Here is a 115,343-nt window from a genome sequence, read left to right as displayed (position 1 = left end):
GGGTGGTCAATGAAAAGGTGGTGGTGGTGCGCAATACCCAGTATTGGGATAACGCCCATACGGTGCTCAACAAAGTGACTTTCCTGCCGCTGCAGGGGTTCCCGGAGGTGGCGCGCTTCCGGGCCGGAGAGATTGAGCTGGGTTACAGTGCGCCACCGGAACTGTACCAACAGTTAAAAAATAGCCTGGGTGATGAGCAATTAATCACTTACCCGCTGTTGTCGACCAGTTACTTTGCCTTTAACAACCGCCAGGCCCCGTTTAACGATGTGCGGGTGCGTCAGGCATTAAATCTGGCGCTGGATAAAACGGTTATTGCCACTAAAGTGCTGGGCTACGGTCAGCAACCGGCCTGGACTTTTACCCCAACCGGTGCCGGTGGCTTTAAACTGCAGGCCGGTGAGGCGGCGGGATGGTTACAAGAACAACGCATCACGCAGGCGAAAAAACTGCTGGCCGAGGCCGGGTTTACGGCGGAACGTCCTTTACGCTTTACCCTGCTGTACAGCAATGACGCGACCATTAAGAAGATTGTGATCGCCGCCAGCGCCATGTGGAAAAAGAACCTGGGTGTGGACGTCAGCCTGCAGAATCAGGAGCGCAAGGTGGTGCTGGACAATATCAATAACGGGCAGTACAGCGTGGCTTTCAGCCGCTGGCTGGCGGACTACAACGATCCCTCGACTTTCCTGAACGTTTTCCGCTCCACCAGCAGTGAGAACTCGGCCAAATACGCCAATCAAAATTACGATCGCTTATTGCATCAGGCCACTGCGGCCCAGACACCGCAGCAGGTACAACAGTATTTCCAACAGGCCGAAGATCTGCTGACGAAAGATACCCCGGTGGCTCCGGTTTATTACGAAGCGAACGCTACGCTGGTCAAACCCTATGTAAAGGGCATCGACTTTACCCGGCAGGGGCCGCTGTACGATAAAAATGTGTATATCATCGCGCATTGACGATTTAATAATGCGGATTGGGATGAATCTGGTCCGCTGTTAATCTATTTTTCTAAATGTTTCATAAACGGTCAGCCAGTTTTTCACCCGAAAATAAAAAAACGCGCCTATACTGCCTCCCGTAGTTTATATGCAGTATCTCGTTTGGCGAGGCTCCTATACAAACACAGGTTACTGATCTGACGACATCGAGAGATGCCCAAGGTTAAGACAGGCTTTATCGGATTAAGGTTCAGCCCAAGGTAACTTCTGATGAATACATCAGATACGTTGTATAGTGCTAAAACCTGGACGCGGAGATAGGCTTTCTGCACTCCCTCTGTGGTTAACGCCCCTATGCGATTCGCTGTTGAAGTTCAAACAGAAATAGGGACTAACATAATGAAGTCACATCACAACACACTATCCCCGGCGCTGGCCACAACTGAAACTCTTGATGAGTCTTCGGTGGCGGGCTATATGAACGCCGATTTCATTACCATCCCAGGTAATATGACGGTCAATAAGGCAAAGGAATATTTTCTTTCGCAACTTAAAACCGACGAAATTCCGACTCAACTGTTTGTTACCGCCGACGATTATCATTTGCGCGGTACACTTTCGGTTAAAAAATTACTGCAATGTGAAGATAACGATAAAGCCGTTGGGGTCATGATCAACCACAGCTATTTTCAGGTTTCACCCGATGACGATCGTAATGATGTCGCGCATTTATTGGGTAAGGGCGGGCTGGACGTGGTGCCGGTGGTGGTCAATAAAACCCTGGTGGGTGTGTTGGGTGAAAAAGAAATTGCCCGACTGATTGAAGACGAAAACACCGAGGATGCACAGCGCCAGGGCGCCAGCCTGCCGCTGGATAAACCTTATCTGGAAACCAGCCCCTGGGCGTTATGGCGCAAGCGTTCGGTCTGGTTACTGATGTTGTTTGTCGCGGAAGCCTACACCGGGAATGTGCTCAAGGCATTTGAAGAACAGTTGGAAGCAGCGATTGCGCTGGCGTTCTTCATCCCGTTACTGATCGGGACCGGCGGCAACAGCGGCACCCAAATCACCTCCACTCTGGTTCGTGCCATGGCGCTTGGCGAAGTCAGCTTGCGTAACCTGGGCGCAGTGATCCGCAAAGAGGTGTCTACTTCGCTGCTGATAGCTGCCACCATTGGTATAGCCGCCTGGGCGCGCGCCTGGATCATGGGGGTGGGTATGGACGTGACGATGGTGGTCAGCCTGTCGCTGGTGGCGATCACCGTCTGGAGCGCCATTGTCTCCTCGATTATCCCAATGCTGCTCAAGCGGCTGGGGATTGACCCGGCGGTGGTGTCGGCGCCCTTTATCGCCACCTTTATTGATGGCACCGGCCTGATTATTTACTTTAAAATCGCCCAGTATATTCTGGAGATTTAAACCAACCTCCGCTCCGTGTCGTAGCCGGGGCGGGTATTTTATCTTGCCGAAAAGGAGGAACGTAAATACTCATGAGTAATGACAATCCCCGATTTTTAATTAAAGGGGCATCTATCGATAATAGTTAACCGAGGACAAGATAATGGGAAATATGACAATTTTTGTAGGATTCCTGAGCATTATCAGCTCACTGGGCCTGTTAGCCGCCTATATGAGCACTAAATGGGATGATTAATGAACGCTAAAGATCCGCCTGGATGCATCCTCCCTGAAGGTTTTATTTACTACGGGGAGGATGCGATTAAACTCTGACCGCCCAATGGGGACTTTGGGAGTATAACCACCATGATCCTTCTTATTCTTGGCTTACTTTATGCCATTTTGATGATCTCTGTTGGTGTGAATGAGATTTATTTTTATTCAACCGGAAAATCAGAATTCCTGTCTAGTTTAATACTGACATTCTCGGGTACTATGCTGCTGGTTGCCTTTGTCTGGCAATGCTCTACTAAAATAAAAAAATGAATTGCCCATTTGAATGTGAGCCGTAATATGCAAAATGAAAAACAATCCGTTGCCAGAAATTCCATGATAGCCAGTGGGCTATTGGCAACCGGTAAATTTATTGCCGGTATTTTTACCGGCAGTATTGGTCTTATTTCCGAAGGGATCCACTCTTTCACCGATTTTATCGCCACCAGCATTACCTGGCTGGCGGTGCGTATCAGCGACAAACCGGCTGATGATGATCACCATTTTGGTCATGGCAAAGTCGAAAACCTGGCGGCGTTGTTTGAAGTGCTGCTGCTGTTGGGCGCGGCGGGGTGGATTGTTTATGAGGCCGGCAAAAGCCTGTTGGGTGAGGCCCATGAAATTGTCGCTGCTCCGGTGGTGATTGCCGTGCTGTTGATCTCGATTGTGGTCGACTTTTTCCGCGTCAGGGCGCTCAATCGCGTGGCGAAGGCGACCGACAGTGCGGCGCTGGAAGCCGACGCACTGCATTTCTTCTCCGATATGCTTGCCTCCGCCGTGGTGCTGTTAGGTATGGTCTTTGTGATGCTGGGCTTCACCCGCGCAGATGCCATCGCCGCGCTAATCGTCGCTTGTTTTATCGTAGTGGCAGCGGTGAAATTGGGTAAACGCTCGTTTGATTCGCTGATGGACACGGCACCGGCCGGTGCCAAGGAGGAGATCGGTGCTTTGCTGGAGTCCTTCCCGGCGATCCTGGCCACGGAAAATATTCGCATTCGCAACGCCGGTGCCATCTTGTTTATTGAGGTTACCGTCGCTGTCTGTCGCACTTTACCGCTGGAACGCATCAACGCGTTGAAGCAATCAATTGCCGAACGGCTGGAGCAGCAGTATGCCCATGCCGAAGCCACGGTTATAGCTAATCCACAAACCCGCAGTGACGAAGACATGGCGACGCGTATCCGGGTGATCGCCGCCAACCACGGCGCAGTAGTACAAAATCTGGCGTTGCAGCAACTGCCGGAACGTATGTCGATCAGCATGGATCTGGCCGTGCCGGCCAGTGCCAACGTGGCGCAGGCGCATGAAATTGCCAGTGAGATTGAAACGCTGTTACGGCAGGCGATTGGTGAAGATACGGAGATCGAAACTCATCTGGAACCCCAGACGAATCACTGGATCGCCAGCGAAGATGTAGCGCCGGAGCAACTGGCGAGCATTCGCCAGATATTGGAAACCACGGTGGAAAAAGGCGAGATGGTGCAGGACGTTCATAACATCCGCGCACGTAAAACCGCTGGCGGCATTATCGTCAATTTCCATTGTCGGGTTTCCCCGGCGGCTTCTATCGCGTCGGCGCATGCGGCGGTAGACAGCATAGAGCGCCAGTTACGTGCGCTTTACCCGAGTATCTCGCGGGCGGTAGGGCATGTGGAGCCGATCAAGCCCAAATCGGTCGTCTGAGTCCGGCAGCGGAGCCTTGTGGAAAGGCCGCCCGTGGGCGGCCTGTAAAGGTTACTCCAGATTCAGTCGTGCGGTGAGGGTGGAAATCTCACTGCGCCATTGTTGCTGCAAGTGCGTTTTTTGATGTTTTGGCTTGCGCGCCAAATCCTCCTGCAGTTTGCTTTCCAGTTCAAACAGCGCGGCCAACAGCCGTTCCTCGTCATCGTGCTGCAACGGATGATTGACGGCATCCTGGTTTGGGATAGTCATAGTGACGGTGTCACGTTCTTCTGCCAGCCGGGCGTAAACCGGCTCCAGATCCTGCCACTCTTCCAGCCGCTGATGGTCAATCAACCAGAAACGGTTGCAGCTATTTTCGATTAGCATTCGGTCATGAGTGACCAATATGACTGCGCCGTCAAACTGGCGCAAAGTCTCCGCCAGCTCCTCCTTGCCTTCCATATCCAGATGGTTGGTGGGTTCATCGAGCAACAACAGCGAATGGTTGGCCAGCGTCAGGCCGACAAACAGCAGGCGTGAACGCTCGCCACCGCTCAGGGTACTGATGCGTTGTTGATGACGCAGATAGGGGAAACCGGCACCAATCAACGCCATCTTGCGCTGATCTTCGGTCAACGCCGCAAAGTGGGTTAATGCTTCACTCAGCGTGTCATCATCGTGCAGTTGCTGCAGGCTTTGATCGTAATACCCGATGCGAACCCGGGGATGGAAAACCGTTTCCCGCAGGGTCGTATCCTGATACTCACGCCACAGATGATGCAGCAGAGAAGATTTCCCACAGCCATTGCGTCCGACGATGGCGATGCGGTCACCGCTTTTGACCCGCAATGGGTCGAGGCGAAACAGCACCGGCGCGTCGATTGCCGGGCGAACCTCCATTGGTGGCAGGGCCAGCAGGCGATCGGCATCCAGCGCCTCTCCCTTCAGCCTGAGCCGCCATTGGCTGCCCGCGCTCAGCGTGGTTTGCTCCTCTTTCAGCCGGTCAACGCGTTTCTCCATTTGCTTGGCCTTGCGGGCCAGATCTTCGTTGTCGTAAACCTTGCCCCAAATGGCCAGCCGATGGGCGCTTTTCGCCACCCGGTCGATCTCTTTTTGCTCGGCCTGACGGCGATGGGCATCCGCCGCATCCTGTTCCTCCAGCGCCTTGCGCGCAGCAGTGCAGGGTAAGCGGAAGAATTGCAGGGTCTTGTCGCGCAAAATCCAGGTGCAGTTAGTGACCTGATCCAGCAGATAGCGATCGTGAGACACCAGCACAAAACTGCCGGACCAGCTTTGCAGGAACCGCTCCAGCCACAGCAAAGTAGGAAGATCCAGATGGTTGCTGGGTTCATCGAGCAGTAGCAAGTCCGGTTGGCGGATTAATGCTCGTGCCAGCAGCAGACGCGTGTGCTGGCCGCCACTCAGGGTACCGGCGGTCAGCGTCCATGACGGTGGCGCAAAACCCAGGCTGGTCAGAAGAACCTCAGCCTGCCAACTTTCACTGATGCGCTGATTTTCAGGCAGCCGGGCCAGTACCGCATCCAGCAGGGTACAGTCGTGCAGGGCTTCAGGCAGATGCTGTTCTACCCGCGCCATCAGACACTGGTGGGAAGGGGTGACGCTGCCGGTACCGGCAGGCAGATCGCCGCTGAGGATTTTAAGCAGGGTGCTTTTGCCACAGCCGTTGTGGCCGATTAAACCGATGCGATCGCCTTTTTTCAGGCTGAAGGAAACCTCAACCAGCAGAGGACCGAAATTATTGTCGTAACCGACAGATTGTGCAGATAGTAATGTGGTCATTGCTTACTCAAGAGTTACAGGCATGCAGATGCCTATCGTCAAACATCGCTGACGACAACCCGGTAAGCCGGAGGGAAGGAACTTCAGATTTTAATCAGCTTCGCTCAAGCCTGGGTTATCGCAGCACGATACCGGTAATGCTTGAGCAGCAGCGATTACTATAGAAGTGTGAGTAAAAAAACAATTCACACATCGGCATAGTAATCCTCCTTTTATTTCGTTGGTTAATGAGTGAGCTGAGTATAGGGCGCTTTGTCCGCTTACGCCACTGTGAATTACTCTAGTTATCAGTGCCGTAAGCGGAAAACTCTGGCGGGATTATGCAGACAGAGGCGGCGGTGCGGATAATCGTGCTGAATGGGAGTAATACTGATATTTAAGCGCAGATTAAGCAGTTATCATAATCACAGTTTATGATTAGCCAAACGGGTCGGTGAATACCGGCCCGCTTGTTTCGTCTGTCTATCATGCAAATGCTGAGCACCGAATTTATGTTAAAGCCCCGTCAAATTATTCTTTTCCTGTTCCTGCTGCTTGGCTTGCAGTTGGCGCCGCTGACCAGCGTCGCCGCACAGGATGATGATGTTCCTGTTGTTGAAGCCCCGGTAGACCCTGCGGTTGCGCTGAAGAACTACCAAAAGCAGTTGGACAGTATCAAACAGCAGGTCTCCAAGGCCGACAACGATAACCAACTCAGCAAGCTGAAGCTGGCTACCGACGATCTGGCCGCCGGGTTGGATAAACTGGCAACCGATCTACAACCGGCGCAGGAGAAACTGCAGGGGCAACTTGATGTGCTAGGCCCGCAGCCGGCCGCCGGTTCGATGGCCGAAACTGCCGCCGTGGTGCAGCAGCGTAATACATTGAATAACAGTAAAAAACAACTGGATGATGCGGTGAAACGCGCACAGGCCATGCGGGCCGGTGCGATTGATCTGGGCCAGCAAATCAGTGATTTGCGTCGGGTGGCGTTCAAAACCCAATTGGCATTGAATACCGGTAGCGTGCTGGGCAGCAAGTTTTGGTCGCCGGTGGTGCAACCTGCCGCCAGTGACATGCAGCGCCTGGACGAGTTTAATACGGCCATGAAACAGGCCTGGGACACCAGCTGGCAGGAAGAGTGGCGCTATGGCACTCTCACTTTTTTGGTATTGGCGGTGATTATCTGGTCATGGGGGCGTTATTTTTCCGAGCGTTTTCTGGCCTGGGTGAGTATTCGTTTTCTGCCGGATGGCCGTTTACGCCGCAGCTTTATGGCGATAATGACCGTCACCGTTACGGTTATCACCACCAGTATTGCGCTGAATCTGCTGTATCTCACTTTTACCCGCGTGCAGCCGTTGCCGGGAATGCTGGAAGATTTTGCCGAAGGCTTTTATCGGTTGGGGATCTTCTGCGCACTGATTGCCGGTCTGGGCCGGGCGACGCTGTCTCTTAACCGCCCGTCATGGCGTCTGGGTGCCATGGATGACGCGGTGGCCGCCGGTTTACGCTATTTCTCGCCGCTGCTGGCCGGGTTAGCCTTGGCATTTGGCTCAATTGAGCTTATCAACAACGTGGTGAGTGCCAGTCTGGGCACCACCATTTTCGGCAACGGTCTGGTTGCCGGATTAATCGGTATGGTGCTGTTGGCGATGCCGTTGCGCTCCCAGCGCATTCGCCGCCAACTGGAGCAGCAGGGTGAGCACGTAGAGAAGCGCTCTACTCTCAGTGGCTTGCTGCACATGAGTACCCTGGTGTGTTCGGTGATAATCCTGTTTTCACTGTTGGTGGGGTATATCGCCTTCGCCCGATTCCTGACCTATCAGGTGATCTGGGTCGCCCTGGTACTGATGGCGTTTTATTTTCTGCTGATGTTCGCCACCGATCTGTGCGGTGCGATATTTTCTTCGCAGACCGCCAGCGGCAAGATGCTTAAAAAGTCCTTCAACTTCAAAGACCGTCATCTGGAGCAAATGGCGATTATCTTCACCGCCATTGCCAAGTGTTCTCTGTTGTTATTAATGATTGTCTCGCTGTTTAACGGCTCGTTCGGCACCACCACGCCCAACTCGTTGCTGGACAAGATCATTGCCATTCTGAGCGGCGAAGGGCTGCAACGGCTGAATATTGTGCCGGGCAACCTGATTAACGCGGTTATTTGTCTGGCGATCGGTATCTATATTCTGCGGGTGACCCAGCGCTGGCTCAGCCAGGAACTGTTGCCGAAAACCATTTCAGACATCGGTATTCGTGCATCACTGGTCACGCTGTTCAGCAATGTGGGTTACGTGCTGCTGATCCTGATCACCCTGGCGGCGCTGGGCATCCAGTGGAACAATCTGGCGTGGATCGTCAGTGCGTTGTCGGTGGGTATCGGTTTTGGTCTGCAGGAGATAGTGAAGAACTTCATTTCCGGCCTGATCCTGCTGACCGAACGGCCGGTAAAAGTGGGCGATATGATCGGTATTGGCGGTGTAGAAGGGGATGTGCGTCGTATTAACGTGCGCGCCACCGAGATCCAACTCAGTGACCGTTCGACCATGATCGTACCCAACTCGCAGCTAATTTCGCAAAACGTGCGTAATGCCACCATGGGCAATGCGCAGGGCGTGGTGACCATCGCGCTGACCTTCCCGACGGATATCGATCCGGAGCAGGTACGTAATATCTTGCTGAGTGCTTACCAGGAGTATGAAGCCATTCAGGAAACGCCTGCGCCTTATGTTCGTTTTAGTCAGCTTGGCCCGGACGGCATTATTCTTAGCGTGACCGGTTATGTAGCCAGCCCACGGATGGTGGGTGCCACCAAAAGCGAACTGCTGTTCAATATCCTCAAACTGCTGCGCGCGGAGCGGGTCAATATGTCCAGCCCGCAGGAAGTGGTGTTTATGAAGCAACAGGCGAAAAACCTGGCCAACGACGAAGAACAATCTTCGTAATAATACCCTCTCCCTTGGGAGAGGGGGCGTTCACGGAAGTGCATAAATTAACGATACTGAGGTGCAGAGCAAACTCAGTGCATCGCCGGTACCACGGACTGCGAGCAATCGCTGTTGGCACTGGCGGACGTGTTATTACAGGTTTGTGGATCGTTATGTACGGGCGGTGGCGGGACATCCTGTGGGCCGCCTCTGCCCATACAGCCGGAAAGCATCAGCATCAACAGCACAGGGATCATTGTTTTCATCGCAGTTACCTCCATCCTGAACACTCTGTTAAGTATATGCCCAGAAAGGCCCCGGGGCCGCCCAATGATGCGTTATCGACTGGATGACAATTACAACAGAGGGCGGATCGGCTCCAGGTGCTGCTGCATTAACCTTTGCATCTGCACCAGATGAGGGGCATCCGCTTTTTCGCGCATCAGATAAATGCCGACGGTACAGCGTTGGCCAGGCTGAGTCAGTTGCAATGGCTCGATCCCGTAATCGGCAAAATAGCCCGCCATGCAGGCAGGATAGGCCAGCAGCACCGCGTCGGAATCGTTGATCATATCCACTGCCGACATCATCGAGTTGGTCGAACAGATCACCCGTTCCGCCAGGTGCAGGCGGTTGCGCGCCAGCTTTTTCGGCTGCATATCCTCCACCATATGATGATAACGGCTTTCATCCGGCGTCAGTTCGACACAGGGATAGTCCAGTAATGCGTCCGGCGCTACCGGTTGGCCCAGTAATGGATGCCCGCGCCGCACGAACATGGTGTCGCTGGTGCCGAACAGCGGCAGAAAACTGATGCCTGCCTTGGGGTTCAACCCCTGAATTTCATGACCGATAAACAAATCGATATCGCCGCCCAACAGTAAATCCATCAGGCGCAGATGGTTACCCAGATCGATATGGATATTCACCGACGGGTGCAGCTTGCGGTAGGCGTTGAAACTGTCGCGCACAAACATATACCACCAGGCATGACCGGTGCCCATGCGCAAGCTCTGCTCCTGACGCGCCTTGATAAATGCCAGTTTGATCAGCGTATTGTCGTAAATTCGCTGCATCATCTGTGCCTGCTCCAGCAGCAGGTCACCGTATTCAGTGGTTTTCACTCCGGTTGAGGTACGTTCCAGCAGTTGCACCCCCAGATTTTCTTCCAGTTTCTTCATGTTGTGGGTCAGCGTTGGCTGGCTCAGGCAAAGCTTGTTTGCTGCATGACTCACATTTTTGAACATCGCTACTTCGATAAACTGCCGCAGAATTTTGTCCACGATCATATTTTCCACTGGTGGTATAGAAAGTTTCTATATCGTAGCGATGAAAAACGATTTCCGCCAATGACCCGCCTTCGATAGCTTGCTCCCATGCCGGTATTCCCAGCCGCCACCCCAGAGGATGCAATGAGAAGATTGATACCGAGTATGGTTGCTGCCGCACTGGCGTTGTCAGCGGGTCAGGCGCAGGCCGACACGCTGCGCATGCAGTGCGCACCCAGCAAAGAGGGGCGCCAGTACTGCAATGAGATCAAGCAGCGCTTCGAGGCCCAGACTGGCCATAGCCTGGAGTTTATCGATCTGCCTCCTGCTTCTGATGAAAAACTGTCGCTATTCCAGCAACTGTTTGCGGCCAAAGACGCCAGCGCCATCGATCTGTTCCAGGCCGATACCGTGTGGATCGGCGTACTGAACAAGCACCTGCTGGATTTGACCGACAGCGTGAGCGACATCCAACCGGATTTTTTCCCTGCCGCCTGGCAAAACAACGTGGTCAACGGCCGGGTCAAAGCGGTACCGGCCTATCTGGACAGCGGCGCGCTCTACTACCGTAAGGATCTGCTGGAAAAATACGGCGAACAGCCGCCGGTAACCTGGGCCGATCTGACCCGCATCGCCACCCGCATTCAGCAGGGTGAACGTGCCGCCGGTCATAAGAACTTCTGGGGGTTGGTATTCCAGGGAAAATCTTATGAAGGGCTGACCTGCAACGCACTCGAATGGGTGGCTTCACAGAACGGCGGCAGTTTTATCAACGCCGAAGGCAATATCACCATCAACAACTCACAGGCGGCGCAGGCGCTGGATATGGCCGCTGGCTGGATCGGCAAGATTACCCCCAGAGGAACGCTTGGCTACATGGAGGAGGAGTCGCGGGCGGTATTCCAGAACGGCGATGCCATGTTTATGCGCAACTGGCCATACGCCTACGTGCTGGCACAGGACAACAGCAGTGCGATCCGCGGCAAGGTGGGCGTGATGCCGCTGCCGAAAGGCGCCGATGGCCGTTCAGTCAGTGCATTGGGCGGTTGGCAGTGGGCGATCAACGGTTATACCAAAAACCCTCAGGCGGCCATCGCGCTGCTGAAAATCGTCAGCGATGCCGAATCGCAAAAAAGGGCGCTGGCGCTGCTGGGCCAGGCACCTTCCCGCACGGCGCTATACGACGATCCGCAGGTACTGGCACAGGCGCCTTATCTGGCGGACTTCAAGGGCATTTTCGCCCAGGCGATGCCGCGCCCGGCAACCCAAACCAAAAGGCAGTATGCGCAGGTCTCCCGGGCTATCTACAACGCCACCTTTAACGTGCTGCGCGGTGATAGTGACGGTGTCACGGCAGTGGCGGATCTACAGCAAAGACTGGAACGGATTAAAGCCAGAGGATGGCGTTGAAAGCAGGGTAACTATCCATTAACCGCCGGAGTCTGATGCATGAAACGCGATACTCACGCTTTATCCCTGACGGCCACGCCAGCCCCTGCCCAAGCGCGGGCGGTCAGGCGCAGCAAGCTTAATCACCAACAGCGTCGCAGCCGCATCGCCTGGCTGCTGGTGGCACCGGCCATGCTGTTGCTGGCGGCGGTGGCGGGTTGGCCACTGCTGCGCACCCTGTTTTACAGCTTCACCGACGCCATGCTGGACGCGCCGGACGACTATCGTTTTGTCGGTTTCGCCAACTACCTTGACCTGACTACGGACGGCCACCATTACGGCGTGCTGGCGGATCCGCTGTGGTGGCTGGCGGTGGGCAATACGCTGCGTTTTAGCCTGCTTTCGGTCTCTCTGGAATTGGTGTTCGGCATGCTGCTGGCGTTGCTGATGAATCAGAAATTCCGTGGGCAGGGGCTGGTCCGCACCGCCATTCTGGTGCCCTGGGCTATCCCGACCATTGTTTCCGCCAAAATGTGGGGCTGGATGTTTCATGACCAGTATGGAGTGGTCAACGACCTGCTGCTCAAAAGCGGCGTCATCGCCACGCCTTTGGCCTGGGTGGCGGAACCGGGGCTGTCGATGTGGGCAGTGGTGATTGCCGACGTCTGGAAAACCACGCCGTTTATGGCCTTGATGTTGCTGGCTGCGCTGCAATTGATTCCCGGCGATTTGTATGAGGCCGCGCGGGTCGATGGTGCCAACGCCTGGCAGCGCTTTCGCCGTATTACCTTGCCGCTGATTATGCCGGCGATGATTGTTGCGCTGATTTTCCGGGTGATGGATGCATTGCGGGTGTTTGATCTGATTTATGTGCTGACCTCGAATAGCGAGGCTACGGTGTCGGTATCCGGTTATGCCCGCGACCGCATGGTCAGCTATCAGGAAATGGGCTCTGGCTCGGCTGCTTCGGTGCTGGTGTTTATGATGGTGGCAGGTATCGCCGCCTGTTTTCTCACGCTGGGTCGCCTGAATGATAAGGAGAAACGCGCATGAAACTGAGTCGCCAACAGCAAAAGTACGGCCACAAGGCGCTGATATTTGCCGCTGCCGCGTTGGCCAGCCTGATTTGCCTGTTTCCGTTCTATTACGCGCTGATCACCTCATTGCGTTCGGGGCAGGATTTGTTCCAGGTCGCCTATCTGCCGAGCAACCTGCACTGGGGCAATTACCTGACGGCGTTGCTGGAAAACGGCATCGCCCGCAGCCTGCTCAATTCCATCGCCGTGGCGACGTTAACGGTGGGCATCTGCTTGCTGGTATCAATTACCGCCGCATTTGCCCTGGCGCGTATCCGTTTTCGCGGCCGCAAGTATCTGCTGTTCACCATTCTTTGCGTGTCGATGTTCCCGCAGGTGGCAGTGCTGTCCGGCATGTTCGAACTGGTGCGCTTTATGGGGCTGTATGACTCTCTGGGCGCGCTGGTGCTGTCCTATACCACCTTTTCACTGCCGTTTACCGTCTGGGTGTTGACCACCTTTATGAAGGCGATCCCGGCGGAACTGGAGGAGGCGGCGATCGTCGACGGTGCCGGTACCTGGACCATCATCAGCCGTATTTTTGCGCCGATTATGGGCCCGTCGCTGGTGACTACCGGGCTGCTGGCATTTATTGGTGCCTGGAATGAATTCATGTTCGCGCTGACCTTTGTCATCTCCAGCGGCAAACGCACCGTGCCGGTAGCGATTGGCATGCTGCAGGGCGCCTCTCAGTTCGAACTTCCCTGGGGCGCCATCATGGCGGCCTCGGTCATCGTCACACTGCCGATCATCGCACTGGTTCTGATTTTCCAGCGCCGTATCGTCAGCGGATTAACCAACGGCGCAGTAAAAGGCTGATTTTCGATTAACCCTAAGCAGGAGCAAACCAATGGCTACAAAAATCGTTTTAGTGGGTGCGGGCAGCGCGCAATTCGGCTACGGCACGCTGGGGGATATCTTCCAGAGCAAAACGTTGTACGGCAGCGAAATTGTGCTGCATGACATCAACCCGGCCGCTCTGGCGGTGACCGAGAAAACCGCCAGGGAATTTTTGGCGGCGGAAGATTTACCCTTTACCGTCAGTGCCACCACCGATCGTAAAACCGCGCTGCGCGGGGCGGAGTTTGTGATTATCTCCATTGAGGTGGGCGACCGCTTTGCGCTGTGGGATCTGGACTGGCAAATCCCGCAGCAATACGGCATTGGGCAGGTGTATGGCGAAAACGGCGGTCCCGGCGGGCTGTTCCACTCGCTGCGGATTATTCCGCCGATCCTCGACATCTGCGCCGACGTCGCCGACATCTGCCCAAATGCCTGGATATTTAACTATTCCAACCCGATGAGCCGTATCTGCACCACCGTGCATCGTCGCTTCCCGCAGCTCAATTTTGTCGGCATGTGCCACGAAATTGCCTCGCTGGAGCGCTATCTGCCGGAAATGCTCGGCACTTCGTTTGAAAACCTCAACCTGCGGGCCGCCGGGCTTAACCACTTTAGCGTACTGCTGGAAGCCAGCTACAAAGACAGCGGTAAGGACGCTTATGCCGATGTGCGTGCCAAGGCACCGGATTATTTTTCCCGCCTGCCGGGCTACAGCGACATTCTGGCTTACACCCGTACCCACGGCAAACTGGTGCAGACCGAGGGCAGCACCGAGCGCGATGCGCTGGGCGGCAAAGACAGTGCCTATCCCTGGGCCGACCGCACGCTGTTTAAAGAAATTCTGGAAAAATTCCACCACTTGCCGATCACCGGCGACAGTCATTTTGGCGAATACATCCGCTGGGCCAGTGAGGTCAGCGATCATCGCGGCATCCTCGATTTCTACACCTTCTATCGCAATTACCTCGGCCATGTGCAGCCGAAAATAGAACTGAAGCTGAAAGAGCGCGTGGTGCCGATCATGGAAGGGATCCTGACCGATTCCGGCTATGAAGAGTCGGCGGTCAATATCCCTAACCTGGGGTTTATCAAACAATTGCCGGAGTTTATTGCGGTTGAAGTGCCGGCCATTATCGATCGCAAGGGCGTGCATGGCATCAAGGTCAATATGCCGGCCGGCATCGGTGGCTTGCTCAGCAATCAGATTGCCATTCACGATCTGACCGCCGACGCGGTCATTGAAGGCTCGCGTGACCTGGTGATCCAGGCGCTGTTGGTCGATTCGGTCAACGACAAGTGCCGGGCGATCCCCGAACTGGTGGACGTGATGATTTCACGCCAGGGGCCGTGGCTCGATTACCTTAAATAAACCGGATGGCGGGGCGCTGGTCGGCGTCCCGCCAAATGCCAATTGGGTGTGAGAACGGGAGGAATATGGCGCAATTAACGCTGGAAAAACTGCAAAAACGCTACGGGGCGAACGCCGAGGTGATCAAATCGCTGGATCTGCAGATCAATAGCGGAGAGTTTGTGGTGATCGTCGGGCCTTCCGGCTGTGGCAAATCTACCCTGTTGCGGATGATTGCCGGGCTGGAGGAGATCAGCAGCGGTGGCATGTATATCGATGGCAACTATGTCAATGACGATACGCCCGCCGAACGTGGCATCGGCATGGTATTCCAGTCTTACGCACTTTACCCGCACATGAGCGTGTATAAAAACATGGCGTTTGCGCTGGAGTTGGCAGGGCATTCGGCGGCGGAAATCGACAATCGGGTACGTGAGAGTGCGCGTATCTTGCAGCTTGAGCCATTGCTGGAACGTCGGCCGAAGGATCTTTCCGGTGGTCAGCGGCAACGGGTGGCGATTGGCCGCGCCATCGTGCGCGAACCCAAGCTGTTTCTGTTCGATGAACCACTTTCCAACCTCGACGCGTCGTTGCGGGTGCAGATGCGTATGGAGGTGGCATCGCTGCATAAGCGGCTGAAGTCGACCATTATTTATGTCACCCACGATCAGGTGGAAGCCATGACGCTGGCCGACCGCATTGTGGTGCTCAACCAGGGGCAGGTTGAACAGGTGGGGACGCCGCTGGAACTGTATGACCAGCCGGCCAATGAATTTGTCGCGCAGTTTATTGGCTCGCCAAAAATGAACCTGATCCCGGCAATTTTACGGCGTGCCGGTGAACGCCAAAGCGTGGTGGAACTGGACAACGGCAAGGCGCTGGTACTGCCGATCGCCACGCCAGCCGGGGCGGAAGGCCAGAGCGTTAACGTCGGCATTCGACCGGAGCATATTCGCGGCGGTGAACTGGCCCAGTGCGAGTTTCAGGGGGAGGTGATGTTCGTTGAACATATGGGCAATGAAACCTATCTCTATCTGGATAATGGCAACGCTTGCGAGCCCTGGGTACTGCGTAACCCCGAGCGTTCGACCATTCAGGCCGGTGATACGGTGGGTGTGCGTCTGCCGGTGGAGTGCTGTTATTTGTTTGACTCTCAGGGCCAGGCGTTCCAGCGCATACTGGCGTCGGAACAGGCGCATTAATCAATTAAAGGAAGTCGGGACATGAGCAGTGGGCAAACCGTGCGTTGGTGGAAACAGGCGGTGGTTTATCAGATCTATCCGCGCAGCTTTATGGATTCTAACGGCGATGGCATTGGCGATCTGAATGGCATCACCGACAAGCTGGACTATTTGCAGTGGCTGGGCATTGACGTGATTTGGATCTGCCCGATGTATCGCTCGCCGAACGATGATAATGGTTACGATATCAGTGATTATCAGGCCATTATGACGGAGTTCGGCACCATGGCGGACTTTGACCGTTTGTTGGCCGAAGTGCATGCCCGCGGCATGCGTTTGATACTGGATTTGGTGGTCAACCACACTTCGGATGAGCATCCGTGGTTTATTGAATCCCGGTCATCTCAATCGAGTGCCAAACGCGACTGGTATATCTGGCGAGACGGCAAAAACGGCGCGGAACCCAACAACTGGGAAAGCATTTTCAACGGTTCCGCCTGGAAATATGACCCCGGCAGCGAACAATACTTTCTGCACCTGTTCTCTGAACGTCAACCGGATCTGAATTGGGAAAACCCACAGGTGCGTGCGGCGCTGTATGACATGATGCGCTGGTGGCTGGACAAGGGCATTGACGGCTTCCGCATCGACGCTATCTGCCATATGAAAAAACAGCCGGGGCTGACCGATATGCCCAACCCGCAGGGACTGCGTTACGTGCCGTCGTTCGAACGGCATCTTAACTACGACGGCCTGCTGGACTATGTCGATGACCTGTGCGAGCAGGTATTTAACCGCTACGACATCATGACGGTGGGCGAAATGAACGGGGCCTCGGCACAGCAGGGCGAGGACTGGGTGGGGGAACAGCACGGCCGCCTGAATATGATCTTCCAGTTTGAACACGTCAAACTGTGGGAAACCAGCCATCAGCAGTCACCGGACGCTGGGCTCGATGTAATGGGTCTGAAAGATATCTTTACCCGCTGGCAGACATTGCTGGAAGGGAAAGGCTGGAACGCGTTGTACGTCGAAAATCATGATATTCCGCGCGTGGTCTCTAAATGGGGTGACGACAGGCAGTATTGGCGTGAAAGTGCTACCGCCATCGCCGCCATGTATTTCCTGATGCAGGGAACACCGTTTATTTATCAGGGCCAGGAACTGGGGATGACCAATACCCGCTTCACGAGTCTGGCGGATTTTAACGATATTGCCGCCAGAAACCGCTTTGCCAAACTGCAGGAGCAGGGCATGGATGAAGCTCAGATCCTGGCGTTTCTCGGTCGTAGTGGGCGCGATAATTCACGAACCCCAATGCAGTGGGACGACGGGCCTCATGCTGGCTTCAGTACCGTTACGCCGTGGTTCTCGTTGAATGCCAACTTTGAACAGATTAACGTGGCGCGTCAGCGTAACGAGCCGGATTCGGTGCTGAGTTTTTACCGGGCCTTGATCCGCCTACGCAAGCAGGATCCGATGTGGGTCTATGGCCGCTACCAATTACAACTGGCGGCGCATCCCCATATTTACGCTTACAGCCGTAACCTGGATCAACGGCAAGGGTGGGTATTGTGCAACCTGAGTGGTGAAACACAACAAATTGACTCTCAACTCTTGCCATTGGGAAAAAGATCATTGTTGTTGAGTAATTATTCCCACCAGGGTGAACGACAAATACTTCGTCCTTATGAGGCACGAATCTATCAATAGGGGAAATACGGCAATAGATTGAGCCAGGCCCTAAATTAATTTCTATGGGGAAGTTATTTTAAATCGCTAACTTTCCCTGTCAATGACTTCCCAGAAGAATGGCAAAATACCGTTTGACCCACTTTAAGGCGTATGGGATGACTTAAATCACCAGAAACCTTACAGACTTTTGTTTGATTCCTCCTTTCATAGTCACTTCAATTGTCAACTCATTGATATTTAATGCATTCTATCTTTTCCCTTTTGCGCAGGGAGCATTTCACGGGCTGTGCCCTAGCCGAAACACTGCCTAAACCAAGGTGAAATTTTATGATTTTTTACGATTTCACTTTTAATTTCACATTAACAACTCATGTGTTAGCCCTAATGTTATTTTTTTTCACATGTCAACGTGCAACTTTAGCGCTACTCTGAACAGGCTGTGTCTAATTAAGGATGATGCCATGTGGAATATGCAAACTAACATAGGGATATGTTATGAATTCCTCTGTTGTCCCATTGAATTTCATTTCCTCGAAATTCTTTCAAAAGCACACCTTTTTCATGACTCCGCGATAACACTAATGGCGCAGGGTTAATTTGTCTTCAATTGTCAGGATGGCAATAATAATATCATGCTGTGATTATTATTTAATTGTTCTTTTTACAACCGGATAAATTTCTCGGCCAGTCTATTTATTCACTCAGGAGCACACTAATGAACCCGTGTTTGGACTTTATCGGTATTGGCATCGGTCCGTCCAACCTCAGTATTGCTGCCCTTGGCAGCGAAATCGAAGGTTTTAATTGCAAATTCCTCGAGCGCAAATCGCAGTTTTCATGGCATCCAGGCATGATCCTGGCGGAATGCAGTATGCAGACCAGTTTTTTGAAGGATTTGGTGACCGCCGTCTCGCCAACCAACCCTTTTAGCTTCCTCAACTATCTGGTGAAAAGGAAAAAGTTCTACCGTTTCCTGACAACAGAACAACGCACGGTGTCACGTGAAGAGTTTGCCGATTATCTCAACTGGGCTGCCACGGGGCTGGATTCGCTGGTTTTCAACCAGGACGTTCAGCGCGTGGAGTTTGATAGCCAACAGCGGCAGTATGTTGTCACCACCCAGAATCAGGTGTTTTACGCTAAACATGTCTGCGTGGGCATTGGCAAGAAAGTCAAACTGCCGGACTGCGTGACCGAACAAAATGCTCAATGTTTTCACGCCAGCGAAATGATGTTTCGCCAGCCAAACCTTAGCGGGAAACGCGTGGCCATTGTGGGCGGGGGGCAAAGCGGAGCCGATCTGTTCCTTAATATTTTTCAGGGCGAGTGGGGCCAGCCAGAGCAACTGAGTTGGATCTCCCGGCGTAACAACTACAACGCTCTTGATGAAGCGGCCTTTGCTAATGAGTATTTTACGCCCGATTATGTCGACGACTTCTACACGCTCAGCAACACCGCCAAACAGCAGATGCTGCGTGAACAAAAAATGACCTCCGATGGCATCACCAGCGAGTCTCTCTTAGCTATTTATCGCGCCATGTATCACCGTTTCGATGTTCTGCAAGAAAAACGCTGGGTACGCCTGCTACCCAGCCGCTCAGTGACGGCCCTTAATGCCCAGGATAATTTTTATCGGTTGGAGACGCAGCATCATCTTGACCTGGGGCGCGAGACCCTGGATGCCGATGTGGTTATCTTTGCTACCGGTTATGAACAGGCTCAACCGGCTTTTCTTGCCTCCCTGGCGGACCGGATGTTAACCGATGCCGATGGGCAATATCGTATTGCCTCTGATTTTACTCTGGAGCGTGAGGGGGAGCATGAGAATGCTTTGTTTGCCGTCAATGCCAGCATGGACCACCACGGGATTGCCGATCCTCAGCTCAGTCTGGTGGCCTGGCGATCGGCCCGTATCCTCAATCGGGTGCTGGGCGAGAATAAATTTGATCTGAGTACCGCGCCGGCGATGATTCAATGGCGTAGTGAGCAATAACAGCCAATAGCAACAAATCTCCTTTGGTTCCTTCCAGGAGCCGTTTTAATACTTTGTTCAAGTTATGAGACAGGTTGTATGAAAAAGAATATTAATAAATTTATCATGAACCAATTGGCTACATTCACACCGACTTTTAAAACCAAATTAATATATAAAAAAGCATTCGGGAAGAGGTTAAATCTTAACCCGCCTGTGACCTGGAACGAAAAGATAAACTATCTAAAACTTAACGATTACAGCAACAATGCACTGGTTACGCAATGTGCGGATAAATACGCAGTCAGGGAGTATTTGAAGGCGAAAGGGTGTGAAGAAATTCTCAATGAGCTTTACTTCGTTTGCGATTCAGTCGATGAGATCCCTTGGGATTCCTTGCCTGATAAGTTTGTGATTAAGGGCAATCATGGTTCTGGTTACAACCTGATCTGTCAGGATAAAAAGTCGCTGGACGTTACCAGGGCCGCGAAAACCATTGATAACTGGATGAAAGAGGACTACTGGAAGGTCTATGCAGAGCTGAACTATAAGCAAATCAATAAAAAGATAATCGGTGAGAAATTTATAGAGTCATCCAGTGGTCATGGCCCTGATGATTATAAAATATACTGTTTCCATGGTGTTCCTTACTGCACATTACTTTGTGTTGGCAGAGAAACCGGCATGCCGAAATATTACTTTTTTGACAAAGACTTCAAGTTTCTTTGCTACAGCCAGGATTGCCTGGCGCTTAGTCAGCAGGAGATAGATGCCTTTGTTAAACCCGCGGGATATGACGAGCTATTCGAGTACGCCAGAAAATTATCTGCGCCCTTTGAGTTTGTCCGTGTCGATTTCTACATTGCCAACGGCAAACCCATTTTTGGCGAATTGACCTTTACGCCCTCCGCAGGTATTGATACGGACATGCTCGAATCAACCGATATCTTGCTCGGGAAGATGCTCCGGTTGAAATAACCTCAACACTGACTGCTGCCGGCGCAGTAGTAAGGTATGCCAGTTAACATCCGATGCCCTGTTAACGCCGCAGGGCGCTTTTATCTGTAAGAAGTTTTCGCCTGCGGCCTCCTCCTTACCCGTTCAAACCGGTGTGAATGCGCTGGACGTCTGCCGCTATGGTTTGAAACATAATACTATTTTTATATTTTCAATAAACGGATGCCAGACCCGCGAAAACTGGCAATAATGTCAGTCTGGCTGTTCACCAAACAGGCATTGCCAGACAGGGTGAGCAGGCTAATGGCCGCCATCATGCAGGTCGAATTTTATCCGTATTCTTCGCAAGCTTCTGGAAGCAAGATGCACACCACTGAGTTACCCGACGCCACTAAATTGCGCCTCGCGCTAATCGTCTTTTTGCTGGTGTTCTGCACCTGCATTTTGGGTATTGAAAGTCGTCCCATCGGTCTGTTAGCGCTATTTTGGCCAACCAATGCGGTACTTTTGGCCGTGCTGGTACGCTACCCGGCCATGGGCAGTCCTGTTGGCTGGTTGATGGCGATGTCAGGCTATTTGGCGGCGGATCTGATCACCGGCAGCCCGCTGGGCAAAGCCATATTGCTCAATGGTGCCAATATTGCCGGCGTGGCGGTCGGGTTTTATCTGTTTATGCGTTTATCGCCGCAGGTCAGAACCCTGGAACGCACCTCATCGAGCATTTATCTGTTCGCTATCTGTCTGGCGAGCGCGACAGCTACGGCGTTACTTGGTGCCGGGGCTTCGGTGTTGCTGTTTGGCCGCCAGTATCTGCCTTCATTGGCGTTGTGGCTGTCTTCGGAATTTACCAACTACATCACGCTGATGCCGTTTATTCTGGCTTTTCCGCGGGACTGGAAAGGTTATCTGCGCAGCATTTTCCAGGCCGTGGCCCTGCGCAGCCAGTGGCCCAATACCGTCAGAAAAATCGCGGTGTTACTTCTGCTGCTGTTGGCCTGCTTCGGTAGCATCCTGATTGGTGGCCCCGGAGCGGTGATTTTCCCGATGCCGATCCTGCTATGGTTGGCGATGTCGTTCTCGCTGTTCAGCACAATGATCGCGGTATTGGTTTATGTGTTGTGGTGCCACCTGGCGATAGATCTGGGCCTGATTACCACTAACCTTGATATGAAAATGCTGCAAAACACGGTGTCGATGCGACTTGGCGTGGCGTTACTGGCGCTGGGACCTATTGCCGTGGCCAGCATGAATTTTGCTCGCAATGCGCTGCTGCAAAGGCTTGAGCACGTGGCGAATCATGATGCTCTGACCCATGTATTGACCCGCAGCGCTTTTATGCAGCGCGGAACGCGGCTGGTCAGCCAAAAGGGCGAGCGGATCTGCATCATGATGCTGGATATCGACTACTTTAAATCGATCAATGACCGCTTTGGGCACGCCGGCGGCGATGCGGCGCTGCTGTCCTTTACCCGCGCCATTACTGGCGATCTGCGCGATAACGATTTGTTTGGCCGCATGGGGGGTGAGGAATTTGCGATCGTCGCACCCATTGCGCAACAGCAGGATGCGCTATCGCTGGCCGAACGTCTGCGTCACCGAGTTGAAATTGAATCCATCAACATGCCCGCAGGCGCTGCTTTACAGATCACCGTCAGCATCGGTATGGTCACCTGCATCGGCGGTTCAGGACAAAATCTGGACAACCTGCTGAAAATCGCCGATCTGGCGGTCTATAAAGCCAAAAATAGCGGCCGCAATCGGGTCGCCACGCCAGAACTCCTGCCGCACCATTCCACCGAGATCTAAAGCCCGGCCGCCCTCGTCATGGTTGACCCCGCTAATGGGGTCTAAAATGGAAGAGGGCGCAGGCAGTTCCGCCAGCGCCATCCCGACTGTCTAATCGACAAGAGGACACTCCGATGAAATATGTTGATGGTTTTGTAGTGGCGGTGCCGGCCGCCAATAAGGAGGCGTATCAAAAACTGGCCGCCGCGGCTGCACCGCTGTTTAAAGAGTTTGGGGCTACGCGGGTCGTCGAATGCTGGGGCAATGATGTTCCCGACGGAAAACTCACTGACTTTCGTGGTGCGGTTAAGGCCGAGGCCGACGAAGTGGTGGTGTTCAGTTGGATCGAATATCCGTCAAAAGAGGTTCGCGATGACGCCAACCAGAAGATGATGGCCGATCCGCGCATGAAAGCGCTCGGCGATCAAATGCCGTTTGACGGTAAACGTATGATCTTCGGCGGCTTCGAACCTATCCTGGACCAGTAGCGGAGGGGGTATCGTGAAAATTACCCAACACCTGTGGTTTGAGAAGGATATGGAAGCGGCGCTGCGTTGCTATATCGCTTTGATCCCCGGCTCTTCCCTGACCTGGCAATCTACCTTGCCGGCCGATACTCCCAGCGGCCCGGCCGGCAGCGTAAAACTGGCGTCTTTTATCCTTGGCGATCAGCGCTATGCAGCAATTGAGGCCGGCCCGTTGGATGCTTTCAATCACAGTTTTTCCATTATGGTCGAATGTGCCGATCAGGCAGAAGTCGATCGACTTTGGCAAGCGCTGAGTGACGGTGGCAAGGTTGAGCAGTGCGGTTGGCTGCGCGATCGCTGGGGGCTGAGCTGGCAGATAGTTCCCAAGCGGTTGGCCGAACTGATGAGTGACTCCGACAGTGCGAAGGTACGCAGGGTCACCGAAGCGATGCTGCAGATGGTCAAACTGGATATCGCCGGATTGGAGGCGGCGGCGCGCGGATAAGATTACGCGGGTTGATGCCCCGTAGCATCCAGAGTTACGGGGTATTTAAGGTGATTCAGCATCACTCAAACCGTCAGTACGGCTGATAAATTGACGAGCATCATCTTTTTGCATCAATTCTGCTCACGCAAGGCTCAAATTTTATCATTTGTCAGCCTGGGGAAATCGCTGCACCCTAGAGCTAACCTTATGCAGCGCAGAGAACAACCATGGAAAAGACACAGATTCAGCAGCTGGTTAAGCAATTCCCGCTGGTGCAGGAACTGATCGAACTAAACCCGGTAACCTGGTTCAACCCACGAGCGACCACTTTGCAGGCCGGGTTGCCGTTCGTTGGGCTGGATGCCGCAGACGTGGCCGACGCAGAACAACGTCTGGCGCGTTTCGCCCCTTATCTGAGTGCCGCCTTCCCGGAAACCCGAGCCGCAAATGGCGTGATTGAATCCGAAGTGGTGGCGCTTCCTGCAATGCAAACTGCGCTCGATCAACGTTATGGCTTGTCGCTAGCCGGCCGGTTGCTGTTGAAAAAGGACAGCCATCTGCCAATTTCCGGTTCGATCAAGGCGCGCGGCGGTATCTACGAGGTGCTGGCGCATGCGGAAAAACTGGCGCTGGCAGCGGGGCTGCTGCAACTGACGGACGACTACGCCAAGCTGTTCTCGGCGGAATTTCGCGAATTCTTTGGCGGTTACCGCATTGCCGTCGGCTCGACCGGTAATCTGGGCATGTCGATCGGTATTATCAGCGCCCGGCTGGGGTTTAGCGTGAGCGTGCATATGTCGGCGGACGCTCGCGAATGGAAAAAACAGAAGCTGCGTGACAATGGCGTCAACGTGGTGGAGTACGAACAGGATTATGGCGTTGCCGTTGAACAGGGCCGTTTGCAGGCGGCGAGCGATCCGCGCTGTTTCTTTATCGATGACGAGAATTCACAGACGCTGTTTCTGGGCTATGCCGTGGCCGGTGGCCGTCTGAAACGTCAGTTTGCCGAAAGTGGCGTCCAGGTTGATGCTCAGCACCCATTGTTTGTTTATTTGCCTTGCGGCGTTGGCGGCGGGCCAGGCGGGGTGGCCTTTGGGCTGAAACTGGCCTTTGGCGACCATGTACACTGCACTTTTGCCGAACCGACGCATTCACCTTGCATGTTGCTTGGTGTGCATACCGGCCTGCACGATGGTATCGCGGTACAGGATCTGGGCATTGATAACCAGACCGCGGCGGACGGGCTGGCGGTAGGGCGCGCATCCGGCTTTGTCGGCCGGGCTATGGAGCGCCTGCTCTCCGGCTTCTACACCCTCAGCGACCGCGAGATGTTTGCACTGCTGGGGTTATTGGACAGTCATGAGCATATTCAGCTCGAACCTTCAGCATTGGCGGGGATGCCGGGGCCGTGGCGCGTGACGGCTGACACTGAGTGGTTGGCGGCTCAGGGTTTGAATGAGCAACAAATGAAAAATGCCACCCACCTGGTGTGGGCGACCGGTGGCGGCATGGTGCCTGAGGCGGAAATGGCCAAGTACCTGGCCAACGCACGCCAGTCGATTTAGTGGTTTAGTAGCGAAAGTTCCTGTGAGCCTTCGAGCAGGATCGGCAGGATACGTTCGGTCAGTTCGCTCAGCGGGACATGGCCGGCCTGCACCCCAACGTTTAACGCGGCAGTGACGCCGCCGTTGACCGAGGTAATCGGTACCGCGATGGATCGCAGACCGATTTCCAACTCCTGATCGTTAATCGCGTAACCCTGAGCGCGAACCTTATCCAGTTCTTCACGCAGTTTATCAATCGAACTCAGGGTGTATTGCGTGTAGCGCGTCAGGGTGATGCGTTGCAGGTAATCCTCACGCTTATCAATCGGCAAATGGCTCAACAGCACCCGGCCCATCGAGGTGGCGAAGGCCGGCAGGCGGCTGCCGATGTTCAGATCTATGGTCATGATGCGTTCGGCAGAGGCACGGGCGATATACAAAATATTGTCGCCGTCCAGCGTGGCGATAGAACAGGACTCATTCAACAACTGGCTGATGTGTTTCAGCACCGGCTGGGTGGCTTTCGCCAGCGGCGTGGCACCGAGATAGGCATGGGCCAGCGTCAGGATCCGTGGGCGCAGCTCAAAGTTTTTGCCGTCCTGCGCGTAAACAAACCCCAGCTTGTTCAGGGTATACAGGCAACGACGCACCGCAGCGCGTGGAATGCCGGTTTTCTGGCTGATTTGTGAAATCGACATCAGGCGACGCTGCGGAGTAAAAGCCTGGATCACCTCAAGGCCGCGGGCCAGCGAGGCCATAAAATTGGGGTCGCCCTTAAAGGGATCGCCGCTGGCGGCGGACACTAAACTATCAGGCGCGGTGATTTCTTCGCCGTCGGTGATTTTGGTCATCACAATCTCCCAGGGAGCAGTGCTTACAGCGCCAGATAGCGCAGGGTGGCCACTACGGCCAACTGACGGATATGACGAACCTGATCTTCCGGCGGTTGATGGCTTTCAAACAGGGCATTAAAGGTGTACTGGTTGGCAACGTAGTGGAAACAAAGGCTGCTGATCAAGCGATGCACGTCGGCTGCGCTGGCGTCCGGCGTGAACAGTTTTTCTTGCTTGCCGCGCTGCAAGATATCTTCCAGCAGGGTCAATGCACTTTGATTTAACGCCTTAATACGTGAAGACTGGCGTATATACTGGCCGCGCATCATGTTTTCCATACAGATCACCCGGATAAAATCGGGGTGTTCAGCATGGTAATTAAAGCTTTCTTCGACCAAACGAGTCATGGCTGCTACCGGGGCTAATGCTTGCAGGTCCAGCCCGGTTTCATGTGCGCGAATATGCTGATACACGTGTTCCAGCACCTCCAGGTACAGTGATTCCTTGGTCTTGAAATGATAAACCACCATGCGTTTGGTGGTGGCCGCGTGCTCGGCAATGTTTTCCATGCGGGCACCTTTCAGACCGGCCTCGGCGAACTCGGCCAGCGCCGCAGCGAAAATACGCTGTTTCAGCCCGACAGGGTCGTTTTTGCGTTTAGTCGCGGGGAGATCATCATTGTTCAAAACATCAGTCACTTATCTTGGAGGAACACCGGTTAAGAGTAACTGGGGTGACCCGGTAATACAATCCGCTGCCGCTGCGCTTTTGTGAACGACGTCATATTGCTCACACGTAAACCCTGGCGACGATAACCGCAGGGTTGGGAAGATCCCTCTCACAATTTGACAACATTATTTTCCGCGTGCCCAGGGTGTATTTCCGGTCAGCAAAGGGCATTTATGGCTCAATCCCAGCGTATTGTCTTGTCGGTGAAAGCTGCCGTGGTTTTTTTGATGGTGAGCGAACGTACCATTGGGTTCAATGAGCGCCAGCTTATCAATAATCTCCGTTGCCGAGCCGCACGGGAGTTCTTACAGTAGACGCCAGAATCTTTAATCTCGGTTCGATTATCGAACATTTGCATTTATTGGCGTCTGTACCAAGGAAAAATTGTGGCTTCAAACGAAATTGATGTTCGAACGCTGATCAACGATCGTCCGATATGCGGCTATCAAAAACTGATTATTCTGCTGGGTTTTATCGTTATTGCGCTGGATGGCTTCGATATTACCCTGATGGGGTTTATTGCTCCTGAGCTGAAAAGCCAGTGGGGCGTCAGCAATCAGCAACTTGGCATGGTGATTAGCGCCGCGCTGGTTGGCCTGACGATCGGTGCGCTGCTGGCCGGCCCGCTGGCCGACTGGCTGGGGCGTAAAGTGATCATTATCAACAGCGTGTTCTTTTTTGGCCTCTGGACGCTGGTCACTGCGTTTTCGCACAATATCGATCAAATGATATTTTTCCGTTTTATGACCGGGTTGGGGCTGGGGGCGGCAATGCCGAACGTCGGCACTTTAATCTCCGAATATGCGCCGGAAAAGAAACGTTCCTTCATTATCACCGTGGTATTTTGCGGTTTTACCTTCGGTGCCGCGCTGGGCGGGTTCGCGGCGTCATGGGTCATTCCACAAATGGGGTGGCATGCGCTGCTGTTGCTCGGTGGCATATTGCCGCTGCTGAGCGTTCCGCTGTTGATAGCCAGGCTGCCTGAGTCGGTGAGGTTTTTGGTTACCCGGCGAGCCAGTAATCAACGCATTGGCAAAATTGTGGAAAAACTGGCGCCGGGCAGTACCAATGCCGAAACCCGTTATACGCTGCCGCCACTGGTGGCACCTGGCAAGGGAGCCATGCAGATTGTGATCTCGCGGCAGTACCGCCTTGGCAGCCTGATGCTGTGGCTGGGTTATTTCATGGCGCTGTTTCTGGTTTATCTGCTGGGCAGTTGGTTACCGACGCTGGTAAAAGGCATCGGCATGAGCGTGGCGCAGGCGGCGGTGATTACCGCGCTGTACCAGGCCGGCGGTACCTTAGGCTCGCTGTTTGCCGGCTGGCTGATGGATAGGGTGGATCCACACCGGGCGCTGGGCATGATTTACCTGCTGGGGGCGGGGCTGACATTGTCGATTGGCCTGGCGTCACACAGCAGCCTGATGCTCGGTGTGTTGGCACTGGCCTGTGGTTTTTGCCTGAACGGTGCCAATACCGGCATGAACGCGCTATCGGCGCATTATTACCCAACTGAGGCGCGCGCCACCGGGTCTAGCTGGATGCACGGCGTTGGGCGTATTGGTGCCATCCTGAGCGCCTTTGCCGGTGCGGAAATGCTGGCATCAGGCTGGGGGTTCGACCGCATTTTTGCCATTATCGCCATTCCGGCGTTGATCACCGCCTGTGCCATCTTTATCAAAGGTGCCAGAGGGTATAACCGTCAGGCGCAGTTGGTCAGCCGGGAAACCGCTAAAGGCCTTTGATCTCACTGATTGAGCCGTTGCAATTGGATTTGATCGGCCTGCCGCGCCTGCTCTGCCAGTGAGGAAAACTGTGCCGGACGATAGAATGTTTTGGGCACCGGCAGGCGGCGCATATCGCTGCCTTTATGAATTTGCAGTTCGCCCAGATGGCTTAAGGTGAACCCGGCTATTTTCACCGGCATGGTCAAGCGATACGGCGGTGCCTTTTCGAAAGGCACTGCGGTAGGAATTCGGTTTTCGCCAAGCGAGTAATTCCGTTTCAGGACTAAAAATTTATCGGGCACCCGGCGTTTGCTGTTCCACCAATCGCCATCGACTTCACGGAATTGGCGTTCTGTTTCAGCCTCATTGACTGCCTCAAGGCCGATTAAAGCTTGTGAAAGCGCCTTATCCATCGCCAGATTATAGTTCTCCACAGAGCCGGCATGCCCCTGCAAAATCACGTTTACCGCCAGCCTCGCTCCCAGCAAATTTGCGTAAAGGTCTTCCGGTGAAAAAGCAGAAATTTCCTCAGAAAATCCGGCGACAGACTGGAAGCCGTACCACTGGGCGATTTCATGCCACTGTGCCAGTTGAAACGCCACATGCCCGGCCAGCCAGGCCGCCAGATTATATCTGTCGGTCATCGATGCCGGAGGAGTAAACGCGTAAAACTGAGCGCGTCTGAGCCCTAATTCCTCACTGTAAAACAGGCGCCATTCGCGGCCCAGTTTCGGATACAGACGAGTGAACAGATAAAAGGTGTTATCGGCGGTATCGCGAACATGGGCGATATCAATAAACCCGCCGCGTCGCGTATAGATAAGCCCGTTGGCTTCGTCGCTCAGACCAACGATATTTTTCACCGCGCCCAGCGCACTGTCATTGTAGTGATGGTGGCCTAGCGTACTGAGTGAGAGCAGGTTGCCAATTTGATAAACGGGAATCGGGATACCGGCCGCGCGCACCTGTAGGTTATAGCCAAATGCACAGCAAGGACGAAGTGATTCCGGTGGCGAAAGGTTTTGCGCGACGGGCCAAATGCGTCTTGCCTGCTCAAAGGGTAAAACGTCGGTCTTGCCCGGTTGCGCCTGTGCCAAACTGGCGACAGCCAACGACAGAGCGAGAAAAAAAACACGCATTAAAAGGCCTCCGCGACCTGAAAATAAAATCCTGCGCTCTCACGTCCCACGCCGAGATCGAGTCGCAGATTCATATTAGGTTTTATTTCAAAACGATAACCCGCACCCAGGGTCGGCAGAATAGGGTGTTGTCCCATTTTATCCAGGCTGCCACCCAGCGAGCCGGCGCCTAGCCAGAGTACGTAGCCGTGCCGCCAGTTTAATTTTTTGCGGTATTCGATTTGGCTGCTCACGACATCTTTGTCACGGTATCGCCCCTGATAATAACCGCGTAATCGGCGGTCATCACCGGCCTGTGAAAGGCGATCCCATGGCACATCTCCGCGGGCAAAACGTCCCCAGGCATCGAATGCCAGCACGTCATTGTCGTTAAGCGGAAAATAGTAATTGTATTGCAACTGCAGGGCGGTGAAATGGGTATCCGAACCCAGCGATGGATCAAACAGGCTGTAGCTGGCACTGGCATACTGCCCTTTTTTCGGCTGCGTGATGGCGTCGCGGGTGTCGTAATTGAGGGCGAAAGTGGCGCCAGAACTCAGCGGCGTTGTGGAGTCCGTATAGCGAGAGAAGGTATCGCCAGGCTGCGGATCATCAACTTTGGCATTCAGCGTGGAAAAATCCCAGCCCACACCAGCATAAAGATTATCGACCAGCCGATAAAAAACCTGCGGATGAACGCTAAACGAATCCTGAGTATATTTCTGGCTCGAGCCCTGCGCCGCATCGTAGCCCACGCCCCAGAATTCCGTCGGGATCTTGGCAACCGAACCTACCACAAAGAGACGCCACTGATCATCGCTAAAGAACGTGTAATTATTCAGACCCAACCCCAGGGCGCCACTGGTGCTGACAAAACCGGTAAATGAGATAGATGAGTTTTGCGTGACCTGATCGTGTGGATCGACCCGATAAAGCCCGGCCGCTGCTGCCCCCAAGCCCAGTTTTAACTCAGGGGTATAAAAAGGGCCGGGTAACACCGTCCAGTTCACGCCTTTAGCCTGGTTGTATTGGTCGTCGGCCCCCATGGTGCCGAGAAACGCATCAATGGATTCACGCGTAAGCAGCTCCGCATGAATAGGGGCAACCAACAGGCTCAGTAGTCCACTCAGGAACCGCACGGGTATCTTCATTAGAATCGATATTCACCCGCCAGGAAAAAATTGTTTCGCTCATTGAAACCGACCTCGGCCAGGACGTTGAAGTTCTGTGTGAGTTCGTACTGCGCCCCAATCAGCGTATTCCACGGCGAGGAGAGATGCTGTTTGACATCAAAGCGCCCGGCGTTGTCCTTATTCACGGCGTCAATCAATGGCTGAAGTTCTGCCGGCATATGCAGATCTGAAATATTGCCTTTAAACTCCTGGTCCACATCCTGATACATGCTGCCAATCCACAAGCTCAGGTGAGAAGGGCCAGAGATAGCAGGCATATCAAAGCGATAGCCCACGCGTGGTGAAACCGTAATGGCTGAAATTTTGCCATCCAGAATGTCAAACTCCGTGCGGGTATAATTGGTGTCAACCAGTGCAAACCATTTCTCGTAGCCCCCTGCCAGGGTAAACCCGGTGCCCCAGGTGGTACCTTTAAAGTCGAGAGCAAAATCAATGTCCTGCAGATCGCCATTTTGATTAAGGCGATGGACCGCAGAGGCGATGATACGATCGATACCGGTGTATTTCGACGGATCGGCATCGACAGAAACCTGGGATAAAGATGACCCTCTGGTGTGCCCGACCAATCCATAAATGTTTAAAAAGGGGAAGACCCACATATCCAGCCGAAGGTTCTCGCTTTTGCTGCGCTGGCGTGTCTTCCCGACATCAATATTGAACAGATCGCTGGGGATCGGGTGATCGCCGAGTTTCAGACCGGAAAACGTAATGCTATCGACATCAATATTCTGACGTATATTCATGTAACTGAGATTGACGCCAAACGGCAGCGGAATGCTATAGCCGCGTGCGCGGGCCTCATCCCCCCAGATAGGAAAGGTGCTGTCGCTTTGAGCCGGGGCATGGGTTGCCGCACCAAAGGCGGCACCCGACCACAGCAACAGGGGGAGAATCATTCGTTTTGCGTACTGGAGCGGGAGATGATTGCCGCTATTTTGGCAATGCCACGGTATTGTCATTATTTGATTCTCCACGTCAGGCAAGGAACCAGCAGGGCACTCAATTTTGTCATGAGGGTTTATCCGGTTGCACGGCCGGCGCGGTGTACCAGTGATCCTGACTGACCATCACCGCATTTTCGGGCTGAAGCACGAAGTTAGGCGACATAATCTGGACGTTAAATTCATTGAACACATCCTGAATGTGGCTACGTATGCGGGCTTTTTCTTGTTCGGTGGCGAGTTGGCGCGGTTCAGCGCCAAAACACAGGGAAGAAATCAGAAATAACAGACAGCAAACAACGCCATTCACTTTCTTGCTCATGGTTACCTGCCCAGTCAGTAATTTATTTTTATTATTTTGTGCTCTTCAATTTCAGCTTAGCCCAGACGCTTGTGCTTTCAAGTCGCTCAATCAAGCTCGGTTTTTGCGACGTGCAATTAAAACTGCCGGTCGAAGCAGACTGAATCCCAAAGCCAGACAACGGCTGAGTAAATAGCCATGGAACAGGATCAGGAATGGTTTCATCAATGTTAATTGGCTCACAGAACCCATACGCCATATTTTTCCGTAAAAACATGGCATCCAATTGATAATAATACTCTTCCTGTAAAACAGTCCTTTTCTCGTTCGGTTATCGCACGCTAATTAATTTAACAATATTGAAACTTATTGTTGGCGATGCTTTTATGGGAAGGCGATTAACGAACCAAGTTTCGATAATCGCACAAATGCGACTTTGCCAGGGATAGGCCTGGCCGTTACCGCCGGGGCTATTTAGCCTGGCCAACCCAGGAAGCGCACTATGTCCCAGTCAAATACCATAGAAATTCAATCATTTATTAATAACAACCCGTTCTCCCGCTACCAATGGATGATCTTGATACTGTGTTTTTTAACCGTGGCGCTGGACGGTTTCGACACTGCGATCATCGGTTTTATCGCCACCTCGTTGGTACAGGATTGGGGAATAGAGAAAACCTCGCTGGGGCCGGTGATGAGCGCGGCGTTGGTGGGGCTAGCTGTGGGGGCGCTCACCGCCGGGCCGTTGGCGGATCGCATCGGTCGCAAGAAGGTGTTGGTGCTGTCGCTGGTGCTGTTCGGCGGTTTCAGCCTGTTGACGGCGTTCGCCACCACCTTGCCAATGCTGACATTATTGCGCTTTTTAACCGGGCTGGGACTGGGTGCGGCAATGCCGAACGCAGCCACCCTGATGTCGGAATATGCGCCGGAACGCAAGCGTGCGCTGCTGGTCAACCTGATGTTCTGCGGCTTTCCGCTCGGGTCATCGATGGGCGGTTTCGTTTCCGCCTGGCTGATCCCGCACTTCGGTTGGCAGAGCGTGATGGTGCTGGGCGGTGTGATGCCGCTGCTGTTGGCGGTGGTGCTGATTGTCGCGCTGCCGGAGTCCGCCCGTTTTATGGTGGTGCGTGGCTATCCGGCACAGCGTATTGCCGCGGTGCTTAAGCGCATTGCACCGCTTAATTTAACCGAACTGCCGCGCTTTAGCCTGGTTGAAGAGGGCCAGGTGAAAGCCAAATCGGCACTGGGAGTGATTTTCTCTCCACGCTATCTGTTGGGCACCCTGATGCTGTGCCTGACCTACTTTATGGGCCTGATGATCTTCTATCTGCTGACCAGTTGGTTACCGCTGCTGATCCGTGAAACCGGCGCGTCCATTCGCCAGGCATCATTGATTACTGCGCTGTTTCCTTTGGGCGGTGGCATTGGCGTGCTGATCATCGGTTGGCTGATGGATCGAATGAATCCGCACAAGGTGGTGGCGGTGGGCTATCTGTTGACCGCGCTGTTTGTCTGCGCCATTGGCTACGTTTATACCGATCCCATACTGATGGCGGTGACGGTGTTTATCGCCGGTACCTGCATGAACGGCGCACAGTCCTCAATGCCGGCGCTGGCCGCCGGTTTTTACCCGACGCAGGGACGGGCGACCGGTGTCGCCTGGATGCTGGGGCTGGGGCGTTTCGGTGGCATTCTTGGCGCGATGAGCGGCGGGGTGCTGATGCAAATGCAGCTGTCATTCAGCACCATTTTCACCCTGCTGGCGATCCCGGCGCTGGTGGCGGCACTGGCGCTGATAGTCAAACATTTTGCTACCAGGGCAACGGCATTGGCCGGCTCGCTCAATAAGGCTTTATAAGGAGATAACCATGCGTACACAAATAGCAATTATTGGTGCCGGCCCGGCCGGATTGATGTTGTCGCATCTGCTGCATTTGCAGGGCATTGAGTCAGTGGTATTGGAAACTCGCGGCCAGCAGGCGGTGGAATCCACTATTCGCGCCGGAGTGCTGGAGCAGGGAACGGTTGATTTACTCAATCAAACCGGGCTGGGTGAGCGTATGCGCGCAGAAGGGGCGCAGCACCATGGCATCCGGCTGGCATTTGGCGGTCAACAGCACCGGATCGATCTGACCGAACTGACCGATCGGGCAATCACCGTCTACGCCCAGCATGAAGTGTTGAAAGATTTGATTGCTGCGCGGCAGGCGGCAAACGGACAGCTCCATTTTGAAGTGGAACAGGTGGAACTCAAGGCGCTGGACAGCGAGCGGCCACAGGTGCATTACCGGCATCAGGGCGAGCAACGGCGAATTGACTGTGATTTTGTCATTGGCTGCGACGGTTTTCACGGCATTAGCCGGGCCGCGATGCCCGGCGGACTACGACAGGACTATACCCGGATTTATCCCTTCGGCTGGTTCGGTATTCTGGTGGAGGCCCCTCCGTCCAGCGATGAGCTAATCTATGCCCGACATTCACGAGGATTCGCGCTGATCAGCACCCGTTCGCCTGGCGTTCAGCGGATGTATTTCCAGTGCGACCCGACGGAAAACGTTGAGCAATGGTCGGACGATCGCATCTGGAACGAACTGGAGAGCCGGCTGGAGAATCACGATGGCTGGTCGCTGAAAAAGGGCCGTATATTCCAGAAAAACGTGGTCGGCATGCGCAGCTTCGTCACCGAGCCGATGCGGTGTAAACGCCTGCTGTTGGCGGGGGACTCGGCGCATATTGTACCGCCGACCGGGGCCAAGGGGCTGAATCTGGCGATGGCGGACGTTTGTCTGCTATCGCAGGCACTGGAGACGTTCTATCGCCACAAAAGCTGGCGGCGGCTGGACAGCTACAGCGACGATGCTTTGCAACGCGTCTGGCGTGCGGAACATTTCTCCTGGTGGATGACCAACATGTTGCACACCCGCAGTGACGACAGTGCGTTCCAGCAACGCTTACAATTATCGGAGCTGCAATACACCGTGAAGTCGCGCAGCGCCATGACGGTGCTGGCAGAAAACTACGTCGGCTCACCGTTTCAGATGATGTGACCCGACAAATATCACAAAAACCAATAAATTCGCTCAATGTACCGATAATCGCCCAGCGTCTCGTTTAGCGGTCTTGACGCTGCTGACCGCGCCGCGCCATCATCGGATACTCGCCTTTTTGCCTGGAGGAACTATGGAGTTACTGACGCCGCTGCTGCGGTCTTCGGCGGTGACCCCTTGCTTTAGCGATACCGCTACGTTGCAGGGAATGCTGGATTTCGAAGCAGCGCTGGCCAATGCACAGGCCGGGTTGGGCATTATTCCTGTCGAAGCTGCGCAGCACATTAGCGAGGCTTGCCACAGCCATTTATTCGATGCGGCCGATCTGGCACAGACGGCCGCGCAGGCAGGCAATCTGGCGATCCCGTTGGTTAAGCAATTAACCCGCCAGGTTGCACAGCAAAATGCCGAAGCTGCACGTTTCGTTCACTGGGGGGCAACCAGCCAGGACGCCATTGATACCGGGTTGATACTGCAACTGCGGCAAGCCATCGAACTGACGCGCAGCGATTTGAACCGGCTGATTGCGGCGTTGGTATCACAAATGACTCGCCATCAGGATTGCGTGCTGGTCGGCCGCACCTGGATGCAACACGCTTTACCCACCACGTTGGGGTTAAAGCTGGCGGGCACGCTGGATGCCTTGTTGCGCTATCGACAGCGGCTGGATGAAATGCGGCCTCGCGTGTTGGCACTGCAATTGGGGGGCGCCGCTGGCACCCTGGCTTCTTTGGGTGAGCAGGGAAGTCTCCTGGTGACGGAGTTAGCCAGCGGGCTACAACTGACCGCCGCAAATACTCCCTGGCACAGTCAACGCGATCGCCTGTTGGAGATTGCCGGTTGGTATGCTGGGTTATGTGGCTCGCTGGGCAAACTGGCGCGTGATATTTCGTTACTGACACAGACCGAAGTAGCGGAAGTTGCTGAACCGGTGGCGGCTGGGCGCGGCGGCTCTTCGACCATGCCGCACAAGCGGAATCCGGTGGCCTGCGCGGTGATCCTCGCCGCGGCCAATCGGGTACCTGCGCTGGTTGGCGGGTTATATGCCGCCATGGTGCAGGAGCATGAACGCGGCCTGGGCGGTTGGCACGCCGAATGGGAAAGCCTGCCGGAGTTGGTGATGTTAACGGCGGGGGCGCTGCACACCGCCGGGGACCTGATTGACGGGCTGCAGGTGTTTCCGCAACAGATGGAACATAACCTGAAGTTAACCCACGGCCTGATCATGGCCGAGGCGGTCACCATGGCATTGGGTGACGTCATGGGCCGCCAGCAAGCGCACCAACACATCGAAAAACAGTGTCATCTGGCGCTGGCACAGCAGCTCACGCTGCTAGAGGTGTTACTGGACGACCCGGTCGTCATGGCGCATTTATCTGCCCAGCGGCTGGCCGAGCTGTTGGATCCCCAGCAGTACCTCGGTAGTGCAAAAGTCTTTACTCAGCGGGTGCTGGGACAGGCCGCAACTTCAGGAGCAAATAAACATGAATGATCAACAACGTTATCAGCAGGGTATTGAGGTGCGCAGAGCGGTACTGGGGGATGCACATGTGGATCGTACCCTCAGCCAGCTCACCCCGTTAAATGAAGAGTTCCAGGATTTTATCAGTCGCTATGCCTGGGGGGAGATCTGGACCCGACCGGGGCTGGCTCGTCATACCCGCAGCCTGATCACCATAGCGATGCTGATCGCCCTTAATCGCGAAGCCGAACTGCGCATGCACCTGAAAGCGGCGGTGAACAATGGAGTGACTCGCGAGGAGATTAAAGAAGTGCTGATGCAAAGTGCGCTGTACTGCGGCCTGCCGGCGGCCAACTCGGCGTTTCATCTGGCGGCAGAAGTGTTTGCCGAACAGGACCGAGAGGCCGACTAAGCGGAACGCACCGCGCCAGTGATACCACGCACGGTGGAGATAAATGCCAGTACGGCCTCGCTTAATTCACCGTCGTTACGGGTCAGAATGCCTACCGCTTCTTCCATCCCCTGAGTCGGCAGCGGCAGCGGGATCAACTGACCGGCGGCAATATCGGCTTTCACCGCGCTGGAAGGCACAAACCACAGATAGTCAAATTGCAGCGTCATCTGACGGGCCAGCGAAGCGGACAGCGTTTCTATGTATTGGCCGGGCAGACTGAAGCCCTGGGTTGAAAGCAGACTCTCGGTGTTGTGGCGCGGCACCGTGCCCTTCGGCGAGATAATGGCAGGATAATGCAGCGCGCGCTCCAGAGTGATGGTCTCGCTTAACAGCGGGTGCCCCGGACGCGTCACCATCAGCAGTGACTCCAACAGCAACAGCTCGAAAGCCAGCCCGCTCATCATTTCCGGATCGGCCATGCGGCCAATCGCCACGTCAATCTCACCCGCTTTGAGCTGTGCCAGCAACTCGGCATTTTTGCCGGTAATCACCTGAATGCGTGAATGTGGGTGGGCCTGCTGATACTGGCCGATGGACTGCGGCAGCATGCCCAGTGCGGTGGTCGGTAGCGCACCGATACGTAATACCCGCGCAGGTGCATCGTCGAGCCGGTCAAGCGCGTGCCCGGCGGCGGTCAGCGCCTCCAGCACCCGCGTGGCATAGCCGAGGAACTGCTCCCCCTGTTCGGTCAGCAGGGTTCCCTGGCGGTTACGCACCAGCAGGCGGTTGCCAGTTAGCGCTTCCAGTTCGCTCAGCGTCTTTGAAAGTGCGGGTTGGCTCAGGTTCAGCTTATCGGCTGCGCGGCTCAGCGAGCGTTCCTGCGCCACGGCAACAAAGCCGTTGATGTGGCGTAAACGCATGCGTTGGATGAATAAATTTGCTTTTTTCATCCCCCAGTGTAGGGAGTTTTTCCCATCGCTAACAAGTGACGGCGGCCGCATTTTTGCACTGACGTACGATTTTTTGCGGCCGCAGACTGGCGGCGTTTACAGGTCGAAGAACACCGTTTCGCCTTCGCCCTGGATCACGATATCAAAACGATAGACCAACTCTTCACCCCGGCGTTCTGGCTGGGCAATCAGCGTTTTTCGCCGTACCTCGAGCTCGATCAGGTTCAGTACCGGATCCTGCTGATTAGCGGCATCCTCATCGGCAAAATACAGCCGGGTGTGCAGGCCAATATTGATACCGCGCGCGACGATCCACAGGTTAATGTGCGGTGCCATCATCCGGCCGTCCCGGCCACAGACGGCACCCGGCTTGATGGTTTCAAAGCGGTAGAGACCGGTTTCAAAATCGCTGCAGCTGCGCCCCCAGCCCCGAAACGCGGCATCCAGCGGTTTGTTTTGTTGCTGGTCGCCGGGGTGGTTATAGCGGCCGTGACTATTGGCCTGCCAGACTTCCAACAACACATCGCGGATAAGGCTGCCGCTGCCGTCAAACACTCGGCCTTCCAGGGTAATGCGTTGGCCCTGAGTTTCCGGCTGGGTCAGTACCTGGCCGAAGTTATTCTCAAAAATCTCAAAACCCGCGGCCAGAGGAGCGAGGCCTATGTGCACATAAGGCCCGGCGGTTTGCGACGGAGTTTCCAGAAGGTAGTTTTGCGGCATCATGCTTTCCCCTGCAGACGGTTTTCAAACAAGGTGGCGCGGTGGCCGCGTAACACCAGATCGAAACGATAGGCCAGGCTGTCCAACTGTACCGCGGCGGTTTTGTCCAGTCCGGCAATCAGTGAGCGCACCGCATCGTCATTTTTGATGGCGCGCACGATGGGGCAACTGGCAATCAACGGGTCGCCCTCAAAGTACATTTGAGTGATCAGCCGTTGGGCGAAAGCGCTGCCGGAAAGCGAGAAGTGAATATGCGCAGGGCGCCAGTCATTGACCCGGTTGCGCCAGGGATAAGGGCCGGGTTTGATGGTGCGGAAAAAGTAATAGCCGTTTTCATCGGTTAATACCCGGCCGCAGCCGCCAAAATTGGGATCTATCGGTGCCAGATACTGATCCTTCTTATGGCGGTAACGCCCACCGGCATTGGCTTGCCATACCTCGACCAGCGCATTGCGCATCGGCAAGCCGTTTTCATCACGAACGTAGCCGTGCACGATAATCCGCTCGCCGATCGGCAAGCCTTGTTTGGCGTAGTTGAGGATCAGGTCGTTATCCAGTGCGCCGAGTTCGTGTTGGCCAAATACCGGCCCGGTGATCTCGGACAGTGAGTTTTGCAGGGATATCAGCGCATTTTTAGGTGAGCGCAGCACGCTGGTTTTATATTCCGGTGCCAGCACCGGCGGATGGCGATCGTAGTTACGTTGGTAGAGTTCATCTATCTGGCTCATGCGGAAATCCTCATGGCGTAGGCAGGGTGCAGAGGGCTGATCTGTTTTGGTTTAATGTCAGCACGAAGGGGAGAACAGCTTTCCCTATCCCGAGTCTCGCAAGCCAGGGTGTTACAAGAAAGTGAAATTTAGCGGTGTTTTGCATAACCTGGGGTTATGTTCGTGAGGAAAGAATGGCGATCACGTAACAAAGCCATTACAGATTTGCGGACCAATGATGTAAGACAAAATATCATTATAATTCACTGACATATGAATATTTATGTGATCACTACCTCCTCAAATTGGAACAGTCATAAGTATCGCTCAGGTGTGAAAATTTTTCATATGCGTAGGAAATGAATCACTACAGGTCTACATTGCTGATAAAAATCAACCGATTATAAACCTGCAGTATCTCTTCCTAAACCGACATAGAAATTGATGAAATATTTCGTTTCACTTGTTGACATTTTACTTACGTATGGCAATATCGCCACAAAGAGAACGATAATCATTATCAACAATTTTTTGCTAACTGAAGCCCGAGGGTTACTCTTTGGCGGCTTGGCAGGAGAATATTTAGGTAATGGAAAAAAATAAAATCAATCCTGCACTCGATTCAGTTCCTTCACAGAGTGATTTAAATAAAATATTGAATGACCCTAATTGGGGGGATACGCATTTTCAAAAAATATCAGGGTTAACCGGTGGCAAGTATAAAGAAGCTTTGCAGAGGTCAGTGGATGACCCATCCTCGTGGAATAATTTAATGAAGCAAAAATGTACTCGATGTCATTAATGAGGTGACAGGTTTGAATATTTTCATATACATCATGATTTACATTTCTTGGTATGGAGTTTTCTTTCTTCTAAAGAAGAGATTGTATAAATTAAATACTTTATACTCTCTAATTCCTGCATTTTTAACGCAGGTTATAGTTGAGAAGTTTTCCTAATAAAAATAAATTTGTTAAGTTATATCGCTTATCGAGTTTTTTAAATAGGGGCGGAGAATCTTAGTGAAAATCATTTCTGGTTTAAATTAATAAGCTTGATGGCTTTATCGTTTTTTCCATTTTATGCTTTCTCTATAGAAAAGCCTATAGAGAAGTAGGTTTAAGGGCGGCAACGCCGCCCTTAAGAAAATAGATATGACTAAAGCTGTTCGCCGTTGCTGGCGATCACGCGGCGGTACCAGTCGAAGCTCTTCTTGCGCGATCGCTCCAGCGTGCCGGTGCCGTCGTCGTGTTTGTCGACGTAGATAAAGCCGTAGCGCTTGCCGTATTCACCGGTGGTGAAGGAAACGCAGTCGATACAGCCCCACGGGGTGTATCCAATCAGATCCACGCCGTCTTCGATCACCGCTTTTTTCATCTGGTCGATATGCGCACTCAGATAATCGATGCGGTAGTCATCGTTGATTTGACCGTCGGCCTCGACCTTGTCGAAGGCACCAAAGCCATTTTCAACGATAAACAGCGGCTTCTGATAGCGCTCGTAGAGCACGTTCAACGAATAACGCAGGCCAACCGGGTCAATCTGCCAGCCCCAGTCGGAGGCTTTAACATGCGGGTTAGGCACATTGCCGGGGAAACCGAACATCGGGTCGCTGCTGCTGACCGCATCAGCCTGCAGGGCGTTGCTCATGTAGTAGCTGAAACCGATGTAATCCGCGCAGCCTTCACGCAGGGTTTGCTCGTCCTGTGGCTGCATTTCTATCTGGAAACCTTTGCGCTGCCAGTCACGCAGCAGGTACGACGGATAGTAACCGCGCACCTGAACGTCGGTGAACAAATAACGCTGGTGCATGGCTTCGACGCTGTACATCACGTCATCCGGCTTGCAGGAGAACGGGTAGAAGGGCACGCAGGCCAGCATACAGCCGATTTTGAAGTCAGGGTTAATCTGGTGGCCCAGTTTCACCACCTGGGCGCTGGCAACGAACTGATGGTGCAACACCTGATACAGCGTTTGTTCCGGGTTTTGTTCTTCACTGTAGACCACGCCGGAGCAGCAGTAGCCGAACAGCGGATACTGGTAGTTGCTCTGGTTGTTGATCTCGTTAAAGGTCATCCAGTATTTGACTTTGTGCTGATAACGGCGCAGTACCACTTCACTGAAACGCACGAAGAAATCGACCACCTGACGGTTTTTCCAGCCGCCATACTCTTTGACCAGATGATAGGGCATTTCAAAGTGGGACAGGGTGATCACCGGCTGGATATTGTATTTGAGCAGCTCATCAAACAGATCGTCATAGAATTGCAGACCGGCTTCGTTCGGCTCCAGTTCGTCACCCTTGGGGAAAATACGCGTCCAGGCGATTGAGGTGCGGAAGCATTTGAAACCCATCTCGGCGAATAGCGCGATATCCTGCTTGTAGCGGCCGTAGAAATCCACTGCCTCATGGTTAGGATAACGATAACCTTCCAGTACGCCATCGGTCATTACGCGATCCACGCCGTGCGCGCCACCTGACAGTACGTCAGCAATGCTTGGGCCTTTACCGCCCTGATCCCAACCACCTTCAACCTGGTGTGCGGCGACCGCGCCACCCCACAGAAAATCTTTCGGTAACTGTTGCTGTTTCATCGTTGGTTTCTCATTCGCTTATTAATGAAAGGTAATGAGAAGATACTAGCAAGCTGGAATAGAATGTCACGATATAACAAAATAGCGTTCGGGTAACTTGTCACATTAAAAAAACAGGCTGTTTTATTTTGCGGCGTTAATATGGCCCAACCGCTTGCCGATGGTTTCGATAATGTAAATGACCGGGATCTGGGTGGTGATGTTATGTTGCCCAGCGATCAGCTGTTGGGGAACGTGATAGGAGAGGTTGAAGTCCGCCATACGTGCCAGCGACGAGGTTTCGTTGTTGGTGATGCTGACGATTTTGCAGTGGTGCAGGCTGAACTGGCTGGCCAGGCGCAGGATCTCTTCGGTTTCACCAGAGACGGAAAGCATAATCGCTACCGCACTTTTATACATGTCGCTATTGACCGGATAATAAGGGTCATCAATATGGGTGCTGAATTTCCCCACGTTGGAAAAGAAACGAGCGCCATATTTACCCAATGCCCCCGAGGTACTTACCCCGACGAAAATAATGCGTTCGGCGGCGGCAATATGTTGCACCGCCTGGTCAATCAGCTGATTAAATTCGTCGTTGTTAATGCTCTTAAAGAAACTGATTATTTCGCTGGTGCCAAAGTCTACCGGCGGCGCTTCGTTTTGCTCAAGATATAACTTAAAGCGAATACGGAATTCGGAATAACCCGCGCAGCCCATTTTCTTGCAAAAACGCAGCACGGTGGTGGTGGACACCCCGGCGGCCTCGGCCAGCTCGCGGATGGTCATATACATCACCGCGTTTTTGTTTTTGATGACGTAGTTATAAATCATCAACTCCAGCGTATTGAGTTCGGCAATGGCTTTATGGGTAAACATAGACCTATCCGGCGAGTAACAACAGACCTTAATCAGAGCGGGCTAACATAACAAATTTTGCCGCTGCCCGCTCATGGTTTTCGTTGTTATTCAGGCGCGTTTGGCCTTATCCAACAGTGGGTCATGCGCCGGCTCGCTGCTGGTCAGGTCACATTCTTTCGGCAAGCGCCAGGCGATAATACCGGCGATGATCAGCGATACCGCCAACGCGCAAACCGCGACGTTTTGACCGTACAGGTAGATCATCACACCGACCAGATAAGGCCCGCAGAAACCACCCAGATTGCCCAGACCGTTAATCACACCGCGCGCGCCACCGGCCACCTCCGCCGAAGCGATACGCCCTGGCATCGACCAGAACGGGCTGGTTGCCGCCTTCAGGAAGAAGCCGCACACCACTAATGCGATATAGGCCGCCACCACGTTATGGCGCAGCACCACCGAGGCCAACAGCGCAGCGGCGAAGCAGAACAGGGAAACCATTACCCACAGGCGGCGCTTGCCGGTTTTATCGGTCAACACCGAAATCAGATAAATCCCCAGCAGGGTGGCGACGAACGGCAAAATGGCCAGGAAACCCACCGAGGCCATATTGCCACCGGTCAGGTTTTTCAGAATGGTCGGCAACCACAGGGTGTAACCATAGTCACCGGTCTGGTAGAAAAAGTTCAGCAGGACCAGCTTCATCAACCCTTTGTTACGGAACACGTCTCTCAAAGGTGCGTTACTGACCGGCTGGGTTCTGCTGCGGGCCTGACGTTCGCGCGTCAGCTCGGTGATCAGATATTCGCGCTCACGGGCCGGCAGCCAGCGCGCCTCCTGCGGCCGATCGCTGATCAACAGCCACCAGACGGCCAGCACCACCAGTGACAGCAAACCTTCAAGGATAAACAGCCAGCGCCAGTCGAGCTGGTTGATGATGGCACCAGAAATGGGGGCGGTCAGCATGCCACCCAGCGGGGCGAACATCATCACGAAGGCGTTGGCGCGACCCAGTTCTTTTTCCGGGAACCAGTTGCTGATCATGGTCAGCACCACCGGCAACATACCCCCTTCGGAAATACCCAACACAAAGCGCAAGATCAGCAATTGATAGTGGTTAGTAACAAAACCGGTAGCCACCGAAACCACCGCCCAGGCGCACAGTGACCAGGCAATAAAACGTTTGCCGCTACCGTTAACCGCAATGCGCCCGCCGGGAACCTGCAAAAACAGATAACCGATAAAGAAGATGCCGCTGGCCAAACCGGCCATCTGGCTGGTGATGCCCAAATCACTTTCCATCCCGCCGGGCAGGGCAAAACTGATATTGACCCGGTCCATAAAGGAAATAATGCAGGCGATCAGGATCGGGGCAATAACCCGCAGCCAGCGGGTGTTGGGTATTTTATTATCCATGGCGATCTCTCTTTATAAGGCGCAGGGAGAACCTCTCAATTCAATAAAGAGGTTCTGTGGTACGGCGATAATAAATTCGAAAGAAACGGCTTAATTATTCAATGGCGTGGGGTAACGGTGCTTGGTTGAAAAAGGCTTCAACGTTGGTAAATACGATGTCGCTCATTTTTTGCCGGGTTTCCTGCGTGGCACTGGCAATATGCGGCTGCAACACGACATTATCCATGGCGATCAGCTCGGCAGGCACCTGTGGCTCGTGGGCATAAACATCCAGCCCGGCACCGGCAATGTCACCGTTTTGCAACGCGGCGATCAGGTCCTTTTCGTTGACGATGCTGCCACGGGCAATGTTGATCACCAGCGCATGCGCCGGCAACGCATCAAATACGGTTTTGTCCACCAGGCCTGCGCTGTCCTTGCCACCGGAGATGGCGATCACCAGAAAATCGCTTTCCCGCGCCAGCGCCAGCAAGTCCGGGTAATAAGCATAGGGCAGCGTGGTGTCCTGCCGATGGCTGGCATATTGGATACGCATGTTGAAACCGGCGGCGCGCTGGGCGATGGCGCGGCCGATGTTGCCCATACCAAAAATCCCCAGTCGTTTACCGCTGACCTGCACCGACAAGCCCGGGGCCTTTTGCAGCCAGTGCCCGTCACGGACAAAACGGTCGTTGTGGCATAACTGACGGGCGGTGGCCAACAGCAACCCTAGCGCCATATCCGCCACGTCTTCGGTCAACGCGCCGGAGGTGATGGTTACCGCGATGTCGCGCTGACGGGTGTAGTTCAGGTCAATGGCGTCGGTACCGACGCCGAACACTGCAATCAGCCCCAGTTGCGGTAGCTGCTCGAGCACCGGCGTGGTGACACCGATATCGCCACGGGTGACGACCGCGCGGATGGCTTCGCCGCGGGTCGCCAGAAAATTGACCGGGTCCGCCTGCTCATACAGCCGGTGCACCACAAAGGTTGCCTCAAGACGGGCAAGCAGGTTTTCCATCACGGGAGCGATTAACAGCAGTTCATTGGGCGTATGAGTCGTCATGGTTTCACCTGTTTAAAAATAGCGTTGATACGTTATGGCTATCAAAGCGGTTTTCCGCAGGCGGTTTTGCGACAGATATCACGCTGAAGGATGTTAAAAAAGGGTGTTACCCGGAATGTGATCGACGGAGAAAAAGTGGTAACAGCAATCCGTAACATGTCGGCAGTAACGCCAAAATAAGGTTATTTCCGATAGTCGCATAATGATTTTCATTAGCCGTATTTTAGCTAAGTCCGGCTAGATGTTTTTACTATAAACCCTAATTAAAAGTTATTTATTCCTGCTCTAAAAAGGGTAATAGATTGGAATTAATCAAAGGGAATAAGCTGATTGAAAAATAGAGAAAACGCCGGAGGTTAATATGCCCGTAACATTAAATTACGCGACTGCACAACAGGTTAAGAACCATCCCAAGATCAATGTTGATAGCCCGTACCCTGATCATCAAAGCACGCCAAACACCCCGATTTTCGAACGCGATCTGACGCCGGAGGCGAGCTGGCAATTAGTGAAGCTTGGAGCGGCAGTGTTGGTGGATATTCGCACCCCGGAAGAGCGCAAGACCTTCGGTTACGTTGAGCCTTCCTCGCAGGTTCCCTGGTTAACCGGGTCGAATAAAATCCGCAATCCCCGTTTTTTCATTGAGTTAAGCAAGGTTGTCGATAAACAGCAGCCGATCATTTTGCTGTGCCAAACCGGTAAACGTTCCACGGATGCCCGACTTGCCGCCCTTAAGGCCGGTTACCCCCAGGTCTATGGCGTGCTGGGCGGGGTTGAGGCAGCACGCCATTTGCCGTGGTTTACCGACGATAATCGGCACCCCTGAAGCAGGTTTGCCAGCAGGAATTTCGGCCATTTGAAGCGATGTAATAAGGGAAAATATGACTAACTTGTTCCAGATAAAAGAACAGGCCCACTGGCAACTGGCCGACATTGTGAACGAATTGCGCACCACGCGGCTACTCTGGCGTGAGCGCAGTGGCCAGTCTTCTCGCTCCGGGCACAAGGAACTGCCTTCCAGAGCGGTCGTCAACCAGATTGCCGAATCCCTGCGGGCCATACTCTTCCCGATGCGGCTGGGGCCGGACGATTTACGGCATGAAAGCGAAGATTACTATGTCGGCCATACGCTGGATGCGGTACTGAATGCCTTATTGGCTCAGGTGCGTCTGGCCCTGAGTTTCAGCCGTTCGGACGAGCAGGCCGCGACGCCCGGCGACGACGAAGCCATCAATCTGAAAGCGGTGGCGCTGGTTCGCCAGTTCGCCAGCGTGCTGCCGACAATCCGCAGTCGTCTGGATAGCGACGTTCTGGCGGCCTACCATGGCGACCCTTCGGCACGCAGCGTTGACGAGGTTTTACTGTGTTTCCCCGGCGTTAACGCCATTATCCATCATCGGTTGGCACACTATTTCTATCAGGTGGGCGTGCCGCTGTTGGCACGGATTATCGCGGAGAAGGCGCATGGTGAAACCGGTATCGATATTCATCCCGGCGCGCAAATTGACGACGGATTCTTTATTGACCACGGTACCGGCGTGGTGATTGGCGAAACCGCCGTTATCGGCAAGCGAGTGCGGCTCTATCAGGCAGTGACGCTGGGTGCCAAGCGGTTTGTGACCGAAGAGTCTGGCATCTTGCAGAAAGGGCAACCACGCCACCCGATTATCGAGGACGATGTGGTTATCTATGCCGGGGCCACCTTGTTGGGCCGGATCACCATCGGCAAAGGTTCTTCTATTGGCGGCAATGTGTGGCTGACGCGCAGCGTAAAACCCGGCAGCAATATCCGCCAGGCCAATATCCAGAGTGACAGCCAGGAGTTTGGTTCCGGGATTTGATGCTAATGGTTCGGTATTATTAATTATTCCACAGGGGGTGACGCTATTCGCTAATAGTAGGTTTGTTGCTATTTAATGATATTAACGCGCTATTTGATTGGCAGTTCTTAATTATTTATTCGCCATTATTTATTCGCCACCTATTTTTTCAGGAGAATCACCCGATGTCACAACAAAATGAAGCCCGGCTTGCATTAGGGGATAATGCTGCGCGGCAATTGGCCAACGCAACAAAAACCGCCCCGCAATTATCTATCCTGACGCCGCGCTGGCTGGTGCATCTGCTGCAATGGACGCCGGTAGAAGCGGGTATATTCCGGCTTAACAAGGTAAAAAATCCGCTCAATGTGCAGGTTGCCTGCTCGCAGCGAGATGAAGGATTATTACCGCAAACCTATGTTGATTACGAAGAGGCGCCGCGCGAGTATTTTCTTAATGCCGTGACCACCATTCTGGATGTTCATACCCGGGTATCCGATTTATACAGCAGCCCGCACGATCAAATTCGCGAACAGCTGCGTCTGACGATTGAAACCATTAAAGAGCGCCAGGAGAATGAGCTGATCAATAACCCTGAGTACGGGTTGTTGGCCAGCGTTGATGAGTCGCAACGTATTTCTACCCTGACCGGCGCGCCGACGCCCGACGATCTGGACGAATTGATCACCAAAGTGTGGAAGGAACCGGGTTTCTTCCTGGCCCATCCTCTGGCCATTGCAGCCTTTGGCCGTGAGTGCACTCGCCGTGGCGTGCCACCACCGACCGTCAGCCTGTTTGGTTCGCAGTTCCTCACCTGGCGCGGTCTGCCGCTGATCCCATCCGATAAGTTACCGATCGATGACGAGGGTAAAACCAAGATTATCCTGTTGCGTACCGGCGAAAAACGCCAGGGTGTGATCGGTCTGTATCAGCCGGGCGTCGCCGGTGAACAGAGTCCGGGGCTGTCGGTGCGCTTTATGGGGATTAACCGCAATGCGATCGCCTCCTACCTGATCTCACTTTATTGCTCATTGGCAGTTCTGACCGAAGATGCCGTTGCCGTTTTAGACGATGTTGATGTGAGCAAATATCATGACTATCCAGACAGTTACAAGTAGTTCATTGCCCCACCAGGCGCAGCCTCCAGCCGGTTTGCCGGACGTTAACGCCTTGGCCAATTTGGCCAATCAGATCTTCAGTGCCTTGCCTGGACGCGAGATTGGCGCGACGTTGCCGCACGCTGCCGAGGGTGAACAGGCTGCGACGGTACTGCCACAGTCCTATGCTCCGGCGCTGGAGCCGACACTGGCCACCGAGGTGCCTGAAGCGCCAACGTTGTCTGGTCGCCAGCAGGGCGTGCAGCGGCAGGCTTTTCTGGCACCGCCCACACTGCCTCAACCGCAGGGGCCGGTGGCGAGCGCCGGCTTCTATTTTTTGAAAGAAAACCAGCGTCAGCCGTCGGAGGCGGGGTTAGACAGCCTGGCGAACCAGGCGCTCACCGGTCAGGACTCGCTTAGCGATCAACCCTTTGCGGGGGCGATCAATGGCGGGCTGGAGGCGGTGATTGGTTCGCTGTTTCCGGCTGTCCCGCTACCCGTTCATGGTGTTGCGCAGGATAATGCCAGCGGAAACTACTATTTTCTGGAACAGGGGCGGCCCGGGCGTGAAGCAACGCCGCAACAGCAACCGCGCAGCAGTTTTGATGTCCACGCCGTACGTCGCGATTTCCCCATCCTTGCGGAGCGGGTCAATGGCAAACCCCTGGTGTGGCTGGATAACGCGGCGACAACTCATAAGCCGCAGGTGGTGATCGATCGGCTGGCGTATTTTTATGCGCATGAGAACTCGAATATCCACCGTGCGGCGCATGAACTGGCTGCCAGGGCTACTGATGCCTATGAGGGGGCCAGAAACAGCGTAGCCCGCTTTCTCGGGGCCAAGTCGGCGGCGGAAGTCATCTTTACCCGTGGCGCGACGGAGGCCATCAATCTGATTGCCAATACCTTTGGTCGTCAGCACATTGGCGAAGGCGATGAGATCGTGGTTTCCCAGTTGGAACACCACGCCAACATCGTGCCCTGGCAGCAGCTCGCCGCCAGCGTGGGCGCGAAAATTCGGGTGATCCCGGTGGACGATAGTGGGCAAATTCTGTTGGCAGAATACCGCAAACTGTTGTCATCGCGTACCCGTCTGGTTTCCATTACCCAGGTGTCCAACGCGTTGGGCACGGTGACCCCGGTGGAGGAGGTGATTGCGTTGGCGCATCAGGTTGGCGCGCGGGTGCTGGTCGATGGGGCGCAGGCGGTCTCGCACCTGAAGGTCAATGTGCAGGCGCTGGACGCGGATTTTTACGTGTTCTCAGGCCACAAGGTGTTTGGCCCAACGGGTATTGGTGCGGTGTACGGTAAGGCAGAGCTGCTGGACACTCTGCCACCGTGGCAGGGGGGCGGTAATATGATTGCCGACGTCACCTTTGAAAAAACGCTGTATCAGCCGGCACCGGCTCGGTTTGAGGCGGGAACCGGCAACATCGCCGATGCGGTAGGGCTGGGGGCGGCGCTGGACTATGTCGAACGTCTGGGGCTGGACAATATCAATCGTTACGAGCATGAGTTACTGCAGTATGCCACCGATCGGTTGGTTCGTATTCCCGGCCTGCGTCTGATTGGCACCGCAGCCAATAAGGCCAGCGTGCTGTCGTTCGTGCTGAGCGGTTATCGTACCGAGGAGGTGGGGAATGCGCTAAACCATGAAGGCATTGCGGTGCGCTCCGGTCATCACTGTGCGCAGCCGATCCTGCGGCGCTTTGGCGTAGAGGCCACGGTGCGGCCTTCACTGGCGTTTTACAATACTTACGAAGAAGTGGATCTGCTGGCAGCGACCTTGCACAAGCTGGCCAAAGGGCGCTAACAGTTCCCCGAGGCTAATGACAAGGCTGCCTTTGATTCCGAGAGACCCGGGCCTGGCGCACCGAGGGGCGCTCTCCCTAATCATGGGCTTTCTCGGCAGTCTGAGCGCTAACGGCGTCTGCTGATGTTCGACCCGGCGTGGATCCTTCTGCGCCGGTTTTTTTCTGCCTGTCGGACTTAAAAGTACGGAAATTCATAATAAATACCCACTTTTCGGTAAAGCAATTCACGCTACATACCCTTAACATCACTAAGTGTTCTAATGATTATAATTAGCAGGCTGTGAATCATTCACCGCAGTGATATTACGGAGAAATCCGTTTAGTTAAGGATATATTTCACCATGGAAATCAAAATAAACGGCCGGATGGTCGCGCTTGACGACGTCTCGCCCGAGACGCCTTTACTCTACGTGTTACGCAACGATCTTGGCCTAAACGGCCCCAAATACGGCTGTGGTTTGGGGGAGTGCGGTGCCTGTACGGTGCTGGTCGATGGCGTTGCTGCTCGTTCTTGTTCCATTCCTCTGAGCGGTGCGCTCAATAAATCCATTACCACGCTGGAAGGCCTCGGTGAAGCGGGGCAATTGCATCCGGTGCAACAGGGTTTTATCGATGAGCAGGCCGCACAGTGCGGTTATTGCACCAACGGCATGATCATGACGCTGGTCGCTCTGTTTGAGCGCAACCCACAGGCCGATGAGCAACAAATCAAAAACGAACTGGCCTATAACCTGTGTCGTTGCGGCACCCATATCGAAATCCTGCGCGCCGCCGCCAAAGCCCGGCAGCTGTTGGCTGAAAGGGGGCAGGCATGAGCCGCCTGGAAATAACCCGCCGCCGCCTGTTACAGGCCGGTGGCGTGGTGATGGTCAGCAGCCTGTTGCCGGTTTCGCTTAATACCCTTGCCGCCGAGCCTGCCACCCTGGGCAACCTGCCGCTGGATCGCGTGGACAGTTTTATCGGTCTGACCGCCGACGGCCGGGTCACCGCCTTTAACGGCCATGTGGATCTCGGTACCGGCATTCGCACGGCATTGGCGCAAATTGTTGCCGATGAAATCTGCGTCCCTTTTGATCAGGTGACGGTCATTCTGGGGGATACCCAGCGCACGCCGGATCAGGGGCCGACCATCGCCAGTGCCACCATTCAGGTGACTTCAATACCGCTGCGTCAGGCGGCGGCACAGGTGCGGCAATTGCTGTTGGGGCTGGCCGCTCGCGCTTTCGCGTTGCCGCTGGACAGGCTGCGTGCAGAAAATGGCCGGGTATTTGCAGCGGATAAACCCCATGTCAGCCTGAGTTATGGCGATCTGGCCAGCGGGCAAAACTTACAGGTGGCACTGGATAAAACGGTCATGTTGAAGAGCGTGACGGAGAGTCGTTACGTTGGCAAGGCGGTGCCACGGGTGGATATCCCGGCCAAGGTCACCGGCCAACTGACCTATGTGCACGATCTTCGCCTGCCGGGCATGCTGCACGGCAGAGTGGTGCGGCCGCCTTATATCGGGGCTGACAGCAGTGCCCCGCTGGGCAGTGGGCTGCTGTCGGTGGACAGAGCTTCCATTGCTCATTTGCCAGGTATCGTAAAGCTGGTGGTGATTAACGATTTTATCGGCATCGTCGCCGAGCGTGAAGAGCAGGCGATCGCAGCCATGCGCCAATTGAAAACCGTGTGGCGCCCGTGGTCCGGGCTACCGGATCTCTCGGCGGATGGGCTGCATGCGGCGTTGGTGGCTAACCCGAAAACCGACCGCGTACTGCGTGATGATGCGGGGGTCGATGCCGCGCTGGGGTCGTTACATACCGAGGTGAATGCCGATTACGTCTGGCCCTATCATCAGCATGCTTCCATCGGGCCTTCCTGTGCGGTGGCCGACGTCAGCAGTGAGCATGCAGAAATTTGGTCCGGGACGCAAAACCCTCACGATCTGCGTAAAGACATTGCCCATTTGCTCGACCGGCTGCCGGAGCAGGTGCACATCAACCGTATGGAGGCCTCAGGTTGCTATGGCCGCAACTGCGCCGATGACGTATCGGCAGATGCCGCGTTGTTATCACAGGCGACCGGCAAACCGGTCAGGGTGCAGTTGATGCGCGAGCAAGAGTCTGGCTGGGAGCCCAAGGGCACCGGGCAGTTGATCCGGGTGCGCGGTGGGCTGGATCAGCACCGGCAGGTGGCGGCCTATGAGTTGAAAACCAGTTATCCTTCCAATAATGCCGTGACATTGTCACTGGTGTTGACCGGCAAGGTGGCCAATCGGGCCGACGTACAGCAGATGGGCGACAGAACCGCCATTCCGCAGTATGAATATCCGAACATGCGAGTAATTTGCCAGGACGCTGCGCCAATCGTTCGGGCTTCCTGGATGCGCGGGGTGTCGGCGCTGCCCAACGTGTTCGCCCATGAGTCGTGGATTGATGAACTGGCATGGCATGCCGGGCAGGATCCGATCGCTTTCCGCCTGCAATATCTGAAAGACCCGCGTGCGGTCGCGTTGATCAATGCGCTGAAGAAACAGGCTAACTGGCAGCAGGGGCCGTCGCATCGCAACCCGGCACCGGATACGCAAGCGTGGGTCACGGGACGTGGCTTTGCCTATGCGCGTTACTTCCACAGCAAATTCCCCGGTTTCGGCGCCGCCTGGGCTGCCTGGGTGTGTGACCTTCGCGTCAATCGCCACAGCGGCCAGATCAAGCTCGATAAAATCTTTGTTGCCCATGACTGCGGACGCATCATCAACCCGGCCGGAGTGCGCCATCAGGTGCATGGCAATATTCTTCAGTCCGCCAGCCGGGTGCTGAAAGAGTTTGTCACCTTTGACGCTTCGGCGGTGACGTCGCTGGACTGGGGCGGCTACCCGATCCTGCGTTTTGACGAGTTGCCGCAGGTGGATGTTCAACTGCTGGACTATCCAGATGAGCCGCCGATGGGCGCGGGAGAGTCGGCTTCGGTGCCGAGTGCGGCCGCCATCGCCAATGCGTTATTTGATGCGCTGGGGGTGCGTCTGAGGGAAGTGCCGTTTACTCCCGAGCAGGTGCTGAAAGCGTTAAAACAGCAGGCTTCCGCCAACGCAGCAACCAGGGATAAGTCATTATGAGCAAATTAAAGAAAGCCGCTGGATGGGGCAGCCTGGCCGTCATCGCCGTAGCAGTCACCGGTGCTATTATCAGCTGGCAGCCGGAAATTGCGCCTCGTGATGTGAACGAGCCCCAGGTTTTTAGTCAGCAACAGATTGCCCGTGGCAAAATGCTGGCCGATCTCGGCGACTGTTCGGTTTGCCATACCCGGCCGGGCGGTAAACGCAATACCGGCGGACTGGCGATGGAGATCCCATTCGGCACCATCTACACCACCAACATCACTCCGGATAACGAAACCGGCATTGGCAAATGGTCGTATGCTGCCTTTGAACGGGCAATGCGTCATGGGGTCGATCGCCAGGGGCGCTATCTCTATCCTGCTTTCCCCTATACCGCCTTTACCCGCACCAGTGACGAAGATCTGCAGGCGTTATACGCCTATCTGATGTCACAACCGGCGGTGAACTACCAGCCACCCGTTACCGCACTGAGTTTTCCGTTTAACATTCGCCAGGGCATAGTCACCTGGAACTGGCTATTCCTGACGCCGGGCGCGATGAAGGCAGACCCCGACCAAAGCACCGAATGGAACCGGGGAGCCTATCTTACCGAGGGGCTGGGTCATTGCAGCGCCTGTCATTCACCCCGCAATCTGATGTTTGGTGAAAAAGGCGGCAGTGCGCACTTGACCGGCGGCGTGGCGGAGGCCTAGACGGCGCCGTCGCTTACCGGCAGTTCGGTGGCACCGCTGGATTGGACCCGGCAGGATCTCCTCAGCTTTATGCGCAGCGGGTATTCAGCAAATCACGGCGTAGCGGCAGGGCCGATGGCACCGGTAATCGAAGAGGGGCTTTCACGCCTGCCGGAGCAGGACCTGCAGGCCATCGCTACCTATCTTCGCAGCTACCATCCGCAGCAGCCCAGAGTCGCAGAGGCTCAACGGCTGAACGACTGGGCAGAGTTAAAAACGGAGCCGTTAACCACCGAAGGGGCGCGTATTTTCTCCGGGGCCTGCATGGCTTGCCATGCTCAGGAGAAGGGGGCGCAAATGGCCGGTGTCAGGCCTTCACTGGCGCTGAATACCAATCTGTTTGCCGATACACCAGACAATGCGATTAGGGTGGTGCTGGACGGTATCCAGCGGCCGGCCAATATCAATCTGGGATATATGCCGGCATTCCGTCATAACCTGAACGATGGACAGATTGCGGCGTTGCTTGATTTCCTGCGGCAAAGTTACGCCGGGAAAGCGCCGTGGCCTGACCTGCAGGCGCAAGTCAGCCGCTTACGCAGTGAGACTGAAGATAGATAGGTTTGGTAAATAGATAGGTTCGTTAAATTGGCGGGGGCCATTGCAGGCCCCCAATTTAGCATTTGCCCCGTAAACTCTCGCCCCCTCGGGCGGGGATATAAGGGGAGCTAATCAGGTATTTTCGCGATGGTACATAGGTTTTCAGTGTTTCGATTGTTGCGCTGCGGTGAGATAAAAACTCGTCCAGAATGGACAACGCATTTGCTGACCCAATGGCAACGGTGAAGATAACCGGTCAACTTATAGTGATGCACATTTTCTGGTCAAAGGCTTCCTAAGGTCATACAGTACAAGCTGATTATCGGTGAGCGTCCATGATGAAAAGAGCCACTAAATAGCCAACCCACGACATCTGGTACGTGCCAGCCGTAATCTGCGGCGTAAACATAAAGCGCTGTCACGAAAGATAAAAGGCAGTGTAAACCGGGCAAAAGCGCGTTTACAGGTAGCGAAATGCCACGAGCATGTGGCGAATGCCCGTGCTGACTTCCAGCATAAATTGTCTCGGACACTGGTTGACGAAAACCAAGCGGTCATTGTTGAGACACTGAAAGCAGCAAACATGATGAAAAATCACAAGCTGGCGCGGCACATTGCGGATGCGTCGTGGTCTGGGTTCGTGATGAAACTGGAATACAAAGCGGAGCAGTCCGGCAAACACCTGGTGAAAATTGATCAATGGTTTGCCAGCTCTAAAACCTGCCATTGCTGCGGTTATAAAATGACGGAAATGCCGCTGAATAAACGTATCTGGCCATGCCCGGCGTGTGGTGTTGAGCATGACCGCGATATTAACGCGGCCATCAACATCCAGCACAAGGGTATAACGGATTTACAGGCGGCGGGACTCGTCGTTTCTGCCCATGGAGGCCAGCGTAAATCTGTCATATCGACGGTTGCGGCCTGAGAAGTGGGAAGCCTCGCCGTTTACGGCGGGGAGCAGTCACTGAGTCACGCACAGCTCATTCCAGTAGCTGAAACGGACGCGCTGTTTCAGTCGGTTATTCCACAAATAAAGCGTCATCGTTTGTTCCTCCGCCATGTCTGTCTCAATAAATAACAGCTATTTCTAAACGGGGCGAATACCTTATTTTGCTGAGCTTTTGATATTTTTGGGATAACCCTGCCTGACGTGTATCGGTGATAAAAACGGGTTTTAAGGCGTTTGGCTCTCGTCCGCCAGACAGGGCTTTTTCTTCGCCCGCAACAGCCGCCAACCAAAATTCATCCCCGCCGCCGCCAGCAAGATGGCCGCAGCGCCCAACAGTTGCATCAGGCTCAGGCGGTGGCCGAACACCGCCCAGTCGACGATAATCGCCACCAACGGATAGATAAACGACAAGGCACCCACCAGGCTGGTCGGGATTTTCTGGATCGCGCTGTACAACAGCGAAGACATCAACCCGGTATGCACCAGGCCAAGGGTTGCCAGCAGCAGCCAGGCATTTGCCGTTGATGGCAGAGCGTCCAGCCCGGCGAAGGGAGCCAACAGCACCACGCCAACGGTGAGCTGAATCAACACGATCAGATGCGGTGGCACCCCTTTCAACTGTTTGACAATCGCTGCCGCGACCGCATACATAAAAGCCGCACCCAGCGCCAGCATCACACCGGTAAAGTAATGGGATCCGGAAGCAGCGCCTTCATGTTTTCCGGTAATAATCAGCAACATGCCGCCAAAGGCCAGCAGCAGCCAGCCGATTTTGTTTGCGGTCAGTTTTTCACCAAAAAACAACAGCCCCAGCCCGACCAACATAAAGGGTTGCACGTGGTAAGTGACCGTTGCCACGGCAATAGAGGCGTAGGAATAGGCAGCAAATAACAGCGTCCAGTTCAACACCAGCGCGATCCCACCCAGTACCGCTATTGCGGCCTGTCGCCGGGTTAACCGGCCCTTTTTCAGCAGGCCGAGCAGGGCGCAGGCAACCAGCATCGCCAGCGCGCCAAAAGCACAACGCCAGAAGACCACCGTGGTAGCCGGTTGCCCCAGCATCACCACCGGCCAGCCTACGGTGCCGGAAATCATCATGGCGAGCGTCATCTGCCATACGCCGCTGGTTTTCACCTTCATTCACCTTCTCCCCGTTTGCGCTCAGTGCTTGCCGACATCGGCAGTTACCATTAAAATGAACAACTGAACATTATGATGAACAGCTCGCAATCGTTCGTCAAGTCGAACAAATGGATGATATGGTGAACAATGAGCGTTAATACCGACAGTAACCTCACTCCTATTGGCCTGCTTTCTAGCGCTATTCGCCGCGAACGCGAGCGGCTGGGGCTGTCGGTTACCGAGTTGGCCCGGCGGGCGGGTATAGCAAAATCGACGCTTTCACAGCTGGAAACCGGCAACGGTAACCCCAGTCTGGAAACGCTGTGGGCGTTGGCGATGGCGCTGGATGTGCCGGTCAGCCGGTTAATATCCCAGCCGCGTCAGCACGTGCAGGTGATCCGCTCCAATGAAGGGGTGACCACCGTTTCCGAGCAGGCCAATTACGCCGCGACCTTGTTGGCGACCTGTCCGCCGGGCGCGCAGCGCGATATTTACCGCCTGAGCGTGCAACCGGGCGAGGCACGCATTTCGCGCCCGCATATGCCGGGCACCATTGAGCACGTGATTATCAGTAGTGGCAGGGCGCTAGTCGGGCCGAAGGACCAGGCGGTGGAGTTGAGTCCGGGGGATTACATCAGCTACTCCGCCGATCGGGAGCACGTTTTCGAAGCCCTGGCAGCGGATACCACGGCGGTAATGCTGATAGAGCAAGGCTAGTCCCATTGGGTCACTCAGGCAGGGGTTCTGTGTAAAAGGTCATCTTTTGATAATGGTCGTTGAGCAGATTGACCTCCGCCGTCACGTTGAACCCCAGCGTTTGATACATTTTGCCCAGATAGGGTTTACTCTTGTCGGCCAGTAAGCCGACCTTTTGGAAACCCTGTTTTTTGGCCTCAAGCGTCACCTGATTAACCAAACGTTTGGCTATGCCCTTGCCCCGGCATTCCGGTAACACCGCCAGAGAATCAATATAGATTTCATCCGGTTCAGACTCATTTTCCATATCGGGCAGATGTTCGGTGATGGACTGAAAACCGGATTCATCTTCACCGCGAAAGTAGAGGATACAACCCAGGATCCCGCTGTGGCTTCTGGCGACAAAGATGTTTCTGTAACTGAAGTAGATATCTTCACGACTGAAATTGATTTCATACTGATGGAGGGCATCGTTAATATCATCCTTACCGGAAAGAGCCAATACGGCATCTTTATCTGCCAGGGAGATGAGCCTTACAATTTCTGCCGCATCGGTTTTTTTCGCTTTTTCGATAATGATATTTTCCATAAATAGCCTTCCTTTTAAAACGTGGCCTTTGTACTTTGAAACTTGCTGCCCCGAATGATACCTCGGATCCTGTCAGGCGAATCGGTATTTTATTGAAAACGCTTCTCATTTATACTATTGTGCCGCGCCTGATTAAGGCCACCGTCATGGTTTAACAACCTTCAAGGACTGAAGATGAAAATTGTTGTTCCCTCGATACTTTTGCTTGCCGGTCTGACTGCGGCGCAACCGGCAACGCTGCTGGCTGCAGAGGCCCCGACGGCTACCGCACAGGAAAACGCTGCCCGTAATGATTTTAGCTTTGTGCGTTACCGCGCCGATTATCAAGTGCGAGCCAATGCCAGCAATGTGAAAACCGAGAGCTACGAAGTCCTGCTCAAAACCAAAGCCGCGGTCGAAAAATTCAGCCAAATCCGCCTGAGTTACAGCGAGAAAATGGAAACGCTGGAGGTGCTCTCTGCCTATACGCTGACCGCCGATGGCCAGCGCCATGATGTGGCGCCCGATCGCATCTATACCCAGGAAAGTTATTCCAGCGCCTCGGCGCCCTTGTACGCCGATCGCAAGGTGCGGGTTATCGTCTTCTCCAACCTGGCACCGGGTTCGCGCGTGGTGTATGAACTGCGCCGCACGCAAAACACGCCGTATTTCCCTGATTACTTTGGCCTGTGGGAAACCTTCAGCGTATTCGATCAATTTGATGACGCGGAAGTTAACCTGCTCGCGCCGGCAGACTTGCCGATGCATGTGTTTACCCGTGGCGTGGAAGGTGGCAATGCACCACAGGTTAGCAATGGCCAGGCACACTGGCGCTGGCGTTATCAGCGCAGCGATCCGCTAAAGGCCCAGAACTGGTCAGCGAACAGTTGGACGTTCAGCCCAACCATCATGGCCAGCACCTACCGCGAATGGCCGCAGTTGGCCAAAGCCTACCAGTTGAAAGCCAGCCAGGCGGCGAAAGTCACCCCGGCAGTGCAAGCCCTGGCGGACAAAATCACCAGCGGTATCAGCGATCGTCGTGAACAGACGGCGGCGATCTACCGCTGGGTGGCACAGAATATTCGCTACGTTGCCGTGTATTTGGGCAACGGTGGGCTGGAGCCCAATTCGGCGCAGAGTATCCTTGATAACCATTACGGGGACTGCAAGGATCACGTGGTGCTGCTGGAGGCGTTGTTGGCCGCCAAGGGCATCGTCAGTTCACCGGTGCTGATCGGCATGGATGAAGGGCCAACTTTGCCAACGGTGCCGCTGTTGGGGCGCTTCAACCACGCGATTACCTACGTGCCGGAATTCAATCTGTATCTGGATTCCACCAATCCCTGGGCTCGTTTTGGTCAACTGCCGGGGGCCGATCTCGGGGCGCCGGTATTGATCACGCGCGAAGCGAAATTGGCACGCACCCCAGACAATGATGAACTGCGTAATAACACGTCACTCAGCGTGGACTTTGTCTTCGATAAAGCGGGCAATATGCGTGGGCAGACGGAGCGCAAACTGGGTGAGGTGGATGAGATTGACCTGAGGGGCTATTTTTCCCAACTTAACCAGCAAAACCAGGCACGGGTGGAAGAAACCATTATGGCGTCTTCCGGTATTGATGGCCGTGGGGAAATTGCATTGCATGGCGATCCATTCGATCTCAAAAAGCAGTTTGGTTACAGCTATCGTTTCAAGGCCGAGGACTATGTCGATTTTGGCGTGGTCGGCGGGATGATGGTGCCAACGCCGCCCGGTGGGAAATCTTTCCGTACGCTTTACTCGACGACGTCGGCACCGACCAACGAAACGCCGTTCTATTGCACCGCACAACGCTATGATGAGACCTATCGTCTGAGTTTGCCCACCGGCGTGCCGATCATTGCGGTTCCAAAGAACCAGCAGTTCAATAATGCCGCCGGTGAATACCGGGTGACATGGCAGCTGGAGGGACGGCAGGTGGTGGTTAACCATCGGTTGCAGATGAATGCCGTTCGCGGCAAGGATGCACTCTGTCAGCCGCAGGATTACCCGGCATTCCGCGAGCTGTTCCAGCAGGTACGTCGCGGTTTCCGTGGGCAGGTGGTTTATGGTGAATTGACTCAAGGGGCCGTTAAAGCGGCTACGGCTGCGAGGTAATAAAGCCAACCGGGCGGGCTTACTGCGAAGCCGCCCGGTTTTTATCGTTACTTTTTCACCACCAATCCCACGCCGCGGCCACGAGGGTCGGACGCCGTCTCTGGCGTATCGCCGTTGACGCGGATCGCCTGAATATCCCCCATATACCAGCCCTGATCTTCCAACTTATAGCCCATGGCTTTAAGTTGTTCCGCTACTTTGCCGGTCAATGGGGCAAAGCTGTCGAAGAAGATGGTGTCTTTAGGGAGAAGTTGGTGATGAACGCGTTGGGCGGCCACGGCTTTGTCCAATGGCAGTTGGTAATCATAGATGTTGTTGATCACCTGGAAAATCGAGGTGAAAATGCGCGAGCCGCCGGGGGTACCAATCACCAGGCTGACGTTACCGTCACGGGTGATAATGGTCGGGCTCATGGATGAAAGCATGCGTTTACCCGGTTCAATGGCATTGGCATCGCTGCCGACCACGCCAAAAGCGTTGGCTACGCCCGGTTTGGCGCTGAAGTCATCCATCTCGTCATTCAGCAGGAAGCCGGCCCCTTTCACCACCACGCCGCTGCCAAAGTCCCAGTTCAGCGTATAGGTGTTGCTGACCGCATTGCCCTGGGCGTCAACAATCGAGAAATGGGTAGTCTGGTGCGGTTCTAGGCCAGGACGCACTTTTTCGGTTGGCGAAATGGCGGTGGGGTTGATCTCCGCTGCGCGTTTTTGCAGGTAGTCCGGCGCGACCAGTTGAGCTACCGGCACCTTGGCAAAGTCCGGGTCGCCGAGGTAATCAGCGCGATCGGCAAACACGCGTTTCTCTATTTCCGACAGCAGGTGAATATAACGTGCGGAGTTAAGTTCTACGCCTTTGAAGTCGGCGGCACGATCTTCTTTGATCCCCAGCAACTGCGCCAGCGCAATGCCGCCAGAGCTGGGCAGCGGGGCGGTGTAAAGGGTATTGCCGCGCCAGGAGATTTGCATCGGTTCACGCCATTTCACCCGGTAGTCAGTCAGATCGGCCTGGGTAATCAGGCCGCCATCGTGCTGCATCTGGGCCACCAGCAGTTTGGCCGTTTCCCCCTGATAGAAGTCTTCGGCGCCTTTATTGGCGATGCGCTCCAGCGTTTTGGCCAGCTCCGGTTGTTTAAACACAGCGCCGGGTTTCATACTGCCAAAGTAATCGCCAAAGTTGGTTTTTCCGGCGAACAGCTTGTTGGCGTCTTCACGGTACTGATATTGCTGATCGGCGACCTTAAAACCTTGCTGCGCGTAGCCGATGGCCGGGGTCAACAGCTCCGCCCAGGGTAATTTACCAAAGCGTTTATGTGCCTCCCACAACCCCAGCACCGTGCCGGGCACTCCGGCGGCCTTGGTCCCCACCAAACTGAGGTTTTCAATCACTTCACCTTTTTCGTTCAGGTACATGGTTTTGGTAGCGGCTTTGGGGGCGATTTCACGGTAGTCGAGGAAATAGGGTTTGCCGTCGACGTACAGCGTCATAAAGCCGCCGCCGCCAATGTTACCGGCTTCCGGGTAGGTCACGGCCAGGGTAAAAGCGGTGGCGACTGCCGCATCGACCGCGTTACCCCCGGCCTGCAAAATTTGTGCGGCCACTTTGGCACCGTATTGATCCGGTGCCGCTACGGCGCCGGCATTCAGATTTGCGGCCAACACCGAGGGGCTAAGAGTGGCGAGTGCCACGCTGAGTGCTAAGGTTTTCAATAAGCCAGAATGCATAGCGGTTCCTTTTCGAATTGAACGATGGCAGGTGACTTCAATCTCAACAATTACTTAGCGCCATTCTGTGCAGGTTTTCGGGCGCCTGATTGAAGGTAGCATCGCTCAATCCGCCATGCTTTATCCGCTGCATGGATCCGTGAACTGGAGCGTTAAACGGTGGACGGCAACTGAGTTAGCAACCACTCACAAAACTGCCGGGTATGCGGACTCTGTTCGCTGTCGCGGTGGACAAGCCAGGCCCAGTGGGGTCCGCGTACGCTTTGTTCCGTCAGGGGTTGCAACACGCCTTTTGCCTGCGCCTGTCGGGCCAGCAATTGGCTGACCAGCGCGATCCCCAGGCCATCGCAGGCGGCATCCAGTAACAGGCCAGGATCTGAAAAATTCAGCCCGTGACTGCTTTGCCCGACATTGACGCCGCCCTGAACGGCCCAATGGCTCCAGTCCATCTCACGTTCGCCGTGCAGGGTGGTTCGTTGCTCAGCCTCCAGTTTCAGTACGTCAGGATGGCCAGCCGGATAGAGTCGGTCCTGATGTAATACCCGGAGGCTGCATTCGGCTTGTGCGCTGAGATCGTCACGGATCGCCAGATCGACGGTTTCCGTCGCCATATCCGGTGGGGTGAAGGTGGTGAACAGCCAAAGGTCGATATCCGGGTGCTGCCGATGAAAGCTTTTCAGGTTCGGCACCAGCCAGTGACGGGCAAACGCCGGAGTGGTATTGACGATCAGTTGGTTAGGTTTGCGGTATTGATCCAGACGGCGGATGCCGACTGCCAGTTGTTGCAGCATCACCTGGGCGGTGCTGTAGAGATCGTGCCCGGCGTCGGTCAGGCTGACGCTGCGGCCGCTGCGGAAAAACAACGGTTGTTCCAGATAGGCTTCCAGGCTGCGTATTTGCTGACTGATCGCCGACTGGGTGAGGTGCAGCTCATCGGCGGCCTGGTGGAAACTGCCCAGGCGGGCAGCGGCTTCAAAACCACGTAACGCGTTCATCGGGGGCCAGTGCTTTAGCATTATTGATAAGCCTATCTAATCAGGTGTCTGCTAAATGTATCCTTTGTTATGGCAGCGTTGGAAGCTTTAACATGTATTACATCGAAATCACGCCGTCTTTCACTGAACAGAATATCTTATTTAAATGACGGCAATACAGGAGCTAAGCATGTCAACGCGTCGTGAATTTATTAAGCAGGCATCCCTGATTGCCGGCATGAGCCTGACGGCATCCATGGGGCTGACGTTACATGCCAATGCCGCGCCAGCCGTGCGAGCAGAAGGCTGGCGTATGCCGGATGAAGGTGAGGAGCAGCAATGCGCTTTTATCGCCTTCGGTGCGCAGCGGGCTATTTGGGCTGATTACACTGCGGGTGTGCAGGATGCTTTGGGGCGCATCGCTCGGGCGATCGCTCAATATCAACCGCTAACCGTATTTTGCCGTGAGAGTGAGCGTCGGCTGGCGGAAGAAAAATGCGGCAGCCACAATGTGACCTTTATTGTCACCGAGCTTGATGATATCTGGATGCGTGACATTGGCGCCAATTTTGTCGTTAATCAGGCGGGCAAACTGGGGGCGGTGGACTTTAACTTTAACGGCTGGGGCAACAAACAGCAGCACCGCTACGATGCGCGTTTGGCGGCGTTTGAAGCCCGCCATTACGGTGTGGCCAACATATGGCGCAGCGGACTGGTGGGGGAAGGCGGCGGCATCGAAGTGGATGGCCACGGCACCGGTATCATGACCGAGAGCAGTTGGGTCAACAAGAACCGTAACCCAGGCTGGAGCCGTGATCGGGTGGAGCAAGAGTTGAAAGAGATGCTCGGGCTGCGCAAAATCATCTGGCTGCCGGGGATTAAAGGCAAAGACATCACCGACGCCCACGTCGATTTCTACGCCCGTTTTGCCAGTCCGGGAGTCGTGGTGGCCAATCTGGATACCGATCCCGACTCTTACGACCATAAAGTGACCCAGGCGCATTTGGCGATCCTCAAACAGGCGACCGATGCCGATGGCCGCAAGTTGCAGATACATACCATGTCGCCGCCGATGGAACCGCGCCGTAGCCGTTTCAGCAAGGGTAATCCGGACTTTGCGGCGGGATATATCAATTACTTTGTGATCAACGGCGCGGTTATCGCTCCCGAATTTGGTGATCCGGAAGCAGATGGTGAAGCGTTGCGACTCTTAACCGGGCTTTATCCCGATCGTGAAGTCGTGCAGTTGAATATTGACGCCATTGCCGCAGGCGGCGGGGGCATTCACTGCGTGACCCATCAACTGCCGGCGGTTTAAGTCGGGTAACCGTGCAGGGCCGGCTTGGCCCTGCAATCACACTTGTGGCCCCAGACCGTGGGTCAACAGCGTAATGGCGTGACGGGCGATAATATCGGCGCTTAGTGGGTTGCTGTCATCACGGTGCCATTTGGGCGCGGTGGCCAACGGCAACAGCGTCATGCCAAACAGGGTGATAAACAGCAAAGAGGGTTCCAGTCCGGCATGCAGTTTACCTTCCGCCTGCCAACGGATGATCGATTGCAGCGCACCTTTGCGCTGGGTGTCGCCAAAACGCTCGTTCATGCGCTGCTTCAATACGCCGTTATCACTCATCACCTCACGCAGCCACAGCGGGGGAAACCACGGGTGCTCGCTGGAGATATCAATAAACCGCTGCGCCAATTGGGTAAATGCGGCCACCGGATCGTCGGTATTGGCGTCAAAAACGCTGCTGGCAGCGAGCCTCACCGGCATAAAACGTTCGTCGATCAACACATCCAGCAGCTGTTCACGGTTGTGAAAGTAGTAGTGCAGCATGGCTGGCGTCACGCCGGCCTCACGGGCGATGGCGTTGAGTGAAGTTTCGGCAATGCCCTGACGGGCAAACATATTTAGCGCCGTGTCGAGCAAATGTTCGCGCTTTTCTGCGCCATTGGCGCTGCCGCTGGGGCGACCGGGGCGGCGTGCTTTTTGAACGTTTTGTGCTGTCATCGCGGTGAGATCCATTGACCGGAGAAAAGAATAACCCATATATTAATTACTCGATTAATTAATTACAAGCAGGCTCGGCTAAATGGGTATTGATAACGTAGCAGGCAACGAAGAAAGCGGCAGGGCGTCTGAACAAGCACCCTCGATCCGCTTGCTGTTCTCCGCGCTGCTGCTGGTTATGCTGCTGGCAGCACTCGATCAGACCATTGTGTCTACCGCATTACCGACCATCGTCGGCGAATTTGGTGGCCTGGAGAACCTGTCGTGGGTGGTGACCGCCTATCTGTTGGCATCCACCATCGTGGTGCCGCTGTATGGCAAGTTTGGCGATCTGTTTGGTCGCAAGATAGTGTTGCAGATCGCCATTGTGGTGTTCCTGCTCGGTTCGGTGCTGTGTGGGTTGGCACAGAATATGACGGAACTTATCCTGATGCGTGCGCTGCAAGGGCTGGGCGGCGGGGGTTTGTTGGTGGTGACCATGGCGGTGGTCGGCGATGTGATCCCACCGGCCGATCGTGGACGCTATCAAGGGTTGTTTGGCGGGGTATTTGGTCTGGCGACGGTGGTCGGCCCGCTGATCGGCGGGTTGCTGGTGCAGCATTTCTCCTGGCGCTGGATTTTCTATATCAACCTGCCGCTGGGGATTTTCGCGCTGTTGGTGATTGGCGCGGTATTCCAGTCGAAGGTCAATCGGGTTAAACATGAGATTGATTTTCTCGGGGCCAGTTATCTCGCGGCGGCACTGACCTGCATCATCCTGTTTACCAGCCAGGGCGGTACGGTGATGGCCTGGTCGGACGGTCAACTGTGGTGCATTCTGGCCTTTGGCCTGGTGTCGATAGGCGGGTTTATCTACGAAGAGCGGCTGGCGAGCGAGCCGATTATTCCGCTCGACCTGTTCCGTAATCGCACCTTTGTGCTCTGCGCGTTGATAGGTTTTATCGTTGGTATGTCACTGTTTGGATCGGTGACTTTCCTGCCGCTGTATCTACAGGTAGTGAAGGATTCCACGCCTACCCAGGCCGGGATGCAGCTGCTGCCGCTGATGGGTGGGATTATGCTCAGTTCGATCATCAGCGGTCGGTTGATCAGCAAGCGCGGCAAATACCGCATTTTCCCGATTATCGGCACTCTGTGTGCCTTGGCAGGCATGGTGTTGCTGGGGACGTTGAAGAATTCGACCCCGGTGCATTTGCTGTACCTCTACATCAGCCTGCTGGGGTTGGGGCTGGGTATGGTGATGCAGGTGATGATCCTGGCGGCGCAAAACAGCGTAGAGCCAAAGCATATGGGGGTAGCGACCTCCAGCGCCACGCTGTTCCGCTCTATTGGCGGCTCTATCGGCGTGGCGGTGTTTGGCGCAATTTTCACCAATGTGCTGCACAGCCGCCTGGCCACTTTGCTGCCGGAGGGCGCAGAGCTGCCGCGTTCACTGGGGGCTGATGCCGTGCACCATTTGCCGGTGCAACTGCAAAATGACTACCTGCAGGCCTTCGGCGGTGCGATCCACTCGGTGTACCAGATTGCGGCGGGAGTAATGGCGCTGGCCTTTGCCTTGACCTGGCTGTTGAAAGACGTGCCTCTGCGCAAGAAATAAACCCTGAGCCGGTGCGTGAAATGCGTGCGTACCGGCTTACCACTCGCTCTGTAGTGCACTTTTACTGAATCCTTACGGAACCCTGTCAGACTAAAAACGTCGCTTTCTATATATTGAGAATAAGCGTTCTCAATAGGATGAAAAGTCGATGCAAAGGAACAAGGTTTTACTGGTCAGCCTGTCGCTGTGGTTGTCTGCCTGTGATGGTCAGAGCGGCAGTATGCCGCCCGGAGCCGGTGGTTCGCCGGAGGTTGGCGTGGCAACGTTGCGCAGCCAGCCGGTCACGCTGAGCAGTGACCTGACGGGCCGGGTCAATGCCACCATGACCTCGGATGTTCGTCCGCAGGTGGAAGGCATTATCAAGGCACGCCTGTTTACCGAAGGGGCGGAGGTCAAAGCCGGACAGGTGCTGTATCAAATCGATCCCGCGACCTACCAGGCCAGTTACGATCAGGCCGCCGCGCAGTTGAAAAGTGCCCAAGCTACGGTGAAGTCCAGCCGCTTGAAGGCGCAGCGCTATGCCGCACTGGTGAAGGAGAATGGCGTCTCCAAACAGGATGCGGATGATGCGATGGCAACCTATCTGGAGGCCGTAGCCGCCGTCGCGCAATATCAGGCGGCGCTGGAAACCACCAAAATCAATCTTGCCTATACCCAGGTACGCGCACCGATTTCCGGCCGTATTGGTATTTCTTCGGTCACGCCGGGTGCGCTGGTGACCGCCAGCCAAACCGATGCACTGGCAACCATTCGCGCGCTCGATCCTGTCTATGTCGATCTCACCCAGTCCAGCAGTCAACTGCTCAAATTGCGCAAGCAGCAGGCTTCACTACAACGTGACGATGTCACGCCGGTAGCGATCAAACTCGAAGACGGCACGCCCTATACCCACCCCGGCAAGCTGGAACTGACCGAAGTGTCGGTGGATGAATCTACCGGCTCTGTCACGCTGCGTGCCGTGTTCCCTAACCCCGAGCACGAATTGCTACCGGGCATGTATGTCCATGCCACCCTGGACAACGGGGTCGATCCCAAAGGCATTTTGGCACCGCAACAGGGCATTACCCGCAATGCCAGGGGCGAGGCGACCGCGTTGGTGGTTAACGCGCAAAACAAAGTGGAACAACGCACCGTCACCACCGGACAGGTGATCGGCAGCAGTTGGCTGGTCAGCAAAGGGCTGAATGCAGGCGACCGACTGATTGTCGAAGGCACCAGTAAGGTGGCCGTCGGCGTTGAGGTCAAGGCCGTTGAAGTGCAACAGCAGGCGAATAAGGCTGCGACTAACGGCGGGGATCAATAACCATGGCGCAGTTCTTTATTCGGCGGCCGGTGTTTGCCTGGGTGATTGCGATCATCATCATGCTGTGTGGCCTGATGTCGATCAATTCGCTCCCCATCTCGCAATATCCGGACGTCTCCCCACCGCAGATTTCCATTTCCGCCACCTACCCGGGGGCCGATGCGGAAACTCTGGAAAACAGCGTTACCCAGGTGATTGAGCAGCAGCTTACCGGCCTGGACGGACTGCTTTATTTTTCTGCTACCAGCAGCTCCGACGGTTCGGTGAGCATTAACGTGACCTTTGATCAGGGCACGGATCCGGATATCGCTCAGGTGCAGGTGCAAAACAAGGTACAGCAGGCGGAAAGTCGTCTGCCGGCAGAGGTGACCGCTCAAGGGGTCACGGTCAAGAAATCCCAGAGCAGTTTTTTGCTGATCGTCGGGCTGTATGATGAAACCGACAAGGCCAGCATGGCGGATATTTCCGACTATCTGGTGAGCAACATTCAGGATCCGCTGTCGCGCATAGACGGCGTCGGTGATGTGCAGATATTCGGGTCTGAATACGCGATGCGCATCTGGCTTAACCCGACCAAACTGGCGTCTTTTTCACTGATGCCGTCCGATGTGGAAACGGCGATTGAGGCGCAAAACACCCAGGTTTCTGCCGGTAAGGTCGGCGATTTACCTTCCGGTGCCGATCAGCAACTGACCGCCACGGTGAAGGCGCAGTCGCGGCTGCAAACGCCGGAGCAGTTCCGCAATATTATCCTGAAAAGCGACAGCAGCGGGGCGTTGGTGCGCCTGGGCGATGTGGCACGGGTTGAACTGGGCAACGAGGATTACTCCTCCAGCGCCCGCTTGAATGGCCACCCGGCCTCGGGGATTGCCGTCAAACTGGCCGCCGGGGCCAATGCGCTCAATACCGCCAAACTGGTCAAGGCCAAGGTGGCGGAATACCAAACCTCAATGCCGCATGGCTACAAGGTGGCCTATCCGAAAGACAGCACCGACTTTATTAATATCTCGATCGAAGAAGTGGTGAAAACCCTGATCGAGGCGGTGGTGTTGGTGGTGATCGTGATGTTTGTCTTCCTGCAGAACTTGCGTACCACGCTGATCCCGACCATTACCGTGCCGGTGGTGCTGTTGGGCACCTTCGGTGTACTCGCCGCCTTCGGCTATTCAATCAACACCCTGACGCTGTTTGGCATGGTGCTGGCTATCGGACTCTTGGTGGATGACGCCATCGTGGTGGTGGAGAACGTCGAACGCGTGATGCGGGAAGAGAAACTGCCGCCGCGCGAGGCAACCGAAAAATCGATGAAGGAGATCACCGGCGCGCTGGTTGGCATTGCCATGGTGCTGTCGGCGGTCTTCCTGCCGATGGCGTTTTTCGGCGGTTCCACCGGGGTGATCTACCGCCAGTTCTCGGTGACTATTGTGGCTTCTATGGTGTTGTCGGTGATCCTGGCGTTGACCCTGGCTCCGGCACTGTGCGCCACCTTGCTGAAACCTGCGCATGAGGAACTGACCAACAAGGGCCTGCTGGGCAAATTTAACCGCGGCTATAACCGCCTGCAGGAGAAATATGCCGATAAGGTCGGCAGGGTGATCCACAGCCCAATGCGCTATCTGTTGCTGTATGGCCTGTTGTTGATAGCCGCCGCCGTGATGTATATGCGCCTGCCGACAGGCTTCTTGCCCAATGAAGATCAGGGGGTGGTGATGGTGCAGTATACGCTGCCTGCCGGTGCCACCAATGCCCGTACCTCGGCGGTCAGTGACGAAGTAAAAGATTATTTCCTCAACGATGAGAAGGCCAACGTCAGTACCATTTTCACCATTAACGGCTTTGGTTTCAGCGGCAGTGGCCAAAACGCCGGTATGGCCTTCGTCAGCCTGAAAGACTGGAGTTTACGCTCCGGCAGTGCCAATACCGCTGATGCGATTGCCAAGCGTGCGATGGCGCACTTCGCCAAGATCCGCGATGCCCAGGTGTTCTCGATGAGCCCTCCGGCGATTGACGGTTTTGGCCAGTCTGACGGTTTCACCTTCGAATTGCAGGCCAAAGGCGCAACGACCCGTGCAGAGCTGCAGGTGATGCGTGACCAGATAATTGCGGCGGCGGCGAAAAATCCCAGCCTGAGCGCGGTTCGCGCCAACACTCTGCCGGATACCCCACAGCTGCAGGTGGAGATCGATAATGACAAATTGCAGGCGTTGGGGCTGAGTAATAGCGACGTCAGCAGCACGCTTACCAGCGCCTTCGGCAGCACCTATATCAACGACTTTATCGACCGCAACCGGGTGAAAAAAGTCTATATGCAGGGTGACGTCGAGTACCGTTCAAAACCGGAAGATCTCGACAAATGGTTTGTCCGTGGGACTTCCAGCAGCGGTACCACCAGCATGACGCCGTTCTCGGCCTTTGCCTCTTCCCACTGGATTTACGGGCCGGAAAACCTGTCGCGCTACAACGGTCTGTCGTCGTTTGAGATCACCGGTGAAGGCGCGCCCGGGACCAGTTCCGGTACGGCGATGGATGAGATGGCAAAGCTGGCGGCGCAGTTCTCTTCCGCCAGCAGCTTTTCCTGGAGCGGTCTGTCTTATCAGGAACGCTTGACCAGCGGACAGGCTGGGTCCCTGTATGCCATTTCACTGGTGGTGGTGTTCCTGTGCCTGGCGGCGTTGTACGAAAGTTGGTCAATTCCGTTTGCCGTCATGATGGTGGTGCCGATGGGCGTGGTCGGGTCGCTGTTGGCGATCACCCTGCGTGGGCTGGAAAACGATATTTACTTCCAGGTGGCGCTGTTGACCATCATTGGTCTGTCGGCCAAGAACGCCATTTTGATCGTCGAATTCGCCGAAGAGAAATACCTGCGGGGCGAAACCTTGATCGCCGCGGCGGTCGAGGCATCCCGTATGCGTCTGCGCCCGATTCTGATGACCTCCCTGGCGTTTAGCGCCGGCGTGTTACCGCTGGCGGTGTCCAGCGGTGCCGGGGCCAACAGCCGCATCGCTATCGGTACCGGGATCATTGGCGGCACCATCACGGCAACGATACTGGCGATCTTCTTCGTTCCCTTGTTCTACGTCTTGGTGCGCCGGATGTTTTCACGCAAAACCGTCGTCGCCAAACCGTTAGAAAATACTGCGCCACAGGCAGGAGAATAATGTGTTGCAACGTTTAATCACTCTGACATTTCCGCTGTTACTGGCGGGGTGTATCTCGCTGGATCCGAACTACCAGCGCCCAGCGGCACCGGTACCGACCACCATGCCACAGGGGGCGGCTTATACTGCGCCTTCCGGTAAATTATCACTGAGCTACCCGGATATTCCGTGGCGTGATTATGTGGTCGACGCCAAACTGCGACAGGTGGTAGAGATGGGGCTGAGCAGCAGTCGAGATCTGCGTGAAGCCATTGCCAATATTGAATCGGCGCGGGCGCTTTACGGCGAGCAGCGCTCCGATTTGTTCCCGACCATTAACGCCGGTGTGGACGGCAGCCGTGGGCGGGCACTAACCGGTAACGGTAACGCCACCGCGATTAGCCAGAGCTACGAAGCCACGGCCGGCACCAGTGCATTTGAGCTGGATTTGTTCGGCAAGAACCGTAGCCTGTCACGTTCGACCTTTGAAACCTATCTGGCGGAGTCGGAGGCGGCCAAAAGCACTCGCCTGACGTTGATCGCCGATATCGTCACCGACTGGGTGAACGTGGCCGCCGAACGCAGCAACCTGAATGCGGCCAGGGGCACTATGGAAAGCGCCAAATTGTCACTGGCCGTGACGCGCAAAAACCAGCAAAACGGCATTCTGTCGATGGTTGATGTTGCTACGGCGGACACGGTGTATCAGCAGGCTCGCTCGGACGTGGCCAGCTACACCACCAGCGCCGCACAGGCGAAAAATGCGCTGGATCTGGTGGTGGGGCAAAGTGTACCTGAGAATCTGTTGCCGACGGATATCGCAGCATTGTCCGGCATAATGAAAGATATTCCGGCGAATCTGTCATCCCAGGTGCTGCTGAACCGTCCGGACGTGCTGGAGGCTGAGCATAACCTGAAGGCGGCTAACGCCAATATCGGTTCCGCTCGCGCGGCGTTTTTCCCGTCTATCAGTCTGACGGCCAGTGGCGGTATAGGCAGCGGTGAATTGTCATCACTGTTCAGCAAGGGGGCTGGCGTCTGGTCATTTTCACCGAGTATCAGCCTGCCGATTTTCACCGGCGGCTATAACACCGCCCAGTTGAATTACACCAGGGCGCAGAAAGACCTGTACGTTGCCACCTACGAGAAAGCGGTGCAGACGGCATTCCAGGAAACTGCCGATGCCCTGGCGCGTAAGGGCACTATTCAGGAACAGTTAGCGGCACAAACCGGCTATGTGGCGGCTTCACAGGAATATTATCGCCTGGCAGAGCTGCGTTATCGCCACGGGGTGGATACCTATCTGACGATGCTTGACGCGCAGCGTACCTTGTATAGCGCTCGTCAGTCGTTGATTACCACTCAGCAAACCGAATACCAAAACCTGATCACGCTGTATAAAGTGCTGGGCGGGGGTATTAGCGCAGAGAAGCAGGGCGATGGCGTTATTGCCAATAATGTCTCCCTGACCCAATAAGATTTACTGTAAACAACCATGCTAATACGCAGGATGCCGACAACATTCTGCGTATTTTTATATTCACTCTGTGGTGAAAGTGTAAAGAAAAGGAAAATCACTTTGTCATGCAGAACTCGCTACCTTAAGAAAGGTCTGAATATTATCGCATCATTCTCGCGGCCAAATAGTTTGAGGTTGAAATGGAAAGTGATATTCAGCAGCAGGTGATTTCAGTGGTCGACCGTTATAACACGCCGGGCCTGCTCAAAAGGGGCATAGAAGTGACTCTCAATACCGAAATAAACAAAGAGCTAAACCTGTCTTTACCTATGTCGGAGACGCTGATGCATGGTTACTTCGACGCCTTCCGAATAGACAGCAGTAATTACAACCATGAGCTGTATTTTCGTCAGGAGTCTAAATCAGTGTCATTATTTTCCTCATCATCCCGACGTGGTAATCATTGGGATCTAGAGATGGAAAGGATCCGCCCCTTGTATGTTTATATGCTGGTGCGATCCGCCCGGGCAAAACGTTGGCTCTATGACATTCACTTTCTGATTGAGCAATTAAAATAACCCCGAATTGTTGGCGGAATAATTAACCCACGAACAGTCAAAGTAAAATATTGGCCCGCGCTGGATTGCGGGCCTTTTCATTGCGTTATTCCGCCAGCAGTTCGGCAAATTTCGCCAACCATTGTGGATGTGCCGGCCAGGCCGGGGCAGTCACCAGGTTGCCATCAACATGGGCCTGATCGATGCCGATGTCGGCAAAGTGTCCGCCAGCCAACTGCACTTCTGGCGCGCAGGCCGGGTAGGCGCTACAGGTTCTGCCTTTCAACACGCCGGCGGCGGCCAGCAGCTGCGGACCATGGCAAACGGCGGCAATGGGCTTGCGTGCGGCGTCAAAGGCCTGCACCAGCTTGATGACCTGCGGGTTCAGTCGCAGATACTCTGGCGCTCGGCCGCCGGGGATCAACAGGGCGTCGTAGTCTGCTTCTCTGGCTGCCGAAAAATCGGCGTTCAGGGTGAAACGATGACCCGGTTTCTCACTGTAGGTTTGCGCACCGTCAAAATCATGGATCGCCGTCATGATGTAGTCGCCTATGGCCTTATCGGGGCACACGGCATCCACCTGATGACCTATCATTTGTAACGCTTGAAACGGCACCATGGTTTCATAATCTTCGGCGTAATCGCCAACCAGCATCAGGATCTTTTTCTTGCTCATCAGGGGCTCTCCGGGAGGGGAAATGATCCCTAACATATAGCCTATCAGGCAGCGGAGCGCGAACCTTTACACTGGTATGACCTCGTCTATACTGATTACTGCCGTGGTTTTTTTTCGCCGCAGGCTGTTCAGGGAGAGCAACCTCAGCGAGGTCGCGCAGTATCTCAGTCGATGACTCACCGGGCATGCCCGGTCTCTGCTTTCGAGAAAACCTCATGCTAAATTTGGCTACATTGCTTGAAGAGAGTGCGCGTTCGTTTCCGGATCGTCTGGCGTTGGTGCAGGAGGATATTCAGTTTAGCTACGCCACGTTGAATCAAAGGGCCAATCAGATCGCTAATTTGCTGATTGCCCGGGGAGTGCAGCCCGGTGAAAGGGTGGCGCTGGCTTGCCCGAACAGTTGGGAGTTTCCCGCTATTTACTATGGCATCCTCAAAGCCGGTGCGGTGGTCGTCCCTTTGAACACCTTGTTAAAAGCGGGGGAGTTTGAATATTACCTGCAGGATTGCCAGGCGGTAATGTTCTTCTGCTTTGAGGGCGGCAATGGATTAACGTTGGGGGAAGAAGCTCGACGCGCGTTTGAAACCGCAGAACATTGCCGTGACTTTATTATTATCGGCGATAGCCTTCCGCTGGCGGGTGACCGTTTCAGTCAGGCGATCGGCATCCAGTCCACCGATTTTGACAGCGTCAGCACGGTGGAATCCGACACCGCCGTGATCCTCTACACCAGCGGCACCACCGGCCGTGCCAAGGGGGCGGAGCTGACCCATTCCAATCTGGTGCTGAATGCGCTGGGTTCGGTACAGTTGTTCAATAGTTCGTTAGAAAATCCCGATCGCCATTTGGTGACGTTGCCGCTATTCCATACCTTTGGTTCCACCGTGCAGATGAACGCCGGTTTTGCCCTGGCGGCGACGTTGGTCATGGTGCCGCGTTTCGATGCGAAGCAGGCCATTGCGCTGATGCAAAAGCACGCCATCACCTTTTTTGCCGGTGTCCCCACCATGTACTGGGCATTACTGAACGCGCTGGATGATACGGCGGATCTTGCCCTGTTACGTAAAAACCTGCGCATGGCTGTCTCCGGCGGTGCCAGTTTGCCGGTGCAAATTATTGAAGATTTTGCCCAGCGTTTCGGGGTGAATATTCTGGAAGGCTATGGCTTATCGGAAACCAGCCCGGTGGCGACCTTTAACCATCCGGGGCGGATCAATAAAGTGGGTTCTATTGGCCAGCCGATTTGGGGGATTGAAGTTCGTCTGGTTGATGTCACCGGCAAAACATTGACGGAGATAGATCAGGTTGGCGAGATTGCAGTGCGTGGCCACAACGTGATGAAGGGCTACCTTAACCGCCCGGAAGCCACGGCCGAGGTGCTGGAAAAGGGCTGGTTCAGAACCGGTGACCTGGCACGCCGTGATGCCGATGGCTTCTATTTTATCGTCGACCGGTCGAAAGATGTGATTATTCGCGGCGGATTTAACGTCTACCCGCGAGAAGTCGAAGAACTGATGATCCGCCATCCGGCCGTGTCATTGGTAGCCGTGATTGGCGTACCACATCCGTCACTCGGCGAAGAGATTAAAGCGGTGGTGGTGCTGAAGGATTTGGACGAAGCGGTGAGTGAAGAACAGCTGATCACCTGGACCAAAGAACGGCTGGCGGCGTTTAAATACCCACGCGTCGTTGAGTTTGTCGAACGGTTACCGATGACCAGTACCGGCAAGGTGATGAAACGATTGCTGCGTTGAAGGGGATCGCTTTGAAATAATCCCGGCCTGCAGAGCAAGCCGGGAGAGATAACGCATTAACCTGGGTAAATGCCACGCTCTTTACGTGCGGTCAGGATACGCTCACAGGCGACGATATAAGCCGCTGTGCGCAGGCTGCACTCTTTCTCTTCGGACTTGTTCCAAACGTGAATCATGGCGTCGGTCATGATCTTGTCCATACGCTCGTTGATTTCGCTTTCGCTCCAGAAGTAGCTGGCCATGTCCTGCACCCATTCGAAGTAGCTGACCGTTACGCCGCCGGCGTTACAGATAACGTCAGGTACCACGGTGATGTTGCGTGAACGCAGCACGTCGTCCGCATCTGGGTAGGTTGGGCCGTTAGCGCCTTCCAGAACCAGTTTGGCGCTGAGGATTTCTGCACGTTGACGGGTAATCTGACCTTCCAGTGCGGCTGGGATCAGGATATCCATGTCTACGGACCAGAAAGCTTCGCTTTCGATTTCGCTGGCGCCAGGGAAGCCGGCGATTTGCTTGTTCTTGGCCTGCCATTCGGTCAGTGCAGTCAAATCGATGCCGTTGGCGCTGAACAGGGTAGCGGAGTGGTCCTGAATCACCACTACACGCGCGCCGATACCAACAAACAGGCGGGCGGCTTCGCTGCCCACGTTACCAAAGCCCTGAACCGCAACCTTGGCACCTTCGATTTGCACGCCCAGACGTTTCGCCACTTCACAGCCGGTAACGAATACACCGCGACCGGTGGCTTTCTCACGACCCAGAGAGCCGCCCAGGTGAATAGGTTTGCCGGTAACCACGCCGGTGATGGTAGTGCCGTGGTTCATGGAGTAGGTATCCATCATCCAGGCCATGACTTTGGAGTTGGTGCCGACGTCCGGTGCCGGGATATCTTTCTGTGGCCCGATGATAAAACCGATTTCGCTGGTGTAGCGACGGGTCAATCTTTCCAGCTCGCCTTCAGACAGTTTGAAAGGATCGACGCGGATCCCCCCCTTGGCGCCACCGTAGGGCAGGTTGACTGCCGCACATTTGATGGTCATCCAGGCTGACAGCGCCATGACTTCATCGAGATCAACGTCCGGGTGATAACGGATGCCGCCTTTACCCGGGCCGCGCGACAGGTTGTGCTGAACGCGGAAGCCTTCGAAATGGCGGATTGAACCGTCGTCCATCTGCAGTGGGATATCAACGATCAGCGCACGCTTCGGGTGACGCAGGGTATCAACCCAACGCGACAGATCACCCAGGTAAGGTGCAACGCGGTCGATTTGTTGCAGATAGGTGGCCCAGGCCGTTGTGCTGCTTTCTGAAGCGTAGGATAGCTTTTCCATAACCAACCTTTTTTATATAGAGGTGTTTATTTTGTTTAACCGTGGTTTACCAAGTGCATAACACTTTTGCGACGCCAAATTTACCATTAAAAGTGTCGCTTGTTAGCCCCCCCTTGATGGGCTGCGGGGCGGTTTCCAGCGGGTTTTTCGACGCAAAAATGAATAGTTAATTACTTTTTCAGGAGGGGTTAGCTGACCACGCATACTTTATGCATAAAAAGTGCATAAAACGCGTTTTTATCTATTTTTCAGAACCTTGAATGTGATCAAAAAGTTTCATTTTATTTAAGTGTCGTGTTGACAATGCCGTTTCCTGACGCCAGAGTTAAATTCATGTTAAATCTGTGTTGGTCGCATGTTTTTCTTGAACGGGAATGATAATAACCCACTGATATAAAGCCATTTATCCTCCATGCTCATGCTTCGCATGCTAAATGTGAGCTGGCACTCGGTTCGAACAGTCGTTTTCTGAGTCGTACAGATATTTACTTCCCTTTAACAAAAGGGCAGGCAGCGTTTGGCCTGAATTTCTTTTTTGCCGGTAGAACGCCAACGGCGTTTCACTCCTGCTGCAGCGGTAAAAGCTGCTTAATCGCCTTAATGACGGACAGGTAACACCATGACAAAAAGTAAGCAACATCGGTTGAATACCCTTTCAACCGAGGGGCACGACTGCGCCCAAACATTGCAACGAGGTCTGAGCGAACGCCATATTCAGCTTATTTCCATCGGCGGTGCCATTGGCACCGGGTTGTTTATGGGCTCGGGCAAAACCATCGCGCTTTCCGGCACTTCCATTGTTTTGACCTACGTCATTGTCGGTTTCTTTATGTTTATGGTGATGCGGGCGATGGGCGAATTATTGCTGACCAAGCTCGACTATCGCTCATTTGCCGATTTCGTCTCTGAATACCTGGGGCCCAAAGCCAGTTTTTTTCTCGGTTGGTCTTACTGGCTTAGTTGGGTGGTGACCTGCATTGCCGATGTGGTGGTCTGCGGGGGTTACGTGCAGTACTGGTACCCGGAAGTTTCGCCCTGGCTGCCGGCCTTGCTGACCCTGGGGCTGCTGTGCCTGTTCAATATGCTGTCGGTGAAGATGTTTGGTGAAGCCGAGTTTTGGTTTGCCATCATTAAAGTGATTGCCATTATCGCGCTGATCCTGACCGGTGCCTGGATGGTATTTATTGGCTGGACCTCGCCGGATGGGGTTAAAGCCTCGGTGAGTAATATCACCGACCCTAATATCTTTATGCCACACGGCATATTCGGCTTTTTTGCCGGCTTCCAGATTGCCATATTCTCCTGTACCGGCATTGAGCTGCTGGGCACCATGTCGGCCGAGACCAAAAATCCGCAGAAAGTACTGCCCAAAGCGATCAACGTGATCCCGGTACGCATCATCATTTTCTATGTGTTTTCGATGCTGGCGATTATCGCCGTGACCTCATGGAGCCACGTTTCGCCGGACAGCAGCCCGTTCGTTATGCTGTTCGACCAGGCCGGTTTGCCTGCGGCAGCCGCGGTGATTAACTTTGTCGCCTTGACCTCGGCCATGTCCTCAGCCAACAGCGGGGTTTATTCCAGCACCCGCATGCTGTATGGCCTGTCGATGGAGAAACACGCGCACGGGCAGTTCAAAATACTGTCACGTACCACCGCTATTCCAATCCGCAGCCTGATGTTCTCCTGCTTCTGTATGGTGGTGGGCACCATGCTGTTGATCCTGATGCCGAACGTGATGACGCTGTTTACCATAGTTTCTACCGTGGCGGCGATACTGGTGGTTTATAGCTGGGGCATGATCCTGGTGGCCTATCTGGTTTATCGTAAGCAACGGCCCGAATTGCATAAGCGTTCTACCTTCAAGATGCCGGGAGGGGTGATCATGACCTGGCTGACGTTGGCGTTTTTCGCTTTCACGCTGGTGCTGATGGTATTTGACCGGGATACGCTGATAGCGCTGTGCAGTATGCCGCTGTGGTTTATCGCCCTGGCGTTAGTTTGGCGCTTCAGAATCAAAAATAGCCTGGCCCGGGAAGGCTATGTGTATTACCAGGCTGGTCAAGAGGCTGAGTAGGTTCGGTGAGTAAAAAATGCCAGAACAGCTCAATACTGTTATAAACCCCAGTTTGAATTTCTGAATGGTTCCGATATAGTTGCTTAGTACAACTATATCGGAGTCGCCATCATGCCAACCCCCCAACCGAGCCGGTATTTACAACCGATCCGGGATGCGTCACGCCATCTGGTACGTGAGCTGGGCTTTATGGGCAATACCCTTGCCGGCACAGATTTACCGCCGTCGGCGGTACATGCGTTGATTGAAATCGGCGATCGCCATGTCGATACCGCGGCGGAGCTTTGCAGCGTGCTCAACCTGGAAAAATCCAGCGTTAGCCGCATGCTTAACAAACTGATCAAAACCGGAGAACTAGTGACTTTTCCCAGTGAGCGCGATGCCAGGGAAAAAATCCTGCGGTTAACGGATAAAGGACGACAGACTCTGGCTGGGATTAACCGTTTTGCCGAGCATCAGGTTCTTAATGCGCTGGATAAACTGCCGCCTGGCGCCAGCGCCGGCATTGCCGAGGGCCTGCAGAATTATGCTGCGGCGTTACGCGCACACCGTTTGGGAGAAGCGTCGTTCTCGGCGCCAGCAATCGATATTGTCAGCGGTTATCTGCCTGGATTTACCGGCAGAACGCTGGAAATGCACATGCAATATTATTCGCGCGCGGTGGGGTTTGGTGCCTTTTTTGAAGCTGCCGTCGGCGCAGCGCTTGCCGATCTGGCCGGGCGGCTGTCGCATCCGCTAAACCAGACCTGGTCTGCATTGAGCGACGGCCGCATTGTCGGTTCGGTTTCAATCGATGGGGAGTCCTTGGGTGAAAATCGTGCCCATTTGCGCACCTTTATTATTGATGACTGCCTGCGCGGCAGCGGCGTAGGCCGCCAACTGCTGAACCGGGCGGTCAGTTTTTGTGATGAACACGGCTTTGATGAAACCCATTTGTGGACCTTCAAAGGGCTGGATGCGGCCCGGCATCTGTATGAAAGCGTCGGTTTTACGCTGGCAGAAGAGCAGCCGGGCACACAATGGGGTCAATTGATGACCGAACAGCTATTTATTCGCCCTCAAGTTGCCCGAGGTTGACGTATTTGGTTTCGAGATACTCATCAAGCCCGACTGAGGGCCGAAGAAAGTAGAGGCGGAACACGCACAGATTATGAAATCCAATAATATGGGGGTTACCTCCGAGGTTTCTGGTGACTGGGCGAGTATCCGCTAGAGAAGTAATCTTGCAACTGGCCCGGTAAACCGGGCCTTATCGTTATTCTATATGTGCACCAAAACCACCCCGGCCGGGGGCAATATCGGGTTTCAGGGTTAATGCCGGGATCTCGTATTCGCCCGCATTTTGTCGGCGGAAGGGGATCGGTGCGGTATGCGCCAGGTCGTCCAGCCGTTGCCCCAGGGCGTTACCGATCTCGGTAAAACGTGTTTCATCCATTCGGCCGGTACGATAGATGACAAAGGGGGGTAGCACCTCGAAACCGGGGTAATGCAGGATGCCATGCTGGATAGGGAACAGGATGTCATCGATCGGGCCATTGATACCGCGCGCAGCGTAATGAGATTCCCAACCACCGGTGGTAACAATCAGCATTGCCCGTTTCCCCGCCAGGGTGCCTTCGCCATAACGATCACCCCAGCGTGAGTCAGAGTGTTCCCCGACACCATAGGCAAATCCGTAGGCATAGACGCGTTCAACCCAGCCTTTAAGGATTGCCGGCATCGAAAACCACCACAGGGGAAACTGCAAAATGACCGTATCCGCCCAGCGTAGTTTTTCCTGCTCCAGCTCAATGTCCTGGCTCTGTAACCCGTTGGTAAAGGCATGCTGGGAATCGAGTGAGGGATCAAAGCGCGAACCTAGCGGGGGAACCCTGCTGTCATTGGCATCGAGCGTGGCTTTCCATTGCATGGCATACAGATCGGAAACCTGTATCTGGTGCCCGGCAGCTTTCAAACGTTGGACCGATAAATCCTTAAGGGAGCCATTTAAAGACTGCGGTTCAGGGTGAGCATAGACCAGTAAAACATTCATAGCGTGACCTCCATTAGTTGATGGAAGTCAGGGTAGGCGCTTATCAGGTATACTAGAAATGAATTTCTAATATTACAGGTATTACCATGAATAATATCAGGCGCCTGGATCTCAATTTGTTGGTGACGTTGGACACCTTGCTGGCCGAGCACAATGTGACCCGGACGGCACAGCGATTAAACCTGTCGCAGCCTGCGGTCAGTGTGCATCTTGCCAAACTCAGGGACATCTTTCACGACCCTTTGTTGATGCCGGGACCACGCGGGATGCGACCGACTGCGCGTGGTGACGAATTACGTGAACCACTGCGGCTGGCACTCGAGGCGTTGGAGCTTGCGGTATCACCATCAGAACCTTTTGATCCCAGAGTGGCCGATAATACCTGGCGTGTGGCGGCATTCGACTACGGTGAGTCGACCATCGTTCAACCGGCGCTGATGGGGTTGCGGGCTGCGGCACCGCACAGCCGCCTGGCAGTGATAGAAACCGTGCCCTCACGCATTGCCAAACAGGCCGAGCAGGGCGAGATAGACCTGGCCTTTCATACTCGCGAAGGTTCACCGCCCAACTTGCGTCAGCGCATTTTGTTTAGTGAACGCTATGTGCTGGTCGGGCGTGCGGGGCACCCTGGCTTGCAAAACCCGCCGTCGCTGGCCCAGTTTTGCGAGTTGGAACATGTGATGGTATCACCGGACGGCGGAGGGTTTTTCGGCATCACCGACAAGGTACTGGCAGAAGCCGGTTTAACCCGGCGAGTGGTGCTTTCCGTACCACATTTTCTGTTTGTGATGTCGGTGCTGGCAAATTCAGATCTGGTGGCGATGTTGCCATCGCGGCTGGTACGTAACAACAATGCGCTGCAGGTGGTTGAACCGCCGCTTCAAGTGCCTGGGTTCGAAATGACCATGTTGTGGCATGAGCGTTCCCATCGTGATCCGGCACATCAATGGCTACGTGAGCATATTGTTGCCTCGGTTGGCTGAAGTTCAGGGATGCCTGCTGTATTTCAGTAATTTACCCTGAAGCAACAACATCAGCGTACGCACAAACAGCAGGCCAATCAGCACGTTGCTGAAGACAAAAAGAGGTAATGCAAGCGCAGACAATATTCCCTCCTGGCTTGCATGCCCCAGATGCAGCGCGGTGGTCGCCAGGGCAGAAAGTCCGAATGAGAAGCTCCAGAACGAGACATTGAAGGGACCTTTCAGATACCAGGGAAGCAGACGCACGATAAACAACAGTTGCAGCAGGCCGTAGCCGAAAAGCATTTTGGCCAGTACGTCCGCTTCCCCCCCATTAATCGCCAGCCAGGCGCTGCAGGCCACCAGAGCCGGGGCCAACTGGATCCCGAGGGAAAGACGAACCGGTGTTGGCATTTCACCCTGGCTACGCAACCGCTGCAAAATGGACGGCTCCAGACTCAGCCAGGAAAGGATCCCCGCCCCCAGAAACAGCAGGCCCAGATCCTGATAACCTAATGCACCGCAGGCCATGCAGCTGATAAAGTTGTTGGCGACCGTTGGCAAATAGAGCCCGGGCGTGGTGGCTTCAGCAGGATGAGCCCCGCGCCACAAACCGGCACTTTGCCAGGCGGCATAGCTCAGTTGTGCCACGGCCCCCAGGGTGAATATCGCAACGGCCAGTGAACGCCACCAGGGCACCACACCAATGGCGACCAGGATGGTGGTGGCCGGGAGCAAACTGACATAACTGCTCATCAGTGGATGCTCTATTTCTGCTTTCACGCTGTGGGGAAAACGCAGTAGGCGGTATAAAAATGCGCAGGCCAGCAAAAACCAAATGCCGATGGCGATGACGATCAGCGCCTCGCCAATCATTGAGGAGACGGGCAGGATAGTGGCGGCATAACGCCAACCAAAACCCGAGCCAATGATACCCAATACCATACCAAAGTAGCCGGCAGGCAAATCGAGGAAACGCGGTGCATCGTTTAAAATAGGTTTATTCATTTTGTTTATTTTTTTAAATATATTTTAAGCGATCTTAGCGAGTTTGGGGTGGGGAAGCAATAATACTTAGGGAGTGAGAACAGGCTCAAAAGGGGCTTTGCCAGGGGGCAAAATTAGCCACATCCCTGAGGATGCGGCATAAAAGGTTATTTCAGGTTGGTTTTAAAGAACGACGTCAGCTTGGCAAAAGGGATCAGGTCGGTACGGTCGTACAGATCGACATGGCCTGCGCCTGGGACGATGTACAACTCTTTCGGTTGTCCGGCACCTTGGTAAGCATCTTCGCTAAATTCTTTCGAATGCGCCTGACTGCCGGTGATGAACAGCATCGGGCGTGGCGAGATCGTTTCAATATCATTGAACGGGTAGAAGTTCATAAACTTCCCAATGCTGCTCAACATGGGTTTGGTCGTCAGTTCTTCTTGCTCGCCTTTTGGCGTGTAGCCGCCACGCGATGTACGGTAAAAATCGAAGAATTCTCTCTGAATCGCAGATGTTGAATCATCCAGTTGGTTCACGGTCCCTGGGATATAGGCGATATCACCGCCTTTAGACTCAACAAAGCGCTGTTCGGTAGCCGATTTAATCAAGGCTTTACGCTGTTCTGACGTAACCGAATGATGAAGACCATTACGGAAAACAGACCCCATGTCATACATGCTGACAGTGGCAATGGCTTTCATTCTCGGGTCAATTTTGGCCGCACTGATGACAAAGCTCCCGCTACCGCAGATACCCAACACGCCAATTTTCTCCGCATCCACGTAAGGCTGAGTACTCAGATAATCGACGGCAGCACTAAAGTCATCCGCGTAAATTTCCGGAGAAATCAGATGACCGGGTTTGCCATCGCTCTCACCCCAGAAGGACAGATCAATTGCCAGCGTCACAAACCCTTGTTCCGCCAGTTTCTGAGCATATAAGTTTGAACTTTGTTCTTTTACCGCCCCCATAGGATGACCAACAACGATAGCCGGGTTTTTAGCGTTCTGCTCCATTCCTTTCGGCATAAACAGGTTGCCGACCACATTCATCTGGTACTGGTTTTTAAAGGTCACCTTTTGTTGGGTGACTTTATTGCTTTGGTAAAAGTTATCTGCTCCGTTAGACATATCGGCTCCTGTGGCAGCAAACGAGCTGATTAACAGCCCCAATAACATGGTTAATGTTCTCACTGAATAATCCTCAATTGGTTTGGTAGAGATCTTTACGTGACGTCCATAAAGTCAGGGCAGCCGCGATCACTAATAAAACGATGCTGATGGTGAAAGTGCTTTGATAACCGCTATGATCAAATGCGAAACCACCGAGGGTGGATCCCAGTGCGATTGACAGCTGCACTATGGCAACCATCAACCCACCGCCGGCTTCCGCATCATCAGGCAATGTTCTGGCGATCCAGGTCCACCAACCGGTCGGAGCAGCCGTAGCGAACAACCCCCATAAACCCAGCAGCAGTGTGACAATCCAGACGCTGTGGCCAAAAGCGATCAGCGCTCCGGCTATGGCAGCCATCAGCAATGGGATGGCGATCAACGTCAGATAGAAGGTGGATTTCAAGAAAATGCCAATCAGCAAAGTACCGATAAAGCCCGCAACCCCGATGGTCAGCAAAATGAGCGACAGCGTGGTGATATCCACCCGTGTTACCGTTTCAAGAAACGGACGCAAATAGGTAAACAAAGAAAACTGGCCCATAAAGAACAATCCACAGGCGGCAAGGCCAAGGGTCACCAACGGATTGGCAAAAAGGCGAAATACAGTGCCGCTACGCTTGGCGTCTTTATCCGTAGTCATGGCCGGCAAGCTGAACAACTGCCAAATAAAAGCAATTACCGCGACCGGCACAATGCAAAAGAATGCGCCACGCCAGCCGATGACAGAACCCAGATAACTCCCCAATGGAGCGGCTATAACAGTGGCCAGCGCGTTGCCCCCATTAAAAATAGCCAGTGCGCGAGGTACCCGATGTTGCGGAACCAGGCGAATAGCCGTGGCAGCCGATAGTGACCAGAAGCCACCAATAGCAATTCCAATCAGGGCTCGGCCAGCCATGTAAATAAAATAGCTGGGCGCTAACGCTATGATGGCTCCGGAAAGCGCCATCAAAGCCGTCATACCCAACAGCAAGATTTTGCGATTCGCAGCCCCAGCCAGCGTAGAAATGGAGAGACTCGTCAATACGGCAAAAAGTCCGGAAATAGCGATCCCCTGACCAACCAGTCCCTCACTCACGGCCAGGTCCGCGGATATTGGTGTCAGTAGGCTGACTGGCATAAATTCCGAAGCAATTAAGGTGAAGACGCACAATGTCATGGCGAATACGCCGCTCCAGTACGCGCGCTCATTGTGAAGTGGTGTGTCACTCGACGATCTGGGCATAAACTGCTGACTCCGAATAATCCCCGCCTGTGTTTAGGCAAGCCGGGGCCGTACGCTATTGGCAGGAATAACGTCAGAAAAGGTGAATGAAAGATGAAATGGCAACGGCATTTATCCGCCATCGCTTAAGAAACTCTTGCTGAAAATTTTACATGCAGGGTGCAAAATAACTAGCTAATGAATACTTAATGACTTTATAACCAATGCTTATTAATAGGGTGGCTAGACCAGATGAAACGCAACCTGAATGACCTGCTTTATTTTGTTACGGTCGCACGTGAAAGCAGCTTTACCCGCGCGGCGGCACAATTGGGCGTCACTCAACCGGCTCTGAGCCAGGCAATTTCCGCACTTGAAGAACGGATGCAAATTCGCCTGCTGACGCGTACCACCCGTAGTGTGTCACCGACTTCCGCTGGAGAACGATTGTTACTGGCTATAGGCAATCGTATCGATGAGATTGAAGCCGAGCTGGATATGCTGACGGAGCTGCGCGATAAGCCGGCGGGTAGGGTCCGCATCACCTGCGGGCCAGACGTTTTACACAGCACGCTGTTGCCAAAACTGGCGCCCCTGTTGCGAGAGTACCCGGACATAAATATCGAATTCGACGCCAATCATGGTTTCCGCGACATTGTGGCAGACCGTTTTGATGCGGGCGTTCGGCTGGGTGACACCATTGATAAAGACATGATAGCCGTTCCGATTGGCCCCAAATTACGCATGGCTGCAGTGGCAGCACCGGACTACTTTTCACGTTACCCGATCCCCAATACCCCCCACGAATTGACGCAACACCTGTGCATAAATCAGCGAATGGTCAGGTCTGGCGGGCTGTATGTCTGGGATTTTGATCAGGATGGTGGGGATCTTAATGTGCGCGTCAGCGGACAACTCATTTTCAATACTTCTGTACATATTGTTGATGCCGCGCTTGCAGGGCTGGGGATTGCATTTTTGCCAGAAGAAGAATTTGGAAAGCATATTGAAGACGGGCGTCTGATTCGCGTACTGGAGCCATGGTGTAAGCCGTTTCCTGGCTACTACTTGTATTATCCCAGTCGTAAACAGCCTTCCCCAGCGTTCTCATTGGTTGTTGAAGCGCTTCGGGTAGGGTGAAAATGCAGACCCGCCCAAGTCACTTGGGCAAAAATCTTTGCCGGGCGATGATAATCACCACCCGGCTCCGTTTAGTTAGAAGGTGACGTTGACCTTGGCCCAGAGGGTGCGCCCTGGCTCATTTACCGAAGTATTCGATGAATAACCGAAGGTGCTGTTGCCAGCCAGATTGAGATGCTCGCTGTAGGTTTTGTTGAAGATGTTATCCAGGCCGGTGCTGAGTTTGACCTGCGGAGTGACCTTGTAGGCCACATTGGCGGAAAGCACGCCAAAGCCCGGACTGTCGGCAAAGTCTTTACCCACCACGTTACCCTGATTGATCGCCACACGGTGCTGGCTACTGACCAGACGCCAAAGGCCGGTGCTGCTCCAGTCGCCACGTTCGTAGGTTAAACCTAAGCGTGCTTCCAGCGGCGGTATTTGCGGCAGTGGCTGGTGGTCAGTGGTATTTTTACCCCAGGCATAGGCCAGGCTGGCATCGGTTTTCCAGTGCTCGGTAAGTTGGTAACCCATGCCCATTTCACCGCCCATAATCGTGGCGTTCACGTTATCGGCCTGACTGATACGAGCATGGTGTGGATCGTATTTGAACAGGATAAAGTCATTCACATGACCCAGGTACGCGGACACCCAGCTGTTAAAGCGTTTATCGGTGTATTGAGCGCCGATATCTATTTGCGTGGTCTTTTCACTTTTCACGCTATCAAACGGGCTTTTACTGCCGTTCGGCCCCAAAGTCGGGGAGAACAGTTCCCAGTAGTCAGGGAAGCGTTCGGTATAGCCAATCCCGGCGTAAACCATCAGCGGCATGCCGGCAAGCGTATGCTCAATGCGCGTAAAACCGCTAGGCAGGGTATCGGAACGTTCACGCTCATTAGCCGATTGATAGTTATCCACCAGGCTGCGATCGAGGCGCGCACCGCTGATCACCTTGCTTTGTTCGGTCGCGGTCCAGGTCAGCTCGCCAAAAGCACCGTAGTTATGAAATTGCGCATCTTTCTGCCAGCCGTCACCCTGTCTATTGCGGTGAGTGTTGGTTTGCGTATCCATACCGCTTTCCAACTTGAAATCTTGCCATAGCCAGGTACCCATGACGCGCCCGCCGACGGTGCGGCGATCCAGTTGCATCGTCATCCCCATATTCATATGACCCATGCCCATATGCCCCATCGCCATGCCACCCTGACCGGGGGAGCGAAGGGTGACGTTATCCATAATATGGTTGGCGTAGTTGTAATAAACCTGAGCTTCAAGTTTATCCAGCACCTCACCAATGTTGGATTTTTCAAACCGCATGCCCAGACTTTCACGCTTGAACTGTGAACCGTCCATGCTGCGCCCGGCATAACGTGCCTCACCATTACCCCGGCCCATGGTCACTTCCAACAGAGTATCGCTGTCTGGCGTCCAGCCCAGCGCCAAATCACCATTCCATTTATCCCAGCGTGATGGTACGCGGTCGCCATTGCCATCCTTATAGTCGTTGGAGCGCGATTTGTTGCCCATCAGGCGTAAATAGCCTTGTTCGCCCCCCAGACTGGCATCGATATTTTCATCCCAGCGACCGTTAGAACCGGCCAATACGCTGGCATTGCCCTTGATGCCGGGCTGTTCAAAGCGCGGACGCTCACGTTCGAAACGTACCGTTCCCGCTGAGGAACCTGGCCCCCAGAGCACCGTCTGCGGGCCTTTGGTGATGGTCAGCAGATCATAACTTTCCGGCGAGATATAGGAAGTAGGGGCGTCCATCCTTGCCGGACAGGCACCCAACATTTCGCCGCCGTCGGTCAGAATTTTCAGTCGTGAGCCAAACATGCCGCGAAACACCGGATCGCCATTGGTGCCGCCGTTACGGATTTGCGAGAAGCCTGGAATGGTTTTCAGATAATCAGAACCATCGCTGGCCGGCACCGGCTGACGCGGTGTTTTAGGGGACGTCACTATGGTCATCGGTGAATAGAGTGGCGCAGTCACGGTAATGACGTCACCGTCATTGGTTTTGACGGCAACATCATGCTGATGCTGTTCTGCGGCATGGCCGTTAAAGGCCACCAGAGCAAACAAGGGCATCGCCGCAGTAATATGCAGTGACAGAGGGTGTTTTTTATAATTTTTGGTTTTACCGAACATCATCGTTCCTTAATGCAAATTTTGACGCTAAACGTATTTTCACATCACGACCGGTTATTATTTAGACGCAGTGATGCCCGGAGCATCATGCCGCCGTAAATAGAGGGTCGTTCTCGCCATGACGGATTAATAACGCCAGTCGAGTTGCGATAAATAATGATCTGCAGCAGTAAATTTGACAGGCGTGCGTCAACCTCCTGATTGAATTATCTCAACAGGAATAATTTGGCTGCAGTCTATTAACTTTTAAATCAGAGGAAGTGATGCTGGTGGTGCGCGAGGTTGTGACTCGGAGTAGGTCAGATGGACGAATAACGGGAAGATATAATGCGCTGGTGGAGCACGGGACAGCAACGAACCAGACCAGAACAACGGCGAATAGGACAGATCCAACAGCGGCACATGGATCAGCAGCACACAGTAACCGCAGGCGCTGTCATCCATCATCATCGCCATATTGTGGCTGCCGGTCTGCATGCCCATTGGCATACCGGGTTGGCTGGCCTTACCGCTCGGTGCTGACGGTGGCGGATGATGCATATGTGCCGACATATCCATACCGCAGTCTGCCATACTGGCGGTTTCAGACTGCCCGACGCGCGCATGCTCCAGCGATCGGGAGATCACCGGGGCAATGAACAACATCAGTATCGCAAAAATCCCCAGACAGGCGGGGAGACGGCTTCGCGATGTGGCAGTCCTAATTAACGACACATATATCCTAAAAATAGTGCGAAATTAACGGACGGAATTGTACTGTTTTATCTGGCAAATGTTAAAACATTTTATCCGAGGTTAGCCTATTGATAAAGTGAATTGCCGTTTGTCTCACATTCTCAACCAATTTAACCATTGAGATATATCTTGGTTCTGACGGAAAATAATACCGGCAGTAAAGGTAGTGTTATATCCGGACTGCTGAATATTACAGCGTAAATATCATGGACAGGCTAAAAATCAGCGCACAACATTACCTTCGAACATCCGCATTTTCCGCCCTGAGACACTGAGAGGGTTGCGCTATGCTGATCATGGCCACCTTATGGAGTGTTACCCATGAATCCTCATTTGTTGATCATTATCGAGCTGGCACCTGAATATTGGCAGCACTTCGAGCTGGCGGGGTTTTGCGTACACATCACTACATCGATAGCGGTCTGGACGGCGCAAAGGCCAGACGACATCGTCAAAGTAAAAGCCGTACTCACCAACGGTTCAACCGGACTTCACGCCGACGAAATCGCCATATTGCCGGGGTTGGAGATTATCTGCGCCCAAGGTGCCGGTTATGAAAATGTCGATATTGTTGCGGCTCAGGCCCGTGGCATCATTGTGACTCATGGCCCAGGCACCAATGATGCTTCGGTGGCCGATCACGCCATTGCACTGTTGATGGCTATTGCCCGCGGGATCCCACAGGCCGATACGGCAGTGCGCCGAGGGGAATGGCAGCAGGCACGGCAAGTTCGGCCGATGGTCTCCGGTAAGAAATTGGGCATTCTCGGCCTCGGGAATATCGGTATGCAGATTGCCCGCCGTGGGGAGATGGGTTTTGGCATGTCGGTGGCTTATCACAACCGCATGCCGCGTGCCGATACGCCTTATCTTTATATTCCTACGGCCGCCGCCCTGGCCGAATGGGCGGACTTTATGGTGATAGCCACTCCAGGCGGCATAGCAACCCGCCATATCGTGGATGCGGAGGTACTGACTACCCTTGGCCCAAATGGGTTTCTGATCAATATCGCGCGAGGCAGCGTGGTGGATACGCTGGCACTTATCGATGCTCTGGAGCATCATCTCATCGCCGGTGCGGCCCTGGATGTGGTAGAAGGGGAACCCGCAGTACCCCCGGAATTAATCCAACTTGCCAATGTGATTCTAACGCCGCATATCGCCGGGCGTTCCCCGGAGGCGATAGCGGCAACGGTGCAGTTGGTACTCGACAATCTCAATGCGCATTTCTCTGGGGAATCGGTGCTTACGCCGGTTGTTCCCCCAGGGCTTTTAACCAAGCAATGAAGGCGTCAATCTTCGGCCACTGGCGGTCGGAAAGTGTCGATACATAGTAGTGCTGGTCACATTTCAGCTCCATTTTCGGGAATGGTGCCACCAGTTCACCAGAGTTAAGCCGTTTGTGGATCAACCGTTTGCGGCCCATAGCCACGCCAACATGATTGATGGCTGCCGTAACGGCCAGATCGGAACGATCAAAACCTATACCCGGAGAGGTATCCAGATTGACACCGAAATGCTGAGCCCAACTGTGCCACTCATCGGTACCGGAATCATAGCTCCAGGCTTGTCGATCGTGGAGCAGGGTGCAGTGGGAGAGGTTGCCGGGAAAGTTGGCCAGCTCAAATTGACTGGCGTACTCCGGGCTACATACCGGGATGATCGCTTCATCCATCAGGTATTGATAATGAAGCTGCGATGACGGGGTGGCGTCAAAGTAAACCGCCAGATCAATGCCGGCGCGTTGGAAGTTCACATATTCATTGCCGGTCAGAATGGTCAGATTAATGGCGGGGTATCGGCGTGAGAAATCCGCCAACGCCGGCACGATCCAGCACTGAGCAATGGAGGGGCGGGAGTAAATTGTTAATGAACCTGATAGCGCCTGATTCTTGATATCCAGAATCTCCTGATTCAGGGTGCCAAGTGAAGATTTTAGCGCCCAAAAAACCCGTTTGCCTTCGGTTGTGAGTTCCACCTTACGGTGAGAGCGGACAAACAGCTGGATACCCAGATTGGCTTCAAGCTGGTTAATATTATGGCTGACGGCGCTGGGGCTGACAGAAAGCTCATCGGCCGCCATGGCGAAAGACTCATGCCGCGCAGCCACTTCAAAGGTAAATAACCGCGATAACTGCCAACCATTCAGTGAGCGATGTGGCCCCGTTAGATTTACCGTCATAATCCCCCCAGAAAATTTAAAAATATCTGCGATTTACACACCAGCTTGGTGAGTAAAGTTGACCCATGTCGCTAAACTGCACCATTTTTTGGCGTAAGTCACTCGTTTGATTCTGTTTCACTCATGTGAAAGCGGATTTTTATCGTTTGTCACCGATCGTCGTTTTCCTGTCCAATGACAGTCAGTTTATGACGGGGGTATGGGCTATGGATTCGCAAGTTTGGGTTGCCGGCACGCTGATCGCCAGTATCGCGATCATCATTTTGACCATCGTGAAGTTTAAGTTTCACCCTTTTTTGGCGTTACTGTTAGCAAGCTTCTTTGTCGGCAGCATGATGGGGATGGGCCCGATTGATATGGTCAATGCCATCGAAAACGGCATCGGCAGTACGCTAGGTTTTTTGGCAGCGATCATTGGGCTGGGGACCATTCTGGGGAAAATGATGGAGGTCTCCGGCGCGGCAGAGCGCATTGGTATTGCGTTGCAACGCTGCCGCTGGTTGTCTGTCGACGTGATTATGGTGCTGGTCGGCTTGGTTTGCGGTATCACGCTGTTTGTTGAAGTGGGCGTAGTTCTGTTGATCCCATTGGCTTTCTCCATCGCCAGAAAAACCGGGACTTCATTACTCAAGCTGGCCATTCCTTTGTGTACCGCATTGATGGCGGTGCACTGTGTGGTTCCCCCTCATCCCGCAGCGTTATTTGTAACCAACAAGCTGGGAGCCGATGTGGGCACGGTGATTGTTTATGGCCTGTTCGTCGGGCTGACGGCGTCACTGGTAGGTGGTCCACTGTTCCTGAAATTGCTGGGTAAACGCTTGCCGTTTAAAGCGGTACCGCCTGAGTTCTCCAATCTGGCCGTGCGAGAAGAACATTCACTGCCATCACTGGGAGCAACGCTGTTTACGGTTTTACTGCCCATAGTGCTGATGCTGGTCAAAACGGTCGCTGAGCTGAATCTGAATAAAGAAGGGCGCTTATTTGCCGCTATGGAGTTTATCGGTAACCCGATCATTGCCATGTTTATTGCTGTGTTTGTGGCTTACTACGTTCTCGGTATTCGTCGTCATATGGGGATGAGCGCGCTGTTGAGCCATACTGAGTCCGGTTTCTCCTCCATTGCCAATATCTTGTTGATCATCGGTGCCGGCGGAGCATTTAACAGTATTTTGAAGACCAGTGGCCTGGCCGATACCCTGGCGCTGATGCTGTCAAACCTGCATATGCATCCTATTCTGTTAGCCTGGCTGGTCGCGCTTATTCTGCATGCTGCCGTGGGTTCCGCCACCGTAGCCATGATGGGCGCTACGGCGATAGTTGCGCCGATGTTGTCGCTTTATCCCAATGTCAGCCCAGAGATCGTGACCATTGCCATCGGTTCTGGTGCTATTGGCTGCACCATAGTGACGGATTCACTGTTCTGGTTGGTGAAGCAATATTGTGGAGCGACGCTGAATGAAACCTTCAAGTATTACACTACGGCCACCTTTATCGCTTCGGTATTGGCGCTGGGCATGACCTTCCTGCTTTCATACATTATTTGAGTATCTTCATCGGTAATCGTCGCCAGGTGAAGTCCTGCGACGATTGCCGTTATTAAGATTGTTTTGGGTCAGAAGTGATGCGGCGAGGACGATAAATTGCAGGTATTTCCGGGTTATTACCGCTGATCAGCTCTTCACTGACCATTCTGCCCAGGGTAGCCGCACAGGTAACCGCCGGATGCATGACGGCAACATAAACTCCAGGCCTCTCGCCGACAAATCCGATGACCGGACATCCATCTTCCGGCACTGGGCGCTGTCCCACCGATTGGCTCAGTAAGTGCAGCGAAGCTGCGCCGTTCAATCCTGATTTCATCGCTGCCAGGGTCTCAGCGGCGACATTATCGGTATTGCCCGATAGCGGAAAGTCTTCCGCAGCCAAAATATCACCGTTACGGGCATGCCGGGCTTCTACATCATGACCTGAAATCAGGGTGTTAATTAAATGCTTTTCGGTGCCGAACCGTAACAGAATTGCTGGTGACGCCAGGATCGGCAACGGGATCCCAATGGTAGCAAGTAGGGGAGTTATACCTGTTCCGCAGGCCAGGATAACCGCATCCGCATTTAATACGCCCTCCGGGGTTTGGATGCCGGTAACATGGTTGCCATTTTGGAGAAAACCGATGACCGGCGTTTGAATTTTCAGCGTAGCGCCCAAGCTACAAGCCTTTTCCAGCAGGGTGTGCGTGGCATCGATGGGGTCGACAGCACCATCATAAACCGCATAATATGCACGCCGTGGCGGGTTGTTAAACGCGGGTTCAAGCCTGGATATCTCGGGTTGTTGAAGCAGGTTTTCATTGGGCTGACTTTCCAGCGATTCATCGTCATAACTTAGTGCACCAGTCCAATTCACCCAAAGCTCCGGGATTTCTTTTTCCAGTCGCTGCCAATCGGCCACCGATGCGCGGCGAAGAAAAGCATCAGGTGCATCATCACTTACTGTCGTGTGGATCCAGCCAAAAGAGCTGCCGGTAGCGCCAGAAGAAGGTTGGTTTTTATCAATGACCGTCACTTTTATCCCGCGGCTTGCCAAATGATAGGCTATTGATGCCCCCATAATTCCCGCGCCGATAACAATTATATGTTTCTCTGTGGTACACATCCTGAGTTCCCTGTATACAAACTGGGCTGACTATCCCATAGAATAGCCCAATCGTGCAGAGGTATTTTGGACTTGATAGCAAAGGGAGCTTTTCCCATGATAATGGCCAGGGCTTCAGATCTCAGTTTCTCATATAGGGAAGGAAATAAAGTGCGAACGCGACCAGCATCCAGGCTGTTGATTACTGAACCTTCAGGACAGGTTTTGTTGTTTAAATTCACGCACAGCTCTGGCGCGTTGTCGGGACAATCATATTGGGCAACACCAGGCGGCGGTGTTGAACAAGGTGAGTCCTATAAACAAGCGGCTGTTAGAGAGCTACAGGAAGAAACGGGCATTGTGTGCAATGAAGTTGGCCAGTGTGTGGCGCAAAGAAACTTTGAGATGATGTTGCCGAATGGCGAGATGGTTGAAGCGCAGGAAAAGTTTTACGTTGTGCGAGTGAGATATCGCGAGATCAACACTGACCGTTGGAGCGGTGAAGAAAAGCGTGTCATCAGCGAGTATCACTGGTGGAGTGTCGAAGAGTTAAGAACAACGGATGAGATTGTCTATCCAGAAAACATAGTTGAGATACTCGAGTCGATTTAGCCGTAGAAATTCATCCGGTGGGCTGGCGGCCAACCAACTTAGAGATATCTTGATAAGGCCATGATAAAAGCCAGAAGCTCAGATTCTACGTACAGTTACCATGGTGCGCATAATGTATATTATGTTAAATTGCATTTATGGCCACGCACCGGACTGTCTATCCTGTCCATAACTCACCTCGCCTTTCTCTTTACCGGTTCTTGTCTGTTCATTGGTGATTGTTGGTTTGTGGCTCAACATCACCTGTGTCAACAATTAGTCGGTGTGCCCTGATGAAAACGCATCTGCCATTGACCGCCATTGTCATTTGCAGATAACAACCAGATCGACGATCGCAATGTACATCGAGTAACGCCACCATCGTCACCCTGTTGAAAACTACGGTACGTCAGCAACACCGCACCTTCGGTAATGATGGCCAGCTTAAAGCCTTCGGAAAAAATCGGTGTCTGACCACTTTCGATTTGAAGTGCCGCCAGGGTTTGCTGTTTGTCATAGTAATGCCCTGAACGCCCAATCTCTTCAAAATCGTCATGCAGCAACTCGCTGACCACAGCGACGTTGTTTCTCGTTACCGGCAAATGCAGCTTAACTTCCAGGGATTGGATTAATGCCAATAGCTGTGTCGAATCGGTCAAAACGCCCTCCTTTTTTGATCGCGCTACGTGAAATCTGAAAAAAATTGGCAGCATTGGCCCCTGCAGAATCCTTCAAAACGCACCATGAAATTTGGCGTTAACGCTTCTGATTTATCGCCCGGTAGCGATTTATTGCTCAGCGTAATGAACGGCCAACCAAATCGTCGGCCCGTTGGGATCGGTCCATTCAACTCTATAGCGGCATTGTGCTGGAATGAAGAATGGATCCTTACAGCCTGGAAGTATTTATTCAGCGAAGCTATCAACGCCGGCCTGAGCAAACTTGGCGTCCAATTCAGGAGTAGCGCCACTGATGCCTATGCCCCCAATATGTTTTCCCGCCTTGTTGAATATAGGCAAACCACCTTCTAATAATAACATTCCAGGAATGGATGAGTAGGGATTTCCAGGTAGTTTAGCGCTTCGCTCAGCAAGCACCTTAGAAGAAACTGGGAATTTAGCAGAGGTTAAAGCTTTCAGTTGTGAGACTTCAATACTGCCAACGCTGGTCTCATCCATTCTATTGAAATATTTGAGATTTCCATTATTATCCACAATACTTACAACTATCGAAAAATTTTCCTTTCGTGCTGCATCTTCAGCAGCCAAGGCCATCTTTTTCGCTGTTTGTGAAGTAATGGATAATTGATTCAATGGGCTATCTTTCATTGTTTCCTTACGTTCAACGTTACTTTGAGCCATTGCTAGCCCACAGTTCAATGAGATAATGCTGGCTACAAAAAAGGTAAAAAGTTTAAATGGAATTTTCATAATGACCCGTTGGTAAAAGTTTGAAATTTGTAGTTATTTTACACACCATTCACCTGAGGGGGTGGTTATAGTGTTAACAGTTAAATTAATGTTTGTTTTTCTGGAATTGGTAATATATTGAGTGCAATATAATTCTTCATGAGAAAAATAGCTTTCAACAAATTATTTTCAAGCGCGGATATTTAAACAAATTTACATTAAAGGTGCGTAAGCCTTATTTAATGTATTGTAAATATATTTTTTAATAAATTGGATATAAATAACAGGTCCCCTGCCAGTTATTTCCTCAGATGTTCGTCGGGAAAAACCAGGGGGGTGTTCCGGGGAGCATATCTCAGACGCCCGCCGGAACAATATGCCGTGAACCTTCTCTAGCGGGCCAGTTCCACTCCGTCCAGTTCAGAGATGGCCAGGCAGAATACTTCAGTGATGGCATCCACCGTGTAGGCGGTTTTGGCCGGGATCATCAACATCTCATGAGCCTGTAGAGTCTGATCGCCAATTTTCAGCTCACCCGACAGGACCATCAGTTTGACCCAGCCCGGATGCATTCTGGCTGACTGGTGGCTGCCAGCATCAAGTTTCAACAGCGCCGTGTGCCCCTGCGCCTCACGTTTCAAGATATGGTAATACACTCCATCGTAAGGCATTTTCTCGTAGTGCAGTGTCGCCAGTGTTCTTTTATGCATGATAGCTTCCTAGTAATCGGTGATTAGTTGGATCAAGTATCACAATTCCCTAACGGCCTATGGGCCTGTTAATAAATATATAGGACGTATGCCTCATACGCAAAAACTCACTTTTGCGAACTCAATCAGCCAGATCGCTCAAGAACTTCCGTGCAGGGACAAAGAAGTTAACGCCGGCTACGGCCGTGGAGAAATCAAGGATCCGGTCATGCAGAGGGGCTGGATTGCCAATGAACATACGCTCAAGCATCTTCTCAATCACCCAGAGATGGCGTGAATAGCCGATAAAATAGGTGCCGTATTCACCACGGCCCGGTGAGGCAAAGGGCATATTATCTCGTAAAATGTCGTGTTCACCCTGCTCGTCCTCAATAGTACACAGAGTCTTATGTGATTTTTGTCCCTCTGTCGCATCCGGTAACTCGACGTTATCAAACTTGGTGCGCCCGATAATGGCTTCCTGAGTTTCCACCTTCTGTGCACGCCAGGCGGCCATATTGTGCAAGTATTTTTGTATCACCACATAGCTGCCACCCGCATAGTCAGGATCCTCATCACCAACGATTGTCGCCTGTGGTAAAGCCAGACCCACCGGGTTCGCGGTACCATCGACAAACTCCAGCAGGTCGCGCCCGTCGAAATAACGGAATCCCGCAACTTCATCGACAACAGTGATCGAATCGCCAAAGGCTTCCAGCAGGATTTTCTCGAACTCAATGATTAAATCTGTCGCACCTGCGCGCACGTGGTACAGCAAATCGCCGGAGGTGGCCACGGCCGTATGCTTGGCGCCTTTTATTTCCTTAAACGGCGTCAGCTCTTTGGGCGCGGGTTTTCCGCTAAGGCTCTCCCAGACGCGATGTGAAATACCGACGTTGCAGGTGAAGCTGACATCGATGGATCGTATCTGGACATTTTTAATTAGATCTTCGGTACTGGCGATCACGGCTCGGGCGGTGGCGAGAGATGCACTATCGTCGTTGATCTTGAGGATAAGAAAGGCGGCTGCGGCCGTCATGGGTGCATCAATGTATTGGGGTTCGGTCTCCAGCGCGCGTTGCGCCAACGACAGTGGTGAAGATGATTCTTGGCTCACGAAAATCTCCCCTAATGGGTGAGTAATCAAGGGTATTTATCTTAGCGTCGAAGACGCCGCATAGCCAAGTATATCCCTGCGGATGCCATTGACATTGAGTAACAAATTGATTGGCGGTAATAGCAAAAATGCCCGCAAAATACGGGCGATATCCAGTACATTCGTACCCTATCATCCCTTTTTAGACTGCCGCTCACCGGCAAACAACCCCCGCTCTCTGGCCCAGACAATGGCTTCGCTACGGCTGTGTACGTCGAGTTTGGAGTAAACCATCGCCACATGATTGCGCACGGTATTGGGGGCAAGATTGAGTCGCGTGGCGATTTTCTTGTCTGGAAGGCCCTCGCAGATTAACCCCAACACATCGCGCTCACGGGCGGTAAGATCGGTGAAGGAAAATCCGGACAGATTGGGCTTATTGATACTTTTCACATTGGCCAGTTTCTCGAGCAGCGTCTGACTGAACCAGGAAGCGTCCTGCATCACTTCCTCGATGGCGGAAACCAACTCCAGTTCCGAACGTTTGCGCTCGGTAATGTCCATCATGACCAACAGGTAACAGGGGACGTCATGAATACTCACGGCATCAGCAGATACCACGCAGTCGAGCACTTCATTGCCCTTCTTGCGGAGTTTAAGGTCCTGACTTTCTACGTTGCCGGTTTTTCCCAGTGAGGTAAACAAGCGCCGACATTCCCCCTGCCCGTCGATGACATTGATATCCTCGACCCTCTTGCCAATCAGCTCCTTAGCGAGGTAACCGGTGGTCTTCATAAAGGCTTCGTTAATATCCAGCACCTGCTGCTTGTCCGCCGTGCACACCAGCGTGGGAACCGGGCTCAAACGAAAGGACTTGGCGAACCGCTCTTCACTCTCGCGCAGCGCCGACTCGGCCTTACGGCGGGGCTCAAGGTCAGTGAAGGTGAACAGCATGCAATCGACTTCATTAATATCCAGCGGCTGACCGGCGACGATCACCAGTTTGGTTCCTCCGGCCGGCAGTTTTAACTCGGCCTGCATCTGCGGAATGGTTGCCCCTTCGCTCAAGCGCTGCACCGCCAGATCCTTATGTTCCGCTTGCTCCAGCACATCCAGCGCGTAGACCGAGTTACCCATAACCTGATCGCGGCTATAGCCGGTCATATCGAGGAACCCCTGGTTAACCTTGATGTAACGCAGGTCGCTCAGGCTACAGATCACCGCAGGCGCCGGATTGGCATTAAAGGTTTTTTCAAAGCGCTCTTCGGCGCTGGCCCACTCAGTGGCGTCACTCAGGATCAATACCAGCAGCTCGGGCTGCCCTTTGGCGTCAGTGATCGTCAGGCTGCGTAAACGGTGAACCCAGAGAAAATCCGGCTCGCCAACGGGCCGTACCTCGACCAGCACGTCGTTGAACTCCTCGCCAGCAGCCACCCGGTTAAGCGGATATTGCTCTGAACTCAAAGGATGATTGTTGCGATAACGCAAGGCAAAACGCTCTTCATACTCCTGGGCATTGGCACCCAACTCACTCAGCTTGGTCAACCCATGCATGCTCAGTGCGGCCTCATTGGCCCACAGAATGGTCCGGTCGACTTCAGTCAGGATCACCCCTTCGGTCAGTCCCGAGATGATCTGTTGTAGTTGGCTACGGTTGGTTTCGCTGGCAAGAACGGACTGGCTCATTATTTCTCCATAAGACAAAAGGTCTCAGGCCACCGGGCGGCGATCGGGGCGCCTGACAATGACACGACTTCCCCACTAGCATAGTGCTTAAGTAGTTCATTCGCGGGGTGTGAATGCACTAGCTCCATGGGTGCAAATGAACCGGGACGTTCAGTGGTGCACAGCGGCAGACTGATTCTGTCGGTGCAGCGGAGTGCTGCGCGTACAACCACTTGTCCAGTAAATATAAGGAATAACAATGACCACTGTCTATGAATCCAATCGCCTGGCGTTTAACGTTTCATGGGGCTCAATATTGGCCGGGAGTGCCATGGCGCTGGTGACCTATCTGATATTGAGTGTACTGGGTACTGCTGTCGGCGCATCGGCCGTGGATCCGTTGCACGCAGGCAATCCCCTGAGTGGCTTCGGCGTGGGGACCGGCATCTGGCTGTTCGTCACCACCTTGCTCTCCCTGGCCGCCGGTGCCTTTGTCGCCGGCCGAACGGCCCCCAACCGCGGTGGCTTGCATGGCCTGTTGAGCTGGGCGGTCACAACCTTGCTGGCCACCTGGCTGGTTATTTCATTGGCGAGCGGCGTGGTCGGTCTGGCCGGCAGTGCGGTTGGCAAGGGGTTATCTCTGGCGGGTAACGGTGTGGCGGCGGCAGCGCCGGGCATTGGTGACAGCGTAAAACAGCAACTTGATAAAAAAGGCATCAGTCTGGATTGGGATGACCTGCAAAATCAGTTGGCTACCACGCTCAAGCAAACCGGCAAGGCTGAATTAGACCCGTCCAAACTGCAACAAAAAACCGAGCAGGCCGGTGCGGATGGCAAGCAGTCGGCGACCGATGCGGCTAGCGACCCGGCACAGGCGGCAGCGGAGCTTAAGCAATGGTTCGAGCGCGTTAAGCAATCCGGTGAACCTACCCTGAACGCGGCGGATAAAGACGCGCTGGTGAACATCGTCGCCGCACGTACCGGCAAGAGCCACGCAGAGGCGAGCCAAATTGTCGACAATTACGCCCAGGCTTATCAGCAGGCGGTGCAAAAAGTCGAACAACTTAAGGCTCAGGCCGAACAGAAAGCGCGTGAAGCGGCTGACGTTGCGGCCAAACAGGTATCCCGTGCCGCCTGGGGCTCCTTGCTGATGCTGCTGTTGGGGGCTGGCCTTAGTTTTGCTATCGGGCGTATTGCGCTGTCAACGCGTCGTACTCTTGTTGTGAGCGAATGAAGATGGACGTTTCCATAAAGCGAGAGCTGTCATCTATCTCATTAAATTATCGTAAAGTCGTGGGGGCTTCAGTACCGGTGCTTACCATCGATTTCTACAATGAAAAAAACGAGCGCTATACCCTGCGTTATAACTTGCCGCCGGACACGCCGGAGCGGACAGAGCGGCGGGTGTCTTTACTGCTGCATCTGTTGAGCAAGCAAAAACCGCTGGAGATGGATAACGCGATAACTTAATTCAAATTAAGTGACCCGCCAGGCCCGAGCCGGATACACCACCGGACTCGGGCCTTTTAATTCTCTGATGCCAATTACCTGACCGCAATCCCCCACTTTTTCATGCGTGAAAGCAGCGTAGTGCGCTTGATACCCAGACGCTGTGCGGCGCCACGTGGACCGGCAACCACACCGTTGGTTTCTTTCAATACGCGGATAATCCGCTCGCGATCGTCCTCACCCGCCTGGACAGGCTCTGCCGAGGGCAAGGGTAAGGCCATCGACGGCACCGGATAGCGCAGCTCCGGCAACTCCAGGTTAAGTACCGTGCCACGGGTCAGCAATACTGCCCGTTCGATGACATTCTCCAGCTCGCGTACATTGCCCGGCCAGGGCATTTGACTCAGCAGGCGCAGCGTCTCCGCCGGAATGCTGTCGATGGTGCGCTTCATCCGACGCGCGATTTTGTAGGTGAGAAACTTCACCAATTGCGGGATATCTTCCGGCCGTTCACGCAATGGTGGGATGACGATCGGGAACACGTTCAGCCGGTAAAAAAGGTCACTGCGAAACTCTCGGTCGGCCACCATTTGCTGCAGATCGCGATTGGTGGCGGCAATCAGGCGCACATCCACCGAAATCACCTTGTTGCCGCCTACCCGTTCAAACTCCCTTTCCTGCAGCACTCGTAGCAGTTTAGGCTGCAGTTCCACCGGGATTTCACCCACTTCATCCAGAAACAGCGTTCCTTTATCCGCCAGTTCAAAGCGCCCCATCCGCTGGTTGGTTGCGCCGGTGAAAGAGCCTTTTTCATGACCAAACAGATCGCTTTCCAACAGCCCGGTCGGCATCACCGCACAGTTCATTTTCACCATGCGCTGGTCACGTCGCTCGCTCAGGTTGTGAATAGCGCGGGCAATCAACTCTTTACCGGTGCCGGTTTCACCGAGGATCAGCACCGAACAGTCGCTTTTCGCTACCATTTCAACCTGTTTGAGCACCGCAGACATCACCACGCTGCGCCCGACAATCTCACCAAAGTCCGGGTTGTTGCCGTTGATTTGCTCGGTCAGATAGAGGTTTTCATGCACCAGGCTCTCTTTGAGGCGGCTGATTTCCTGGTAGGCCAACGCGTTGTCCACCGCGATGGCGATACGCTCGGCGATCTGTTGCAACACCCGCAGATTGGCGGCGTTGAAGTTGTCCGGCTGACATTGCGCCAGCTTCAATACGCCCAGGGTCTTGTTGCCAAACACCAGCGGCAAGAGGCACAGCGTTTGGATTTGATCCTGCCAGAGATCGAACAGTTGGCGTTCATAAGCGGCCAGACGATCGGAATGCTTCAGATTGAGTAGCAGCATTTCCCCGCTCTGCATCACCTGTTCGGATAAGGTACCGGCCAGTGCCACGCTGTACTGCTGACGTTCAACCACGTCGTCTTGCAAATAGTGGGTGGAATAGATGGTCACCCGATCGGTTTTATCGACGCATAGCACCATGCTGATGGCATCGATCTTGAAAAAACGGTGGATCTCGGTAGATATTTCGCCAATCAAATCATCCAGATCGAGTTTCGATAACACTGCGTTGGTGACATCGACCAAAACGCGGTAATCGTCACGCTCATGGCATAACTGACGTTGGCGGTTTTCCGCCTGCTCACGCAACCTGATCTGTTCCACCGCCAGCGCAACCAATTCCATCAGGGTCTGCAACTGCACCAGACTGGCATCACTGAAGGGTTGCGAACTACTGCGTAACAGTTCACAACCGCCGATCAGGCTACCGCCTGCGTGTAGCGGCATCAGGCAATATTGGTTAAACGGCAGATACAGTGCCAGGGCGTTGATTTGCGGGTAACGCGTATGCAGATCCTCACTCTGCCAGCGCTGCGGCAACGGGCTTTGTCGCAGCCGGCTCACCGGCCCATTGGCCAGCAAAGTCTCATCCTGATAGATGACCGGCTGCCGCTGCGCATCCAGCCCATGAAAGCTGACCCGCTCACTGTGCAAATCAAACAGCACCAGCGTCACATGGTCTGCCAGTTGCTGACGTTGCAGCACCTGGCGCAGTTGCCGTAACAAATCGGCGAAGCTGTGCTGACTGAGCAGCGTGCGGGTCGTTTCCAGTAATTCTTGTTTTTCTAATTGAGCATTCGACATTGTTTATCACTTGCCTGAGTCGCGATGATGATTTTAGTGAGTCACGTCACAAAGTGTAACGCTGGGCGACAAGGTTCTCCCCCGACAGGATCAACAAATGCGCGGCAAAGGCTCGGCATGCGGCAAATCCAGCAGGCGGCTGATGCCATAAGCGCCCTGCAGCCTCACTTGTCGTCCGGCAGTCACCCGGCCAATCAATGCCGCGGCCTTGCCCAGCGGATGCGCCTGTAACGCAGCCAGTACCGCCTGTTCGGCTTCCGGCGCGGCCACCACCACCAGCTTGCCCTCGTTGGCAAAGTTGATGGCATCCAGCCCCAGCAACTCGCAAATCCCTCGCACTGCCGGTGCTATCGGTAACAGGTTCTCTTCAACTTCAATCCCCACGCCCGCCGCACGAGCAAACTCATGCAAAATGGCATTAACTCCACCACGGGTAGCATCGCGCATGGCTCGCACGCCGTTAATGGCACGCAATGGCGTGATTAACGGAGCCAACACCGCGCAATCGCTGATCACATCCAGCGACATGCCCAGCTTTTCCCGCAGGTTGAGGATCGTCGCCCCGTGATCGCCGAGCGTACCGCTGACAATCACCGCGTCACCGGCGCGGATATTTTGCGCTGCCCAATCCAGGTCCGGCGGGATCACCCCAATACCGGCGGTGTTGATAAACACTTTGTCGGCCGCGCCGCGCTGCACCACCTTGGTATCCCCGGTCACAATGCGGATACCGGCCTGCTGCGCAGTGGCCGCCATCGAAGCCACCAGCCGTTGTAAATCAACCAGCGGCAAACCTTCTTCGAGGATAAACCCGCAGGAAAGATAGCGCGGTAACGCGCCGCTGACCGCCAGATCGTTAGCCGTCCCGCAGACCGCCAGTTTGCCAATATCACCGCCCGGGAAGAAAATCGGATCAATCACGTAGCTGTCGGTAGTAAACGCCAGCCGATCGCCCTGCTGCGTTAATTCGGCCAAATCCAACCGGGCCTGATCTTCACGTTGATCCAGCAGCGGATTGGCAAAGGCCGGCAAGAAAATCTCATCCAGCAGTTGCTGCATCGCGCTGCCGCCGCTGCCGTGCGCCATAGTAATCACGTTATTCATGCCGGGGTTTCCTCTGTTTCACGACGGTATTGGTACCAGGCGGCGCAGGCACCTTCCGAAGACACCATCAACGCGCCAAAAGCATTTTGCGGTGTACAGTCACCACCAAACAGCGGGCAGTCACGCGGTTTGCAACGCCCGGTCAGCACCTCTCCACAGCGGGCACGAGGATCGTCAGCCACCTGCCGGTGTTGCGGACGGAAACGTCGTTCCGCATCAAAGGTGCTATAGGCCGGGGTTAAGGCAATGCCCGAATCAGCAATGGTGCCAAGGCCGCGCCATTCGCTGCCGCCGCCCAGCACAAAGACTTCGCTCATCGCCTGCTGTGCCAGCAGATTGCCCTGTTCAGGTACCACCCGGCGGTATTGGTTCTCGGTTTGGCTCTGCTGCCCCACAAACTGCTCAACCAGCATCATCACCCCTTGCAGGATATCCAGCGGTTCAAAGCCGGTCACCACCAGCGGTTTATGGTATTGCCGACTGATAAAGTGATACGGCGCGGTACCAATCACCATACTGACGTGGCCGGGCGCCAGAAAGCCGTCGATGCGGACATCCGGCTGTTGCAACAGGCTGCGCAAGGTGGGGATCAGGCTGATGTGCTGGCAAAACACGCTGAAGTTATTCAACCCTTCCAGCCGGGCCTGCTGCAGGGTGATCGCCGTGACCGGCATGGTGGTTTCAAACCCCAGGGCAAAGAACACCAGCTGCCGCTGCGGGTGTTGACGCGCCAGCATCAGAGCATCCAACGGCGAATAAACCACCCGCACATCGGCGCCGCGCTCACGGGCCTGCAGTAAAGAGCCTTGTTTGCCCGGTACCCGCAACGCGTCGCCGAAGGTGCAAAAAATCACCTCCGGGTGAGCGGCTATTTCACAGCAGGCATCTATACGCCCCATGGGCAACACACAAACCGGGCAGCCCGGTCCATGAATAAATTCAATCTGTGGCGGCAGCAGTTTATCCAGGCCAAAGCGGAAAATGGCATGGGTATGACCACCGCATACTTCCATAATTTGCAACGGCCGCTCAGCGCTAAACGGCAACTGTGCGGCTCGCTGCCGAATATGCTGCAACAGGGTTTTTACCCGCTTCGGATCGCGGAACTCATCAACGTAATGCATGGTTGCCTTCCCCCGCCAAAAACAGCGCCACGTCCTGCTCCACTTCCCCCATCGCCTGCAGTGCCGAAAGCATCTCCTCGGCCTCCTGCCTGTCGAGCCGACTCATGGCGAAGCCGACGTGGATCAGCACCCAGCAGCCGATCATCGCTTCTCTGGGTTCACCCTCCTGACGCACCAGCGCAATATTCACTTCCCGCTGCACACCACAGACTTCGGCCCAGGCATGCTGAGGCTGCTTTTCATCCAGCGCCACGATCTGCCCTGGAACGCCTATGCACATAACTGTGTCTCCAGCCAGGCCAGCCACTGATCCATACCTTCACCGCTGGTCGCCGAAAGGGTAATCACCTCAATCGTCGGGTTCACTTTGCGGGCATTGTCGATACAGGCTGCCAGGTCGAAGTTCAAATACGGCAGCAGATCGATCTTGTTCAGCAGCATCACCCGTGCGGCGGCAAACATATGTGGGTACTTAAGCGGCTTGTCTTCCCCTTCGGTAACCGACAGCACCGCTACCTTGTGGCGCTCCCCGAGATCAAAGCTGGCCGGGCAAACCAGATTGCCGACGTTCTCGATAAACAACAGGCTGTGGGGTTTGAGTTCCAGACGCCGGGCGGCCTCGTGAACCATTTGCGCATCCAGATGGCAGCCTTTACCGGTATTGACCTGAATCGCCGGCACACCGGTGGCGCGGATACGTTCCGCGTCATTGGTGGTTTGCTGATCGCCTTCCACCACCGCGCACGGGTGCTGACCCCGCAGCCGCAGCAGCGTTTCTGTCAGCAGCGTGGTTTTGCCGGAGCCGGGGCTGGAAACCAGATTCAGCGCCAGAATATGTTGGTCGGCGAAATACTGGCGATTACCCTCCGCCAGACGATCGTTCTTATCCAGCACCCGGGTTTCAATTTCCAGCATCCGGCGCTGGCTGATACCCGGTGCATGGGTGCCTGCCAGCCCCAAACCGTAATGCAGATCGCCCTGCACATTGCGTTGCGGACGGAATGGCACCTTCACATCCCCTTCAATGGTTAATTCACCCTGGGCACAACCGCAGGTACTGCACATATTCATTCCCCTCTGTTATTCAATTTCCAGGCGTTTTATTTGCAAGCCGTCATCGGCCTGTACCCGCAGATTTCGTCCGGTACAGTGCGGACAGACCAGCACCTGCGGTACCAGCAGCTCGACATCGCTCTGGCAGTCATGGCACCAACACAGCGCTTTCTGTTCCGCCAGATGCAGTTCGCAGCCTTCGGCCAGCGTGTCGCGGCACACCATGTCAAAACAAAACCGCAGCGACTCCGCTTCAACACAGGAAAATGCGCCAATCTCGAACCATACCGCGGTGATCCTTTGCGCATTATTTTGGCGAGCCTGTTGCTGCATTATTTCCATCGCATGTTGGCATAAGGTTATTTCGTGCATCCGGCCTCCGTTAATGGCGATAAACGCGTTATTCCCTTCACGTTGCAAATATGATGCCAAGCCGCCAATGACATATTTGTCGAACCGACTGTCATCGTCAGTCATTAAATCAGTTATTCCCTAACGGATTGACGGATTAATTTCACTCTGATGGTTGAATTAAAAGGAAATAATGTAATTTACCGGAATTTGGCACGCTTTATGCTTTAACTCGCTGACCCGGAGCTATTTCGACAACGACTATCAATTTCGAGTGAGGACCATGAGTACAATCAGTGAAGTAACCAGTCAGGCCGATTACATCGCCAACAAAAGCAATCGTCTGATGGCACAATGGCAGACCTACCACAGCACTCTGGTCAAAGCGGTCACCACCACCAAAAAGAAGATTAATCATCAGTTTACCTACGGGCAGGAAAACGACCTGCGCTTTGTGCTGTTTAACCACTTTACGGTCAGCATCCAGTTGAGCGAAGGGTTTTACAGCCGGGATATTTGCTACCGGATTAATCTGGCCACGGCCCACGAGCCGGAAAACTTTGCCCCTTTCGCCCATGCCACGCTGGATGAAAACGGCAATATCGACGAAGTAATAAACAACCGCGACATGCAGGCGGTATTTGAACACTACCTGGATAAGATCGCCGTTATTTATCAATGCCTGTTTGATTCCTTGCATGATGGTCACGCCATTCAAGACGCTCTGAAAAAAATAACCTTACCCGTCTGATCGCAGGCGTTAATCACCGACAGGAAACTGTCGAAGCGTCATTTTTTACTGACGATTTCGTCATAAATGACGAAGCAAGGAGTGTGCATGAACCGCTTTATTATTGCGGACCCTAAATTGTGTATTGGCTGCAATACCTGTATGGCCAGTTGTTCTGCGGAACATCGGCAATATGGATTGCAGTCATTACCCCGCCTGCAGGTGATTCGCAACGCTCGCGACTCTGCACCGGCGATGTGCCACCAGTGTGAAGATGCCCCCTGCGCGCAGGTATGTCCGGTCAACGCTATCCGCCATCAGGATGACGCCATCGTACTGAACGAAAGCCTGTGCATCAGTTGCAAGCTGTGCGGCATTGCCTGCCCGTTTGGTGCCATTGGTTTCGGCGGCAGCACCCCACTGGCGATCCCTGCGGACTGCAACACCTCGCTGGCATTGCCTGCGCCCAAAGCACCACGCCCAATCAGCCCCTTCCTCGATTGTGTGCCCGGTGTCCGTGCCGTGGCGGTGAAGTGCGATCTCTGTGACTTCAGCCCCGAAGGACCCGCCTGTATCCGCACCTGTCCGACCCAGGCGATCCGGCTGGTGACCGACCGAGACGTGCGCAACGCCAGCGAACAGAAAAGGCGCAATGCGATGCAGGCGCTCAGCGCCGAGTTGCCGTTTGCGGCCGTCCCTGGATCCCACAAGGAGCCAAATTGATGATATATGCCCTGTTGCCCGACCCGTTGTTACTGCTGACTTCGGCCCTGGTCGGGTATTTACTCTGCGCCCTGTTGGGCTGGTTACTGGCCCCCTGGTCGCGTGTCAGCACTTTGCTGAGCGGCGTTACCTTGCTCTGTGCCGTCACCTCGCTGTTGTCAGCGGTACAAATGCTGTTTGCCCCACTGCACAGCGCCCGTTTGCCGTGGCTGCATTACGCGGTGGAAATCAGTGGCCTTAACGCCCTGTTACTGCTGGTGATGGCTCTGTGCGGGGTCTTTGCCGCGCTGTATCACGCCGGCAGCTTATCCAGGCTGAACCCGCGCGCTCGCGGCCGATTGGTTGGCTTAAGCAACCTGATGCTGGCGGCCTTAAGCGCTGCGGTGATGGCCGATAATGCCCTGGCCTTGCTGTTGCTGCTGGAGTTGGCGGCGCTTTGCGGCTATTTCCTGATTGTCCATGCCCCAAGCGCTAAAAGCCTGCGTGCCGGACATAGCCAGTTCTTGCTGATGCGCTCAGGCACCCTGTTGTTGGTGGTCGCCTTCGCGCTGATCTATTGCCATAGCCACAGCCTGCAATTCAGCGTGATCCGCGCTACGCCACTGCCGGATGCATTGCGTAATGCGGTATTCCTGCTGGCATTGGCCGGGTTTGGCATTTTTGCCGGGCTGATGCCGTTACATGCCTGGGTGCCGCAATCCCACAGCAGTGCGCCCGCCTCCGCCGCCATGTTGTTTTCCAGCGCGCTGATGAAGGTCGGCCTGCTGGGCATACTGAAAATAGGGCTGGATCTGCTGGGTACGCCGCCGCTGTGGTGGGGATTACTGGTCTTGCTGTTGGCTGCCGGTACGGCTTTCTTCGGCGGGCTGTATGCGCTGATGGAGCACGATCTGCGCCGCTTGCTGGCTTACCACACGCTGGAGAACATCGGCATTATCCTGCTGGGCATCGGGGGCGCGATGGTCGGTACGGCGCTGCAACAGCCGTTATTGACCGCCTTTGCCCTGATTGGTGGCCTGTTCCACCTGCTGAACCACAGCCTGTTTAAAAGCGCATTGCTGCTGGCAGCCGGCGCCATTGAACAACAGACCGGGCTGAAAGACATGGAGAAAATGGGCGGTTTGGCGCGGCTGATGCCCTGGACCGCCGTTTCTCTGCTGATTGGCCTGGTGGCGATGGCCGCATTACCGCCGTTGAACGGTTTTGCCAGTGAATGGTTGATCTACCAGGGACTGTTCCACTTCAGCGCGGCACCCGGTTTTATTGGCCATCTGTTTGGCCCGCTGCTGGCGGTGGCATTAGCCCTGACCGGTGCGCTGGCGGTGATGTGCGTCAGCAAAGTGTTTGGCGTGGCTTTTCTGGGCGCTCCGCGCTGCGACGCTGCAGCAAACGCGGTTCAGGCCAATGTTTGGCTGACGCTAAGCCATGCGCTGCCGGCCGTGTTGTGTCTGGTTTGCGGTCTGGGTGCGCCCTGGATCATTCCACTGTTTGCCCACCTGATCGGCCTGACGTCCGAACAGGCGCTCTCCTTGTCCGATACGCTGGTTTCCACCCCGCTGATCGCCATTTTATTGCTGGCGATGCCGTTACTGCCGTTGTTGATCGCGGCGCGTTACCAGACGCGTCGGCAACCTCGGCGGGTACAAGGCAGCGCCTGGGCCTGTGGTTACGGCCATGAAGACGCGATGGTGATCACCGCCACCGGTTTTGCTCAGCCGTTGCGAGTGATGTTTGCCCCACTGTATCAACTGCGCCGCTGGCTACCGGGATCCTTCGGTGACCGGTTACACCGTAACGCATTCGTTGCCTTCTGCCGCGGTCTGGCCGCCGTAGAGTTGGCGGTGCTGCTGGTCGTGGCTTTTGCCTGAGGAGATAACGATGACCTATCCCTATGTGTTACTCGGTTTGCTGCAGGCCCTGCTGTTACTGGCTGTTGCCCCGCTGTTTGCCGGCATCAGCCGGGTGTTGCGTGCCCGCATTCATACCCGACGCGGCCCCGGCGTATTACAGGAATACCGTGATATAGCCAAACTGCTTAAACGCCAAAGCGTGGCGCCGGGGGCTTCCGGTCTGGCTTTTCGCGCTATGCCTTACTTACTGACCGGCACCTTGCTGGCCATCGCCTGTGCACTACCGATGCTGACTACCGCCTCACCGCTGCCTGCCATCGGTGATGTGATCACCCTGATCTATCTGTTCGCCGTGGTGCGCTTTGTGTTTGCCATTGCCGGGCTGGATACCGGTAGCCCCTTCACCGCTATCGGTGCCAGCCGTGAGGCAGTGTTAGGCATTCTGGTCGAACCGATCCTGTTGCTGGGTCTGTGGGTGACGGCGCTGGTCGCCGGTTCTACTCAACTGAGCGCCATGGTGCAAAGCCTGCTGGGGTTGCCGCATCACGCCTGGTTGCCACTGCTGTTGGCCGGTTTGGCCTGCGCGTTCGCCACCTATATCGAAATGGGCAAGCTGCCGTTCGACATGGCAGAAGCCGAACAAGAGCTGCAGGAAGGCCCGCTGACGGAATATTCCGGCGTCGAGCTAGGCATTATCAAATGGGGCATCAGCCTCAAGCAACTGGTGGTGCTGCAACTGTTCCTCGGCGTGTTCCTGCCCTGGGGCCAGGCGGCACAGCTCACTGCCCCGCAGCTGTTGACTGGACTGGTGCTGGCGCTGTTCAAGCTGTTGTGTGCGGTGGTGCTGATCGCGGTTCTCGAAAATAGCGTGGCACGTTTGCGCTTCCTCAAGACGGGCCGTACCACCTGGGCCGGTTTTGGGCTGGCTTTTCTGGCGCTGGTTTCCTGGCTGGTCGTCGGCTGAACAATGATTAAGGCAATCAATAATGACTAACGAACATCAAGGCCAGCACTATCTGGCGGCGTTGCAGCAACAATTCCCCGCTGCCATGCTGGCGGCAGAATGGCAAACGGCCGACCAACTGACGGTGACCGTCAAACTCAACGCGCTGCCGGAAGTGGTGGAATGGCTGTATTACCAACAGGGCGGCTGGTTGTCGGTGCTGTTTGGTAACGACGAACGCACGCTGTGTGGCAATTACGCGCTGTATTACGTGCTGTCGATGGAGCAAGGCACCAAATGCTGGATCACGGTACGGGCCGAGGTTGACGCCCAAACGCTGGAGTTCCCTTCCGTTACGCCACGGGTGCCTGCTGCTGTCTGGGGTGAACGCGAAGTGCGCGACATGTATGGCCTGCGCCCGATCGGTTTGCCGGATGAACGCCGGTTGGTGCTGCCGGACGACTGGCCGGACGATCTCCACCCGTTGCGCAAAGACGCCATGGATTATCGTCAACGGCCCGCGCCCACCACCGATGTGGAAACCTATCCGTTCCAGAGCCTGGCCGGCAGTAAAGCCAACGTGGTGCCGATCGGCCCGCTGCATATCACCTCGGATGAACCCGGGCATTTCCGCCTGTTCGTCGACGGCGAAGACATCATTGATGCCGACTACCGGCTGTTCTATGTGCACCGTGGCATGGAGAAACTGGCCGAAACCCGCATGGGTTACAACGAAGTGACCTTCCTGTCGGACCGGGTGTGCGGCATTTGCGGTTTTACCCACAGCGTGGCCTACACCAGTTCGGTGGAGAACGCGATGGGCATCCAGGTGCCGGAACGCGCCCAGATGATCCGCTCAGTGCTGCTGGAAGTGGAACGCCTGCACAGTCATCTGCTGAATCTGGGGCTGGCCTGCCATTTCGTCGGTTTCGACTCCGGTTTTATGCAGTTCTTCCGGGTGCGCGAACAGTCGATGAAGATGGCGGAGATCCTGACCGGTGCACGCAAAACCTATGGTTTGAACCTGATTGGCGGCATCCGTCGCGACATACTGAAAGACGACATGCTGCAAACCCTGCGGCTGGCGGCGCAAATGCGCAGTGAGTTGGTGGATCTGGTCGATATCTTGCTCAGCACGCCGAATACCGAACAGCGCAGCGTCGGGGTTGGCCGGCTCGATCCGCAGGTGGCTCGCGACTACAGCAACGTCGGCCCGATGATCCGCGGCAGCGGCCACCGCCGTGATACCCGTATCGACCATCCCTTTGCCGGTTACGCCAAACTGCCGGTGGAACTGTGCGTAGAGGACGGCTGCGACGTCTATTCCCGCCTTAAGGTGCGCATTCATGAAGTGTTCAACTCGCTCGGCATCATCGAGTTCGGCCTGCAAAGCCTGCCGAGCGGGCCGCTGGCGGTGGACGGTTTCACCTATATTCCGCACCGTTTTGCCCTGGGCTTTGCCGAAGCCCCGCGCGGTGACGATATTCACTGGAGCATGACCGGCGACAACCAAAAACTGTTCCGTTGGCGCTGCCGTGCCGCGACCTACGCCAATTGGCCAACCCTGCGTTACATGCTGCGCGGCAACACGGTTTCCGACGCCCCGCTGATCATCGGCAGCCTGGATCCCTGCTATTCCTGTACCGATCGCATGACCATCGTCGACGTGCGCAAGCGCCAGTCCATCATAGTGCCGTACAAAGAAATCGAGCGTTATGGCATCGAACGGAAAAACAAACCGTTCTAACCGGAGCCCATCATGCTGAAACTGATTAAAAAAGTGCTGAAAACCGGCCCGGCCACCGTCGCCTATCCGAGCCAGCCGTTGGTCATTGACCCGAACTTTCGTGGCAAGCCCGAATACAACCCACAGCAATGTATTGCCTGCGGGGCCTGCGCCAACGCTTGCCCATCCAATGCGTTGAGTATGACCACCGATCTGGCCCGCGGCACGGTGCGCTGGCAGCTGTTTCTCGGGCGCTGCATCTTCTGCGCCCGCTGTGAAGAAGTTTGCCCTACCGCCGCCATCCGGCTTTCACAGCAGTTCGAGCTGGCAGTGTGGCGTAAAGAAGACTTATACGAGCAAGCCGACTTTGCCATCTGCCATTGCCGTCAATGCGGCAAAGCCTATGCGTCGCAGAAGGAAATTGACTATGCCATGGCGCTGCTCGGGCTAAGCAGTACAGAAACCGCCACGCGCCGCACGCAGTTTGAAACCTGCCCGGCGTGCAAACAACAGCAAAACCTGACTCAGGCCGATCGCATTGACGTTGGCCGCCATTTGACCCGGGAGATCATCTCATGAATCCGCCACTGATTGGCCCACGCGACGAAAATGGCCTGCCGGTGCCGATCACCCTCGACGAAAGTATCGCCAAGCTGAAAACCACCTTACTGCAGGATATCCGCCGCTCGGCCTATGTTTATCGCGTGGACTGCGGCGGGTGCAATGGCTGCGAAATTGAGATTTTCGCTGCCATTTCCCCGTTGTTCGACGCCGAACGCTTCGGTATCAAAGTGGTTCCTTCACCCCGCCATGCCGATATTTTGCTGTTTACCGGGGCGGTCACCCGTGCCATGCGCATCCCGGCGATCCGCGCCTGGCAGGCTTCGCCCGATCCGAAAATCAGCATCTCTTACGGTGCCTGTGGCAACAGTGGTGGCATTTTCCACGATCTCTACTGCGTATGGGGCGGCACCGATCGCATCGTACCGGTTGATGTCTATATCCCCGGCTGCCCCCCGACGCCGGCCGCCACCATTTATGGCTTTGCCATGGCACTCGGCCTGTTGGATCAGAAAATCAAAGGCCGTCAGCATGACGAAACCCAGGGCGAGGCCACCCGCCTGTTGCACCCGGCATTACCTCAGCCGCTGCGGGTGCTGCTGGATCGCGAAGCCCGGCGGATGGCCGGTTATCGCTATGGCCGCCAGATCGCCGACCAGTTTATGCAACTGTTGGCCGCAGACAGCCCATTGCCGGTCGAACAGCGCATTAGCGCCTACCTGCAACAGCAGGACGATATGCGTTTAAGCGAGATTGTCGGCAACCTGCTGGGGATCTATCAACGGGTACTGCGAGGGGAACTGCGACTATGAGCCACTCCCATGCCCAGGTGGTGTTCTACTCCCTGAGCCGCAAATTCGTGCAAGAGAAAAAGGCCCCGCCGAAAGCCCAGGAGGTGATCTATTACAGCCTGGCGATTGGCCACCATCTTGGCGTCATCGACTGTCTGGAAGCCAAACTCAGCTGTCCGCTGGCCGGTTTCCGCGCCTGGGTACAACAACTGCCCGCGGCCAGCACCGCCCGGCGCAAGCTGGAAGGGGTCGATCGCTTCGGTGAAATCTGTATCGACAGTAGCCATACCCACCTGCTGGCCACCGCGTTAAGCGCTGCCGCCCCGCAAATGAACCCCCAACAGCAAGACTGGAGCCAACAGTTGATCGCCCTGCTGCAGTCGATTGAAAACGAACCCGCCATCTACCTGATGGTCCGGAGGCATGATGACTGACGTTTTATTGTGTGTAGGCAACTGCATGATGGGCGATGACGGCGCCGGCCCGCTACTGGCAGAGCTCTGTGCCGGCAATCCCCCCGCCGGCTGGACGGTGATCGACGGCGGAGCCGCACCGGAAAATGACATTGGGCATATCCGCGAACTGCGCCCTGCGCGGCTGGTGATTGTCGATGCCACCGACATGGGACTGGCTGCGGGAGAAACCCGGGTGATTGATGAAAAAGACATTGCCGACATGTTCATCATGACCACCCATAACCTGCCGCTGAATTTCTTGATCGATCAACTGCGCGAAACGGTGCCGGAAATCACCTTTATCGGCATTCAGCCTGAGGTGGTGGCGTTTTACTACCCGATCGGCGCCGCGGTACGCCGTGCGGTGACCACCCTGCACCAACGGCTACATGACTGGCCAATAAATGGCGGTTACCCGCCACTGGTGGTGACGAATGTCTGACGCCGCATCGTCATTTGTGTCGAGATGCCGTCGGTCACTTCGTCAGCATCAGGCTAACCCTCTGCTTTTATTCGATTTTCAGGGTTGGCACGCTTTATGCCTAACCCAAGGCACAACCTATCCATAGTCATACCCGGATGAAGGGTAACTCAGGAGTTATTGATGAACCGGTTTATCATCGCCGATCCCAAGAAATGCATCGGCTGCCGTACCTGTGAAATTGCCTGCGTGATGGCACACAGCGAAAACCAGGATATTTCAGCGCTCAACGCCGCCAGCTTCGCCCCACGGCTGCATGTGATCAAAGGCGTTAACGTCAGCACTGCCGTACTGTGCCGCCAGTGTGAGGACGCGCCTTGCTCCAACGTTTGCCCCAATGGGGCGATTAGCCGAACCAACGGCATGGTGCTGGTGATGCAGGAGCGCTGCATCGGCTGCAAAACCTGCGTGGTGGCCTGTCCTTACGGCGCGATGGAAGTGGTCACCCGCCCGGTTGTCCGCCAGAACGGCGCCGTGATGAGTGCCACCACCGAGAAAGCCGAAGCCCATAAATGCGACCTGTGCATCGGTCGTGATAGCGGCCCGGCCTGTATGCAAACCTGCCCGACCAATGCGTTGCACTGTGTGGATCGCAACATGCTGCAAGAAATGAACGCCGAGAAACGCCGTCGCGCCGCGCTCGACACCCTGTCGTCACTGTTTTAGGAACTGAACCGATGAAAAAAATCACAACCGTCTGCCCATACTGCGGTGCAGGCTGCAAAATGAAACTGGTGGTCGACAACGGCAAAATCATCCGCGCCGAGGCGGCTGACGGCGTGACCAATCAGGGCGAACTATGCCTGAAAGGCTATTACGGCTGGGACTTTCTCAACGACACCAAACTGCTGACCCCACGTCTGAGCCAGCCGCTGATCCGCCGTGAAAAAGGCGGCAAGTTTGAGGCCGTCAGTTGGGATGAGGCCATTAGCTACACCGCGCAGCGGCTACAGCAGATCAAGGATAAGCACGGCGCCAGCGCCATCATGCACACCGGCTCTTCACGCGGTACCGGCAATGAAA

General features: G+C 54.6%; 101 protein-coding genes, 2 pseudogenes and 1 riboswitch (2 of these 104 running past the window's edge). Of the genes and pseudogenes, 61 read left to right on the top strand and 42 right to left on the bottom strand.

The annotated features are described in order from the left end of the window. The 5 genes from M2406_RS06880 to M2406_RS06865 all read left to right on the top strand — a co-directional run. A protein-coding gene (locus tag M2406_RS06880; RefSeq protein ID WP_259189392.1) for an ABC transporter substrate-binding protein crosses the window boundary here: on the top strand, window positions 1-962 show its 3' portion. The gene continues 703 nt to the left of window position 1, outside the view; only the last 962 of its 1,665 coding nucleotides appear in the window; its start codon lies beyond the left edge, outside the window; it ends in the stop codon at window positions 960-962. Between the two features lie 132 nt (window positions 963-1,094). Then, a riboswitch (M-box (ykoK) riboswitch) is annotated at window positions 1,095-1,268 on the top strand. Window positions 1,269-1,343: 75 nt separating this feature from the next. Then, a complete protein-coding gene (locus M2406_RS06875) occupies window positions 1,344-2,363 on the top strand; it encodes a magnesium transporter (protein ID WP_012145259.1) in 1,020 nt (339 codons plus the stop codon). 142 nt (window positions 2,364-2,505) lie between these two features. Then, entirely contained in the window at window positions 2,506-2,598 is a 93-nt protein-coding gene (gene mgtS / locus M2406_RS06870; RefSeq protein WP_013813036.1) for a protein MgtS, read from the top strand. 110 nt (window positions 2,599-2,708) lie between these two features. Further along, on the top strand, window positions 2,709-2,888 hold the full coding sequence (locus tag M2406_RS26475; protein ID WP_071593016.1) for a hypothetical protein: 180 nt from the start codon (window positions 2,709-2,711) through the stop codon (window positions 2,886-2,888). A gap of 27 nt (window positions 2,889-2,915) precedes the next feature. Further along, window positions 2,916-4,298: a cation diffusion facilitator family transporter gene (locus M2406_RS06865; protein WP_012145258.1), complete on the top strand. Its 1,383-nt coding sequence runs from the start codon at window positions 2,916-2,918 to the stop codon at window positions 4,296-4,298. A gap of 51 nt (window positions 4,299-4,349) precedes the next feature. Here M2406_RS06865 and M2406_RS06860 read toward each other — a convergent pair whose 3' ends face one another. Beyond that, window positions 4,350-6,077: an ABC-F family ATP-binding cassette domain-containing protein gene (locus M2406_RS06860; protein WP_259189391.1), complete on the bottom strand. Its 1,728-nt coding sequence runs from the start codon at window positions 6,075-6,077 to the stop codon at window positions 4,350-4,352. A gap of 491 nt (window positions 6,078-6,568) precedes the next feature. On the opposite strand from M2406_RS06860, the gene M2406_RS06855 reads away from it, so the two are divergent. Continuing rightward, the gene (locus tag M2406_RS06855) at window positions 6,569-8,998 is read left to right on the top strand and encodes a DUF3772 domain-containing protein (RefSeq protein ID WP_026142387.1); all 2,430 of its coding nucleotides are present in this window, start codon (window positions 6,569-6,571) and stop codon (window positions 8,996-8,998) included. Between the two features lie 74 nt (window positions 8,999-9,072). Here M2406_RS06855 and M2406_RS06850 read toward each other — a convergent pair whose 3' ends face one another. Both M2406_RS06850 and M2406_RS06845 read right to left on the bottom strand, forming a co-directional pair. Further along, the gene (locus M2406_RS06850; protein ID WP_017892925.1) at window positions 9,073-9,246 is read right to left on the bottom strand and encodes a hypothetical protein; all 174 of its coding nucleotides are present in this window, start codon (window positions 9,244-9,246) and stop codon (window positions 9,073-9,075) included. A gap of 90 nt (window positions 9,247-9,336) precedes the next feature. Beyond that, window positions 9,337-10,269, bottom strand: coding sequence for a LysR family transcriptional regulator (locus M2406_RS06845; protein WP_012145255.1), 933 nt, complete (start codon window positions 10,267-10,269; stop codon window positions 9,337-9,339). Between the two features lie 123 nt (window positions 10,270-10,392). On the opposite strand from M2406_RS06845, the gene M2406_RS06840 reads away from it, so the two are divergent. The 12 genes from M2406_RS06840 to M2406_RS06785 all read left to right on the top strand — a co-directional run bounded on the left by M2406_RS06840 (window position 10,393) and on the right by M2406_RS06785 (window position 25,013). Then, window positions 10,393-11,658: an ABC transporter substrate-binding protein gene (locus M2406_RS06840; RefSeq protein WP_112364076.1), complete on the top strand. Its 1,266-nt coding sequence runs from the start codon at window positions 10,393-10,395 to the stop codon at window positions 11,656-11,658. 39 nt (window positions 11,659-11,697) lie between these two features. Continuing rightward, window positions 11,698-12,690: a carbohydrate ABC transporter permease gene (locus M2406_RS06835; protein ID WP_259189390.1), complete on the top strand. Its 993-nt coding sequence runs from the start codon at window positions 11,698-11,700 to the stop codon at window positions 12,688-12,690. Then, window positions 12,687-13,532 (top strand): carbohydrate ABC transporter permease, encoded by an 846-nt coding sequence (locus M2406_RS06830; RefSeq protein ID WP_012145252.1) that lies wholly within the window; start codon window positions 12,687-12,689, stop codon window positions 13,530-13,532. Before M2406_RS06835 ends, M2406_RS06830 begins: the two co-directional genes overlap by 4 nt. A gap of 31 nt (window positions 13,533-13,563) precedes the next feature. Further along, entirely contained in the window at window positions 13,564-14,925 is a 1,362-nt protein-coding gene (locus tag M2406_RS06825; protein WP_012145251.1) for an alpha-glucosidase, read from the top strand. Between the two features lie 65 nt (window positions 14,926-14,990). After that, window positions 14,991-16,106, top strand: a complete 1,116-nt coding sequence (locus M2406_RS06820; protein WP_017892921.1) for an ABC transporter ATP-binding protein — start codon at window positions 14,991-14,993, stop codon at window positions 16,104-16,106. A 21-nt stretch (window positions 16,107-16,127) separates the two neighbouring features. Then, the gene (locus M2406_RS06815) at window positions 16,128-17,798 is read left to right on the top strand and encodes an alpha-glucosidase (protein ID WP_259189389.1); all 1,671 of its coding nucleotides are present in this window, start codon (window positions 16,128-16,130) and stop codon (window positions 17,796-17,798) included. Window positions 17,799-18,495: 697 nt separating this feature from the next. After that, complete coding sequence (locus M2406_RS06810) at window positions 18,496-19,773, top strand: lysine N(6)-hydroxylase/L-ornithine N(5)-oxygenase family protein (RefSeq protein ID WP_259189388.1); 1,278 nt, start codon at window positions 18,496-18,498, stop codon at window positions 19,771-19,773. 78 nt (window positions 19,774-19,851) lie between these two features. Beyond that, window positions 19,852-20,730: an ATP-grasp fold amidoligase family protein gene (locus M2406_RS06805; RefSeq protein ID WP_259189386.1), complete on the top strand. Its 879-nt coding sequence runs from the start codon at window positions 19,852-19,854 to the stop codon at window positions 20,728-20,730. A gap of 342 nt (window positions 20,731-21,072) precedes the next feature. Further along, the gene (locus tag M2406_RS06800) at window positions 21,073-22,515 is read left to right on the top strand and encodes a diguanylate cyclase (protein ID WP_218217028.1); all 1,443 of its coding nucleotides are present in this window, start codon (window positions 21,073-21,075) and stop codon (window positions 22,513-22,515) included. Window positions 22,516-22,628: 113 nt separating this feature from the next. Then, the gene (locus M2406_RS06795; protein ID WP_012145245.1) at window positions 22,629-22,982 is read left to right on the top strand and encodes a DUF1428 domain-containing protein; all 354 of its coding nucleotides are present in this window, start codon (window positions 22,629-22,631) and stop codon (window positions 22,980-22,982) included. A gap of 13 nt (window positions 22,983-22,995) precedes the next feature. Beyond that, window positions 22,996-23,466, top strand: coding sequence for a VOC family protein (locus M2406_RS06790; RefSeq protein WP_135344286.1), 471 nt, complete (start codon window positions 22,996-22,998; stop codon window positions 23,464-23,466). 209 nt (window positions 23,467-23,675) lie between these two features. Further along, window positions 23,676-25,013, top strand: coding sequence for a D-serine ammonia-lyase (locus tag M2406_RS06785; protein ID WP_259189383.1), 1,338 nt, complete (start codon window positions 23,676-23,678; stop codon window positions 25,011-25,013). Here the strand turns inward: M2406_RS06785 and M2406_RS06780 are convergent. Continuing rightward, the gene (locus M2406_RS06780) at window positions 25,010-25,843 is read right to left on the bottom strand and encodes an IclR family transcriptional regulator C-terminal domain-containing protein (RefSeq protein ID WP_012145242.1); all 834 of its coding nucleotides are present in this window, start codon (window positions 25,841-25,843) and stop codon (window positions 25,010-25,012) included. The two genes, M2406_RS06785 and M2406_RS06780, sit on opposite strands and share 4 nt — an antisense overlap. A 23-nt stretch (window positions 25,844-25,866) precedes the next feature. Then, window positions 25,867-26,511 (bottom strand): TetR family transcriptional regulator, encoded by a 645-nt coding sequence (locus M2406_RS06775; RefSeq protein ID WP_012145241.1) that lies wholly within the window; start codon window positions 26,509-26,511, stop codon window positions 25,867-25,869. Window positions 26,512-26,937: 426 nt separating this feature from the next. Here M2406_RS06775 and M2406_RS06770 point away from each other — a divergent pair, with 426 nt between their 5' ends. Next, on the top strand, window positions 26,938-28,299 hold the full coding sequence (locus M2406_RS06770) for an MFS transporter (protein ID WP_390901862.1): 1,362 nt from the start codon (window positions 26,938-26,940) through the stop codon (window positions 28,297-28,299). A gap of 2 nt (window positions 28,300-28,301) precedes the next feature. On the opposite strand, the gene M2406_RS06765 is transcribed toward M2406_RS06770, so the two are convergent. The 4 genes from M2406_RS06765 to M2406_RS06750 form a co-directional block, all read right to left on the bottom strand. Beyond that, entirely contained in the window at window positions 28,302-29,420 is a 1,119-nt protein-coding gene (locus M2406_RS06765; protein WP_259189382.1) for a DUF4056 domain-containing protein, read from the bottom strand. Further along, entirely contained in the window at window positions 29,420-30,550 is a 1,131-nt protein-coding gene (locus tag M2406_RS06760; protein ID WP_259189381.1) for a BamA/TamA family outer membrane protein, read from the bottom strand. Before M2406_RS06760 ends, M2406_RS06765 begins: the two co-directional genes overlap by 1 nt. After that, window positions 30,550-31,488 carry a hypothetical protein gene (locus M2406_RS06755; RefSeq protein ID WP_259189950.1) on the bottom strand — a complete coding sequence of 313 codons (939 nt, stop codon included), beginning with the start codon at window positions 31,486-31,488 and terminating at the stop codon, window positions 30,550-30,552. The genes M2406_RS06760 and M2406_RS06755 overlap by 1 nt, the downstream gene beginning before the upstream one ends. 112 nt (window positions 31,489-31,600) lie before the next feature. Continuing rightward, a complete protein-coding gene (locus M2406_RS06750; protein ID WP_259189379.1) occupies window positions 31,601-31,855 on the bottom strand; it encodes a hypothetical protein in 255 nt (84 codons plus the stop codon). 481 nt (window positions 31,856-32,336) lie between these two features. Here M2406_RS06750 and M2406_RS06745 point away from each other — a divergent pair, with 481 nt between their 5' ends. The 4 genes from M2406_RS06745 (at window position 32,337) to pcaC (ending at window position 36,755) form a co-directional block, all read left to right on the top strand. Then, a complete protein-coding gene (locus tag M2406_RS06745) occupies window positions 32,337-33,692 on the top strand; it encodes an MFS transporter (protein WP_259189378.1) in 1,356 nt (451 codons plus the stop codon). A gap of 10 nt (window positions 33,693-33,702) precedes the next feature. Then, window positions 33,703-34,881, top strand: a complete 1,179-nt coding sequence (locus tag M2406_RS06740; protein ID WP_115184634.1) for a 4-hydroxybenzoate 3-monooxygenase — start codon at window positions 33,703-33,705, stop codon at window positions 34,879-34,881. 133 nt (window positions 34,882-35,014) lie between these two features. Continuing rightward, window positions 35,015-36,373, top strand: a complete 1,359-nt coding sequence (locus M2406_RS06735) for a 3-carboxy-cis,cis-muconate cycloisomerase (RefSeq protein WP_259189377.1) — start codon at window positions 35,015-35,017, stop codon at window positions 36,371-36,373. Continuing rightward, window positions 36,366-36,755: a 4-carboxymuconolactone decarboxylase gene (gene pcaC / locus M2406_RS06730; protein ID WP_012145232.1), complete on the top strand. Its 390-nt coding sequence runs from the start codon at window positions 36,366-36,368 to the stop codon at window positions 36,753-36,755. The genes M2406_RS06735 and pcaC overlap by 8 nt, the downstream gene beginning before the upstream one ends. On the opposite strand, the gene M2406_RS06725 is transcribed toward pcaC, so the two are convergent. The 3 genes from M2406_RS06725 to pcaH all read right to left on the bottom strand — a co-directional run bounded on the left by M2406_RS06725 (window position 36,752) and on the right by pcaH (window position 39,135). Beyond that, window positions 36,752-37,687 (bottom strand): LysR substrate-binding domain-containing protein, encoded by a 936-nt coding sequence (locus M2406_RS06725; RefSeq protein WP_259189375.1) that lies wholly within the window; start codon window positions 37,685-37,687, stop codon window positions 36,752-36,754. The two genes, pcaC and M2406_RS06725, sit on opposite strands and share 4 nt — an antisense overlap. 96 nt (window positions 37,688-37,783) lie before the next feature. After that, window positions 37,784-38,407, bottom strand: coding sequence for a protocatechuate 3,4-dioxygenase subunit alpha (gene pcaG, locus M2406_RS06720; protein WP_026142383.1), 624 nt, complete (start codon window positions 38,405-38,407; stop codon window positions 37,784-37,786). After that, window positions 38,407-39,135, bottom strand: coding sequence for a protocatechuate 3,4-dioxygenase subunit beta (gene pcaH / locus M2406_RS06715; RefSeq protein WP_012145229.1), 729 nt, complete (start codon window positions 39,133-39,135; stop codon window positions 38,407-38,409). The genes pcaG and pcaH overlap by 1 nt, the downstream gene beginning before the upstream one ends. 568 nt (window positions 39,136-39,703) lie before the next feature. Here pcaH and M2406_RS06710 point away from each other — a divergent pair. Next, window positions 39,704-39,916 (top strand): hypothetical protein, encoded by a 213-nt coding sequence (locus tag M2406_RS06710; protein WP_259189373.1) that lies wholly within the window; start codon window positions 39,704-39,706, stop codon window positions 39,914-39,916. Window positions 39,917-40,272: 356 nt separating this feature from the next. Here M2406_RS06710 and M2406_RS06705 read toward each other — a convergent pair whose 3' ends face one another. The 4 genes from M2406_RS06705 to M2406_RS06690 all read right to left on the bottom strand — a co-directional run bounded on the left by M2406_RS06705 (window position 40,273) and on the right by M2406_RS06690 (window position 45,010). After that, window positions 40,273-41,709, bottom strand: coding sequence for a 6-phospho-beta-glucosidase (locus M2406_RS06705; RefSeq protein WP_259189371.1), 1,437 nt, complete (start codon window positions 41,707-41,709; stop codon window positions 40,273-40,275). Window positions 41,710-41,832: 123 nt separating this feature from the next. Further along, window positions 41,833-42,567, bottom strand: coding sequence for a MurR/RpiR family transcriptional regulator (locus M2406_RS06700; protein ID WP_012145227.1), 735 nt, complete (start codon window positions 42,565-42,567; stop codon window positions 41,833-41,835). 90 nt (window positions 42,568-42,657) lie between these two features. Then, on the bottom strand, window positions 42,658-43,965 hold the full coding sequence (locus M2406_RS06695) for an MFS transporter (RefSeq protein WP_259189369.1): 1,308 nt from the start codon (window positions 43,963-43,965) through the stop codon (window positions 42,658-42,660). Window positions 43,966-44,059: 94 nt separating this feature from the next. After that, window positions 44,060-45,010: a 2-hydroxyacid dehydrogenase gene (locus M2406_RS06690; protein WP_259189368.1), complete on the bottom strand. Its 951-nt coding sequence runs from the start codon at window positions 45,008-45,010 to the stop codon at window positions 44,060-44,062. A gap of 361 nt (window positions 45,011-45,371) precedes the next feature. On the opposite strand from M2406_RS06690, the gene M2406_RS06685 reads away from it, so the two are divergent. The 8 genes and pseudogenes from M2406_RS06685 to M2406_RS06650 form a co-directional block, all read left to right on the top strand. Then, entirely contained in the window at window positions 45,372-45,836 is a 465-nt protein-coding gene (locus M2406_RS06685; RefSeq protein WP_259189366.1) for a rhodanese-like domain-containing protein, read from the top strand. 55 nt (window positions 45,837-45,891) lie between these two features. Further along, on the top strand, window positions 45,892-46,851 hold the full coding sequence (gene epsC, locus M2406_RS06680) for a serine O-acetyltransferase EpsC (RefSeq protein ID WP_017892896.1): 960 nt from the start codon (window positions 45,892-45,894) through the stop codon (window positions 46,849-46,851). 164 nt (window positions 46,852-47,015) lie between these two features. After that, window positions 47,016-47,948: a family 2A encapsulin nanocompartment shell protein gene (locus M2406_RS06675; protein ID WP_012145222.1), complete on the top strand. Its 933-nt coding sequence runs from the start codon at window positions 47,016-47,018 to the stop codon at window positions 47,946-47,948. Next, on the top strand, window positions 47,923-49,740 hold the full coding sequence (locus M2406_RS06670) for a family 2A encapsulin nanocompartment cargo protein cysteine desulfurase (RefSeq protein ID WP_259189363.1): 1,818 nt from the start codon (window positions 47,923-47,925) through the stop codon (window positions 49,738-49,740). The genes M2406_RS06675 and M2406_RS06670 overlap by 26 nt, the downstream gene beginning before the upstream one ends. A gap of 342 nt (window positions 49,741-50,082) precedes the next feature. Further along, on the top strand, window positions 50,083-50,556 hold the full coding sequence (locus M2406_RS06665) for a (2Fe-2S)-binding protein (protein ID WP_012145220.1): 474 nt from the start codon (window positions 50,083-50,085) through the stop codon (window positions 50,554-50,556). Continuing rightward, window positions 50,553-52,838 (top strand): molybdopterin cofactor-binding domain-containing protein, encoded by a 2,286-nt coding sequence (locus M2406_RS06660; RefSeq protein ID WP_259189361.1) that lies wholly within the window; start codon window positions 50,553-50,555, stop codon window positions 52,836-52,838. Before M2406_RS06665 ends, M2406_RS06660 begins: the two co-directional genes overlap by 4 nt. After that, a pseudogene (locus M2406_RS06655) lies at window positions 52,835-54,133 on the top strand (c-type cytochrome). Before M2406_RS06660 ends, M2406_RS06655 begins: the two are co-directional and overlap by 4 nt. A gap of 334 nt (window positions 54,134-54,467) precedes the next feature. Further along, a pseudogene (locus tag M2406_RS06650) lies at window positions 54,468-55,040 on the top strand (RNA-guided endonuclease TnpB family protein); the annotation flags it as partial. Between the two features lie 249 nt (window positions 55,041-55,289). On the opposite strand, the gene M2406_RS06645 reads toward M2406_RS06650, so the two are convergent. Further along, entirely contained in the window at window positions 55,290-56,204 is a 915-nt protein-coding gene (locus tag M2406_RS06645) for a DMT family transporter (RefSeq protein ID WP_259189360.1), read from the bottom strand. A 129-nt stretch (window positions 56,205-56,333) separates the two neighbouring features. Between M2406_RS06645 and M2406_RS06640 the strand changes: the two genes are divergently transcribed. Next, window positions 56,334-56,903 (top strand): helix-turn-helix domain-containing protein, encoded by a 570-nt coding sequence (locus M2406_RS06640; protein ID WP_259189359.1) that lies wholly within the window; start codon window positions 56,334-56,336, stop codon window positions 56,901-56,903. 10 nt (window positions 56,904-56,913) lie between these two features. Here M2406_RS06640 and M2406_RS06635 read toward each other — a convergent pair whose 3' ends face one another. Next, window positions 56,914-57,471, bottom strand: a complete 558-nt coding sequence (locus tag M2406_RS06635; RefSeq protein ID WP_259189358.1) for a GNAT family N-acetyltransferase — start codon at window positions 57,469-57,471, stop codon at window positions 56,914-56,916. A gap of 174 nt (window positions 57,472-57,645) precedes the next feature. Between M2406_RS06635 and M2406_RS06630 the strand changes: the two genes are divergently transcribed. Then, on the top strand, window positions 57,646-59,589 hold the full coding sequence (locus tag M2406_RS06630; RefSeq protein ID WP_259189357.1) for a DUF3857 domain-containing protein: 1,944 nt from the start codon (window positions 57,646-57,648) through the stop codon (window positions 59,587-59,589). A gap of 47 nt (window positions 59,590-59,636) precedes the next feature. Here the strand turns inward: M2406_RS06630 and ggt are convergent, their stop codons facing one another. Continuing rightward, window positions 59,637-61,310 carry a gamma-glutamyltransferase gene (gene ggt / locus M2406_RS06625; protein ID WP_017892886.1) on the bottom strand — a complete coding sequence of 558 codons (1,674 nt, stop codon included), beginning with the start codon at window positions 61,308-61,310 and terminating at the stop codon, window positions 59,637-59,639. Window positions 61,311-61,462: 152 nt separating this feature from the next. Further along, complete coding sequence (locus M2406_RS06620; RefSeq protein ID WP_259189354.1) at window positions 61,463-62,326, bottom strand: LysR family transcriptional regulator; 864 nt, start codon at window positions 62,324-62,326, stop codon at window positions 61,463-61,465. A gap of 148 nt (window positions 62,327-62,474) precedes the next feature. Between M2406_RS06620 and M2406_RS06615 the strand changes: the two genes are divergently transcribed. Continuing rightward, a complete protein-coding gene (locus tag M2406_RS06615; RefSeq protein ID WP_259189353.1) occupies window positions 62,475-63,602 on the top strand; it encodes an agmatine/peptidylarginine deiminase in 1,128 nt (375 codons plus the stop codon). Window positions 63,603-63,638: 36 nt separating this feature from the next. Here M2406_RS06615 and M2406_RS06610 read toward each other — a convergent pair whose 3' ends face one another. Further along, window positions 63,639-64,334: a TetR/AcrR family transcriptional regulator gene (locus M2406_RS06610; protein ID WP_259189351.1), complete on the bottom strand. Its 696-nt coding sequence runs from the start codon at window positions 64,332-64,334 to the stop codon at window positions 63,639-63,641. Window positions 64,335-64,377: 43 nt separating this feature from the next. On the opposite strand from M2406_RS06610, the gene M2406_RS06605 reads away from it, so the two are divergent. The 5 genes from M2406_RS06605 (at window position 64,378) to M2406_RS06585 (ending at window position 72,369) form a co-directional block, all read left to right on the top strand. After that, a complete protein-coding gene (locus tag M2406_RS06605; RefSeq protein ID WP_259189350.1) occupies window positions 64,378-65,892 on the top strand; it encodes an MDR family MFS transporter in 1,515 nt (504 codons plus the stop codon). A gap of 148 nt (window positions 65,893-66,040) precedes the next feature. After that, complete coding sequence (locus tag M2406_RS06600; protein ID WP_115184650.1) at window positions 66,041-67,195, top strand: efflux RND transporter periplasmic adaptor subunit; 1,155 nt, start codon at window positions 66,041-66,043, stop codon at window positions 67,193-67,195. A 2-nt stretch (window positions 67,196-67,197) separates the two neighbouring features. Further along, on the top strand, window positions 67,198-70,353 hold the full coding sequence (locus M2406_RS06595; RefSeq protein WP_259189349.1) for an efflux RND transporter permease subunit: 3,156 nt from the start codon (window positions 67,198-67,200) through the stop codon (window positions 70,351-70,353). A gap of 1 nt (window position 70,354) precedes the next feature. Next, window positions 70,355-71,809 (top strand): efflux transporter outer membrane subunit, encoded by a 1,455-nt coding sequence (locus M2406_RS06590; RefSeq protein WP_259189348.1) that lies wholly within the window; start codon window positions 70,355-70,357, stop codon window positions 71,807-71,809. A 182-nt stretch (window positions 71,810-71,991) separates the two neighbouring features. Continuing rightward, window positions 71,992-72,369 carry a DUF1493 family protein gene (locus M2406_RS06585; protein WP_259189347.1) on the top strand — a complete coding sequence of 126 codons (378 nt, stop codon included), beginning with the start codon at window positions 71,992-71,994 and terminating at the stop codon, window positions 72,367-72,369. A gap of 85 nt (window positions 72,370-72,454) precedes the next feature. On the opposite strand, the gene M2406_RS06580 is transcribed toward M2406_RS06585, so the two are convergent. Continuing rightward, complete coding sequence (locus tag M2406_RS06580) at window positions 72,455-73,024, bottom strand: DJ-1/PfpI family protein (protein ID WP_218217004.1); 570 nt, start codon at window positions 73,022-73,024, stop codon at window positions 72,455-72,457. A 215-nt stretch (window positions 73,025-73,239) separates the two neighbouring features. Here M2406_RS06580 and M2406_RS06575 point away from each other — a divergent pair, with 215 nt between their 5' ends. Then, window positions 73,240-74,778, top strand: a complete 1,539-nt coding sequence (locus tag M2406_RS06575) for a long-chain fatty acid--CoA ligase (protein ID WP_115184654.1) — start codon at window positions 73,240-73,242, stop codon at window positions 74,776-74,778. A gap of 56 nt (window positions 74,779-74,834) precedes the next feature. Here the strand turns inward: M2406_RS06575 and M2406_RS06570 are convergent, their stop codons facing one another. After that, complete coding sequence (locus tag M2406_RS06570; protein ID WP_259189346.1) at window positions 74,835-76,109, bottom strand: Glu/Leu/Phe/Val dehydrogenase; 1,275 nt, start codon at window positions 76,107-76,109, stop codon at window positions 74,835-74,837. Between the two features lie 619 nt (window positions 76,110-76,728). Between M2406_RS06570 and M2406_RS06565 the strand changes: the two genes are divergently transcribed. After that, complete coding sequence (locus tag M2406_RS06565; RefSeq protein ID WP_126501694.1) at window positions 76,729-78,186, top strand: amino acid permease; 1,458 nt, start codon at window positions 76,729-76,731, stop codon at window positions 78,184-78,186. 111 nt (window positions 78,187-78,297) lie between these two features. Continuing rightward, window positions 78,298-79,263 carry a helix-turn-helix domain-containing GNAT family N-acetyltransferase gene (locus M2406_RS06560; protein ID WP_259189344.1) on the top strand — a complete coding sequence of 322 codons (966 nt, stop codon included), beginning with the start codon at window positions 78,298-78,300 and terminating at the stop codon, window positions 79,261-79,263. Between the two features lie 178 nt (window positions 79,264-79,441). Here the strand turns inward: M2406_RS06560 and M2406_RS06555 are convergent, their stop codons facing one another. Continuing rightward, on the bottom strand, window positions 79,442-80,218 hold the full coding sequence (locus tag M2406_RS06555) for an NAD(P)H-dependent oxidoreductase (RefSeq protein ID WP_259189343.1): 777 nt from the start codon (window positions 80,216-80,218) through the stop codon (window positions 79,442-79,444). A gap of 86 nt (window positions 80,219-80,304) precedes the next feature. On the opposite strand from M2406_RS06555, the gene M2406_RS06550 reads away from it, so the two are divergent. Beyond that, window positions 80,305-81,201, top strand: coding sequence for a LysR family transcriptional regulator (locus M2406_RS06550; protein ID WP_012145187.1), 897 nt, complete (start codon window positions 80,305-80,307; stop codon window positions 81,199-81,201). Window positions 81,202-81,204: 3 nt separating this feature from the next. Here the strand turns inward: M2406_RS06550 and tehA are convergent, their stop codons facing one another. The 3 genes from tehA to M2406_RS06535 all read right to left on the bottom strand — a co-directional run bounded on the left by tehA (window position 81,205) and on the right by M2406_RS06535 (window position 84,570). Then, window positions 81,205-82,188 carry a dicarboxylate transporter/tellurite-resistance protein TehA gene (gene tehA, locus M2406_RS06545; RefSeq protein WP_129939687.1) on the bottom strand — a complete coding sequence of 328 codons (984 nt, stop codon included), beginning with the start codon at window positions 82,186-82,188 and terminating at the stop codon, window positions 81,205-81,207. 146 nt (window positions 82,189-82,334) lie between these two features. Further along, entirely contained in the window at window positions 82,335-83,348 is a 1,014-nt protein-coding gene (locus M2406_RS06540) for an alpha/beta hydrolase (RefSeq protein ID WP_012145185.1), read from the bottom strand. A 25-nt stretch (window positions 83,349-83,373) separates the two neighbouring features. Further along, window positions 83,374-84,570: an MFS transporter gene (locus tag M2406_RS06535; protein ID WP_012145184.1), complete on the bottom strand. Its 1,197-nt coding sequence runs from the start codon at window positions 84,568-84,570 to the stop codon at window positions 83,374-83,376. A gap of 231 nt (window positions 84,571-84,801) precedes the next feature. Between M2406_RS06535 and M2406_RS06530 the strand changes: the two genes are divergently transcribed. Continuing rightward, window positions 84,802-85,689 (top strand): LysR family transcriptional regulator, encoded by an 888-nt coding sequence (locus M2406_RS06530; protein WP_017892867.1) that lies wholly within the window; start codon window positions 84,802-84,804, stop codon window positions 85,687-85,689. Between the two features lie 75 nt (window positions 85,690-85,764). Here the strand turns inward: M2406_RS06530 and M2406_RS06525 are convergent, their stop codons facing one another. Both M2406_RS06525 and M2406_RS06520 read right to left on the bottom strand, forming a co-directional pair. Beyond that, window positions 85,765-87,822: a TonB-dependent copper receptor gene (locus tag M2406_RS06525; RefSeq protein ID WP_331251174.1), complete on the bottom strand. Its 2,058-nt coding sequence runs from the start codon at window positions 87,820-87,822 to the stop codon at window positions 85,765-85,767. Between the two features lie 243 nt (window positions 87,823-88,065). Continuing rightward, on the bottom strand, window positions 88,066-88,464 hold the full coding sequence (locus tag M2406_RS06520; protein ID WP_405050617.1) for a DUF2946 domain-containing protein: 399 nt from the start codon (window positions 88,462-88,464) through the stop codon (window positions 88,066-88,068). A 411-nt stretch (window positions 88,465-88,875) separates the two neighbouring features. Here M2406_RS06520 and M2406_RS06515 point away from each other — a divergent pair, with 411 nt between their 5' ends. Continuing rightward, on the top strand, window positions 88,876-89,841 hold the full coding sequence (locus M2406_RS06515) for a 2-hydroxyacid dehydrogenase (protein ID WP_259189340.1): 966 nt from the start codon (window positions 88,876-88,878) through the stop codon (window positions 89,839-89,841). On the opposite strand, the gene dsdC is transcribed toward M2406_RS06515, so the two are convergent. Next, window positions 89,801-90,736, bottom strand: a complete 936-nt coding sequence (gene dsdC / locus M2406_RS06510) for a DNA-binding transcriptional regulator DsdC (protein WP_259189337.1) — start codon at window positions 90,734-90,736, stop codon at window positions 89,801-89,803. The two genes, M2406_RS06515 and dsdC, sit on opposite strands and share 41 nt — an antisense overlap. A 206-nt stretch (window positions 90,737-90,942) precedes the next feature. Here dsdC and dsdX point away from each other — a divergent pair, with 206 nt between their 5' ends. Further along, window positions 90,943-92,280: a D-serine transporter DsdX gene (gene dsdX / locus M2406_RS06505; protein ID WP_115184657.1), complete on the top strand. Its 1,338-nt coding sequence runs from the start codon at window positions 90,943-90,945 to the stop codon at window positions 92,278-92,280. 52 nt (window positions 92,281-92,332) lie between these two features. On the opposite strand, the gene M2406_RS06500 is transcribed toward dsdX, so the two are convergent. After that, the gene (locus tag M2406_RS06500) at window positions 92,333-93,388 is read right to left on the bottom strand and encodes an FAD-binding oxidoreductase (protein WP_259189335.1); all 1,056 of its coding nucleotides are present in this window, start codon (window positions 93,386-93,388) and stop codon (window positions 92,333-92,335) included. A 150-nt stretch (window positions 93,389-93,538) separates the two neighbouring features. Between M2406_RS06500 and M2406_RS06495 the strand changes: the two genes are divergently transcribed. Continuing rightward, window positions 93,539-93,979, top strand: a complete 441-nt coding sequence (locus M2406_RS06495) for an NUDIX hydrolase (protein ID WP_259189334.1) — start codon at window positions 93,539-93,541, stop codon at window positions 93,977-93,979. Window positions 93,980-94,227: 248 nt separating this feature from the next. Here the strand turns inward: M2406_RS06495 and M2406_RS06490 are convergent, their stop codons facing one another. The 5 genes from M2406_RS06490 to M2406_RS06470 form a co-directional block, all read right to left on the bottom strand. Next, entirely contained in the window at window positions 94,228-94,617 is a 390-nt protein-coding gene (locus tag M2406_RS06490) for a nuclear transport factor 2 family protein (protein WP_259189333.1), read from the bottom strand. A 246-nt stretch (window positions 94,618-94,863) separates the two neighbouring features. Next, a complete protein-coding gene (locus tag M2406_RS06485) occupies window positions 94,864-95,388 on the bottom strand; it encodes a heme-binding protein (RefSeq protein ID WP_012145174.1) in 525 nt (174 codons plus the stop codon). A 371-nt stretch (window positions 95,389-95,759) separates the two neighbouring features. Further along, entirely contained in the window at window positions 95,760-96,077 is a 318-nt protein-coding gene (locus tag M2406_RS06480) for a cupin domain-containing protein (protein WP_012145173.1), read from the bottom strand. A 121-nt stretch (window positions 96,078-96,198) separates the two neighbouring features. After that, entirely contained in the window at window positions 96,199-97,173 is a 975-nt protein-coding gene (locus M2406_RS06475; RefSeq protein ID WP_112362844.1) for a Dyp-type peroxidase, read from the bottom strand. A gap of 171 nt (window positions 97,174-97,344) precedes the next feature. Next, on the bottom strand, window positions 97,345-98,838 hold the full coding sequence (locus M2406_RS06470; RefSeq protein WP_259189329.1) for a helix-turn-helix transcriptional regulator: 1,494 nt from the start codon (window positions 98,836-98,838) through the stop codon (window positions 97,345-97,347). A 238-nt stretch (window positions 98,839-99,076) separates the two neighbouring features. Between M2406_RS06470 and M2406_RS06465 the strand changes: the two genes are divergently transcribed. Both M2406_RS06465 and M2406_RS06460 read left to right on the top strand, forming a co-directional pair. Further along, complete coding sequence (locus M2406_RS06465) at window positions 99,077-100,051, top strand: hypothetical protein (protein ID WP_259189328.1); 975 nt, start codon at window positions 99,077-99,079, stop codon at window positions 100,049-100,051. Between the two features lie 2 nt (window positions 100,052-100,053). Beyond that, window positions 100,054-100,287 (top strand): hypothetical protein, encoded by a 234-nt coding sequence (locus tag M2406_RS06460; protein ID WP_223272844.1) that lies wholly within the window; start codon window positions 100,054-100,056, stop codon window positions 100,285-100,287. Between the two features lie 74 nt (window positions 100,288-100,361). Here M2406_RS06460 and flhA read toward each other — a convergent pair whose 3' ends face one another. The 6 genes from flhA to hypA form a co-directional block, all read right to left on the bottom strand. Next, window positions 100,362-102,428, bottom strand: a complete 2,067-nt coding sequence (gene flhA / locus M2406_RS06455; RefSeq protein WP_259189327.1) for a formate hydrogenlyase transcriptional activator FlhA — start codon at window positions 102,426-102,428, stop codon at window positions 100,362-100,364. 90 nt (window positions 102,429-102,518) lie between these two features. Next, complete coding sequence (gene hypE, locus M2406_RS06450; protein WP_259189326.1) at window positions 102,519-103,532, bottom strand: hydrogenase expression/formation protein HypE; 1,014 nt, start codon at window positions 103,530-103,532, stop codon at window positions 102,519-102,521. After that, a complete protein-coding gene (hypD, locus tag M2406_RS06445) occupies window positions 103,529-104,656 on the bottom strand; it encodes a hydrogenase formation protein HypD (protein ID WP_259189325.1) in 1,128 nt (375 codons plus the stop codon). Before hypD ends, hypE begins: the two co-directional genes overlap by 4 nt. Further along, entirely contained in the window at window positions 104,643-104,936 is a 294-nt protein-coding gene (locus M2406_RS06440; protein ID WP_012145165.1) for a HypC/HybG/HupF family hydrogenase formation chaperone, read from the bottom strand. Before M2406_RS06440 ends, hypD begins: the two co-directional genes overlap by 14 nt. Further along, entirely contained in the window at window positions 104,927-105,721 is a 795-nt protein-coding gene (hypB, locus tag M2406_RS06435; RefSeq protein WP_012145164.1) for a hydrogenase nickel incorporation protein HypB, read from the bottom strand. The genes M2406_RS06440 and hypB overlap by 10 nt, the downstream gene beginning before the upstream one ends. A 15-nt stretch (window positions 105,722-105,736) precedes the next feature. Continuing rightward, on the bottom strand, window positions 105,737-106,081 hold the full coding sequence (hypA, locus tag M2406_RS06430) for a hydrogenase maturation nickel metallochaperone HypA (protein ID WP_012145163.1): 345 nt from the start codon (window positions 106,079-106,081) through the stop codon (window positions 105,737-105,739). Window positions 106,082-106,343: 262 nt separating this feature from the next. On the opposite strand from hypA, the gene hycA reads away from it, so the two are divergent. From hycA to fdhF, 11 genes are all read left to right on the top strand, one after another. Continuing rightward, complete coding sequence (gene hycA / locus M2406_RS06425; protein WP_012145162.1) at window positions 106,344-106,811, top strand: formate hydrogenlyase regulator HycA; 468 nt, start codon at window positions 106,344-106,346, stop codon at window positions 106,809-106,811. Between the two features lie 87 nt (window positions 106,812-106,898). Continuing rightward, entirely contained in the window at window positions 106,899-107,513 is a 615-nt protein-coding gene (locus tag M2406_RS06420; RefSeq protein ID WP_012145161.1) for a 4Fe-4S dicluster domain-containing protein, read from the top strand. Then, window positions 107,513-109,381 (top strand): proton-conducting transporter membrane subunit, encoded by a 1,869-nt coding sequence (locus tag M2406_RS06415; protein ID WP_259189324.1) that lies wholly within the window; start codon window positions 107,513-107,515, stop codon window positions 109,379-109,381. The genes M2406_RS06420 and M2406_RS06415 overlap by 1 nt, the downstream gene beginning before the upstream one ends. Window positions 109,382-109,391: 10 nt before the next feature. Further along, on the top strand, window positions 109,392-110,327 hold the full coding sequence (locus M2406_RS06410; RefSeq protein WP_012145159.1) for a respiratory chain complex I subunit 1 family protein: 936 nt from the start codon (window positions 109,392-109,394) through the stop codon (window positions 110,325-110,327). A 22-nt stretch (window positions 110,328-110,349) separates the two neighbouring features. Further along, window positions 110,350-112,053: an NADH-quinone oxidoreductase subunit C gene (locus tag M2406_RS06405; protein WP_012145158.1), complete on the top strand. Its 1,704-nt coding sequence runs from the start codon at window positions 110,350-110,352 to the stop codon at window positions 112,051-112,053. Between the two features lie 12 nt (window positions 112,054-112,065). After that, entirely contained in the window at window positions 112,066-112,611 is a 546-nt protein-coding gene (locus M2406_RS06400; RefSeq protein WP_259189323.1) for a formate hydrogenlyase complex iron-sulfur subunit, read from the top strand. Beyond that, window positions 112,608-113,405, top strand: coding sequence for an NADH-quinone oxidoreductase subunit B family protein (locus M2406_RS06395; protein WP_259189322.1), 798 nt, complete (start codon window positions 112,608-112,610; stop codon window positions 113,403-113,405). Before M2406_RS06400 ends, M2406_RS06395 begins: the two co-directional genes overlap by 4 nt. Beyond that, window positions 113,402-113,818 carry a formate hydrogenlyase maturation HycH family protein gene (locus M2406_RS06390; RefSeq protein ID WP_115184666.1) on the top strand — a complete coding sequence of 139 codons (417 nt, stop codon included), beginning with the start codon at window positions 113,402-113,404 and terminating at the stop codon, window positions 113,816-113,818. The genes M2406_RS06395 and M2406_RS06390 overlap by 4 nt, the downstream gene beginning before the upstream one ends. Beyond that, window positions 113,811-114,281, top strand: a complete 471-nt coding sequence (gene hycI / locus M2406_RS06385; protein WP_012145154.1) for a hydrogenase maturation peptidase HycI — start codon at window positions 113,811-113,813, stop codon at window positions 114,279-114,281. Before M2406_RS06390 ends, hycI begins: the two co-directional genes overlap by 8 nt. Window positions 114,282-114,443: 162 nt before the next feature. Continuing rightward, a complete protein-coding gene (gene hydN / locus M2406_RS06380; protein WP_115184667.1) occupies window positions 114,444-114,986 on the top strand; it encodes an electron transport protein HydN in 543 nt (180 codons plus the stop codon). A gap of 11 nt (window positions 114,987-114,997) precedes the next feature. Then, a protein-coding gene (gene fdhF, locus M2406_RS06375; RefSeq protein WP_259189320.1) for a formate dehydrogenase subunit alpha crosses the window boundary here: on the top strand, window positions 114,998-115,343 show its start. The gene runs 1,811 nt beyond the window's last position; only the first 346 of its 2,157 coding nucleotides appear in the window; it begins with the start codon at window positions 114,998-115,000; its stop codon lies beyond the right edge, outside the window.

This window comes from Serratia sp. BIGb0163 (genome assembly GCF_024809935.1).
Classification (GTDB): Bacteria; Pseudomonadota; Gammaproteobacteria; order Enterobacterales; family Enterobacteriaceae; genus Serratia; species Serratia quinivorans.
This window is presented reverse-complemented; position numbering and strand designations above follow the sequence as displayed.

Excerpts from the sequence above, each read along its gene's own strand:
- M2406_RS06875 (WP_012145259.1), top strand. The coding sequence starts at position 1,344 with ATGAAGTCACATCACAACACACTATCCCCGGCGCTGGCCACAACTGAA.
- mgtS (WP_013813036.1), top strand. The coding sequence starts at position 2,506 with ATGGGAAATATGACAATTTTTGTAGGATTCCTGAGCATTATCAGCTCA.
- M2406_RS26475 (WP_071593016.1), top strand. The coding sequence starts at position 2,709 with ATGATCCTTCTTATTCTTGGCTTACTTTATGCCATTTTGATGATCTCT.
- M2406_RS06865 (WP_012145258.1), top strand. The coding sequence starts at position 2,916 with ATGCAAAATGAAAAACAATCCGTTGCCAGAAATTCCATGATAGCCAGT.
- M2406_RS06860 (WP_259189391.1), bottom strand. The coding sequence starts at position 6,077 with ATGACCACATTACTATCTGCACAATCTGTCGGTTACGACAATAATTTC.
- M2406_RS06855 (WP_026142387.1), top strand. The coding sequence starts at position 6,569 with ATGTTAAAGCCCCGTCAAATTATTCTTTTCCTGTTCCTGCTGCTTGGC.
- M2406_RS06850 (WP_017892925.1), bottom strand. The coding sequence starts at position 9,246 with ATGAAAACAATGATCCCTGTGCTGTTGATGCTGATGCTTTCCGGCTGT.
- M2406_RS06845 (WP_012145255.1), bottom strand. The coding sequence starts at position 10,269 with ATGATCGTGGACAAAATTCTGCGGCAGTTTATCGAAGTAGCGATGTTC.
- M2406_RS06840 (WP_112364076.1), top strand. The coding sequence starts at position 10,393 with ATGAGAAGATTGATACCGAGTATGGTTGCTGCCGCACTGGCGTTGTCA.
- M2406_RS06835 (WP_259189390.1), top strand. The coding sequence starts at position 11,698 with ATGAAACGCGATACTCACGCTTTATCCCTGACGGCCACGCCAGCCCCT.
- M2406_RS06830 (WP_012145252.1), top strand. The coding sequence starts at position 12,687 with ATGAAACTGAGTCGCCAACAGCAAAAGTACGGCCACAAGGCGCTGATA.
- M2406_RS06825 (WP_012145251.1), top strand. The coding sequence starts at position 13,564 with ATGGCTACAAAAATCGTTTTAGTGGGTGCGGGCAGCGCGCAATTCGGC.
- M2406_RS06820 (WP_017892921.1), top strand. The coding sequence starts at position 14,991 with ATGGCGCAATTAACGCTGGAAAAACTGCAAAAACGCTACGGGGCGAAC.
- M2406_RS06815 (WP_259189389.1), top strand. The coding sequence starts at position 16,128 with ATGAGCAGTGGGCAAACCGTGCGTTGGTGGAAACAGGCGGTGGTTTAT.
- M2406_RS06810 (WP_259189388.1), top strand. The coding sequence starts at position 18,496 with ATGAACCCGTGTTTGGACTTTATCGGTATTGGCATCGGTCCGTCCAAC.
- M2406_RS06805 (WP_259189386.1), top strand. The coding sequence starts at position 19,852 with ATGAAAAAGAATATTAATAAATTTATCATGAACCAATTGGCTACATTC.
- M2406_RS06800 (WP_218217028.1), top strand. The coding sequence starts at position 21,073 with ATGCACACCACTGAGTTACCCGACGCCACTAAATTGCGCCTCGCGCTA.
- M2406_RS06795 (WP_012145245.1), top strand. The coding sequence starts at position 22,629 with ATGAAATATGTTGATGGTTTTGTAGTGGCGGTGCCGGCCGCCAATAAG.
- M2406_RS06785 (WP_259189383.1), top strand. The coding sequence starts at position 23,676 with ATGGAAAAGACACAGATTCAGCAGCTGGTTAAGCAATTCCCGCTGGTG.
- M2406_RS06780 (WP_012145242.1), bottom strand. The coding sequence starts at position 25,843 with ATGACCAAAATCACCGACGGCGAAGAAATCACCGCGCCTGATAGTTTA.
- M2406_RS06765 (WP_259189382.1), bottom strand. The coding sequence starts at position 29,420 with ATGCGTGTTTTTTTTCTCGCTCTGTCGTTGGCTGTCGCCAGTTTGGCA.
- M2406_RS06760 (WP_259189381.1), bottom strand. The coding sequence starts at position 30,550 with ATGAAGATACCCGTGCGGTTCCTGAGTGGACTACTGAGCCTGTTGGTT.
- M2406_RS06755 (WP_259189950.1), bottom strand. The coding sequence starts at position 31,488 with ATGATTCTCCCCCTGTTGCTGTGGTCGGGTGCCGCCTTTGGTGCGGCA.
- M2406_RS06750 (WP_259189379.1), bottom strand. The coding sequence starts at position 31,855 with ATGAGCAAGAAAGTGAATGGCGTTGTTTGCTGTCTGTTATTTCTGATT.
- M2406_RS06745 (WP_259189378.1), top strand. The coding sequence starts at position 32,337 with ATGTCCCAGTCAAATACCATAGAAATTCAATCATTTATTAATAACAAC.
- M2406_RS06740 (WP_115184634.1), top strand. The coding sequence starts at position 33,703 with ATGCGTACACAAATAGCAATTATTGGTGCCGGCCCGGCCGGATTGATG.
- M2406_RS06735 (WP_259189377.1), top strand. The coding sequence starts at position 35,015 with ATGGAGTTACTGACGCCGCTGCTGCGGTCTTCGGCGGTGACCCCTTGC.
- pcaC (WP_012145232.1), top strand. The coding sequence starts at position 36,366 with ATGAATGATCAACAACGTTATCAGCAGGGTATTGAGGTGCGCAGAGCG.
- M2406_RS06725 (WP_259189375.1), bottom strand. The coding sequence starts at position 37,687 with ATGAAAAAAGCAAATTTATTCATCCAACGCATGCGTTTACGCCACATC.
- pcaG (WP_026142383.1), bottom strand. The coding sequence starts at position 38,407 with ATGCCGCAAAACTACCTTCTGGAAACTCCGTCGCAAACCGCCGGGCCT.
- pcaH (WP_012145229.1), bottom strand. The coding sequence starts at position 39,135 with ATGAGCCAGATAGATGAACTCTACCAACGTAACTACGATCGCCATCCG.
- M2406_RS06710 (WP_259189373.1), top strand. The coding sequence starts at position 39,704 with ATGGAAAAAAATAAAATCAATCCTGCACTCGATTCAGTTCCTTCACAG.
- M2406_RS06705 (WP_259189371.1), bottom strand. The coding sequence starts at position 41,709 with ATGAAACAGCAACAGTTACCGAAAGATTTTCTGTGGGGTGGCGCGGTC.
- M2406_RS06700 (WP_012145227.1), bottom strand. The coding sequence starts at position 42,567 with ATGTTTACCCATAAAGCCATTGCCGAACTCAATACGCTGGAGTTGATG.
- M2406_RS06695 (WP_259189369.1), bottom strand. The coding sequence starts at position 43,965 with ATGGATAATAAAATACCCAACACCCGCTGGCTGCGGGTTATTGCCCCG.
- M2406_RS06690 (WP_259189368.1), bottom strand. The coding sequence starts at position 45,010 with ATGACGACTCATACGCCCAATGAACTGCTGTTAATCGCTCCCGTGATG.
- M2406_RS06685 (WP_259189366.1), top strand. The coding sequence starts at position 45,372 with ATGCCCGTAACATTAAATTACGCGACTGCACAACAGGTTAAGAACCAT.
- epsC (WP_017892896.1), top strand. The coding sequence starts at position 45,892 with ATGACTAACTTGTTCCAGATAAAAGAACAGGCCCACTGGCAACTGGCC.
- M2406_RS06675 (WP_012145222.1), top strand. The coding sequence starts at position 47,016 with ATGTCACAACAAAATGAAGCCCGGCTTGCATTAGGGGATAATGCTGCG.
- M2406_RS06670 (WP_259189363.1), top strand. The coding sequence starts at position 47,923 with ATGACTATCCAGACAGTTACAAGTAGTTCATTGCCCCACCAGGCGCAG.
- M2406_RS06665 (WP_012145220.1), top strand. The coding sequence starts at position 50,083 with ATGGAAATCAAAATAAACGGCCGGATGGTCGCGCTTGACGACGTCTCG.
- M2406_RS06660 (WP_259189361.1), top strand. The coding sequence starts at position 50,553 with ATGAGCCGCCTGGAAATAACCCGCCGCCGCCTGTTACAGGCCGGTGGC.
- M2406_RS06645 (WP_259189360.1), bottom strand. The coding sequence starts at position 56,204 with ATGAAGGTGAAAACCAGCGGCGTATGGCAGATGACGCTCGCCATGATG.
- M2406_RS06640 (WP_259189359.1), top strand. The coding sequence starts at position 56,334 with ATGAGCGTTAATACCGACAGTAACCTCACTCCTATTGGCCTGCTTTCT.
- M2406_RS06635 (WP_259189358.1), bottom strand. The coding sequence starts at position 57,471 with ATGGAAAATATCATTATCGAAAAAGCGAAAAAAACCGATGCGGCAGAA.
- M2406_RS06630 (WP_259189357.1), top strand. The coding sequence starts at position 57,646 with ATGAAAATTGTTGTTCCCTCGATACTTTTGCTTGCCGGTCTGACTGCG.
- ggt (WP_017892886.1), bottom strand. The coding sequence starts at position 61,310 with ATGCATTCTGGCTTATTGAAAACCTTAGCACTCAGCGTGGCACTCGCC.
- M2406_RS06620 (WP_259189354.1), bottom strand. The coding sequence starts at position 62,326 with ATGCTAAAGCACTGGCCCCCGATGAACGCGTTACGTGGTTTTGAAGCC.
- M2406_RS06615 (WP_259189353.1), top strand. The coding sequence starts at position 62,475 with ATGTCAACGCGTCGTGAATTTATTAAGCAGGCATCCCTGATTGCCGGC.
- M2406_RS06610 (WP_259189351.1), bottom strand. The coding sequence starts at position 64,334 with ATGGGTTATTCTTTTCTCCGGTCAATGGATCTCACCGCGATGACAGCA.
- M2406_RS06605 (WP_259189350.1), top strand. The coding sequence starts at position 64,378 with ATGGGTATTGATAACGTAGCAGGCAACGAAGAAAGCGGCAGGGCGTCT.
- M2406_RS06600 (WP_115184650.1), top strand. The coding sequence starts at position 66,041 with ATGCAAAGGAACAAGGTTTTACTGGTCAGCCTGTCGCTGTGGTTGTCT.
- M2406_RS06595 (WP_259189349.1), top strand. The coding sequence starts at position 67,198 with ATGGCGCAGTTCTTTATTCGGCGGCCGGTGTTTGCCTGGGTGATTGCG.
- M2406_RS06585 (WP_259189347.1), top strand. The coding sequence starts at position 71,992 with ATGGAAAGTGATATTCAGCAGCAGGTGATTTCAGTGGTCGACCGTTAT.
- M2406_RS06580 (WP_218217004.1), bottom strand. The coding sequence starts at position 73,024 with ATGAGCAAGAAAAAGATCCTGATGCTGGTTGGCGATTACGCCGAAGAT.
- M2406_RS06575 (WP_115184654.1), top strand. The coding sequence starts at position 73,240 with ATGCTAAATTTGGCTACATTGCTTGAAGAGAGTGCGCGTTCGTTTCCG.
- M2406_RS06570 (WP_259189346.1), bottom strand. The coding sequence starts at position 76,109 with ATGGAAAAGCTATCCTACGCTTCAGAAAGCAGCACAACGGCCTGGGCC.
- M2406_RS06565 (WP_126501694.1), top strand. The coding sequence starts at position 76,729 with ATGACAAAAAGTAAGCAACATCGGTTGAATACCCTTTCAACCGAGGGG.
- M2406_RS06560 (WP_259189344.1), top strand. The coding sequence starts at position 78,298 with ATGCCAACCCCCCAACCGAGCCGGTATTTACAACCGATCCGGGATGCG.
- M2406_RS06555 (WP_259189343.1), bottom strand. The coding sequence starts at position 80,218 with ATGAATGTTTTACTGGTCTATGCTCACCCTGAACCGCAGTCTTTAAAT.
- M2406_RS06550 (WP_012145187.1), top strand. The coding sequence starts at position 80,305 with ATGAATAATATCAGGCGCCTGGATCTCAATTTGTTGGTGACGTTGGAC.
- tehA (WP_129939687.1), bottom strand. The coding sequence starts at position 82,188 with ATGAATAAACCTATTTTAAACGATGCACCGCGTTTCCTCGATTTGCCT.
- M2406_RS06540 (WP_012145185.1), bottom strand. The coding sequence starts at position 83,348 with ATGTTATTGGGGCTGTTAATCAGCTCGTTTGCTGCCACAGGAGCCGAT.
- M2406_RS06535 (WP_012145184.1), bottom strand. The coding sequence starts at position 84,570 with ATGCCCAGATCGTCGAGTGACACACCACTTCACAATGAGCGCGCGTAC.
- M2406_RS06530 (WP_017892867.1), top strand. The coding sequence starts at position 84,802 with ATGAAACGCAACCTGAATGACCTGCTTTATTTTGTTACGGTCGCACGT.
- M2406_RS06525 (WP_331251174.1), bottom strand. The coding sequence starts at position 87,822 with ATGATGTTCGGTAAAACCAAAAATTATAAAAAACACCCTCTGTCACTG.
- M2406_RS06520 (WP_405050617.1), bottom strand. The coding sequence starts at position 88,464 with ATGTTGTTCATTGCCCCGGTGATCTCCCGATCGCTGGAGCATGCGCGC.
- M2406_RS06515 (WP_259189340.1), top strand. The coding sequence starts at position 88,876 with ATGAATCCTCATTTGTTGATCATTATCGAGCTGGCACCTGAATATTGG.
- dsdC (WP_259189337.1), bottom strand. The coding sequence starts at position 90,736 with ATGACGGTAAATCTAACGGGGCCACATCGCTCACTGAATGGTTGGCAG.
- dsdX (WP_115184657.1), top strand. The coding sequence starts at position 90,943 with ATGGATTCGCAAGTTTGGGTTGCCGGCACGCTGATCGCCAGTATCGCG.
- M2406_RS06500 (WP_259189335.1), bottom strand. The coding sequence starts at position 93,388 with ATGTGTACCACAGAGAAACATATAATTGTTATCGGCGCGGGAATTATG.
- M2406_RS06485 (WP_012145174.1), bottom strand. The coding sequence starts at position 95,388 with ATGAAAATTCCATTTAAACTTTTTACCTTTTTTGTAGCCAGCATTATC.
- M2406_RS06480 (WP_012145173.1), bottom strand. The coding sequence starts at position 96,077 with ATGCATAAAAGAACACTGGCGACACTGCACTACGAGAAAATGCCTTAC.
- M2406_RS06470 (WP_259189329.1), bottom strand. The coding sequence starts at position 98,838 with ATGAGCCAGTCCGTTCTTGCCAGCGAAACCAACCGTAGCCAACTACAA.
- M2406_RS06465 (WP_259189328.1), top strand. The coding sequence starts at position 99,077 with ATGACCACTGTCTATGAATCCAATCGCCTGGCGTTTAACGTTTCATGG.
- M2406_RS06460 (WP_223272844.1), top strand. The coding sequence starts at position 100,054 with ATGGACGTTTCCATAAAGCGAGAGCTGTCATCTATCTCATTAAATTAT.
- flhA (WP_259189327.1), bottom strand. The coding sequence starts at position 102,428 with ATGTCGAATGCTCAATTAGAAAAACAAGAATTACTGGAAACGACCCGC.
- hypE (WP_259189326.1), bottom strand. The coding sequence starts at position 103,532 with ATGAATAACGTGATTACTATGGCGCACGGCAGCGGCGGCAGCGCGATG.
- hypD (WP_259189325.1), bottom strand. The coding sequence starts at position 104,656 with ATGCATTACGTTGATGAGTTCCGCGATCCGAAGCGGGTAAAAACCCTG.
- M2406_RS06440 (WP_012145165.1), bottom strand. The coding sequence starts at position 104,936 with ATGTGCATAGGCGTTCCAGGGCAGATCGTGGCGCTGGATGAAAAGCAG.
- hypB (WP_012145164.1), bottom strand. The coding sequence starts at position 105,721 with ATGTGCAGTACCTGCGGTTGTGCCCAGGGTGAATTAACCATTGAAGGG.
- hypA (WP_012145163.1), bottom strand. The coding sequence starts at position 106,081 with ATGCACGAAATAACCTTATGCCAACATGCGATGGAAATAATGCAGCAA.
- hycA (WP_012145162.1), top strand. The coding sequence starts at position 106,344 with ATGAGTACAATCAGTGAAGTAACCAGTCAGGCCGATTACATCGCCAAC.
- M2406_RS06420 (WP_012145161.1), top strand. The coding sequence starts at position 106,899 with ATGAACCGCTTTATTATTGCGGACCCTAAATTGTGTATTGGCTGCAAT.
- M2406_RS06415 (WP_259189324.1), top strand. The coding sequence starts at position 107,513 with ATGATATATGCCCTGTTGCCCGACCCGTTGTTACTGCTGACTTCGGCC.
- M2406_RS06410 (WP_012145159.1), top strand. The coding sequence starts at position 109,392 with ATGACCTATCCCTATGTGTTACTCGGTTTGCTGCAGGCCCTGCTGTTA.
- M2406_RS06405 (WP_012145158.1), top strand. The coding sequence starts at position 110,350 with ATGACTAACGAACATCAAGGCCAGCACTATCTGGCGGCGTTGCAGCAA.
- M2406_RS06400 (WP_259189323.1), top strand. The coding sequence starts at position 112,066 with ATGCTGAAACTGATTAAAAAAGTGCTGAAAACCGGCCCGGCCACCGTC.
- M2406_RS06395 (WP_259189322.1), top strand. The coding sequence starts at position 112,608 with ATGAATCCGCCACTGATTGGCCCACGCGACGAAAATGGCCTGCCGGTG.
- M2406_RS06390 (WP_115184666.1), top strand. The coding sequence starts at position 113,402 with ATGAGCCACTCCCATGCCCAGGTGGTGTTCTACTCCCTGAGCCGCAAA.
- hycI (WP_012145154.1), top strand. The coding sequence starts at position 113,811 with ATGACTGACGTTTTATTGTGTGTAGGCAACTGCATGATGGGCGATGAC.
- hydN (WP_115184667.1), top strand. The coding sequence starts at position 114,444 with ATGAACCGGTTTATCATCGCCGATCCCAAGAAATGCATCGGCTGCCGT.